General features: G+C 50.8%; 102 protein-coding genes and 1 other annotated feature (1 of these 103 running past the window's edge). Of the genes, 50 read left to right on the top strand and 52 right to left on the bottom strand.

The window, feature by feature from the left end:
• The 5 genes from EDI29_RS08150 to yeiP all read right to left on the bottom strand — a co-directional run.
• Positions 1–1,118: the 5' portion of an extracellular solute-binding protein gene (locus EDI29_RS08150; RefSeq protein WP_137740496.1), read on the bottom strand. The gene continues 691 nt to the left of window position 1, outside the view; the window shows 1,118 of its 1,809 coding nt (coding positions 1–1,118); its start codon is at positions 1,116–1,118; its stop codon lies beyond the left edge, outside the window.
• A gap of 373 nt (positions 1,119–1,491) precedes the next feature.
• A complete protein-coding gene (gene mepS, locus EDI29_RS08145; protein ID WP_005967268.1) occupies positions 1,492–2,073 on the bottom strand; it encodes a bifunctional murein DD-endopeptidase/murein LD-carboxypeptidase in 582 nt (193 codons plus the stop codon).
• A gap of 322 nt (positions 2,074–2,395) precedes the next feature.
• On the bottom strand, positions 2,396–3,097 hold the full coding sequence (locus EDI29_RS08140; protein WP_137740495.1) for a phosphatase PAP2 family protein: 702 nt from the start codon (positions 3,095–3,097) through the stop codon (positions 2,396–2,398).
• Between the two features lie 38 nt (positions 3,098–3,135).
• On the bottom strand, positions 3,136–4,137 hold the full coding sequence (locus tag EDI29_RS08135; protein WP_137740494.1) for a CobW family GTP-binding protein: 1,002 nt from the start codon (positions 4,135–4,137) through the stop codon (positions 3,136–3,138).
• Between the two features lie 87 nt (positions 4,138–4,224).
• A complete protein-coding gene (yeiP, locus tag EDI29_RS08130) occupies positions 4,225–4,797 on the bottom strand; it encodes an elongation factor P-like protein YeiP (RefSeq protein WP_010277377.1) in 573 nt (190 codons plus the stop codon).
• A gap of 162 nt (positions 4,798–4,959) precedes the next feature.
• Between yeiP and EDI29_RS08125 the strand changes: the two genes are divergently transcribed.
• The gene (locus tag EDI29_RS08125; RefSeq protein WP_010294776.1) at positions 4,960–5,214 is read left to right on the top strand and encodes a hypothetical protein; all 255 of its coding nucleotides are present in this window, start codon (positions 4,960–4,962) and stop codon (positions 5,212–5,214) included.
• A 10-nt stretch (positions 5,215–5,224) separates the two neighbouring features.
• Here EDI29_RS08125 and setB read toward each other — a convergent pair whose 3' ends face one another.
• A complete protein-coding gene (gene setB, locus EDI29_RS08120) occupies positions 5,225–6,403 on the bottom strand; it encodes a sugar efflux transporter SetB (protein ID WP_137740493.1) in 1,179 nt (392 codons plus the stop codon).
• A 334-nt stretch (positions 6,404–6,737) separates the two neighbouring features.
• Between setB and fruB the strand changes: the two genes are divergently transcribed.
• From fruB to fruA, 3 genes are read left to right on the top strand one after another with little or no spacing between them, the layout of a single operon-like run.
• Positions 6,738–7,871, top strand: coding sequence for a fused PTS fructose transporter subunit IIA/HPr protein (gene fruB / locus EDI29_RS08115; protein ID WP_137740492.1), 1,134 nt, complete (start codon positions 6,738–6,740; stop codon positions 7,869–7,871).
• A complete protein-coding gene (gene fruK, locus EDI29_RS08110; protein WP_014699594.1) occupies positions 7,868–8,806 on the top strand; it encodes a 1-phosphofructokinase in 939 nt (312 codons plus the stop codon). The genes fruB and fruK overlap by 4 nt, the downstream gene beginning before the upstream one ends.
• A 17-nt stretch (positions 8,807–8,823) precedes the next feature.
• Positions 8,824–10,515 carry a PTS fructose transporter subunit IIBC gene (gene fruA, locus EDI29_RS08105; RefSeq protein WP_137740491.1) on the top strand — a complete coding sequence of 564 codons (1,692 nt, stop codon included), beginning with the start codon at positions 8,824–8,826 and terminating at the stop codon, positions 10,513–10,515.
• A 297-nt stretch (positions 10,516–10,812) separates the two neighbouring features.
• Here fruA and nfo read toward each other — a convergent pair whose 3' ends face one another.
• Both nfo and EDI29_RS08095 read right to left on the bottom strand, forming a co-directional pair.
• Positions 10,813–11,658, bottom strand: coding sequence for a deoxyribonuclease IV (gene nfo / locus EDI29_RS08100; protein ID WP_137740490.1), 846 nt, complete (start codon positions 11,656–11,658; stop codon positions 10,813–10,815).
• 68 nt (positions 11,659–11,726) lie between these two features.
• Positions 11,727–12,800: a YeiH family protein gene (locus tag EDI29_RS08095; RefSeq protein ID WP_137740489.1), complete on the bottom strand. Its 1,074-nt coding sequence runs from the start codon at positions 12,798–12,800 to the stop codon at positions 11,727–11,729.
• Between the two features lie 118 nt (positions 12,801–12,918).
• Between EDI29_RS08095 and yieE the strand changes: the two genes are divergently transcribed.
• The 4 genes from yieE (at position 12,919) to EDI29_RS08075 (ending at position 19,254) form a co-directional block, all read left to right on the top strand.
• The gene (gene yieE, locus EDI29_RS08090) at positions 12,919–13,791 is read left to right on the top strand and encodes a DNA-binding transcriptional regulator YeiE (protein WP_137740488.1); all 873 of its coding nucleotides are present in this window, start codon (positions 12,919–12,921) and stop codon (positions 13,789–13,791) included.
• Between the two features lie 135 nt (positions 13,792–13,926).
• Positions 13,927–15,402, top strand: coding sequence for an amino acid permease (locus EDI29_RS08085; RefSeq protein ID WP_137740487.1), 1,476 nt, complete (start codon positions 13,927–13,929; stop codon positions 15,400–15,402).
• Between the two features lie 315 nt (positions 15,403–15,717).
• Complete coding sequence (locus tag EDI29_RS08080) at positions 15,718–17,838, top strand: TonB-dependent receptor (RefSeq protein ID WP_137740486.1); 2,121 nt, start codon at positions 15,718–15,720, stop codon at positions 17,836–17,838.
• Between the two features lie 426 nt (positions 17,839–18,264).
• Positions 18,265–19,254, top strand: coding sequence for a 2-hydroxyacid dehydrogenase (locus EDI29_RS08075; RefSeq protein ID WP_137740485.1), 990 nt, complete (start codon positions 18,265–18,267; stop codon positions 19,252–19,254).
• Positions 19,255–19,746: 492 nt separating this feature from the next.
• Here EDI29_RS08075 and EDI29_RS08070 read toward each other — a convergent pair whose 3' ends face one another.
• Both EDI29_RS08070 and EDI29_RS08065 read right to left on the bottom strand, forming a co-directional pair.
• Complete coding sequence (locus tag EDI29_RS08070) at positions 19,747–20,667, bottom strand: ABC transporter permease (protein WP_241664915.1); 921 nt, start codon at positions 20,665–20,667, stop codon at positions 19,747–19,749.
• Positions 20,668–20,738: 71 nt separating this feature from the next.
• Positions 20,739–22,250, bottom strand: a complete 1,512-nt coding sequence (locus EDI29_RS08065) for a sugar ABC transporter ATP-binding protein (protein ID WP_137740483.1) — start codon at positions 22,248–22,250, stop codon at positions 20,739–20,741.
• 265 nt (positions 22,251–22,515) lie between these two features.
• On the opposite strand from EDI29_RS08065, the gene EDI29_RS08060 reads away from it, so the two are divergent.
• The gene (locus EDI29_RS08060; RefSeq protein WP_137740482.1) at positions 22,516–23,604 is read left to right on the top strand and encodes an oxidoreductase; all 1,089 of its coding nucleotides are present in this window, start codon (positions 22,516–22,518) and stop codon (positions 23,602–23,604) included.
• 64 nt (positions 23,605–23,668) lie between these two features.
• On the opposite strand, the gene EDI29_RS08055 is transcribed toward EDI29_RS08060, so the two are convergent.
• The 5 genes from EDI29_RS08055 to ptrR form a co-directional block, all read right to left on the bottom strand.
• Complete coding sequence (locus EDI29_RS08055; RefSeq protein WP_137740481.1) at positions 23,669–23,881, bottom strand: KTSC domain-containing protein; 213 nt, start codon at positions 23,879–23,881, stop codon at positions 23,669–23,671.
• 345 nt (positions 23,882–24,226) lie between these two features.
• The gene (locus EDI29_RS08050) at positions 24,227–24,871 is read right to left on the bottom strand and encodes a glutathione S-transferase family protein (RefSeq protein WP_137740480.1); all 645 of its coding nucleotides are present in this window, start codon (positions 24,869–24,871) and stop codon (positions 24,227–24,229) included.
• 177 nt (positions 24,872–25,048) lie between these two features.
• Positions 25,049–25,894, bottom strand: coding sequence for an S-formylglutathione hydrolase (gene fghA / locus EDI29_RS08045; protein WP_137740479.1), 846 nt, complete (start codon positions 25,892–25,894; stop codon positions 25,049–25,051).
• Positions 25,895–25,933: 39 nt separating this feature from the next.
• Positions 25,934–27,055, bottom strand: a complete 1,122-nt coding sequence (locus EDI29_RS08040) for an S-(hydroxymethyl)glutathione dehydrogenase/class III alcohol dehydrogenase (protein WP_167494491.1) — start codon at positions 27,053–27,055, stop codon at positions 25,934–25,936.
• 113 nt (positions 27,056–27,168) lie between these two features.
• Complete coding sequence (ptrR, locus tag EDI29_RS08035) at positions 27,169–28,041, bottom strand: putrescine utilization regulator PtrR (RefSeq protein WP_137740478.1); 873 nt, start codon at positions 28,039–28,041, stop codon at positions 27,169–27,171.
• 701 nt (positions 28,042–28,742) lie between these two features.
• Here ptrR and EDI29_RS08030 point away from each other — a divergent pair.
• From EDI29_RS08030 to yeiB, 3 genes are all read left to right on the top strand, one after another.
• Positions 28,743–30,425, top strand: a complete 1,683-nt coding sequence (locus EDI29_RS08030) for a methyl-accepting chemotaxis protein (RefSeq protein ID WP_137740477.1) — start codon at positions 28,743–28,745, stop codon at positions 30,423–30,425.
• Between the two features lie 306 nt (positions 30,426–30,731).
• Positions 30,732–31,394, top strand: a complete 663-nt coding sequence (gene folE, locus EDI29_RS08025; protein ID WP_005967317.1) for a GTP cyclohydrolase I FolE — start codon at positions 30,732–30,734, stop codon at positions 31,392–31,394.
• Positions 31,395–31,532: 138 nt separating this feature from the next.
• Positions 31,533–32,708: a DUF418 domain-containing protein YeiB gene (gene yeiB / locus EDI29_RS08020; protein ID WP_137740476.1), complete on the top strand. Its 1,176-nt coding sequence runs from the start codon at positions 31,533–31,535 to the stop codon at positions 32,706–32,708.
• 8 nt (positions 32,709–32,716) lie between these two features.
• Here the strand turns inward: yeiB and sanA are convergent, their stop codons facing one another.
• On the bottom strand, positions 32,717–33,499 hold the full coding sequence (gene sanA / locus EDI29_RS08015) for an outer membrane permeability protein SanA (protein ID WP_137740475.1): 783 nt from the start codon (positions 33,497–33,499) through the stop codon (positions 32,717–32,719).
• 182 nt (positions 33,500–33,681) lie between these two features.
• A complete protein-coding gene (gene rimO / locus EDI29_RS08010; protein ID WP_107169793.1) occupies positions 33,682–34,995 on the bottom strand; it encodes a 30S ribosomal protein S12 methylthiotransferase RimO in 1,314 nt (437 codons plus the stop codon).
• Here rimO and EDI29_RS08005 point away from each other — a divergent pair.
• From EDI29_RS08005 to EDI29_RS07995, 3 genes are all read left to right on the top strand, one after another.
• A complete protein-coding gene (locus EDI29_RS08005; protein ID WP_137740474.1) occupies positions 34,987–35,460 on the top strand; it encodes a hypothetical protein in 474 nt (157 codons plus the stop codon). The genes rimO and EDI29_RS08005 overlap by 9 nt on opposite strands.
• Positions 35,461–35,589: 129 nt before the next feature.
• Positions 35,590–36,111, top strand: a complete 522-nt coding sequence (locus EDI29_RS08000) for an ATPase (RefSeq protein ID WP_137740473.1) — start codon at positions 35,590–35,592, stop codon at positions 36,109–36,111.
• A gap of 138 nt (positions 36,112–36,249) precedes the next feature.
• Positions 36,250–37,416 (top strand): PQQ-dependent sugar dehydrogenase, encoded by a 1,167-nt coding sequence (locus tag EDI29_RS07995; RefSeq protein ID WP_137740472.1) that lies wholly within the window; start codon positions 36,250–36,252, stop codon positions 37,414–37,416.
• 74 nt (positions 37,417–37,490) lie between these two features.
• On the opposite strand, the gene EDI29_RS07990 is transcribed toward EDI29_RS07995, so the two are convergent.
• On the bottom strand, positions 37,491–38,108 hold the full coding sequence (locus tag EDI29_RS07990) for a glutathione S-transferase family protein (protein WP_137740471.1): 618 nt from the start codon (positions 38,106–38,108) through the stop codon (positions 37,491–37,493).
• 141 nt (positions 38,109–38,249) lie between these two features.
• On the opposite strand from EDI29_RS07990, the gene EDI29_RS07985 reads away from it, so the two are divergent.
• The 4 genes from EDI29_RS07985 (at position 38,250) to EDI29_RS07970 (ending at position 42,337) form a co-directional block, all read left to right on the top strand.
• Positions 38,250–39,095 (top strand): MetQ/NlpA family ABC transporter substrate-binding protein, encoded by an 846-nt coding sequence (locus tag EDI29_RS07985; RefSeq protein ID WP_137740470.1) that lies wholly within the window; start codon positions 38,250–38,252, stop codon positions 39,093–39,095.
• Positions 39,096–39,176: 81 nt separating this feature from the next.
• The gene (locus tag EDI29_RS07980; protein ID WP_137740469.1) at positions 39,177–40,193 is read left to right on the top strand and encodes a methionine ABC transporter ATP-binding protein; all 1,017 of its coding nucleotides are present in this window, start codon (positions 39,177–39,179) and stop codon (positions 40,191–40,193) included.
• The gene (locus tag EDI29_RS07975) at positions 40,186–40,845 is read left to right on the top strand and encodes a methionine ABC transporter permease (RefSeq protein WP_107169787.1); all 660 of its coding nucleotides are present in this window, start codon (positions 40,186–40,188) and stop codon (positions 40,843–40,845) included. The genes EDI29_RS07980 and EDI29_RS07975 overlap by 8 nt, the downstream gene beginning before the upstream one ends.
• Before the next feature lie 286 nt (positions 40,846–41,131).
• Positions 41,132–42,337: a serine hydrolase gene (locus EDI29_RS07970; RefSeq protein WP_137740468.1), complete on the top strand. Its 1,206-nt coding sequence runs from the start codon at positions 41,132–41,134 to the stop codon at positions 42,335–42,337.
• Here the strand turns inward: EDI29_RS07970 and deoR are convergent.
• From deoR to EDI29_RS07955, 3 genes are all read right to left on the bottom strand, one after another.
• Positions 42,334–43,107 carry a DNA-binding transcriptional repressor DeoR gene (gene deoR / locus EDI29_RS07965; RefSeq protein ID WP_137740467.1) on the bottom strand — a complete coding sequence of 258 codons (774 nt, stop codon included), beginning with the start codon at positions 43,105–43,107 and terminating at the stop codon, positions 42,334–42,336. The genes EDI29_RS07970 and deoR overlap by 4 nt on opposite strands.
• A 31-nt stretch (positions 43,108–43,138) precedes the next feature.
• Complete coding sequence (gene deoC / locus EDI29_RS07960; protein ID WP_137740466.1) at positions 43,139–43,807, bottom strand: deoxyribose-phosphate aldolase; 669 nt, start codon at positions 43,805–43,807, stop codon at positions 43,139–43,141.
• Positions 43,808–44,218: 411 nt separating this feature from the next.
• Entirely contained in the window at positions 44,219–45,907 is a 1,689-nt protein-coding gene (locus EDI29_RS07955; protein WP_137740465.1) for an aspartate:alanine antiporter, read from the bottom strand.
• 363 nt (positions 45,908–46,270) lie between these two features.
• On the opposite strand from EDI29_RS07955, the gene EDI29_RS07950 reads away from it, so the two are divergent.
• Complete coding sequence (locus EDI29_RS07950; protein ID WP_107169783.1) at positions 46,271–46,642, top strand: inner membrane protein YbjM; 372 nt, start codon at positions 46,271–46,273, stop codon at positions 46,640–46,642.
• A gap of 75 nt (positions 46,643–46,717) precedes the next feature.
• Here EDI29_RS07950 and EDI29_RS07945 read toward each other — a convergent pair whose 3' ends face one another.
• Positions 46,718–46,984, bottom strand: a complete 267-nt coding sequence (locus EDI29_RS07945) for a GrxA family glutaredoxin (RefSeq protein WP_107169782.1) — start codon at positions 46,982–46,984, stop codon at positions 46,718–46,720.
• Positions 46,985–47,097: 113 nt separating this feature from the next.
• Between EDI29_RS07945 and EDI29_RS07940 the strand changes: the two genes are divergently transcribed.
• The 10 genes from EDI29_RS07940 (at position 47,098) to rlmC (ending at position 56,362) form a co-directional block, all read left to right on the top strand.
• Entirely contained in the window at positions 47,098–47,385 is a 288-nt protein-coding gene (locus EDI29_RS07940; RefSeq protein WP_137740464.1) for a hypothetical protein, read from the top strand.
• A 24-nt stretch (positions 47,386–47,409) separates the two neighbouring features.
• Complete coding sequence (gene nfsA / locus EDI29_RS07935; RefSeq protein WP_137740463.1) at positions 47,410–48,129, top strand: oxygen-insensitive NADPH nitroreductase; 720 nt, start codon at positions 47,410–47,412, stop codon at positions 48,127–48,129.
• A 16-nt stretch (positions 48,130–48,145) separates the two neighbouring features.
• Positions 48,146–49,057, top strand: a complete 912-nt coding sequence (rimK, locus tag EDI29_RS07930) for a 30S ribosomal protein S6--L-glutamate ligase (RefSeq protein ID WP_137740462.1) — start codon at positions 48,146–48,148, stop codon at positions 49,055–49,057.
• A gap of 280 nt (positions 49,058–49,337) precedes the next feature.
• Positions 49,338–49,817 (top strand): type III secretion system chaperone family protein, encoded by a 480-nt coding sequence (locus tag EDI29_RS07925; RefSeq protein ID WP_010306638.1) that lies wholly within the window; start codon positions 49,338–49,340, stop codon positions 49,815–49,817.
• Between the two features lie 367 nt (positions 49,818–50,184).
• Entirely contained in the window at positions 50,185–51,294 is a 1,110-nt protein-coding gene (gene potF / locus EDI29_RS07920) for a spermidine/putrescine ABC transporter substrate-binding protein PotF (RefSeq protein WP_014699624.1), read from the top strand.
• Between the two features lie 204 nt (positions 51,295–51,498).
• Positions 51,499–52,632 carry a putrescine ABC transporter ATP-binding subunit PotG gene (gene potG, locus EDI29_RS07915; protein WP_137740576.1) on the top strand — a complete coding sequence of 378 codons (1,134 nt, stop codon included), beginning with the start codon at positions 51,499–51,501 and terminating at the stop codon, positions 52,630–52,632.
• A gap of 14 nt (positions 52,633–52,646) precedes the next feature.
• Complete coding sequence (potH, locus tag EDI29_RS07910) at positions 52,647–53,612, top strand: putrescine ABC transporter permease PotH (protein WP_137740461.1); 966 nt, start codon at positions 52,647–52,649, stop codon at positions 53,610–53,612.
• Entirely contained in the window at positions 53,609–54,454 is an 846-nt protein-coding gene (gene potI / locus EDI29_RS07905) for a putrescine ABC transporter permease PotI (protein ID WP_107169776.1), read from the top strand. Before potH ends, potI begins: the two co-directional genes overlap by 4 nt.
• Positions 54,455–54,661: 207 nt before the next feature.
• Positions 54,662–55,114, top strand: a complete 453-nt coding sequence (locus EDI29_RS07900; protein ID WP_137740460.1) for a YbjO family protein — start codon at positions 54,662–54,664, stop codon at positions 55,112–55,114.
• 114 nt (positions 55,115–55,228) lie between these two features.
• A complete protein-coding gene (gene rlmC / locus EDI29_RS07895; protein WP_137740459.1) occupies positions 55,229–56,362 on the top strand; it encodes a 23S rRNA (uracil(747)-C(5))-methyltransferase RlmC in 1,134 nt (377 codons plus the stop codon).
• A gap of 344 nt (positions 56,363–56,706) precedes the next feature.
• Here the strand turns inward: rlmC and artJ (EDI29_RS07890) are convergent, their stop codons facing one another.
• From artJ (EDI29_RS07890) to artP, 5 genes are all read right to left on the bottom strand, one after another.
• Positions 56,707–57,438 (bottom strand): arginine ABC transporter substrate-binding protein, encoded by a 732-nt coding sequence (artJ, locus tag EDI29_RS07890; RefSeq protein ID WP_010306608.1) that lies wholly within the window; start codon positions 57,436–57,438, stop codon positions 56,707–56,709.
• 338 nt (positions 57,439–57,776) lie between these two features.
• Positions 57,777–58,445: an arginine ABC transporter permease ArtM gene (artM, locus tag EDI29_RS07885; protein WP_137740458.1), complete on the bottom strand. Its 669-nt coding sequence runs from the start codon at positions 58,443–58,445 to the stop codon at positions 57,777–57,779.
• A complete protein-coding gene (gene artQ, locus EDI29_RS07880; RefSeq protein ID WP_137740457.1) occupies positions 58,445–59,161 on the bottom strand; it encodes an arginine ABC transporter permease ArtQ in 717 nt (238 codons plus the stop codon). Before artQ ends, artM begins: the two co-directional genes overlap by 1 nt.
• Positions 59,162–59,172: 11 nt before the next feature.
• Positions 59,173–59,904 (bottom strand): arginine ABC transporter substrate-binding protein, encoded by a 732-nt coding sequence (artJ, locus tag EDI29_RS07875; protein WP_137740456.1) that lies wholly within the window; start codon positions 59,902–59,904, stop codon positions 59,173–59,175.
• 20 nt (positions 59,905–59,924) lie between these two features.
• Complete coding sequence (gene artP / locus EDI29_RS07870) at positions 59,925–60,653, bottom strand: arginine ABC transporter ATP-binding protein ArtP (protein WP_323638967.1); 729 nt, start codon at positions 60,651–60,653, stop codon at positions 59,925–59,927.
• 200 nt (positions 60,654–60,853) lie between these two features.
• Between artP and EDI29_RS07865 the strand changes: the two genes are divergently transcribed.
• A complete protein-coding gene (locus tag EDI29_RS07865) occupies positions 60,854–61,177 on the top strand; it encodes a heavy metal-binding domain-containing protein (protein WP_005967367.1) in 324 nt (107 codons plus the stop codon).
• 54 nt (positions 61,178–61,231) lie between these two features.
• Positions 61,232–62,062, top strand: a complete 831-nt coding sequence (locus EDI29_RS07860; protein WP_137740575.1) for an N-acetylmuramoyl-L-alanine amidase — start codon at positions 61,232–61,234, stop codon at positions 62,060–62,062.
• On the opposite strand, the gene EDI29_RS07855 is transcribed toward EDI29_RS07860, so the two are convergent.
• The 4 genes from EDI29_RS07855 to EDI29_RS07840 all read right to left on the bottom strand — a co-directional run bounded on the left by EDI29_RS07855 (position 62,059) and on the right by EDI29_RS07840 (position 67,575).
• Complete coding sequence (locus EDI29_RS07855; RefSeq protein WP_137740454.1) at positions 62,059–63,495, bottom strand: DUF2867 domain-containing protein; 1,437 nt, start codon at positions 63,493–63,495, stop codon at positions 62,059–62,061. The two genes, EDI29_RS07860 and EDI29_RS07855, sit on opposite strands and share 4 nt — an antisense overlap.
• A gap of 173 nt (positions 63,496–63,668) precedes the next feature.
• Positions 63,669–64,694 (bottom strand): NADH oxidoreductase, encoded by a 1,026-nt coding sequence (gene hcr / locus EDI29_RS07850; protein ID WP_137740453.1) that lies wholly within the window; start codon positions 64,692–64,694, stop codon positions 63,669–63,671.
• 139 nt (positions 64,695–64,833) lie between these two features.
• Complete coding sequence (gene hcp, locus EDI29_RS07845) at positions 64,834–66,486, bottom strand: hydroxylamine reductase (RefSeq protein WP_137740452.1); 1,653 nt, start codon at positions 66,484–66,486, stop codon at positions 64,834–64,836.
• Positions 66,487–66,675: 189 nt separating this feature from the next.
• Positions 66,676–67,575, bottom strand: a complete 900-nt coding sequence (locus EDI29_RS07840) for a LysO family transporter (protein ID WP_137740574.1) — start codon at positions 67,573–67,575, stop codon at positions 66,676–66,678.
• Positions 67,576–67,885: 310 nt separating this feature from the next.
• Between EDI29_RS07840 and EDI29_RS07835 the strand changes: the two genes are divergently transcribed.
• Positions 67,886–69,550, top strand: a complete 1,665-nt coding sequence (locus tag EDI29_RS07835; protein ID WP_137740451.1) for an ATP-dependent endonuclease — start codon at positions 67,886–67,888, stop codon at positions 69,548–69,550.
• A gap of 114 nt (positions 69,551–69,664) precedes the next feature.
• On the opposite strand, the gene cspD is transcribed toward EDI29_RS07835, so the two are convergent.
• On the bottom strand, positions 69,665–69,886 hold the full coding sequence (cspD, locus tag EDI29_RS07830; protein WP_005967383.1) for a cold shock-like protein CspD: 222 nt from the start codon (positions 69,884–69,886) through the stop codon (positions 69,665–69,667).
• A gap of 546 nt (positions 69,887–70,432) precedes the next feature.
• Here cspD and clpS point away from each other — a divergent pair.
• The gene (gene clpS, locus EDI29_RS07820) at positions 70,433–70,753 is read left to right on the top strand and encodes an ATP-dependent Clp protease adapter ClpS (RefSeq protein WP_005967385.1); all 321 of its coding nucleotides are present in this window, start codon (positions 70,433–70,435) and stop codon (positions 70,751–70,753) included.
• Positions 70,754–70,782: 29 nt separating this feature from the next.
• Positions 70,783–73,056: an ATP-dependent Clp protease ATP-binding subunit ClpA gene (clpA, locus tag EDI29_RS07815; RefSeq protein ID WP_137740450.1), complete on the top strand. Its 2,274-nt coding sequence runs from the start codon at positions 70,783–70,785 to the stop codon at positions 73,054–73,056.
• A gap of 125 nt (positions 73,057–73,181) precedes the next feature.
• Here the strand turns inward: clpA and EDI29_RS07810 are convergent, their stop codons facing one another.
• The 6 genes from EDI29_RS07810 to trxB all read right to left on the bottom strand — a co-directional run bounded on the left by EDI29_RS07810 (position 73,182) and on the right by trxB (position 79,599).
• The gene (locus tag EDI29_RS07810) at positions 73,182–73,562 is read right to left on the bottom strand and encodes a VOC family protein (protein ID WP_137740449.1); all 381 of its coding nucleotides are present in this window, start codon (positions 73,560–73,562) and stop codon (positions 73,182–73,184) included.
• 261 nt (positions 73,563–73,823) lie between these two features.
• Positions 73,824–74,042, bottom strand: a complete 219-nt coding sequence (infA, locus tag EDI29_RS07805; protein ID WP_002211347.1) for a translation initiation factor IF-1 — start codon at positions 74,040–74,042, stop codon at positions 73,824–73,826.
• Between the two features lie 113 nt (positions 74,043–74,155).
• Positions 74,156–74,860: a leucyl/phenylalanyl-tRNA--protein transferase gene (aat, locus tag EDI29_RS07800; RefSeq protein WP_137740448.1), complete on the bottom strand. Its 705-nt coding sequence runs from the start codon at positions 74,858–74,860 to the stop codon at positions 74,156–74,158.
• A 34-nt stretch (positions 74,861–74,894) separates the two neighbouring features.
• Positions 74,895–76,616, bottom strand: a complete 1,722-nt coding sequence (gene cydC, locus EDI29_RS07795) for a heme ABC transporter ATP-binding protein/permease CydC (RefSeq protein ID WP_193555650.1) — start codon at positions 76,614–76,616, stop codon at positions 74,895–74,897.
• A 17-nt stretch (positions 76,617–76,633) separates the two neighbouring features.
• Complete coding sequence (cydD, locus tag EDI29_RS07790; RefSeq protein ID WP_137740446.1) at positions 76,634–78,400, bottom strand: heme ABC transporter permease/ATP-binding protein CydD; 1,767 nt, start codon at positions 78,398–78,400, stop codon at positions 76,634–76,636.
• Positions 78,401–78,636: 236 nt separating this feature from the next.
• Positions 78,637–79,599 carry a thioredoxin-disulfide reductase gene (trxB, locus tag EDI29_RS07785; RefSeq protein WP_137740445.1) on the bottom strand — a complete coding sequence of 321 codons (963 nt, stop codon included), beginning with the start codon at positions 79,597–79,599 and terminating at the stop codon, positions 78,637–78,639.
• Positions 79,600–80,181: 582 nt separating this feature from the next.
• Between trxB and lrp the strand changes: the two genes are divergently transcribed.
• From lrp to EDI29_RS07755, 6 genes are all read left to right on the top strand, one after another.
• Complete coding sequence (gene lrp / locus EDI29_RS07780) at positions 80,182–80,676, top strand: leucine-responsive transcriptional regulator Lrp (protein ID WP_005967536.1); 495 nt, start codon at positions 80,182–80,184, stop codon at positions 80,674–80,676.
• Between the two features lie 114 nt (positions 80,677–80,790).
• On the top strand, positions 80,791–84,201 hold the full coding sequence (locus EDI29_RS07775) for a DNA translocase FtsK 4TM domain-containing protein (RefSeq protein ID WP_137740444.1): 3,411 nt from the start codon (positions 80,791–80,793) through the stop codon (positions 84,199–84,201).
• 248 nt (positions 84,202–84,449) lie between these two features.
• The gene (gene lolA / locus EDI29_RS07770) at positions 84,450–85,061 is read left to right on the top strand and encodes an outer membrane lipoprotein periplasmic chaperone LolA (RefSeq protein WP_137740443.1); all 612 of its coding nucleotides are present in this window, start codon (positions 84,450–84,452) and stop codon (positions 85,059–85,061) included.
• 7 nt (positions 85,062–85,068) lie between these two features.
• The gene (locus EDI29_RS07765; RefSeq protein ID WP_137740442.1) at positions 85,069–86,412 is read left to right on the top strand and encodes a replication-associated recombination protein A; all 1,344 of its coding nucleotides are present in this window, start codon (positions 85,069–85,071) and stop codon (positions 86,410–86,412) included.
• 104 nt (positions 86,413–86,516) lie between these two features.
• Entirely contained in the window at positions 86,517–87,812 is a 1,296-nt protein-coding gene (gene serS, locus EDI29_RS07760; RefSeq protein ID WP_137740441.1) for a serine--tRNA ligase, read from the top strand.
• A 315-nt stretch (positions 87,813–88,127) separates the two neighbouring features.
• A complete protein-coding gene (locus EDI29_RS07755) occupies positions 88,128–89,282 on the top strand; it encodes an MFS transporter (protein WP_137740573.1) in 1,155 nt (384 codons plus the stop codon).
• On the opposite strand, the gene EDI29_RS07750 is transcribed toward EDI29_RS07755, so the two are convergent.
• Positions 89,268–90,209, bottom strand: a complete 942-nt coding sequence (locus tag EDI29_RS07750; protein WP_137740440.1) for a LysR family transcriptional regulator — start codon at positions 90,207–90,209, stop codon at positions 89,268–89,270. The two genes, EDI29_RS07755 and EDI29_RS07750, sit on opposite strands and share 15 nt — an antisense overlap.
• 274 nt (positions 90,210–90,483) lie before the next feature.
• Between EDI29_RS07750 and EDI29_RS07745 the strand changes: the two genes are divergently transcribed.
• From EDI29_RS07745 to EDI29_RS07735, 3 genes are read left to right on the top strand one after another with little or no spacing between them, the layout of a single operon-like run.
• Positions 90,484–91,815: a cytosine permease gene (locus EDI29_RS07745; protein WP_137740439.1), complete on the top strand. Its 1,332-nt coding sequence runs from the start codon at positions 90,484–90,486 to the stop codon at positions 91,813–91,815.
• A gap of 26 nt (positions 91,816–91,841) precedes the next feature.
• Positions 91,842–92,951: a DUF917 domain-containing protein gene (locus EDI29_RS07740; protein ID WP_137740438.1), complete on the top strand. Its 1,110-nt coding sequence runs from the start codon at positions 91,842–91,844 to the stop codon at positions 92,949–92,951.
• 10 nt (positions 92,952–92,961) lie between these two features.
• Complete coding sequence (locus tag EDI29_RS07735) at positions 92,962–94,530, top strand: hydantoinase/oxoprolinase N-terminal domain-containing protein (protein ID WP_137740437.1); 1,569 nt, start codon at positions 92,962–92,964, stop codon at positions 94,528–94,530.
• Positions 94,531–94,613: 83 nt separating this feature from the next.
• Here the strand turns inward: EDI29_RS07735 and pflA are convergent, their stop codons facing one another.
• From pflA to ycaO, 4 genes are all read right to left on the bottom strand, one after another.
• A complete protein-coding gene (pflA, locus tag EDI29_RS07730; protein WP_005967552.1) occupies positions 94,614–95,354 on the bottom strand; it encodes a pyruvate formate lyase 1-activating protein in 741 nt (246 codons plus the stop codon).
• A gap of 268 nt (positions 95,355–95,622) precedes the next feature.
• Positions 95,623–97,905, bottom strand: coding sequence for a formate C-acetyltransferase (pflB, locus tag EDI29_RS07725; RefSeq protein WP_129704461.1), 2,283 nt, complete (start codon positions 97,903–97,905; stop codon positions 95,623–95,625).
• A 57-nt stretch (positions 97,906–97,962) separates the two neighbouring features.
• Complete coding sequence (gene focA, locus EDI29_RS07720; protein ID WP_107169749.1) at positions 97,963–98,823, bottom strand: formate transporter FocA; 861 nt, start codon at positions 98,821–98,823, stop codon at positions 97,963–97,965.
• Between the two features lie 436 nt (positions 98,824–99,259).
• Entirely contained in the window at positions 99,260–101,023 is a 1,764-nt protein-coding gene (gene ycaO / locus EDI29_RS07715) for a 30S ribosomal protein S12 methylthiotransferase accessory factor YcaO (RefSeq protein ID WP_137740436.1), read from the bottom strand.
• Positions 101,024–101,352: 329 nt separating this feature from the next.
• On the opposite strand from ycaO, the gene serC reads away from it, so the two are divergent.
• The 5 genes from serC to ihfB all read left to right on the top strand — a co-directional run bounded on the left by serC (position 101,353) and on the right by ihfB (position 106,863).
• On the top strand, positions 101,353–102,438 hold the full coding sequence (gene serC / locus EDI29_RS07710; protein ID WP_137740435.1) for a 3-phosphoserine/phosphohydroxythreonine transaminase: 1,086 nt from the start codon (positions 101,353–101,355) through the stop codon (positions 102,436–102,438).
• A gap of 82 nt (positions 102,439–102,520) precedes the next feature.
• The gene (gene aroA / locus EDI29_RS07705; RefSeq protein ID WP_137740434.1) at positions 102,521–103,810 is read left to right on the top strand and encodes a 3-phosphoshikimate 1-carboxyvinyltransferase; all 1,290 of its coding nucleotides are present in this window, start codon (positions 102,521–102,523) and stop codon (positions 103,808–103,810) included.
• A gap of 209 nt (positions 103,811–104,019) precedes the next feature.
• Positions 104,020–104,697 (top strand): (d)CMP kinase, encoded by a 678-nt coding sequence (gene cmk / locus EDI29_RS07700; protein ID WP_137740433.1) that lies wholly within the window; start codon positions 104,020–104,022, stop codon positions 104,695–104,697.
• Positions 104,698–104,813: 116 nt separating this feature from the next.
• Complete coding sequence (gene rpsA / locus EDI29_RS07695; protein WP_107169815.1) at positions 104,814–106,487, top strand: 30S ribosomal protein S1; 1,674 nt, start codon at positions 104,814–104,816, stop codon at positions 106,485–106,487.
• Between the two features lie 91 nt (positions 106,488–106,578).
• On the top strand, positions 106,579–106,863 hold the full coding sequence (gene ihfB, locus EDI29_RS07690; protein WP_005967571.1) for an integration host factor subunit beta: 285 nt from the start codon (positions 106,579–106,581) through the stop codon (positions 106,861–106,863).
• A gap of 112 nt (positions 106,864–106,975) precedes the next feature.
• On the opposite strand, the gene hisIE is transcribed toward ihfB, so the two are convergent.
• The 9 genes from hisIE to hisL all read right to left on the bottom strand — a co-directional run bounded on the left by hisIE (position 106,976) and on the right by hisL (position 114,274).
• On the bottom strand, positions 106,976–107,608 hold the full coding sequence (gene hisIE / locus EDI29_RS07685; RefSeq protein ID WP_137740432.1) for a bifunctional phosphoribosyl-AMP cyclohydrolase/phosphoribosyl-ATP diphosphatase HisIE: 633 nt from the start codon (positions 107,606–107,608) through the stop codon (positions 106,976–106,978).
• Complete coding sequence (gene hisF, locus EDI29_RS07680) at positions 107,602–108,378, bottom strand: imidazole glycerol phosphate synthase subunit HisF (RefSeq protein WP_137740431.1); 777 nt, start codon at positions 108,376–108,378, stop codon at positions 107,602–107,604. Before hisF ends, hisIE begins: the two co-directional genes overlap by 7 nt.
• Positions 108,360–109,097, bottom strand: coding sequence for a 1-(5-phosphoribosyl)-5-[(5-phosphoribosylamino)methylideneamino]imidazole-4-carboxamide isomerase (gene hisA, locus EDI29_RS07675; RefSeq protein WP_010301046.1), 738 nt, complete (start codon positions 109,095–109,097; stop codon positions 108,360–108,362). Before hisA ends, hisF begins: the two co-directional genes overlap by 19 nt.
• A 6-nt stretch (positions 109,098–109,103) precedes the next feature.
• On the bottom strand, positions 109,104–109,694 hold the full coding sequence (gene hisH / locus EDI29_RS07670; RefSeq protein WP_137740430.1) for an imidazole glycerol phosphate synthase subunit HisH: 591 nt from the start codon (positions 109,692–109,694) through the stop codon (positions 109,104–109,106).
• Positions 109,694–110,761 (bottom strand): bifunctional histidinol-phosphatase/imidazoleglycerol-phosphate dehydratase HisB, encoded by a 1,068-nt coding sequence (hisB, locus tag EDI29_RS07665; protein ID WP_039472685.1) that lies wholly within the window; start codon positions 110,759–110,761, stop codon positions 109,694–109,696. Before hisB ends, hisH begins: the two co-directional genes overlap by 1 nt.
• 15 nt (positions 110,762–110,776) lie before the next feature.
• Positions 110,777–111,850 (bottom strand): histidinol-phosphate transaminase, encoded by a 1,074-nt coding sequence (gene hisC, locus EDI29_RS07660; protein WP_137740429.1) that lies wholly within the window; start codon positions 111,848–111,850, stop codon positions 110,777–110,779.
• Positions 111,847–113,175, bottom strand: coding sequence for a histidinol dehydrogenase (hisD, locus tag EDI29_RS07655; RefSeq protein WP_137740428.1), 1,329 nt, complete (start codon positions 113,173–113,175; stop codon positions 111,847–111,849). Before hisD ends, hisC begins: the two co-directional genes overlap by 4 nt.
• 5 nt (positions 113,176–113,180) lie before the next feature.
• The gene (gene hisG / locus EDI29_RS07650) at positions 113,181–114,080 is read right to left on the bottom strand and encodes an ATP phosphoribosyltransferase (protein WP_044204795.1); all 900 of its coding nucleotides are present in this window, start codon (positions 114,078–114,080) and stop codon (positions 113,181–113,183) included.
• Between the two features lie 49 nt (positions 114,081–114,129).
• Positions 114,130–114,251 (bottom strand) — a sequence feature (His leader region).
• A complete protein-coding gene (hisL, locus tag EDI29_RS07645; protein ID WP_106389040.1) occupies positions 114,227–114,274 on the bottom strand; it encodes a his operon leader peptide in 48 nt (15 codons plus the stop codon). It overlaps the preceding feature by 25 nt.
• A gap of 791 nt (positions 114,275–115,065) precedes the next feature.
• On the opposite strand from hisL, the gene EDI29_RS07640 reads away from it, so the two are divergent.
• Positions 115,066–115,343: hypothetical protein (locus tag EDI29_RS07640; RefSeq protein ID WP_137740427.1), on the top strand; the 278-nt coding region annotated here is incomplete at its 3' end.

Below are 115,343 nucleotides of genomic sequence, written 5' to 3'. Positions count from 1 at the left end.
AGCCAGGCCAATTCCTCAGCGCCAGGTTCACCTTTAGCGGCATACTCAGTGTTTTGGAAATAACTGTCGGTACGCTGATAGGTGTTGTAATACAGCGCTTTGTTCATCCAATTGAAATCAAATGCCAGAGCCAATGCCTGACGTACGCGACGATCCTGAAACAGCGGCCGCTGGATATTGAATGTCAGCCAACGCGTATCCTGAGCGGATTGATTGACCTGATCTTGTTTGATGATATAGCCACGCGCAAAATTGCCGCCTTGATATTGGGCTGCCCAGTTTTTTGGCGATCCTTCCTCTCGCAGATCGAAGGCTCCCGCTTTAAAGGCTTCCAGCGCGACGCTGTCGTCCAGATAATAGTCGTAGCGAATTTTATCGAAATTGTACTGGCCTTTATTTACCGGCAGATCGGCACCCCAGTAGTCTTTCACGCGTGAATAGGTGACATATTGCCCCGTTCGATAGGCGGTGATGCGGTAAGGACCACTAGCTGGAGGCGGATATGAGAGTGGTTCGTTGAATTTATGATGCTTCCAGAACTTCTCCGGCATGATGGGAAGCGTCAGCAGACTGAACATGCGGTTTTTGTCGGGTACGGGGAAATCGAAGCGTACGGTCAGAGGTGCAACGGCCTTGGCGGTAACATCTTTAAAATAGATGCGGAACTGCGGCACGCCCTGCGTCATAAACATGTTGTAGGTGAACGCCACGTCAGCGGCGGTGATCGGTGAGCCGTCATGAAAGCGGGCGTTGGGATTCATTTCTATTTCAATCCAGCGGAAATCCGCCGGATGGCGTGTCGTCAGCGCGACTAACGGATAATAGCTGCCAGGTTCGTCATCAGAAGACGTAAAGAGTGCGTCGTAGAGTCGTTCTGTACGCGCTGCCGCTACGCCGCGTAGCGCGAAACGGTTGAAATTGTCAAAGGTACCCAGTGCACTGAGTGTGATGCTGCCGCCTTTGGGGGCATCAGGATTCACATAGTCAAAATGGCTGAAGTTCTCACCATATTTGGGCTCACCCAAGAGTGCAAAACTGGCGCTGTTTTCAATCGTTTCGGCATGCAGCCCAAAATGGGTTGTGCAAAGCAATACGGCAGCGATAACGCGTTTTAACATCTGACGGCAATCTCCTGCGAGTGGACGTTATCTGATTGGGCATCTGATGTAGATATGCCATATCGTAACGTTGATGATGCCGATTTTATCGGCATAAAGTTCTTGAAATAATTAACATTCCCATTGGGAAGTTGCATGTTTTCTTTTTATCATGAAATCAGGTAATAAACCTACCTTAATCACGACTCGTTAATGTTTCAGGTTGTTGAGTCAGTCATATTTTACGCAGTATGCAGAAGGGTGAGGGACGGAGTGATATGCGAGGGAGAGGGGGAGGGATAAAAAAACGCCGCTTAGGTGGTAAGCGGCGTTAGTGTCGTCTGGTTTCGTTGGCTAATAACAGCACAATACCACAGCAAGGGACGGGTATTGTTTAGCTGGTTTTTCCTTTACTCAGAACACGGCGTCCTTCTTGATAACGCTTATTCCAGTAGTCTTCCGTCATTTTGGAGATGATGACGCCACTGCTGGTGGAGGCGTGGACGAACTGATCGTTGCCGAGATAAATACCAACGTGGCGTCCGGTTGAACCCGCACGGAACAGAACAAGATCGCCAACGCGCAGTTTGTTGCGCTGAATCTGCTGACCCATCTCTTGCTGTTCATAAGTTGAACGTGGTAGATCCATACCAAACTGTTCGCGGAAAGTGCGCTGAACGAAAGCTGAGCAGTCAATGCCACGGCGACTATCACCGCCTAAACGGTAACGAACACCTTTCCAACTGGCATATTGGTTAAGTAATTTGGACTTGATGTCCACGTTACGAACCAGTGCTTCAAATTCATCCTGAGAGGCTTGCAGTAAAAGACCATCTTTATCATTAACTGCATGCATATCAGTTTGAGCTTTATGGTTGTATGCACTATTACTTCCACATGCGGAGAGCATCATTGCTACCGCGACGGCAGGCACTGCCCGCCAGATATATCTCAGAATCGGTTGAGACTTGACCATTATTGTTATGTTCCCTTGCTGTCCTTAACGATAAAAATCGCTATGTAGTATCCCCATTTCTCAGGGGTATAAATGCCAAACGAAAACGAGACTCAGACTAAATCAGAGTTTCTTCTTAGCCAAACACTCATCAGCGAAAGTGTGCCAGAATGCACATTATTTCTCTTGCTGCGGGTAGTTCAGTGTGCGCTAAAAAGCAAACTTGAACGAGACTACCGCAACAGCAGGAGGATTGCGAGAAGTTTTAACTAATTTATTTATAAGATTTAATGATGTATTCAGCTAAAAAATGTCGATGTAAAAAATCTGAAATCATGTGAATTTATACTGTCGATTTTTTAGGTAATAGCCGGTTTAACAGGGCAACAGCCGCATCGCTTGCTGGCGTTAATAACCACCAGCTTAGGCCAACCAGAACCACTGAGAGCGAACCGACGGCAATATCGGTAAACCAATGTGCACCGATCATGATGCGAGGTAATGAGAAAACCACCATGATGGTCAGGCCGATAGCGAAAGCGGTGCGGGTAAAATAGCGCAGCATAAAGGCAGTAAAGATCATCAACATCATACCGTGGTCGCCGGGGAAACTGTCCGATGAGGCATCTTTAGTCGGAATGCCCGTTAAGTCTGAAACGCGGTTGATGTCGCTAAAATAGAGCGTCGGGCTGGCATGTTGAACGGGGAGCAGATGTCCTGCCTGATTCAGTACCACGGCGGTTAACAGCATGATGAAGCCGATGATCAACAAACGGCGACGTTCAGCGGGCGTGGCTTTCACATAAAACGACAAATACAGCAATCCCATCGCAATGAGTGCACAGCCATCAAAGGCGCGATTATTGGTAATAGCAACCAGATGTAAAAATGTCGGACTCTCAACCAAAAGACGGTTGAAATAGAAAAAGATATGGCTGTCGAGCGTGAGCCAAAAACCATGGTTTTCTGGTAAATACCAGGATAAAAACAGACCGATGCCCAAAACATTGAGCACTAAAATAGAAGAAAGACGAGCAAATGACATAAGGCAAAGCATCCAAACAAAGACGAAAAAACTCCAGTTTAGTCTACGTTAGTTAAACGAGCCTTTAACAGTGAGGCTTGTAACGTATTCCATTCTGCTGGTGTTTCATTGATGATTTCGATCCGGCTATCAATCGGTGCCGTCGATCGGGTTTCTATATGAAGATCGTGTCCCTGACGGTTGACGACGAGCGTCCCTTCTTTTATACGCATCACCCCTTTAACCCGGCTCACGGGGGAAAGGCGAACCCAGTCCAGCAGGGCAGCGGTGTCAAAAGCGGTTTCAGATTCGAATACCCAACCGCAGGCGTGATAACCCTGTCCCTGATTGAGAGAACGTCGCCAGGATTGTCCATCCGGTAGCTTCAGCGCCGCCAGGCCATTTTTGGGCTGATGCGAGTGGTGGTGGGCGCCATCTGGCAGTTCGCGTATACGTTCTTGCGATGAATGGGGTCGCGGTTGGTCGAGCAGCTGTCTGCCAACGTTTCCCTGGCTGACTTCGATAATTTGCCGACCATCGCCGCTTGCCTGCTGCCACTGTTGTAAGGCCGCGAGATCGTCGGCGGTATAAGTATCGCGCTTGTTGGCGATAATAATGTCAGCGGCGGCAAGCTGATCGCGGAAGTTCTCATTTTCCGTGTAACGGGTGTCGCTTAATTGACGTGCATCCAGCAGACACAGCGTAGCCTGTAATGTCAGCCAGGGCTGATAGATATCACTCGTCAGCAAGGAGAGAATTTGTTTCGGGTGGCCGAGCCCCGTGGGTTCGATGAGCAACCGATGAGGCTTTTTCTGTTGCAGCAGCATATTCAGGCCAACCTGCATCGGCAAGCCGTTCACGCAGCACATGCAGCCGCCGGGAATTTCTTTCAGGACGGCACCGCTGTCCGCCAGTAACGCACCGTCAATGCCCACTTCGCCGAATTCATTGACCAGCACCGCCCAGACTTCGTCTTCAGGCTTTTGCGATAGAAGATGACGAATCGTGGTGGTTTTTCCACTACCCAGAAATCCCGTAATCAAATTGACTTTCGTTAGCATGGCAGGCTCCTAATGCGGGGGCGGGTTGACGTGTGCCGGATTGGTCATCCGGCGACAAGTATTGTGCGGGAAGCACAATGTATACTGTTAGTCTGCGCGGCCCATATAGCGACGTTCTGGAATGTGAATACGGATTTTTTCACCTGCGCTCAGATATTCTGGAACAGGGATAACCAGACCAGTGCTCATGGTCGCAGGTTTGTTGCGCGAACTGGCTGAAGCACCTTTAATGCCCGGTGCCGTCTCAACAATTTCCAGATCGACCGTTTGTGGCAGTTCCAGCGCGATGATTTGGCCGTCCCAGCTCAATACCTGAATCCCTGGCATGCCGCCTTCAGGGATAAACAGCAGCTCTTCTTCTATTTGATCTTTTTTGAAGAGGTAAGGAGTGTAGTCCTCATCATCCATAAAGACATACTCATCGCCGTCAATATAGGAAAAAGTAACCGTGCGGCGTGTCAGCGTGATGGTGTCGATAATATCGTCGCCTTTAAAACGCTCTTCCACTTTCAAACCCGTGCGGACGTCAGAAAAACGCATTTTATACAATGTACTGGCACCGCGGGCGCTGGGGCTCTGGACGTCGATGTCCTTCACCAACAATAACTTGTCGTTATAGTTAACGACCATTCCGCGTTTAATCTCGTTCGCTCTTGCCATAAAAATTACCTGCTATAAAGGAGTGTGATTTTTGTGGCGACACGTTACTCGCGCCGGAGAATTCAGGCAAGCATAAGATACGTGGTCTTATATTGGTTTTTGGTGGAAGGGCTGTTATGGTGGCGATCTCTATCCCTTGTCAGCCCACCGGAGAGCCTGCTGATGGACTGTCGCCCCCATTGCGGTGCCTGCTGCATCGCGGCATCGATTTCAACACCGATGCCGGGTCTGCCGCACGGCAAACCTGCAAACACGCCCTGTATTCATCTTGATGACGCGATGCGCTGCGGGTTGTTCCATTCCCCACTGCGACCTGCGGTTTGCGCGGGGCTGAAGCCGCGCGCAGATATGTGTTTCAGCCATCGTGATGAGGCGATGATTTATCTGCTCAAACTGGAAGCGGACACCGCCCCTTAACGCACGGCGATCAGGCGTCTTTGATGCGCCACATACAATAGATAGAGCCGACGATCATCAGCAGCGCGAAGAAGAACACGGCATGATAGCTCCAGATTTCAGCAACGATCCCGGCCAGCGAACCGGAGATGATCCAGCCAACGCGCGTGGTATTGGTAAACAGCGTCGTCGCCGCGCCGGCCTGCCCAGGCATTAAATCCTGAAAATAAAGCATGCCGATTCCGGCCAGAATACCAATAAAGATGGCGTTCAGTACTTGTAACGCCAACAGCGCTATTTCGCCATCAAGAACCAGCAAGCCGCCGAAGAACAACAAACCAGAGGCAACGGCAAGCCGCATCAGGAAGCGTTTTCCGAAGCGTTTGGCAACATAACCTGCGATCAGCATTACCGGAATTTCCAGCCCAGCGGCAACGCCCATCATGATACCCGCCAACTTTTCCGGCAGGTGCAGTTCATGCACCAGATACAACGGCATATTAATGAGGTAAATCCCGTTGCAGGTCCACATCAAGGTACAGGCAACGAACAACAAGAGCGTGTCCCGGCGGTTGCGACGCGGTGATTCCAACGTGGAGGTGGTTTTTTCCACCGCTTTGGGCATGGAAGGCAGAAAGAGTTTGACCAGGATACCGCACAAGACAAAGACAACGGCGGCGGTCAGATACATCGTCGTGAAGCCGAATCCGAGTGCCAGCGCAAAGGCGATAGGCGGGCCAACAACCCAGGCGAGCGAAATTTGAGCGCGAAGGATTGAGCTGAACATCGCTGCTTCACGACCGGTTTTATCCGCGTGCTCGCGCGCCAACGCAAAAAGTTGCGGGTTTGCCGTCGAGCCAAAGCTGCTCAATAAGACGCCGATAAAGAGCAGAATAAAGTAGTTACGGTTCCACGCAAACAACATGCAGGCCAGCGCCCCCAGCAGGCAGCAGACGAAGATCAGCGATTTGCGATCGCCTTGACGATCCGAGCGCGTTGCGAGTATTTGGCTGACGATAATGCCGATAACCGCACTACCGGTATAAAACATGCCAACAAGGAAAGGACGTGCCTGTACTTCACTGGAAAGAAAAAGGCTGAGTGTGGGAAGTTGCAGGGCTCCGGCCGTTCCAGTCAGAAAGGCGATAACCAAAAATGCTGACGATGTCAGGTCAAGCGGACGTCGTGTTGTGTTTGCAGGAGTGAACATAAATTGATAGCGCTTGGAAAATAGGCAGAGACTGTCGAGCGCGACATACTACTCGCGTTTATAATGAAACCGAAATCTTGTTTCATTATTTTTCTTCAGCATGGCTTCAGCCATTTAATGATTTTTGTTGGCGGGCAGCGAGGTATCCACGTTAAAATGTGCGTTATGTCAAAATTTTGTTACGTCAGCAGCGTAGAAAGCTTGCATAAATGTCGTAATAGAATGAGACTTTTGAAACGTTTCAGCGGAGTTTTTTTTGAAACGCCCTACTAATCGACACATTTTTTTCTCATAAAAGCTGAAACGATTCAACTTTCAGCAAGAGAGGAGAGCCATGTTCCAGTTGTCACAGCAAGATATTCATTTGGGCGCAGCGGCCAGTAACAAGCAGGAAGCTATCCAGCTTGTTGCTTCAGCACTGACTGATGCCGGGTGCGTTAACGCAGGGTATGTCGACGGCATGCTACAGCGTGAACAGCAAACATCTACCTATTTGGGAAGCGGTATTGCTATCCCGCACGGCACCACCGATACCCGCGATTTGGTATTGAAGACCGGGGTTCAAGTATTCCAGTTTCCTCAGGGTATTGCCTGGGGTGAAGATCAAACCGCCTATGTGGTGTTGGGTATTGCAGCCCGCTCTGATGAACATCTGGCGTTGCTGCGCCAATTGACTCACGTCCTGAGCGACGACCGCGTAGCGGCACGTCTGGCAAGCACTACATCAGCAGAAGAACTGCGTAGCCTGCTGATGGGCGAGCAGCAACTGGCGGAGTTCCGCTTTGATACCTCGCTGATTGCGCTGGACGTGGCGACCGATAATCTGTTGACGCTTCAGGCGCTGAACGCGGGTCGCCTTCAGCAGGTCGGTGCAGCAGACGCCAGCTTCGTCAGCACAGCGGTCAGCAATAAGCCGCTGAATCTGGGACAAGGTGTGTGGTTCAGCGATAGCGCTGTCGGTAACCTCAGCAGCGCGGCGGCCGTGGCACGTCCGGCTACGCCTTTCAGCGTTGACGGTGAAAACGTAGCCTTGCTGGTAACGGTTGCGGCGGCTGACGATCAGGCTTTTGCGCCGATTGACTACCTGAGCAACCTGCTGATTGCGCAAAAAGCGGAACGTCTGCTGACGGCTGATGCACCGACGCTGCTGGCACTTTTGACCAGCGACGTACCGGAAGAGAGCGAAGTGCTGACGGCGGAATTTACCATCCGTAACGAACACGGCCTGCACGCCCGTCCGGGTACCATGCTGGTGAACGTGATCAAACAGTTCACCAGTGAGATTACGGTGACCAATCTGGATGGCACAGGCAAACCGGCAAATGGCCGCAGCCTGATGAAAGTCGTCGCGCTGGGCGTGAAGAAAGGTCACAAACTGCGTTTCACCGCCAGCGGTAGCGATGCGGAGCAAGCACTGGCCGCGATTGGCGAGGCGATTACGTCCGGTTTGGGCGAGGGGGCAGCATGAGCAGGAGAGTAGCCACAATCACCCTGAATCCAGCTTACGATCTGGTTGGCTATTGCCCGGAAGTTGAGAAAGGCGAAGTCAATCTGGTTCAGACAGCGGGTCTGCACGCCGCAGGCAAAGGTATCAACGTTGCCAAGGTGCTGAAAGATCTCGGGATTGATGTCACGGTAGGTGGCTTTCTGGGTAAAGACAATCAGGATGGTTTTCAGCAATTGTTCAGCGAGCTGGGCATTGCCAACCGTTTTCAGGTTGTGCCAGGACGTACGCGTATTAATGTCAAATTAACCGAAAAAGATGGCGATGTAACCGACTTCAACTTTTCCGGTTTTGAAGTGACACAGCAGGATTGGCAGCGTTTCGTCAATGACTCGCTGAGCTGGCTTGGGCAGTTCGACATGGTCGCGGTGAGCGGCAGCTTGCCTGCTGGCGTCGATCCTGATGCGTTTACCGACTGGATGTCGCGTCTGCGCACGCAGTGTCCTTGCATTATTTTCGACAGCAGCCGTGAAGCGCTGGTGGCGGGACTGAAAGCCTCTCCTTGGTTGGTGAAACCCAACCGCCGGGAGCTGGAGATATGGGCTGGGCGTAAATTACCTACGCTGGCTGATGTGGTGGATGCCGCCCACGCGCTGCGTGAGCAGGGTATTGCGCATGTTGTGATCTCTCTGGGTGCGGAAGGCGCGCTGTGGGTGAATGCATCGGGTGCGTGGCGGGCATTGCCACCGGCTTGTGATGTGGTAAGTACGGTAGGTGCGGGCGACTCCATGGTTGGGGGGTTGATTTATGGCTTATTAATGCGTGAGTCCAGTGAGCACACTCTGCGTTTGGCTACGGCGGTTTCAGCGCTGGCCGTCAGCCAAAGTAATGTTGGTATTACCGATCGTCCTCAGTTGGCCGCGATGATGGCGCGTGTCGACCTCAAACCCTTTAACTGATACAGCAGGAGATAAAAATGAAAACGCTGCTGATTTTGGATAAATCACTGGGCCTGGCGAGAAGCCAACTGGTGAAGAACCTACTCGGCGCTGCCGCTGCGAAAGCAGGGGTGACGTTTACAGAACAAGCTAACGACGCAGAACTGGCGATCGTTCTGGGTGCATCCGCTGCGGCGGACAGTGCTCTGAATGGCAAGCAGGTTTATGTCGGTGATATTGAACTGGCTGTTTCACAGCCGGAAGCTTTTTTAGCGAAAGCGCAAGCTGAAGCAACGGCGTATCAGGCTGTCGCGTCAGCATCCGTTCAGCAGCCCGCAACTGCCAAGCGTATTGTTGCGATAACAGCGTGCCCGACCGGCGTCGCGCACACGTTTATGGCGGCTGAAGCGATTGAAAGCGAAGCGAAAAAACGCGGCTGGTGGGTTAAAGTGGAAACGCGCGGTTCCGTTGGCGCAGGTAACGCGATTACCCCAGAAGAAGTAGAACAGGCCGATCTGGTGATCGTCGCGGCGGATATTGAAGTCGATCTGGCGAAGTTTGCCGGTAAGAAGATGTATCGCACCTCGACCGGGCTGGCACTGAAGAAAACGGCGCAGGAGTTAGATAAAGCGCAGGCTGAAGCTAAAGTGTATCAGCCATCCGGGCAAGCCAGTGCGTCAAGCGCGAGCGAGTCTGGTCAAAAAGGCGGGGCAGGCCCGTATCGTCACCTGTTGACCGGCGTGTCTTACATGCTGCCGATGGTGGTGGCGGGCGGTCTGTGTATCGCGCTGTCGTTTGTCTTTGGTATTGAAGCCTTTAAACAGGAAGGTACGCTGGCAGCGGCGCTGATGAAGATCGGCGGCGGTTCTGCCTTTGCGCTGATGGTACCGGTGCTGGCGGGCTATATCGCGTTCTCCATTGCGGATCGTCCGGGCTTAACGCCAGGTCTGGTTGGCGGGATGTTGGCGGTGAGTACGGGTGCAGGCTTCCTTGGCGGGATTATTGCCGGTTTCCTGGCGGGTTATATCGCCAGAGCGATCAACAATAAACTGATTCTGCCGCAAAGTTTGACGGCACTAAAACCGATCCTGATTATCCCGCTGTTCGCTACATTGATCACCGGTCTTATCATGATTTACGTCGTTGGTACGCCAGTGGCGAAAATCCTGACTGGCCTGACAGGCTGGCTGCAATCCATGGGCACGGCGAATGCGGTGATTCTGGGTGCGATTCTGGGTGCGATGATGTGTACGGATATGGGCGGCCCGGTTAACAAAGTGGCTTATGTCTTCGGTACAACCTTGCTCAGTAGCCAGATTTATGCACCGATGGCCGCCGTGATGGCTGCTGGTATGGTGCCACCGTTGGCAATGGGTCTGGCGACCGTGCTGGCAAGCAAGAAATTCAACCCGACCGAGCGTGAAGGCGGTAAAGCGGCATTTGTACTGGGCCTGTGCTTTATTTCCGAAGGGGCGATTCCTTACGCCGCGCGTGATCCAATGCGCGTTCTGCCTTGTTGTATCGTCGGTGGCGCACTGACGGGTGCGCTGTCAATGGCGGTGGGTGCTAAGTTAATGGCACCACACGGTGGTCTGTTCGTGCTGTTGATCCCTGGCGCGATTACCCCGGTTATCGGCTATCTGTTAGCGATCATTGCGGGAACGGCGGTAGCGGGTGTGCTGTACGCACTGCTGAAACGCTCTGATGAACAACTGGCGAAAGTCGCGTAAGTCTGACTTTTACGATGCAGGAAACGGCGTCGTGAATAACAAGTAATGCCATAACACAAGGATGTGAATGAGATAGCGCCAGTTGGTATTAACCAACTGGCGCTTTTTTATGGGCTCTAGCTCAGACGCAAGAAAAGCGATCCGAGGAACGGAAACGGGGGAATGGGATAGAGGAGTAAAGCGTTTGCGCCAGGGATGTATTCACAGCGTCTTTACGATCTACCCATTACCTCCGTTTGGCACAATCGACTAGCAACTTTAAAAATATGTTGCAACTTTATGATATGAAAAGGTTAATCAGCATTGTGCTTCGGATTTGAGCCAGGCGATTTCGTCAGCCCAGATATCGGGGTTGATCGTTTCCAAAATCATCGGGATACCGTCAAAACGGGCATCTTTCATGATATAGCTGAAAGCGGTTTTGCCGATATTGCCTTCCCCCAGACTGTGGTGTCGGTCAACCCGGCTGCCGAACGTACTTTTCGCATCATTTAAATGCATCCCGCGCAAATACCGGAACCCAACAATGCGATCGAATTCAGCAAAAGTCGCTTCGCAATCAGCGTCTGTCCGCAGGTCATAGCCACCGGCAAACGCGTGGCAGGTATCGATACAGACGCCAACGCGGCTTTTATCTTCTACGCCGTCGATGATGGCCGCCAGATGCTCAAAGCGAAAACCCAAATTACTGCCTTGCCCGGCGGTGTTCTCAATGACCGCGGTGACCCCGTCCGTTTCCGCCAGCGCGATGTTAATGGATTTGGCAATACGTGCCAGACAATCCGCTTCCTCAATCTGTTTCAGATGGCTACCGGGGTGAAAATTCAGCAGGCTTAGCCCAAGCTGTTGGCAGCGTGACATTTCATCAATAAACGCGATGCGTGATTTTTCCAGCGCTTCTTCGTCCGGGTGACCCAGATTAATCAGATAACTGTCGTGGGGTAGAATCTGTGCTGGTGCGTAGGCGTACTGTTCACACGCGGCTTTAAAACGGTCAATAACCTCTGTGCTGAGCGGTGCAGCCTGCCATTGGCGCTGGTTCTTGGTAAATAAAGCGAAAGCCGTCGCCTTTATTTCATGTGCGCGAATCACGGCCTGATCGACACCGCCTGCTGCGCTAACGTGCGCCCCGATGTATTTCATGTTGGTCTCCTCTGATAACGAGGACATTATGCAGGTTAATGAGACGTTAACAGGGAAATAATTTATCGTTAGCCGAATAAATGCTCGAAGAACAAATTAATTCCCGCACCACCGATTACCAGCCAGATAAACAAAACGAGTGCCAGCAAGAGCGGTTTTACTCCCGCCTGACGGATAGCGCTGAATCGGGTTGTCAGGCCCAACGCAACCATCGCCATGGTCAGCAGCACATTATCGAGTTGAACTAAGTGGGCGACGAGTGTGGGAGGAAGTAGCTGGAAGGAATTGAAGGCCGCTACGGCGATAAACCCCAGCGCAAACCACGGGAACATCAGTGGCATGTTCTCTTCTACATCACTTTTTAGTGTCGCTTTCTTCAGAAAGAACCCAAGAATGAGGAGGAAAGGTGCCAGCAGCATCACGCGCAGCATTTTACTGATGACGGCGATGTTTTCCGTTGCACTATCGACGGCATGCCCTGCGGCAACGGCCTGAGCGACTTCGTGTATCGTTGAACCAAAGTACAGCCCGACGATTTGCGGTGTGACCGCCATCCAGTGATGTTCGAGGTTGAGCTGATAGAGCCACGGGTACAAAAACATGGCTGTCGTACCGAAAATCACCACGGTGGAAACCGCGACGGCAATCGCATTGCTGGACGCTTTGACCACGGGGGCTGTCGCCATGATCGCTGCCGCACCACAGATACTACTGCCCGCACCGATGAGAATCACGGTTTCAGTGTCGAGCTTCAGCCAGCGTTTTCCTATCCAACAGGCGAGCAGAAATGTCAGCGTGACCACGGTGAGATCGACCGCAATGCCAGTAACGCCCACGGCAGCAACCTGCTGCAAGCTGAGACGAAAACCATAAAGTATGATACCCCAGCGTAGTAAATACTGTTTGGCCCACTGCACGCCAGGATCGCAGAGAGGATGACACTGCGGATAAACGCTATTCCCCAACACGATCCCAGTCAGGATGGCCAATGTCAGCGAACCGGGCCCCCAGTGGGCGATTTTCGGAATATTTGCCAGCCAGAGAAGTGAAAAAGTTATTAAACTGATTAATAGCAGGCCGGGGAATCGCCGTTTCGCGCCATCAGGTGGTGCTATCGTTGCTAATACCGTAGGAAGAGCCATGGATTTGCTGCCTATTCTGACCGTACCGAATTGAGAAGCCAGCTTATAATCCACAAGATTAAAAGAGAAATTGATTATATATTTATAACCTATAGATATTTCAGATAAAGAGCGCACTATGCATATCACGTTACGTCAGCTGGAAGTCTTTGCTGAAGTCCTGAAAAGTGGTTCAACAACGCAGGCCTCCGTTGTACTCGCCCTTTCTCAATCGGCGGTCAGCGCCGCGTTGGCGGATTTAGAAGGGCAATTGGGCGTTCAACTCTTCGATCGCGTGGGTAAACGACTGGTGGTTAATGAACATGGCCGCTTGCTTTATCCCAAGGCGTTGGCGTTACTTGAACAGTCAATCGAGATTGAACAGCTCTTCCGGCGTGATAATGGGGCGCTGCGTATTTATGCCAGCAGTACCATTGGGAACTATTTACTGCCTGCGATGATTGCCCGCTATCGCCATGATTACCCTGAAATTCCGCTTGAACTGCATGTCGGTAATACGAAAGATGTCATTACTCGCGTGTCTGAATTCAGTGTTGACTTAGGCCTGATTGAAGGTCCTTGTCATCACCCTGATTTGATTACCCAACCCTGGTTGGAAGATGAGCTGGTGGTATTTTGTTCTCCCGAACATCCACTCAGTCGGGGCGCGGTATCACTAGCCGCGTTGGCGGATGCGCAGTGGATCTTGCGTGAACGCGGTTCGGGCACACGCGAAGTGCTTGATCATTTGCTGCTAACGCACCTATCGCATTTTCATCTGGTGATGGAGTTAGGCAATTCAGAGGCGATTAAGCATGCGGTTCGCCACGGAATTGGCATCAGCTGTCTTTCGCGGCATGTGATTGCTGAGCAACTGGCGGCAGGCTCGCTGGTAGAGTTGAAGGTGCCATTGCCTAAGCTCACGCGTACCTTGTATCTGGTGCACCACCGGCAGAAACATCTTTCAAACGTGTTGCGACGTTTCCTGAGTTATTGCTGTGAAACGGTATAGCGGAGCTATTTTCTGCTGCTAATAATTGGGCGTGAGTTATTAACCTCTCTTATAACTCGACGATCTTAACTATCCAGAGCAAGGCTATTTGCTACAATCCCGCCTCGTTTTTTAGCACGAGCATGCAGGATAACAATGGCTCAGCACGATATTCAACAAACTACACAGGGCGCACCGACCCTGCGCCGTGAACTAAAAGCGCGGCATTTAACGATGATCGCGATTGGCGGATCGATTGGAACCGGGTTATTTGTCGCTTCGGGTGCGACGGTTTCACAAGCGGGCCCGGGGGGGGCACTCCTGTCTTATGCCCTGATTGGGCTGATGGTTTACTTCCTGATGACCAGTCTGGGTGAACTGGCGGCATTTATGCCGGTTTCTGGCTCGTTCTCTACCTACGGTTCCCGCTATGTTGAAGAAGGTTTCGGCTTCGCGTTGGGGTGGAACTATTGGTACAACTGGGCGGTGACCATCGCGGTCGATCTGGTCGCGGCACAGTTAGTGATGGGATATTGGTTCCCCGAGGTTTCGGGCTGGATCTGGAGCGCCCTGTTTCTCGCGCTGATGTTCCTGCTTAACTACATTTCCGTAAAAGGGTTTGGCGAAGCCGAGTATTGGTTCTCACTGATTAAAGTGACGACGGTCATTATTTTCATTGCCGTTGGCGTGATGATGATTACGGGTATCATGAGCGGTGCGGAAAATGCGGGATTCCACAACTGGCAAATCGGTGATGCTCCGTTTGCGGGAGGATTCTCCGCCATGATCGGTGTGGCGATGATTGTTGGTTTCTCTTTTCAGGGCACGGAACTGATTGGTGTCGCTGCGGGTGAATCTAAAGAGCCGGGGAAAAATATACCGCGCGCGATTCGCCAGGTTTTCTGGCGCATCCTGCTGTTCTACATCTTCGCGATTCTGATTATCAGCTTAATCATTCCGTATACCGACCCGAACTTGCTGCGTAATGATGTAAAAGACATTACGGTGAGCCCGTTCACGCTGGTGTTTGAGAACGCGGGTCTGCTGTCTGCCGCTGCGGTGATGAATGCGGTCATCCTGACGGCGGTACTGTCGGCGGGTAACTCCGGGATGTACGCCTCTACGCGTATGCTGTTTACACTGGCATCGGAAGGTAAAGCGCCACGTATTTTCGCTAAGCTGTCGAAAGGCGGCGTGCCGCGCAATGCGCTGTATGCCACAACGGTGGTAGCGGCGCTGTGTTTCCTGTCTTCTTTGTATGGTAACCAAACGGTTTATCTGTGGCTGCTGAATACTTCCGGCATGACGGGATTTATTGCCTGGTTGGGGATTGCAGTCAGCCATTATCGTTTCCGCCGTGGCTATGTGATGCAGGGACATGACTTGAGCCGCTTGCCTTATTTATCTCGTTTCTTCCCGCTTGGCCCGATTTTCGCGTTCGTGCTCTGCCTGATTATCACGTTGGGGCAGAATTATCAGGCGTTTCTGGAAGATAACATTGACTGGTATGGTGTGACGGCGACATACATCGGTATTCCGCTGTTCCTGCTGATTTGGCTCGGCTATAAGCTGTATCGTGGAACGGGCTTCATTAAGTATCAGGATATGACGTTCCCGGATCATAAAGACTAATTGTGGTCATGCGGTCAATGTGGCCGCTTTTTCCCTTGTCCCTCTCTTTTCACGCCGCCGATGAAATTTTCATCAGCGGCGTTTTTATTCTCCAAAATCATATTTTTATATCAAAATATTTGAATATCATGGTTGCTACAGACGCCCGTCTGATTGTTTTTTATTCTTTCGATTAGATGAGTTCTCACTAAGAAAATCGACATTTATAAACGGGAGTTAAACGAACTTTAAAACGCTAATAATTATCATTTACGTTTTTATGCATTCCTTTACACTATTTTTCGCAAAAAAAATTCAATAAAATAACGAGGAATCATGAAAGGAAATTCTCTGATTAATCTCAAAAACGCAGTGGCTCTGGCACTCGCTGCAACAGCAGCAAACGCAGCGGTGGCGGCAGGTAATAATGATGTTCTGGTTGTCACCGCAAGTGGTTATGAGAAAAAATTGACGAATGCGCCAGCTTCCATCTCTGTCGTCAGCGAAGAAGAACTCTCTCAAAAAAGCTATCACGATCTGGGAGAGGCGTTAAGCGGTGTGGAAGGCGTTGATGTGCGCAGCGGAACGGGTAAAACCGGTGGCTTGGACATCAGTATCCGCGGTATGCCGAGCAGTTACACCCTGATCCTGATTGATGGTGTGCGTCAGAATGCCAGTGGGGATACAACGCCGAATGGCTTTGACACCATGAATACGGCGGTGATGCCGCCGTTGTCTGCCATTGAGCGTATTGAAGTGATTCGCGGGCCGATGTCGACGCTGTATGGCTCTGATGCGATTGGCGGTGTGGTTAACATTATCACCAAGAAAGACAGCAAGCAGTGGCGTGGCAGCGTTAATCTGTCGCATACGGTGCAGGAACACCGCAAATGGGGTGACAGCTCCACGCTGGGGTTCTATACCTCCGGTCCGTTGGTGAATGATCAATTTAGTTTGGCATTGCGCGGTAATGTTGAGCATCGTCAGGCTTCTAGTGTGACCTCATTAAATAACAACGGTGGTGATACTCGCATACCTTTCCCGACCAAGACTGATAACTACAATGTCGGTGGGAAGCTGAGCTTTAAAACCAGCGAGGCGAATACCCTGTGGGTTGATGGCGATGTTTCGCGCCAGACTTATGATAATAACAACAGCCAATTGGGGCCGATTGGGATCACCGGCGGCGGCTATCGCGATGAGTTGCGCTTTGAGCGTAATAAGCTGGCGATAGGGCATGATACCGATCTGTCGTTTGGACGTTGGAGCTCGAACCTTTCCTATGCTGTGACCGAAAACAAAGGTCGCTTACTGACACCACGAGTGTTGAATACCGCTAATGCAAATCTTGCTGGTCGCGACCGCGAACTGAAAAATACCAACACGATCTTTGATACGATGCTGGTGTCGCCAGTCGGGGAAGATCATCTGCTAACGGTCGGTGGACAGCTTTGGAATGCACGCCTTAAAGATGGCATTGTGCTGGCAAACAGTGGCGAGACGTTTGAACAAAAAAGCTGGTCACTGTATGCGGAAGACGACTGGCAATTACTCGACCCATTGTCACTGACATTAGGTGCCCGCTATGAGAAACATGATAGCTTCGGCGGCCATCTTAGCCCACGCGCTTATCTGGTGTGGAATGTAGCAGATGACTGGACGGTAAAAGGTGGCGTGAGTACCGGATACAAAGCGCCTTCTTTGGCACAATTGCATAACGGCGTCAGCGGCGTTGGCGGAAATGGAACAACGAGTACGATCGGTAATCCGAATCTTAAGCCGGAAGAGAGCACCAACTTTGAAACCGGGGTGTACTACGCGAACGCAGCAGATGTGAAGGCGAACATCACCGGGTTCGTTAACCATTATAAAAATGCGATTGATTCAGTTGAACTCAATAGTTCAACGGGGACGTATCGCAACATTGGCAAAGCCAGAACGCAAGGCGTGGAGCTGGCAACGTCCTTCCCGGTATTCGTGCCAGATGTCACCCTCGCGTTGAACTACACCTATACGCATAGCGAACAAATTGGTGGAAAAAATCCAGGTGCGGCATTGACCACGACCGCTAAGCATATGGCGAATGCTCGCTTAAACTGGCAGATCGATGAGCAGTGGAATAGCTGGTTGTCGGCAGAATACCGAGCGAATACGCCTCGTTTTACCAGCAATTATGCGAATTTGAATGATGCTCAAAAGCTGGTATATGACGATCGTGGCGCTGACCTGAAATCCTGGACGGTGGTGAATCTGGGGACGTCATATAAAGTCACGAAGGATGTTACGCTGAACGGTACAGTGAATAATCTGCTGGACAAGGATTTCTCTCAGGTACAGAGCTATACATCGGGCCGTAACACGTATTATGCCGGTGATTACTTTGGGAGCAGTTCCTTTACGACAGGCTATGTTATGCCAGGCCGTAACTACTGGATGTCAGTCAACGTAACCTTCTAAATTGCCATCTTGCCCCGAAACGGAGATTCACCCGTTTCGGGGTGTTAACATGTTGTATCCATCGGCACCCTCATCCACATTTCTGCTTCATTTCTCTTGCGCTAATTCTGCCCACTTTTCACTGCACATTTATCTTTTCTATTTTGATTATGGTTTGTCGCCCTATTTTTTGTGATATTTCTGAATATCGCCGATAACAATGTCGATGCGCGAAATTCATTATATTAGGTATTGTTAATTGCTTTAATGCTGACTACGCTTCACGTTACGGAGTGATGGATTTTCGATGAGATAGGTGATGTAACGTTATTAATACGTTCGTTGTTCTGTGTCATACAGAGAATTTAATTCATTAGTTTTGTATGAGAATACCTGTCGTGATTGCCGATTGCGGAGTCCTTGATATCTGAAATCGTTAATCAGTGTATGAATAGCAACCAGGGCACGATGATGTTAAAAATTACCTTTTTGGATAAAGGCTCACTGCCGGAAACCATTTTCCTAAAAAAGACGAGTTTTAGGCGTCCACAATGCCGCCATGAATGGATTGAATATAGCTATACCTCTCCTGAACAAGTTATCGCCCGAGCGAAAGACACTCACGTTATCATCACGAATAAAGCACTATTAACGCGAGATACCTTAGTCGCGTTGCCTGCGCTGAAGCTGATTGCCGTGACGGCAACAGGAACCGACAATATCGATCTTGCTGCCGCCAAAGAGCTGGGTATTACGGTCAAAAATGTACCGGGCTATTCTACGCAAGCCGTGTCTGAACACGTGATTGCCATGATGTTCGCGCTGAAACACAGCCTTATGGCGTGGTATCGCGATCAACTGAGCGATCGCTGGGCCAGCCAGTCACAATTTGCTTATTTTGATCATCCGGTCAAGGACATTGCGGGTTCCACGTTGGGCATCATCGGTGCTGGTACGATTGGGCAGGAAGTGGCTCGTCTGGCACAGGCGCTGGGTATGAAGGTGATTTTTGCCGAACATAGAGGCGTCTCGCAGTGTCGTGCCGGGTATTTACCGTTTGAGGATGTCCTGCGTCTGGCGGATGTCATTTCACTCAACTGTCCGCTTAATGCGAGCACGCAGCATCTGATCAATTCGGAGACGCTTGCGCTGTGTAAGCCAACTGCGTTTATTATTAATACCGCCAGAGGTGGGCTGATTGATGAGCGCGCATTAGCTGCGGCATTGCTCGAGCGCAGCATTGCCGGTGCCGCGTTGGACTGCCTGACACAAGAGCCGCCGGAAAAAGACAATCCCCTGATGGTGGCTGCTAAAACCCTGCCTAATCTTCTGATTACACCACATATCTCCTGGACGTCTGCCTCATCGCTGCAACTGTTGATGGAAAAGACGATTGAAAATATAGATGAGTATGTTCAGCAGAATGGGTACAAATAAGCGATAACTTGATTCAGCCGGGTATGAGGGAATATTGCCCGGCAGCGGGAATATGATATTCATCAACTTTAACTGTTTATCAAAATTTAATGTTTCATAGGGTGTGTCATTCGCGCTATACCCATAAAGGATGAAACTGTTACGTACAGGACGTAAAGCAAAACGTTATTATTCTCATTCCACTGCAAGTGAGCTGCTCATTGGCGGCATTCACTACCCGAATCACTTACTTACCTCGGTGGTTCGGGATTAAATGAAAAATACTCGATCGCTTATCTTCGCTTTTCATCTTCCAGAAAATAGAATTACCAAGTTGTTTTTGTGATTATTCTTATTTTTAATGGGAATATTTAATTATTAATAATAACGACCATACATAACGTAATAGCATGAGTACGGTGATATGTGCTGTGGCAAAAACTGAGTGGATGAAGGACGGCGTGGGTTGTGCGTCCGCCCACATTCGGATGAAAGGGGCGGATGCGAGCAATATCAGCGTTTCTGGATATACGTCATGGCTAGCGCGAGCGCGAGAACCAGACCTTTGATGATATCCATGGCGTAATAAGGAACGGAGAGCATCACCAGCCCATTCTGTAAGACGCCCAGGATCACGGCTCCGAGTAGCGTACCCAGCGCATTCGGTTTGCCGGACCCCGCTAGCGAGAAGCCGATGTAGGCTGCGGCAACCGCATCCATTAAATAGCCGCCGCCGGCATTGACCTGTGAAGAGCCGATACGTGATGCGAGTAAGATGCCGCCCAGCGCCGCGAGTAGTGAAGAGAACACATACGCCTGTACTCGATAACGCGCGGTGCGAATGCCCGCGAGTCGCGCTGCCTCCGGGTTGCCGCCAATCGCGTACATCCGGCGACCGTGCTTGGTAAGGGACAGATATAGCTGCACCAGCACCGTAACCGCCAACATGATGACCACAATGACTGGCACTTGGCCCAGTGTGGCAAAGAATTCGGGAATGATGCCTTCCGCCATTTCACCGCTGGGCAACACCATGTTCTGCGTGATGGAGCCGCCATAACTATACGTCATCGCCACGCCTTGAATGACGAACAGGCTGGCGAGCGTCGCCAGCATATCGGGAATCTTCAGCACAACGATGAGGAAGGCGTTGAATAGCCCGACCAGCGTGCACAGCAGAAGCGTCAGAATAATCGCGCCAGTGGTGCCGAATCCATGCCAGACAAAGAGTGAGATAACCAGTGCATTGGCCAGCGATGCTGTCGACCCCACGGAAAGATCGAATCCGCCTACGGAGAGCGAGATGGAAACGCCAATCGCAATCACCGTAACAATGGCGATAGAACGCAGAATATTGATGATGTTATACGGGTCGAGAAAGTTGTCCGACGCCAGTCCGAAGAGGGCAACCAACGCGACAACCGTGATCAGCATGCCCCACTTATAGAGAAACTCGAAAACGTGGTGACGGAAGGGGAGCGCCCCGTTAGATGAAAGTGGGTGACTCACGCGGGAGTTCCTCCAGTTGAATATAAAAGTAGGGTTTCTTCGTCAATGTCCGCAGCGTTCAACTCTGCGACAATTCTGCCATCCCATAGCACGCAGATGCGATCGCAGAGTCCGACCAGTTCGGAGAACTCGCCTGACGCATAAATAATGCCTTTGCCCTGACGGGCGAGGTTGTCAATCAGTGTGAACAGATCCTGTTTGGCCTTGATATCCACGCCTTTGGTGGGTTCATCAAAAATCAGAACCTGTGCTTCGCTCCGTAGCCACTTGCCGATGGCGACTTTTTGCTGGTTGCCACCCGATAGGCGCGCCAGCTTTTGCGCCGGGCCGGTGGTGCGAACCGCAAGCTGTTCAACGATCTGTTTCGCCCAGCGCAACGCTTTGCCTCGGCTGAATAGGCTCCAGCGGGAAAAGCTGTCGGTGGCGGTGATGCTGAGATTCATGGTGACGGATTCATCAATAAAAATGCCTTCTTTGCGCCGTTCTTCAGGCACCAGCGCCAGACCTTGCTCGACGGATCGATGAGGCGAATGCGGCTTCCAGGGGTGACCGCGATATTCTCCCTGTGCGATCTGGCAGGGTTCTGCGCCGAACAGCGCTTTACACAACTCGGTTTTACCCGCACCCGCTAGCCCGGCAATACCCAGAATTTCCCCTTTGCGCAACGTGAGCGAAATATTGTGCAGCAGCGTCTCGTCGTGCAAACCGGTGACCTGAAGCAGCACGTCGTCTGAAGGCGCGGCACGGCGCGGCGGGAAGATATCGTCAAGCCGATGCCCCAGCATTCTTTCTACAATTTCCTCGCCGCTCAGCCCCTGCATCGCACCACTACTGACAAATTCACCGTCCCGCAGAACGGTCAACGTATCGCAGATTTCACTCAACTCATGGATACGGTGGGAAATAAACACGATACCCATTCCCTCTGCCTGTAACCGGCGAACCACCTGAAAGAGGCGCGCGCTTTCAGCCTGATCCAATGGAGCGGTGGGTTCATCTAAAATCAGGAAGCGGCATTCGTGAGACAGCGCGCGGGCGAGCAGGATTTGCTGTTTCTCAGCCAGCGAGCAGGTATCCAGCCGTTGACGAACATTGAGGTGAACGCCAAGCTGATCGAGCAGCGTCTGCGCCTGACGGTATATCTGCGGCCAGCTCAGCAGATGCCCGTCCTGCGCTAACGTATCCAGCATAATGTTTTCCGCTACGGACAGCGTGGGAACCAGCGCGACATCGACTTCCTGCTGCACCAGATGAATACCGTACCGCTTGGCATCACGCGGCGAATGGACATCGACGGGTTTGCCATTAATCAGAATATCGCCTTGATAGTGATCGTAAGCACCTGACAAAATCGTCATGAGCGTGGATTTACCCGCACCGTTTGCGCCAGTCAGGGCATGAATCGATCCCCCTTCCAGAGTGAAATTAACCTGTTTGAGGGCGTGGAAACCAGAAAAGGAGATGGAAATGTTGCGCATTTCCAATCGGCTTTGGGAGGTAGGAATCATGGTCGGTAACGCTCTTGGCGATCAAGGTCATGAAATAACGGAAAAGAAAGGTAGCATATATCTCAGAGAATTTAATACAGCTTCATGTCTTTGAAAGACGTTGGCTATGAACGAAAAGGCATAAATTAAGTAAAAAAGTTCTTAATCTGCCGTAATTAAGTGAATAAGATGGCGTTATCAACAGGGTAGCGCAGAAGATTCATCTACCAGACAAACATAAAATAGAGCCGTGCTCAAAAGAGAGCGCGGCGAGGAATAGCCAAACATGCACACAACAACGGTTCGCGTTCAGGTGGGTCCCGCTAACTACTTCTCTTTCGCTGGCGCTATCGATAAATTGCTGGCGTTTTATCCGCCAGATGTGTTGAAAAACGCACTGTGGATCTACGGTGAACGAGCTATCGCCGCGGCGCGACCTTATTTACCGGTCGAGTTCGATGCACCTTCAGCCCGACACGTTCAGTTTGGTGCGCATTGCAGCGAGGGGGAAGTGGCAAAATTGGTCGCGCAGGCAGGCGAGGCATGTCAGGTCGTCATTGGCGTCGGTGGCGGGGCGGTGCTGGATACCGCGAAGGTTGCTGCGCGCCATATCGGCGTACCGCTGGTGGCGATCCCGACCATTGCGGCAACCTGTGCGGCCTGGACGCCGCTGTCCGTTTGGTATAATGATGCCGGGCAGGCATTACGCTTTGAAATTTTCACCGATGCCAACCATCTGGTGCTGGTTGAACCGCGGATTATGCTAGCCGCGCCGGTAGAATATCTGCTGGCTGGGGTCGGAGATACGTTGGCGAAGTGGTATGAGGCTGTCGTTCTCAGCCCCCAGCCTGAAACGCTACCGCTTTCTGTCCGTCTTGGCTTACAGACTGCGCTGGATATTCGCAATGTATTGTTGCAACAAAGCGCAGCGGCACTAGAAGCCGTCAAGCGTGGCGAGTTGACGCAGGATTTTCTGGATGTAGTTGATGCGATCATTGCCGGGGGCGGGATGGTTGGCGGATTGGGTGAGCGATACACCCGCGTAGCGGCGGCGCATGCGGTTCATAACGGCCTGACGGTGTTGCCGCAAACCGAACGTTTCCTGCATGGCACTAAGGTGGCCTATGGCATTCTGGTGCAGACTGCCTTGTTGGGCGATAGCGACACGCTGCGCCAGTTGAAGGCGGCGTTCAACGTGTTTGGTTTACCGACCTCGCTTGCCGCGCTGGATGTGGATATTCACGATCGCGCCGCGCTTCAGGCCGTGATTGCTCGCACCTTGCAGGCGGGGGAATCCATTCATTATCTGCCGCTGACTCTCAATGAAGAGGTCTTGCTGGCCGCGTTTAACACCGTTGAGTCTATCGGGGAATAAGCGGATAGGAAGAGGAGGGCGGAGAGCATTCTCCGCCCAAAAGACTATGATTTATCTTTAAAAACTACTGTGTTTTCTCGTAAGGGAATGAATTTTTGATATAGCTGACGTAGTAGCGGTACTTTGTTTTGCTTGCCATTAGCTCTTCATAAATCATGCGTGCTACGCCGCTGTAGAGATAGATGCTCCCATTAAGTAATTCGACTTCTAACTGACTTTTTTCTGCATCGTATCCGACTGAAAACAACTCTGTTGATGAAACTCGTTTTCTCTGCAAAATTAATCACTCCCAACGTATCAATACCGCATCCTGACGATATACCACCTTTTGGGTTTTCTAACCATATTGTGTTATGCCCGTCATACTTCAAGTTGCATGTGCGTTGGCTTCGTTCACTCACCCGAATCACTTACTTGAGTAAGCTCATCGGGATTCCTTCCCTTGCCGCCTTCCTGAAACTCGAATTATTTAGGGTATATGGCTTGGAATATATCGGGGTTAAACAGCAGCATATCGTTATTAGATCATCAATAATCAGTAAACGCTCACAGAATTCTTGCTTCGCCGCTCATCGCGCGGTTTGTCATGCATCGCCGGTGAGGTGATGTCTCGATCGCATCGTTAATCTTGAGCGAGAGCCTGCTGAAAACTTGGCTGGTTTTCTATTCGCTCAATGTACTGCTTGATATGTGGGTAACGGCTGAAATCCAAACGCGTCTTCGCCAAAACCAGCGGTACTGCCATTTGTATATCGGCACCGCTGAACGACTCACCGGCAAACCAGTCTTGTTTACTCAAATGTTGTTCGATGAACTGAAGTTGCGTAGTCAGACGTGGAACAATAAAGGCCTGCTCAATACTTTGCACAATTTTGCGTGCTATGGGACGGATGAAGAACGGCATCGGTGCGGACTCTGTCTTCGCCAACACCAAACGCATCACCAGCAGTGGCATAAGCGAACCTTCAGCAAAATGCAGCCAGAAGCGATAATCCAGCAACGCTTGCCCGTTCTGTGGACGGAGTTTACCGTTGCCGTAAGTATCAATCAGGTATTCCACAATGGCTCCAGATTCGGCAATCGTCAGGTCGCCATCGGTAATCACTGGCGATTTCCCTAGCGGGTGAATCTGTTTGAGCGCGGCCGGAGCGCTAAACGTTTTTGGGTCGCGCGCGTAGCGAACAATTTCATAGTCAATACCCAGCTCTTCTAGCAGCCAGGTTACACGAGTCGAACGGGATTTTTCGAGGTGATGAACGCGTATCATCCATTTCTCCTTTTTGTTTATCTTGGTTCCGTCATTCAGCACGGGGCAGGTGTGTGATCGTACCTTTTTGCGATTGCGTTCTAACAGGGAAGAGAAACCGCGCTCAGAGTGTACCTGAGCGCGGTTCTCAACGAGATAAGCATAGCACCATTATTCGCACAACTATCGTGCGAACAACTATTCTTCAAACAGATACTGAGCGTGGAAGCGCAGGTGATCTTCGATGAAGCTGGCGATGAAGAAATAGCTGTGATCATAGCCGGACTGTGTCCGCAGCGTTAGCGGCCATGCGTACTGGCTTGCCAATTCTTCCAGTTTCGCTGGTTGTAATTGGTCGGGCAGGAACTGATCGCAATCGCCCTGATCGACCAATATTGGCAGCTTCTTCTGGCTATTTGCCAGCAAATGACAGCTGTCATACTGCAACCACTGCGTTTCATCCTCGCCGAGGTAAGCGCTAAGCGCCTTGCGCCCCCAGGGAACCTGGCTTGGGTTAACGATCGGCGCGAACGCCGATGCTGAGCGAAATTGCTCTGGATTGCGCAACGCCAGCATCAGTGCGCCGTGCCCGCCCATAGAATGTCCACTGATGGACTGGCGATTATTTACGTTAAAATGTTGCTTAACCAGCGCGGGCAATTCCGTGCTGATGTAGTCATACATCCGGTAATGTGCCGCCCAAGGTGCCTGTGTGGCATTCACATAGAATCCTGCACCTTGACCCAGATCGTACCCGGCATCGTCTGCTACGCCATCGCCGCGCGGGCTGGTGTCCGGCATCACCAGCACCAGACCCAGTTCGGCGGCAACGCGCTGCGCGCCAGCTTTCGTCGTAAAGTTCTCGTCGTTGCAGGTTAACCCAGACAGCCAGTAAAGTACGGGCGGCGGGGTGTCATCCTGTGTCGGTGGCAGATAAATACTGAACGTCATCGCGGTGTTCAGCGTCTCTGACACATGGCGGTAGCGCTGTTGCCAGCCGCCAAACATACGGTGTTCTTCCAGCAGTTCCAGTGATGCGTTCATCGCTGTACAGCCTCCTTTTTATTCCTGACAGTGGCGCGATTAATCGAAATGAATCACGGTGCGAATCGATTTGCCTTCATGCATTAAATCGAATGCGGTATTGATGTCGTCCAGCCCCATGGTGTGGGTGATGAAGTCATTCAGCGGGAATTCGCCTTTCAGGTAACGATCGACAATGCCTGGCAGTTGGCTGCGGCCTTTCACCCCACCAAAAGCAGAACCGCGCCATACACGACCCGTTACCAGTTGGAACGGACGGGTTGCGATCTCTTCACCTGCGCCAGCCACACCGATGATGATGGATTCACCCCAGCCTTTATGACAGCACTCTAGCGCGGAACGCATGACGTTAACGTTACCGATACACTCGAAGGAGAAGTCCACGCCGCCATCAGTCAGCTCAACAATGACATCCTGAATGGGCTTATCGTAATCTTTCGGGTTGAGCAGATCGGTAGCACCCAGTTTGCGTGCCAGATCGAATTTGCTGGTGTTGAGATCGATACCGATGATGCGTCCGGCACCCGCCATCTGCGCGCCGATAATGGCTGACAAACCAATACCGCCGAGGCCGAAAATCGCAACCGTATCGCCTGGTTTAACCTTTGCTGTGTTCAGAACGGCGCCCATGCCGGTGGTGACGCCACAGCCGAGCAGGCAAACTTCTTCCAACGGGGCTTCTTTATTCACTTTCGCCAGTGAAATTTCAGGCACGACGGTGTGCTCGGCGAAAGTGGAGGTTCCCATGTAGTGGAAGATTGGTTGGCCATTTTTGGAGAAACGCGTGGTGCCGTCTGGCATCAGGCCCTTACCCTGCGTAGAGCGGATAGCCTGACACAGGTTGGTTTTCCCTGAACGACAGAATTTACATTCGCCACATTCCGGGGTGTAAAGCGGAATAACGTGATCGCCAACGGCAACGCTGGTTACACCTTCTCCAATTGCTTCTACAATCCCGCCGCCTTCATGACCCAGGATTGCGGGGAACACGCCTTCAGGATCTTTGCCGGATAGCGTATAGGCATCGGTGTGGCATACGCCGGTTGCAACGATGCGCACCAACACTTCACCTTTCTGCGGTGGCATTAGATCCACGTCTTCAACCGACAGTGGTTGGTTTGGCCCCCAGGCGATGGCAGCGCGGGTTTTAATCATTTGCATGGTGATGACTCCTAATAGCATACGGTTATGGGTTGTAAGTTGTATGAGAGGACGCGTTGGTTTATCGCTGTGTTGTCCTTTCGTGAAAATGATCGCTCAGGGAAAATAAGGTGTTATTCCTGCTGAGCGGATTGTTCAATAATAAGCTTTTTAAGCGCTTCAACATTGGGGCCGAAAGCGTCACGCCGCCATACCAGCCAGGTGGAAACGGCCGCGATGTCGGGTGGTAATTCATGCATCTGAACGCGTGCGCCGGCGGGCAGCGATTCAAGGACGGCATAGGGGAGCATGGCTAATCCGGCTCCGCTGGCCACACAGGCAAGCATGGCATGGTATGAGTGGATTTCTATGATCGTGCCGGGTACAACGCCATCTTGTTTGAACCAGTTTTCGAGGGCCTTTCTGTAAGAACAGCTAGGACGAAAGGCAAACAGTGTCTCCTGGCTGGCATCCCGTGCATGGGCAATCGGTGAGTGCGCAGGGTCGGATATCAGCACTAATCGCTCCGTAAAACACGCACACCCATTTAACTCATCATAGACAACAGGGCCATCGACTAGCGCTGCTGCCAATGTTCCCGCCCGCACACGCTCGATAATCTCCCCTGATGTTCCGGTATTCAGGGATAAAGAGACATTGGGGTAACGTTGGTGGTAAGCCGCTAATAGTGTGGGTAAGCGGGTCGCCGCAGTGCTTTCTGTCGATCCTAACGCGAAATTACCAGCGGGCTCGCCAGTGCGCGTCATGCTAATCGCTTCCTCGCTAAGCGCCAGAATGCGTTGTGCATAACATAAAAAATTGTGACCAATCGGTGACAGACGCAGACGCTGTTTCTCACGGATAAACAAATCGGTGCCCAACTCCAGCTCTAACTGGCGTAGCCGCGTAGTCAGATTTGAAGGCACCCGATGAAGTTGCTCTGCGGCACGCGCGACGGAGCCCGTTTCGGCAACAAGACAGAACATACGGAGCTGGGTCAAATCCATGCCTTTCTCTTTTTGTAATGAACTATTGTATGATTATTCATTTTTTGTGAAGTGTAGCGGTAAGCTATGCATTTCGCAACTGGCTTACACCCTGCTGATGTGAAACAGCGCAAACCCTGCGGAGGGAAATGTGCTCTGCATGATGAAAATGACGGCCGTAATTATCATCAGGATTAATATCTAGGGGGAGAAAGAGAAGAAAGCGATAAAATGATCGCGGCCTAAATTAATAGCACCACAAGCAATGATTGCCGCGAAGAAGGACATATTTTCTAAGAAAGAGAGCAGAATGAAAAAATAAGAATAATCACAGAAAAATAAAATCATATTTCCCACTGATAAAACAGTTGGGGAGGGGGAATAAATAGATAATTAAAATAAACAGTTAAATGTATAAGTAAATGATTGTAACCAAGCAATAGCCAAAAACTATCATCATTCTTTTTTTTGATCGCATTTGTTGATGCGAAAGCGTAAAGTGCCCGCCCAAAGTGCCGATAATGATGATGAATGGTAGGAACATCTTATCGTTATTGTAAGGAAGAGTATCTTTTTGTCATTAAAGGAAAATAACTCTAACTAATGAGAGCCTCTGCTCTTCATTAAATGACGTAACACCCGGCGTATTTCCAATTAAAAATGTGCAGCCATGTTGCAGAAAGCGCAGAGGAAAATCGCCAGATAATTTATAGGAGTTTTCTGTGAACTTTTTAAAAAATATCACCATCAGGGCAATGCTTTTAACAATATTGGGGCTGTTTCTGATTGTATGGGGTGGAGCCTCTTTCTTTACTTCCACTTCATTAAGCAGCATGACCACGTTATTGGAATCCGGTGAAACTCAGCGTAAGAACGTAGAGATGCTGGTAAAAGGCAATGACCAGTATTTTCGTACGGTTACTCGTTTGTTGCGTTCGATGGATTTCCAGCAAACTGGCGAAACAGCGGAAGCAGAGAAAGTATTTACGTCCGCGACTGTGGCATTTAAAAATACGTCAGATCAACTGGCTGCGTTTAAAGCGGTTGGGCATGTCGGTGTTGATAAAGAAACGGCAGACAACATGATCGCCGCGTGGACTCGCCTGCTGGATAACGGGTTGACGCCGATGCTGAACGCCGCGCGTGATAATCGTCAGGAGGAATTCCGTCAGCTTTTCCGTACTGCGTACCCGCCGCTGAGCGTAGCGTTTGGCAGTAGCATGGATAAATATCAGACCGCGATTATTTCATCGTCAGAGACGTCAATGAGAGAGGTCTACGGTCTGGTTGACTGGAGTAACTATATCCTGCTGGGTGCTGCGATTCTTGGGTTGTTCATCCTGCTGTTGACGGATCGCTATCTGGTTCACTATCTGGTCAAGCCGTTGAATATGATCAAAGGATATTTTCAGGTGCTGGCTGCTGGACAGCTTGGCCACCCGATTGACGAGTTTGGTCGCAACTGTGCGGGACAGCTGATTCCTTACCTGAAAGAGATGCAGGGAAGCTTGGTTAATACCGTTTCCATTATCCGCGACAGTTCAGCATCGATTCATCAGGGCTCAAGCGAAATTAAAAGCGGCAACAACGACCTGTCCGCTCGTACCGAACAGCAGGCGGCCGCTCTGGAGCAGACGGCGGCCAGTATGGAAGAACTGAGTGCGACGGTGAAACAGAATGCCGATAACGTCCATCAGGCGACCAAGCTGGCGCAAGACGCTTCTGTTGCGGCGAAGAAAGGTGGCGACGTTACGGCTGATGTGATGGCGACGATGGCAAGTATTACGACCAGTTCGAAGAAAATTGCCGACATCACCAGCGTGATCAACGGCATCGCCTTCCAGACCAACATTTTGGCGCTGAATGCGGCGGTAGAAGCAGCCAGAGCCGGTGAACAAGGTCGCGGTTTTGCGGTGGTTGCGGGTGAAGTCCGTAATCTGGCACAGCGCAGTGCTCAGGCGGCGAAAGAAATTGAAAGCCTGATTACAGAATCGGTTCAACGCGTCAATATGGGTTCAAATCAGGTCACACAAACTGGTGAAGCGATGGATTCCATCATTTCCGCAATTACTCGTGTGAACGATCTGATGGGGGAAATTGCCTCGGCGTCGGATGAACAGAGTCGCGGTATTACCCAGATTGGTCAGGCAGTTACCGAGATGGATGGCGTCACGCAGCAGAACTCCGCACTGGTACAGGAATCTGCGGCGGCCGCGGCGTCGCTGGAAGATCAGGCTCGTCAGTTGACTGAAGCCGTATCGGTGTTCCAACTGGCGGCTACCGATGGGCATCGTCGTCCTCAGCAACGTTTGGCAGAGAAAGCGCCAACTGCGCAGAAGCCGATGTTACTCGCCGCCGCGGGCGGTAAGAAAGGCAACGCTAACGACAACTGGGAAACCTTCTGATCATTTCATGACAAACGGCGTCGGGACCGTGACAGCCGCAAAAGTCAGGTAATTTATCGTTAAAAGCACTGAGAATATTTTCTCAGTGCTTTTTTATTTATCGCTGAATAGGCGTTTTTCTGTACGTATTCTTTGACCCTCGTTATTACGCACAGACACACCCGCCGCGTTTGATAACTTGAATCTATTTCAACAATCATGACATACAATCGCTGGATAATCGTGACTCTCTCAACTAGAGTGTTGACGGCACTAGGGTCTGACTAAGACCGCGATAGATAGAGTTACACCTGCAGGAGAATAATAATGTCATCACTAAGTAAAGAAGCCGTTATGGTGCACGAAGCGTTGCTAGCTCGCGGTCTGGAAACGCCGCTGCGCGGGGCGTTGTTGGATCGAGATACGCGTAAGCAACGTATTGCCGAGCATATGACGGAAATTATGAATTTGCTGAGCCTCGATCTGAGCGATGACAGTCTGGCTGAAACACCGACGCGTATCGCCAAAATGTACGTTGATGAAATATTCTCTGGTTTGGATTACGCCAACTTCCCCAAAATCACCATCATTGAAAACAAAATGAAGGTCGATGAAATGGTTACCGTGCGGGATATCACGCTGACCAGTACCTGCGAACATCATTTCGTGACGATCGATGGGAAAGCGACGGTCGCGTACATTCCGAAAGATGGCGTCATCGGCTTATCGAAGCTTAACCGTATCGTCCAGTTTTTCTCGCAACGCCCTCAGGTGCAGGAGCGCTTAACGCAGCAGATCCTCGTTGCGCTACAAACGCTGTTGGGAACCAACAACGTTGCGGTCTCGATTGATGCGGTGCACTACTGCGTGAAGGCACGCGGTATTCGTGATGCGACCAGCGCCACGACTACGACATCGCTCGGCGGGTTGTTTAAGTCCAGCCAAAATACGCGTCAGGAATTTTTACGCGCGGTACGCCACCATAATTAAGCTCACCCTTATTGGCGATGATGAAGCAAATACACGTTGTCATCGCCAAATCGGTTATCTCCAATTCGGTAAGTCCCTTCGCTTTTTCCCCGTCTGTGCATACAATCGCTACTTCGATGATTTGAAAATGTAATTTGTATGCCTTCTCACACTATACCGTCTCCTCAATCGCCACCTTCGCGGATCGCTGCGCTGGATTTCGCGCGCGGCATCGCCATCCTGGGCATTTTACTGCTGAATATTACGGCGTTTGGCTTACCGCATGCGGCATACCTGAACCCAGCCTGGCAGGGACAAGCCACGTTATCTGATGCATTGACGTGGGCGGTGATGGATCTGCTTGCGCAGGCGAAATTTCTTACGCTGTTTTCCCTTCTTTTTGGTGCGAGCCTACAATTGCTGCTGTCGCGGGGGAAACGCTGGGTACACGCCCGGCTGTTTTGGCTGATGATCATCGGGTTAATTCATGCTATTTTTCTGTGGGATGGCGATATTTTGCTCGACTATGCGCTGATTGGGCTGGTGTGTTACGGCATGATTCGCCATGCGGAAAGCAGTCGGTTGTTAATGCGTACCGGGGCGGCTCTATATTTGGTAGGCATCGGCGTGCTGTTTGTCCTGAGCCAGATTCTGAGCCTGCAACCGGGGCGTTTCTGGTTACCGGGTATGGCGGATATCACCTATGAAGCCTACTGGCGCGCGTTAGGCGGATCGGTAGCGTGGGGGAACCGTGTCGATCTGCTGACGGAAAGTCTGCTATCGCTAGGGGTACAGTATGGCTGGCTGCTGGCGGGTTCCATGCTGCTGGGGGCTGGCTTGATGCGCAGTGGCTGGTTGAAAGGTGAGTTCAGTACCGCCCACTATCGCAAGATTGCCCTATGGCTGATTCCGCTAGGTGTGGCAATTAACAGTATTGGCGTAGTGGGTCAGTGGCTGGTGGGCTGGGAATATCGCTGGAGCGGCTTGTTATTGCAGATTCCGCGCGAGCTGAGTTCACCAGTACAGGCGGTGGGGTATCTTGCGCTGTGTTATGGCTTTTGGGCTACGCTGTGCCAATGGCGAATAATGTATTGGATTACGGATATCGGGCGTATGGCGTTAACCAACTATTTGTTGCAGACGCTGATTTGTGTGGGGCTGTTTAACCAGCTTGGCCTGTTTATGGCCTTCAGCCGCCTGGAACTGCTGGCACTGGTTCCCGCTATCTGGACCGTCAATTTGGTCTTTTCCCACTACTGGTTATGTTATTTCCGTCAAGGGCCGCTTGAATGGTTATGGCGTAAACTCACCAATGCAATAGGGAAAACGGCGTAGGGAATACGTTATTGTGTGGTCTTCTTCTCGTCCTGCTGCTTGGGGGCTGGCGCTGTTCTCATCAGCTGGTCAGGTTTAGCCTGACTAACTGGTGGAGTGAATACCTGTTCCGGCAAGACGGCAGGGTAGTCTGGCGCATCTTCTGGGATCTTATGTTCTGCTGGAATCGGCACCTGTGGTCCTAAAAAACGTGGCTCGCGTTTAAGAATATACAGATCGAACAGCGCACCCAGACGAGCACCAAATTCACGAATTCGCACGGTCATCATATTTTTTGGGGAAGGCACGGCGTAACACTGTGCCTGAATGCCGAGGTGCAACGCGATGAATAATGCTCGTTCACAGTGAAAACGCTGAGTGATGATGGTGAAATCGTTGGTATCAAACACCTTGCGTGTTCTGACGATGGAGTCCAGCGTGCGGAACCCCGCGTAGTCCAGCACGATATCTGAAGGTGGAACGCCTGCGGCGATCAAATCGCGGCGCATCGTCATCGGTTCATTGTAACTTTGTAGCGCGTTATCACCACTCAATAGCAGATAGCTGACTTTACCGCTGTTGTAAGCGTTAATCGTCCCTTGCATACGGAACAGGTAATACTGATTGATTACGCCAGTACGGTAGTATTTTGCGGTTCCCAATACCACACCAACCTGACGCTTCGGCAAGGTCTGAAGTTCATCATAAATAAAAGGCGCGGTTTTCCAACTGATCCAGCGATCGAGCGCAAAAGCAGAGAGCAGCAGCACGCCAATGAGGGCTAACAAACCGAATGTCAGGCGTTTCCACATGCTTATGCCTCGGGTAAGGCGAATAGACTCATCATGTCCCAAGGCTACTTTACCTGACAGGGGGACGCAAGACGCAGGCGAGAAACGGGAGGTTTATTGATTGAATTTTCAGCGTTCAGGAAGAGATGATGTGAAAATAAAATGCCAGCCTTTCGGGCAGAAAAGCTGGCGTGGTGAGAACACTAAACGCGGCTACCCCACAGATCGTATTCGTCTGCGTGCTCGATTTTTACTTTGACGATGTCACCAACTTTCACGTCAGTTTCACCGTTCAGGTAAACTGCGCCGTCAATTTCGGGGGCATCGGCCATGCTGCGGCCAATTGCACCTTCTTCATCGATTTCGTCGATCAGCACCAGCACTTCACGACCAATTTTGTCCTGCAAACGCTGGGTGGAGATCGCCTGCTGCAATTGCATGAAGCGGTGGAAACGTTCTTCTTTAACGTCTTCCGGCACCTGATCGGGCAATGCATTTGCCGACGCACCTTCGACCGGGCTGAATTTAAAACAGCCCACGCGGTCGAGTTTGGCTTCCTGTAGGAAATCGAGCAGCATCTGGAAATCTTCTTCCGTTTCGCCAGGAAAGCCGACAATAAAGGTAGAACGCAGCGTTAAGTCTGGGCAGATTTCACGCCAGCGCTTAATGCGTTCCAGCGTTCTTTCTACCGCGCCTGGACGTTTCATCAGTTTGAGAATCTTCGGGCTGGCGTGTTGGAGCGGGATATCCAGATAAGGCAGGATTTTACCTTCCGCCATTAATGGGATCACATCGTCTACGTGCGGGTAAGGGTAGACGTAGTGCAGACGCACCCACACGCCCAACGATGCCAGTTGTTCACACAGGCTGACCATACTGGTTTTGACCGGTTGTCCGTTCCAAAAGCCAGTGCGTTGCTTCACATCTGCGCCGTATGCCGAAGTATCCTGAGAAATCACCAGCAGTTCTTTTACGCCAGCATCAACCAAACGTTTCGCCTCATCCAGCACCGAACCAATCGGACGGCTATCGAGATCGCCACGCATGGAAGGGATGATGCAGAACGTACAGCGGTGGTTACAGCCTTCTGAGATTTTCAGATAGGCGTAATGGCGCGGCGTGAGTTTCACACCTTGCTCGGGAACCAGGCTGGTAAACGGGTTGTGCGTCGGTTTAGGGACATATTGATGGACGTGTGACAGCACTTGCTCGTAGCTGTGCGGACCGGTAATTTCCAGAACTTTTGGATGCACTTCGCGTATTTGGTTTTCTTTGGCACCCAGACAGCCCGTCACGATGACTTTGCCATTTTCATTCAGCGCTTCGCCGATGGCTTCCAGCGACTCTTGTACGGCGCTGTCAATAAAACCACAGGTATTGACGATCACCAGTTCAGCGTCGTCATAACGTGGCACGACCTGATAACCTTCAGTACGCAGTTCGGTCAGAATCCTCTCGGAGTCGACGAGGTTTTTCGGGCAACCGAGGGAAACAAAGCCGATACGTGGTTGTTGCATATTATTCGCTCACAAAATAAACAGAAAATAAAAACCGGAGGATTCTACACCATAGTTGATTGTCCTTACAGTCAGTGGTGTAAAACTCAGCATTTTATCACTGCGGCGAGGGTGCTTTCGTGGAAGGCGCTTCGTAAAGTGGCGCTAAATAGCAAATGCGCACAGAACGTTATGGTATATTTTTTCATCATTACCCATGAGTCAGGAGGCATGATGGTGCAGCGAATTAAAGTAGTGCGAAAGCATCAGCGCAAAAGCAAGATTGATGATAATCGGACCTTAATGCAGATCGGTGCCCGTGCCTCAAAGCAAGCGATCAAAGAAGCGTTGGATTCCGGTGTATCAATCGCTTATATCAAGGATGGGTGGCTGGTTAGTCAAGCACCTGATGGTACGCTCTCAGAAATTAAAGCCGTGGATGGTCAACCGCCAATTAAGCTTAGGGAGCTGCTTTGCCGAGCTTGAGATTGGTTGCGGGCCCGAATGGATCGGGCAAAACGACGTTAACTAAAGAATTGAGAGAAACGTACGCCCGTTCCGTTAGGGCAGTATCTTAACCCCGATGATATTGCAAAACATATTGATCTACCGGCATTGCTGGGGGAAACGGTCGATGAAGCGCTGCTGCAAGATGAATTAGCAGCCAGACTGGCACAGAAAATCTCTTTAGGTCTAAGAGATGACTGGATTCGCGATCGACTTTCTTTCACCTATGAATCCGTGATGAGTCACGAAAGCCATCTCGATTTTGTAAAGTCGGCGAGAAACAGTGGCTATAAACCCTATCTTTACTATGTTTGCACGTCAGATCCTGAACTCAATGAGGAGCGAATCACTCAGCGTGTTGCGTTAGGTGGACATAGTGTGCCAAAGGAAAAGGTCTTCGGGCGTTATCAGCGTAGCTTGAGGTATCTCTCCGGGATGATACAACTTTGCTATCGTGCCTATTTTTTCGATAATTCAACGACTAAGCTAACGTTTCTTGGTGAGGCTACGCCGGATGGCTTTCTTGATATCGTCGAGGAGTCGTTTGATAACGTGCAGCCTATGTGGTTGTACAAAAATGTGATGACGTCATGGGATGAAAACAAAATCAGAATGATTCAGCCGAGATAATCCCACTTATCATTTCCGCCGCTTTATCTTCTGGTTTCTCTGAATTTCTTCAATAAATGTAAACCTTGCCCCGTTTTTTTGCACAAACATCGCCTGCCACCTAAATTTACAGGACTTTTGTTGGATGGAGACAACGCTATGCCTGCTTGCTTGATGCCCCGCAATTCTGCTTCACACTCTGTGTTAAAACGATTTTCTGCTGCGCCACACTGGCTGCTGCTTAGCGCAACGTTGCTGTTTTCCAGCCAGCTATTAGCAGCGGAACCAAAGGTGACGGAATTACAGGATAAGCTGGATCACCCATGGTCATTAGCGTTTTTACCAGAAGAGCAGGGGATTCTGATTACAGAACGCGCCGGAAATTTACGCCTATGGAAAGCGGGCAGCGCGCTGTCTGCACCGATAACGGGCGTACCGAAGGTTTTCGCGAAATCACAGGGTGGATTACTGGAAGTCGCACTATCACCGGATTTTGCGCAGAATCGGCGCATCTACCTGAGTTTTGCTGAAGAAGGAAGTGATGGCAAAGCTGGCACCGCTGTCGGTTATGGCAAACTTTCCGCAGATAATAAGCGACTAGACAATTTCACGGTCTTCTTCCGTCAGGAACCGAAGCTGTCGACGGGCAACCATTTCGGCGGCAAGCTGGCCTTTGATCAACAAGGGCATCTGTTTATTGCACTGGGTGAAAACAACGAGCGCCCGACCGCACAGGATCTGGATAAGTTACAGGGCAAGATTGTCCGCCTGACAGCAGATGGCAAGGTGCCGTCCGATAACCCGTTTGTGAATACGCCTAACGCACGGCCGGAAATCTGGTCTTACGGGCACCGAAATCCACAGGGGTTAGCGATTAATCCATGGTCTGGCGTACTCTGGGAAAATGAGCATGGCCCGAAAGGCGGCGATGAAATCAACATCCCTAAAGCGGGTGAAAATTACGGCTGGCCGATCGCGACACACGGCATTAACTATTCCGGGCTGAAGATTCCAGAAGCGAAAGGAAAAGAGATCGCAGGGATGGTTAACCCTGATTTTTACTGGGAAAAATCACCGGGCATCAGTGGAATGGCGTTCTATAATAGCGAGCGTTTCCCGCAGTGGAAAAATTCAGTCTTTATCGGTGCGTTGGCAGAAAAGAACCTGATTCGTCTGACGCTTGATGGTGACAAAGTCGCGTCCCAAGAGCGCTTGCTGGGCGACCGCGGTGAACGCATCCGTGACGTAAGGTTGGGGCCGGATGGCTACCTCTACTTGCTGACCGATCACGATAACGGCAAGTTGCTGAAAGTCGGACTGGAGTAAAGCATCAGGCACCGCAAGGTGCCTGTTAGACCGTTACTTACCGCTCGACAGCCTTGGTATGCAAATTTTTAGGCTTAAGACAGCGGAATCATAACGTGCTTTTGATAAGCCGGGCGCTCGGTGAGTTGCTGATACCAACGTTCCAGATGAGGATGTGCCTGCCGTTCAATTGGCATATTCAACCAGCCGTAGACAACGCAGCCCAACGGAATATCGCCAACGCCAAACCGATCGCCGGATAGCCACGGCTGATTAGCCAGAACGGCATCGACAATACCGAGCAGCCGTTCGCATTCAACGACGCCTTTCTGTATCAACGCCATATCACGTTTTTCTGGCGCGATGCGTACCATATTAATGAACACCGGGCCGAAAGAAGCCGCAAGCGAGCTTGTCCAGTCCATCCACTTTTCGGCACCTGCTCGCTTGCCTGCATCGGCAAAGTACAGCGAATCTTGACCATATTGCGCTGCCAAATAACGCACGATGGTATTCGATTCCCACAGTACCAGATCGTCGTCCTGCAAGCAGGGAATAAGGCCATTAGGGTTCAGCGCCAGATAATCAGCATCATGGTTACGACCAAATTGTCCACCAACTGCTACATGTTGATAAGGCAGTGCAAGTTCTTCTGCACACCACAAGACTTTCTTTACGTTGGTCGAATTATCACGACCCCAAATCGTTACCATATCTACCTCTTTCTTCGTTAAGTCATGCACGGTTATCCGCGACCGCCGATGAGAATAATGATATGCCTTTTTAGTCTTTATGATTTAACTTGTCATTCTTAATAATGACAGCAAGTTACATTCAGACAGGAAAGTTACACAATGAAATTGACGCATTCTGTTCGTGCCGCGCTGGGTGTCACCCTGCTTGCTGCGGGCATGCAGTTGGCGATGGCTACCAGCGATCCGCAGACGATCACGTTTGGCGTGGCACCTGGTCCTTATGGCGACATGGTGAATCTGGCGATCAAACCTGAGCTGGTGAAAAAAGGCTACAAGGTCGTGGTGCGTGAATTCAGTGATTACGTTCAGCCCAATTTGGCGTTGGCCAACGGCAGCATCGATGCCAACCTTTTCCAGCATACGCTCTATTTAGAAAAATTTGCCGCTGATAAAGGGTTAAAAATTTCTCCACTGATTATCGTACCGACGGCCAGCATGGGCTTTTATTCGAAGAAGATAACATCGCTGGATGAGCTGAAAAAAGGGGACGTGGTCACGCTCTCTAATGATGCCACCAATCTGGCGCGTGGTCTGCGTTTCCTGCAATCGATGGGGTTGATTACGATTAAGGCTGATATCGATCCGACCAAAGCGTCTGAGAAAGATATTCTTGAGAATCCACGCGGGCTGGTTTTCAAACCGATGGAAGCGGCACAGCTGCCGCGTACGCTGGATAGCGTGACGGCATCGCTGGTGAACGGTAATTTTGCGCTGGCATCCGGCATGAAACTGTCATCGGCCATCAAGCTGGAAACGCTGGATGAGAACCTAAAAAATATTATTGCCGTGCGTACTGACGATCTCGATAAGCCATTTGTTAAAGATACCAAAGCGATTGTTGAATCACCTGCGTATGCTGCGGTGATCAACGATCCGGCATTGATGTATAGCCAGTTCCAGAAACCAGAGTGGATGCAGGCGAAAACGCCAGCGCCCGCACAGTAAAGCTTCAGGTTGTACAGAATATCCTTTGGCCGGTCTATGACCGGCTTTCTTCTTTTCCGCCCGGTCAGGAGTTTGCGGATAATGATTCAGTTAGAAGGGGTAAGCGTTGACTTCTCACACGGGAAGCAGCCAGAAAATCGTGCGGTAGACAACGTATCGCTGCACATCCAGCGCGGAGACATTTACGGTATTGTCGGCACCAGCGGCGCGGGGAAAAGTACGCTGCTGCGAACCATTAATCTCTTGCAGCGCCCGACGTCAGGGCGTGTGCGCGTCAACGATGTGCTCATCAGCGAGTTAGCTGGGCAGCCGCTGCGGGAACAGCGGCAAAAAATCGGCATGATCTTTCAGCATTTCAATTTGATGCAGACACGTACCGTGACAGAAAACGTCGCGTTCAGCCTGAAAGCCGCCGGGAAATCCAACGCGGAAATTTCTGTGCGCGTGCCGGAAATTCTGAATCTGGTCGGGCTGGCGGATAAAGCGTCATCCTATCCGGCTCAGCTCAGCGGTGGTCAGAAGCAGCGTGTGGGCATCGCCAGAGCGATTGCCAACGATCCCGAAGTTTTGCTGTGCGATGAGCCAACCTCGGCGCTCGATTTAGAAACATCAGCCGCGATTTTAGCATTACTGAAAGAGATTAATGAGAAACTGGGTATTACCATCGTGCTGATTTCTCATGAGATGAGCGTGATTAAGGCCGTCTGCGATCGGGTTGCGGTGATGACGGGAGGCCGGGTTGTGGAAGAGGGCGATGTATTCGATATCTTCGCTACGCCGCAGCACGCCTTTACACGTCAACTGGTGTCTCATACGCTGGATCTCGCGTTGCCGCCGCGTTTGTTGGTGGATTTGCAAGGCACATTATTGAAGATCCTGTTCGTTGGTGAATCGGCGGAGCAACCCGTGCTGTCGGACGTTGCGACGCGCTTCGGCGTATCCGTCAATATCCTGCACGGTAAGATCGAATACATCGGTAACCGTGCGTTAGGTATCCTCGTGGCACTATTGACCCACCCATCCGATCCCGGAAAAGTGGCGCAAGCCGTGGAGCATATTCAGATAAGAACGGCGAATGTGGAGGTGTTACATGGCTGATTTATGGATCGATCTGGTCGCGGCGTTCGGTGAAACGTTCCAGATGGTAGGGATCTCCACGCTGTTTGCCGTGATCGGTGGTTTACCGCTGGGGCTGCTGATTTACGTTACGGACAAGAATCTGTTCTGGCAAAACCGCGCCGTCTATCTGTTTGGCACGGTGTTGGTGAATATCATTCGTTCTATTCCCTTCGTTATTCTTCTGGTGCTGCTGTTGCCGCTTACGCAGATTTTGTTGGGTAATACCATTGGTCCAGTGGCCGCGGCGGTCCCGATGTCGGTCGCGGCGATCGCATTCTATGCCCGTCTGGTGGATAGCGCACTGCGTGAAATTGATCCCGGCATCGTGGAAGCAGCGGAAGCATTCGGTGCTAGCCCGATGCGTATTATCGGCACCGTGCTGCTGCCAGAGGCAAAAGCGGGACTACTGCGTGGTCTGACAATTACGTTGGTAAGCCTCATCGGCTATTCAGCGATGGCGGGCATTGTCGGCGGCGGCGGCGTGGGTGATTTGGCGATCCGCTTCGGTTATTACCGATACGAAACTGAGGTCATGGTGATTACCGTGATTGCGCTGGTTATTCTGGTGCAGGTGGTACAGACCTTAGGCGACTGGTTATCAAAACGTGCAGATAAGCGCGAACGCCGCTGAGGGTATTGTCATGCGAGGCACGAGGTAATAGTGAACTGCTATGGCTCCTCGTGCCATTTGCTATTTTTTGATGGTTTCGCCGCCCGTATTTTCAGATATTCCTTACTCTTTCCTAAGTCCCTTTTTTATCTGCATTTTTTTAGAAGCTTTCATATCTTTGACTATCTTTACAGAATGAACGGTTTTCATCTCAGGGATGACGCGTTACCTTTATATGTTACTAAAGTTTTCAAAAAATATTGAAAATTAAGAATTTTTAACGACTGATGGACATTGCGGCGAACTCATGAAAACAACTCCTTTCCTGACCAGACTCACGTCTTTCTCTGTAGGTACGGTATTGCTTGTTGGCTTGGTGCCATTTACCTATGCGGAACAGTTGCCTGCGGTGCCGCAGATTGACGCCAAAGCCTTTATCCTGATCGATCACCACAGCGGTAAAGTGCTGGCGGAGAGCAACGCCGATGAACGCCTTGATCCTGCCAGCCTGACCAAAATCATGGCGAGCTATGTGATTGGGCAGGCGATAAAATCCGGTAAAATTCGCCCGACGGATGAAGTGACCGTCGGAAAAGATGCCTGGGCAACCGGTAACCCAGCGCTGCGTGGATCGTCGCTGATGTTCCTTAAGCCGGGCGATCGCATTCCCGTTTCTGAGTTAAATAAAGGCATTGTCATTCAGTCAGGTAATGATGCCAGCATCGCGCTAGCGGATTATGTGGCGGGCAGTCAGGATGCGTTTGTCAGCCTGATGAACAATTATGCGAAAGCACTTAACCTGACAAATACGCATTTCCTTACCGTGCATGGTCTTGATGCGGTAGGGCAGTACAGCACCGCGCGCGATATGGCGCTGTTAGGGCAGGCGCTGATCCGAGATGTGCCAGAAGAGTACGCGTTGCACAAGGAAAAAGAGTTCACCTTCAATAACATTCGCCAGCCTAACCGTAACCGTCTGCTGTGGAGCACCAATCTGAATGTGGACGGCGTAAAAACAGGCCATACCAACGGGGCGGGACACAATCTGGTGGCATCGGCGACGGAAGGCAATATGCGCCTGATTTCTGTGGTGCTAGGGGCGCAAACGGATGCCATTCGTTTTCGTGAAAGCGAAAAGCTGCTCACATGGGGTTTCCGCTTTTTTGAAACGGTAACCCCTATCAAGGCGGATGCGCCTTTTACTACGCAACGGGTGTGGTTTGGCACGGAGAAAGAGGCACGGCTGGGTGTGGCGCAGGATGCCGCGCTGACCATCCCAAAAGGGCAGATGAAGAACCTAAAAGCCAGTTTCACGCTGAATCAACCGCAGCTTTCTGCACCGCTTACTAAGAATCAGGTGGTCGGCACCATCGATTTCCAACTGGACGGAAAAAGTATCGGACAGCGCCAACTGGTGGCGATGGATGATATCCCCGAGGCGGGTTTCTTTAGCCGCCTTTGGGATACGGTGATGATGAAGGTGCAACAGTGGTTCGGTGGGTTATTCAGTTAATCCCCTGAGTGGATGAACTGAATGCCGTTGTTGGAGAAATAGCGTAGGTACTGTTCGTCTGGGGCGCTGTTGGAAATGACCGTATCAAACAGCGTCATCGGGCCAATACAGGCACGCTTTATCTGACCGAACTTACTGCTATCTGCCACAATAATAATTCGCTGTGCAGTCGCCATCGCGCGTTGTTTCATGCCCAGTTCGGCAAAGTTAAAGCAGGTTGCTCCCGCGTTAAGCTCAATACCCGCCGCAGAAATAAACGCTGTATTCGGGCAGATGTTGTCCAGTTCGCTGCGCTGGTTGAGCGGGGTGAAGATCGCGTTATCTGGATGGTATTCCCCGCTGCATAAAATCACTCTACACGCCTTTTTTTCCTGTAGTGCTAAAAAGGTGTTCAGAGAGTAGCAGATCGCGGTAAAAGGTAGCTCATCAGGTATCGCATCAATGATGAAGGGAATGGTGGTGCCACAATCGAAAAAAACGGTATCGTTTACCTCGACCAGATGGGAAGCGGCGACACCGATAGCCTGCTTTTCTTTTACGTGTTTGGTCTGTTGGTCGGAAACAAAATAGTGAGTGGTGCCGTTATTCTTCAGATCGCTGACAACGTAACCACCGAGCAGCATCACGCTGGTGGAATCTGCATTCAGATCGCGGCGCACGGTCATCTCAGATACGCCGAGTAGCTGTGCGGCGTCTTTAAGATGGAGTTTATCGGTTTTCTTTAATGCCTGAGCCAGTCTGCCGATTCGTTCGTCGCGCCGCGTTTCCATAAAATTCCCTGCTAATAAGCTATTTTTGTTGTTAGTAGTTTCCTGCTGCGGCAGCATCACCTGAAACGATAGCAACGCCTGAACTCGTGCCGATACGGGTGGCACCAGCTTCAATCATGCGTTGTGCTGTTTGGCGATCGCGAACCGCGCCGGATGCTTTTACACCCATTTCACTGCCGACGGTGTTGCGCATCAGTCGAACATGTTCTTCACGCGCGCCGCCGGTACTGAAACCGGTAGAGGTTTTGACGAACGCGACATCCAACTGACGGCACATTTCACACACCTGCACAATTTGTTCGTCATCAAGCAGACAGGTTTCCAATATTACCTTCAACGGTATAGCGGCGCAAACCTCACGCACTGCCTGAATATCTGCTTTGACAGCGTCACTCTTGCCGCTTTTCAGCCAGCCGACGTTAATCACCATGTCGATTTCCTGAGCGCCGGCGTCAATGGCAGCCTTGGCTTCAAAAGCCTTGCTGGAAGTCAGACCTGCCCCAAGAGGAAAACCGATAACGGAGCACACGTGCACCGCCGATCCTTTCAGTTTCTCAGCGACTAAGGGAACGTAACCGGAATTAACACAGACGGCATAAAAATGATGTGCTATCGCTTCATCGCACAGCGTGATGATTTGCTGTTCTGTGGCATTGGCTGCCAGCAGTGTGTGGTCGATATAGCGTGCATAGTCAGTCATAGCGAATCCTTAGTGATGTCGATAAAAATCAGATGCGATGATTATGACACTCAATGCTTTTAATGTCACAAAAATAACAATGCAATTAAATTTTGTTATTTTGATAACAAAAAACGAAGTGAATGTGATACCAGATGGGGGGATATCGAGAAATAAGGAAGAGGTATACTCTAAATAATTCAAATTTTAGGACAAAACGTTAACGTTTTGAACAGTGCAACGCGCATGCGATTTGCAATATGACGAGTTAAGCAGAAAAGAAAACGCCCATCGTTCTTGAACCTCAAAGGCGGGAACGATGGGCTTCCTCAATAAGGGGAATCAAAGAAAAGCAGTGGCACTTATTCAGACTTTAAGGCAAAGAAAAAGTTCTGACCTTTTCGGAAAAAATTCACGATTTCTTACCTGTTTTTAGCCGGGTAATTCAGGCCAGATAACCACGATGAGTGAACCTGCTAATGTGAGTAGTACGTTAGCGATGGCATAGGTACCCGCATAGCCGAGCGCAGGGATGTTACTGCGCGCCGTATCGCTGATAATTTCCATCGCAGGTGCGCAGGTGCGTGCCCCCATCATGGCACCAAACAGCAGCGCGCGGTTCATTTTTAGTACATACGCGCCGAACAGAAAGCAAATCACCACAGGCACCAGGCTGACAATCAGTCCTGAAGCTAGCATCTGGATGCCGACTTCTCCCAGACTGCTGTTGATGGTGCTACCGGCACTCAGGCCGACACCCGCCATAAAGACCATCAGGCCAAATTCTTTGACCATATTGAGAGCCCCCTGCGGAATATAGCCAAAAGTAGGGTGATTGGCGCGCAGGAACCCCAGCATGATGCCTGCGAAAAGTAACCCGGCTGCATTACCAATGCCGAATGTGAAATTACTGAATTGGATGGTGATCAACCCGACCATTACGCCGATAACGAAAAAAGCGCAGAAAGCCAGCAGATCGGTGACCTGACTGTGGATAGAAATAAACCCGATTCTGTCAGCAATACTTTTCACCCGACGGGCGTCGCCGCTGACCTGCAAGACATCACCTTTATTTAGCACGACGTTATCGTCAATCGGCATTTCAATCTGGCTGCGGACGATACGGTTAAGGAAACAGCCGTGATCGGTCAGCTTCAACTGGCTCAGGCGCTTGCCGACGGCATTATGATTCTTGACGACGATCTCTTCCGTCACGATGCGCATGTCTAGCAAATCTCGGTCGAAAACTTCCTTACCATCACGGAAATTGGAGTTCAAACGGGAATGTGCATCGGGGTAGCCGACCAGCGCGATCTCGTCGCCGATTTGCAAGACGGCATCGCCGTCGGGATTGGCCAGAATTCCGTTACGCCGAATGCGCTCGATGTAGCAGCCCGTCTGACGATAAATTCCCAACTCGCGTAAATTCTTGCCGTCCGCCCAGTCGACTAACTCAGGTCCGACGCGATAGGCGCGAATCACTGGCAGATATACTTTTCTTTGGCTATCCGCATCCAACCCGCGTTCGCGAGCAATTTGCTGTGCGCTGGTGGGGAGATCCTGATGCTGGAGTTTAGGGAGATAGCGCGCACCAAAAATGAGGCTGACCAGCCCGACCAGATACGTCAGCGCATAGCCCAGGCTCAGGTGATCTTGCTCAATACCGAGTTGGCTCCCCAGACTGGCGGTATTACGCAACGTGTCGCCCGCACCGACCAAGACTGGCGTTGATGTCATGGAGCCGGCCAGCATTCCTGCGGTTAGGCCGATTCCCCAGCCAAAGAGTTTTCCTAAGCCCAATGCCAGTAACATAGCGCTACCGACCATCACCAGCGCGAGCATGAAATAATTTTTTCCGTCGCGGAAGAAAATGGAAAAGAAATTCGGCCCGGCTTCCACTCCCACACAAAAAATAAATAACATAAAACCGAGACTCAGCGCTTCGGTATTAATCGAGAAATGTTGTTGGCCGAGTAATAAAGAAACGACTAAAACGCCAATAGAATTACCGAGTTGTACTGGGCCGAAGCGCAACTTTCCCAGACAGAGTCCTAATGAAAGAACCACGAATAAAAGCAGGATGTAATTCCCGTTTAACAAATAAGCGACGTTTATATTCATGGAATGTAACTTGTTGTTTACCAGTAAGTTCTTGATGTTATTCATTATAGCGGCTAGATTTAGCCATGAAATACATGAATTCCCGTGACGGCATGCAATACACGTCAGCTGAAAGGAATCAGCCTCATCAAGTATAATTTATCCGATAAAAATTGTTCAGTGTAATTATTGTTTAATTTAATGATTATGGTGTCGCTGTTGATGAAATACGGCAGGTTATCGTCTACCTGTGCGTCGAATAAATCGTAGCGAAGCCTCATGTTTTTCATATCGGGGAATAGATACACCAATCATTTTTACCATACCGCATGTTTTCGGTATCGGGTTGATGCAGGTTGGGAGGCATATTGAGAGGGGCGGTTTATGGCACGAAATAAAGGTTGGGTCGGCGCGGTTTGTTGTTTTCTACTGTTCACCATTGTGTTTCTAAGTCAAAAAATTGAAGTATCGGATGCCGCAGTGAACGACGGACTGCGCGGTAGCCCAGGAATGTTACTCTTTCTGCTGCCGGGTATGATTGCCTGTCTTCTTTCTGCACGCGGCCGCTTGCTTTACCCGTTATTTGGTGCGCTGGCGGCGATGCCTGTATGTTTACTGATGCTCCATTTGTGGAATACGCCGATGCGTTCTTTTTGGCAAGAGCTGGCTTATGTGATGAGCGCGGCCTTTTGGTGCGTATTGGGTTCACTGGGTGTACTGTGCTTGCGTAGCCTATATCGACGCTATCTTCGCTGAGTAGACGCTGAACATGCTGCTATAAAATAAAAAAGCGCGGACGTTCGCCGCGCTATTGTCTGACCCGTCTGATGATTATGACTGGAACAGAGACAAATGTTCTTTGGCATAGGCTTCAAAATCAGTGCAGCCGCCAATGTGTTTTTCATCCAGGAAAATCTGCGGTACGGTTTCAACCGGTTTTCCTACCGTCTTCGACAAATCTTCTTTTGAGATACCTTCTGCGTGGATGTCTACATAACGGAAGCTGAAGTCATCACGCTGCTCGGCCAGTTTCTCTGCCAGTTCTTTCGCACGTACACAATAAGGGCAAGCTGGGCGCCCGAAAATTACAGCGAACATGTAAACTCCTTTGTAAAATTAGAAAAATACTCTCATTCTGAAAACGCATAGCGTGACGCTTGTTGTAGATAAGGTCACGGCTGAAAGTGTTACGGTTAATGAGGTTACTGTGAATGGCGCTACTATGCCCGCATTCATTGATGAAAAAAAGTAGTCATTACCTGTTACAACGATTTGCTGAAGCTATTATACCCGTCATACTTCAAGCTGCATGCGCGTTGGCTGCGCTTAAATACTCGGCCCGTCGTGGGCCTCGCCCTAAAGGGCCGCTGCAAGCAGCGTTCAAATCTGCTCCCGGCAGATTTGTCACCCGAACCACTTACTTGAGTAAGCTCATCGGGATTCCTTCTCTTGCCGCCTTCCTGCAACTTGAATTATTTAGGGTATCGATGATGAAATAACTTTACCGACTGAAGGATGCCAGTGTGACACCGACCATTGATTTGCTACAACGCCACCGTTCCATTCGTGCGTTTACGTCTCAGCCCGTAACGGATGAACAACGCCACGCCATCGTTACCTCCGCACAGAGTGCGTCCAGCTCCAGCTTTTTACAATGTAGTACGATTATCCGCATTACCGATCCTGCCGTACGCGAAACGCTGGTTCACTATACCGGCGAGCAAAACTATGTGGCACAGGCGGCGGAGTTTTGGGTATTTTGTGCCGATTTTCATCGCCATGTAGAGATCTTCCCTCAGGCAGAAACTGGGTTGACCGAGCAATTGCTGATTGGCTGTGTCGATACCGCTATCATGGCGCAGAATGCTCTGGTTGCTGCCGAATCGCTAGGGCTCGGTGGGGTTTTTATCGGTGGGATTCGCAACCGCATTGCTGATGTGACGCAGTTACTGCAATTGCCGACGCAGGTGATACCGCTGTTTGGGCTGTGTCTGGGGCACCCGGACGCCGAACCGATGCTGAAACCACGTATGCCAGCGGCCATGATGTTGCATGAAAATGTTTATCAGCCGCTCGATCGCGATGTGCTGGCACAATACGATCAGCAAATGGTGGAATATTATCTACAGCGCACCGGTCGCCGTCGTGAAAGCTGGAGTGAACACGTTGAACTGACGCTGAAAAAAGAGTTACGTCCATTTATGCTGGACTACTTACATCAACAAGGATGGGCGATACGCTAGTATCGGTAGGATATTTATGAAGATAGCCATTCTGTCTCGTGATGGAGCGTTATATTCCTGCAAACGCCTGCGTGAAGCCGCTGAGGCGCGTAAGCATAGCGTTGAGATTATCGATCCACTTTCCTGCTATATGAATATTAATCCGGCGGCGCCGTCTGTGCATTACCGTGGACGCCGGCTGGATAAATACGATGCGATTATTCCGCGTATTGGTTCACAGATTACATTTTATGGCACGGCGGTATTACGCCAGTTTGAAATGCTGGGGAGTTATCCGCTGAATAACTCTGTTGCGGTGATTCGCGCCCGTGACAAACTTCATTCACTGCAACTGCTTGCTCGTGAAGGGATTGATCTGCCGATTACCGGGTTTGCTCACTCGCCGGATGATACTGGCGATCTGATCGCGATGGTGGGCGGTGCGCCGCTGGTGGTGAAATTGGTGGAAGGTACGCAGGGAATTGGCGTGGTATTAGCGGAGACGCGGCAGGCGGCAGAAAGCGTCATTGATGCATTTCGTGGGCTAAATGCACACATTTTGGTGCAGGAATACGTGCGTGAAGCACAGGGTAAAGATATCCGCTGTCTTGTGATCGGTAATCGGGTGGTTGCGGCGATAGAACGGCAGGCGAAGGCGGGGGAATTTCGTTCAAATTTGCATCGCGGCGGGTCGGCGAATAACGTGAAAATTACGGCGCAGGAGCGTGCGATTGCTATCAAGGCGACAAAAACGCTGGGGCTGAATGTGGCGGGGGTTGATATTTTGCGCGCCGAACGCGGGCCGCTGGTGATGGAAGTGAATGCTTCACCGGGGCTGGAAGGGATTGAAACGACCACTGGTTTCGATATTGCTGGCATGATGATTGAGTTTATTGAGCAAAATACTCAGAAGCGCGTCGCAACATCGACAACAATAAGTAAAAGTTAGCTTTCTGAAACAGAGACTGCGCCGTAAAATACGGCGTTTTCCATTGGCACGTGGCTATTGGGCCGTGTTCGCGACGGTGCATCGTCGTGCAGTAGAACGAGGAAAACGGGCCGTGGTGCGCTTTTATCGTGGCATCGTTGCACAATATTCCGTAAGCTATGGGCCGTTTTTAAGATGGTTTCTGCTTTGAGACTGTTTCTGTTTTAACGTCGTTTCTGCGTGAACGGTGTTCTCTTTTCAATAACGCTGTCTTTACGGTGGCAAGTATGAGGCAAACATGATGGATTCACTCATCGTCCCGGATTTGGCTATGCTACGGCGGTGGCTGGATCAACTGAATATTCTGTATTTCGAATGTGATTCCTGTCAGGCGCTCCATCTTCCTCATATGCAAAATTTTGATGGCGTGTTCGACGCGAAAGTTGATCTGGTAGATAACGTAATCCTGTTTTCTGCACTTGCCGAAGTGAAGCCCAGCGCGTTGATTCCTTTGGTCGGCGACCTGAGCCAAATCAATGCCAGTTCCTTGACCGTCAAGGCGTTTATCGACGTTCAGGACGATAACCTGCCGAAGCTGATTGTTTGCCAGTCGTTTAGTGTGGCTGCGGGGATGACGTTGGAACAATTCAGGCATTTCATGCAGCAATCTGAAGAGCAGATCTCAATGGTGATCCTTGAAGCAAGTGCTAACAATCTGCTGTTTATCGGCGAGGAAGAAGAGGGCTCTGCTGCCAGAGTCACGACCTCACATTTGCATTGATACGGTTGCTGCCAACGGCAGCAATTGGTTTTACTTATTTTCCTTTCACCGCCATTTATTCTGGTTGTTTCGCCTTATTGCCAGATATTTCTCTTTGTTTGTCGCTAAACGCCTTCATCACATCGACAAAATGTGAATAAATAATCGTTAAAACCCATTTTTTACGTTCAAGTATGGTGCGCATGATGTTGTGGGGTTATGCTTTATTCCTGTAAGCGACAGACTGTCGAATCAAGGCTATGTCTGTGTATGAGCGAATAAAAATCGGTGCATATTCATTCACCGATTTGATAGCGCGGCAGGACATGTTTTGTATCGGAACGATACATACTCCCACGATCACCCCCTTGTATGGAGGAAGGAACGGATGTTCACCCAACGTAAAAAATGGCTATCGGGTGTTGTTACCGGCTTGCTGATGGCCGCGTCCGTCACCGCATCTGCGGAAGAGAAAACGCTGCATGTTTATAACTGGTCCGACTATATCGCACCAAACACGTTAGCCAATTTCCAGAAAGAAACCGGTATTAAGGTTGTCTATGATGTGTTTGACTCCAACGAAGTGTTGGAAGGCAAGCTCATGGCGGGCAGCACGGGTTTTGATCTGGTGGTGCCTTCTGCCAGCTTCCTTGAGCGTCAGCTCTCAGCGGGAGTTTTTCAGCCATTAGACAAGAGTAAGCTACCGAATTACAAAAATCTGGACCCCGAGCTGATGAAGTTGATTGCCCAGCACGATCCCGATAACAAATATGCCTTGCCTTATCTGTGGGCGACCACAGGTATTGGTTATAACGTCGAGAAAGTCAAAGCGGCGCTGGGTGCCGATGCACCTGTTGATAGCTGGGATCTGGTACTGAAGCCAGAGAATCTGGAAAAGCTGAAAAGCTGCGGGGTTTCTTTCCTGGATGCGCCAGAAGAGATCTTTGCTACGGTATTAAACTATCAGGGTAAAGATCCGAACAGCACCAAACCGGGTGATTACAGCACGTCAGCGACCGATCTGTTGCTGAAACTACGTCCGAGCATTCGTTATTTCCATTCGTCGCAATATATCAACGATCTGGCGAACGGCGACATCTGCGTTGCTGTAGGCTGGGCGGGCGATATCATGCAGGCGGGGAATCGTGCGAAAGAAGCGAAGAACGGCGTCAATATCCAATACAGTATTCCGAAAGAAGGCGCATTGGCATTCTTTGACGTCCTCGCTATCCCGAAAGATGCTAAAAATCTGGATGAAGCCTACGCGTTTCTGGACTACCTGATGAAGCCGGAAGTGATGGCTGAGATCAGTAACCACACCTATTACGCCAGCGGTAACCTGGCATCCTTGCCTTTGGTGAACGAAGAGATTCGTAACAACCCGGGTGTTTACCCGCCTGCGGATGTGCGTGCCAAAATGTTTACGCTCAAAGTGCAATCCCCTCAGATTGACCGCACACGTACTCGTGCATGGACTAAGGTTAAGAGCGGTAAATAGCGGCTTTGATCTAATGTTGTGATACCTACTATAAGTCGGGTGCCATAGGGTGCTCTACTTATTGAAGGCGTTAAATGTGGCAAAGAACAGGCGGATGAACCGCCTGTTTGCGCTCTATATTGTGTCACTCCGCTGAATGCAAAAACGCCTAATCGCGGCGTCAGCGGGGTGACTTGTTCTGCTTTTGCCGGAGAGCAATGCGAAGTGAATGACGCGATCCCACGCCCTCAATCAAAACCTCAAAAAGCGGCCACGCCGCTGTTGGAAGTGCGTAACCTGACGAAGTCGTTTGATGGTCAGGCCGCGGTCGATGATGTCAGCCTGACGATTTATAAAGGCGAAATTTTTGCTCTGCTGGGTGCATCTGGCTGTGGGAAATCCACGCTGCTGCGTATGCTGGCAGGTTTTGAGCTCCCGACTCAGGGGCAGATTGTTCTTGATGGTCAGGATTTATCATTAGTACCGCCTTACCAGCGTCCTATCAATATGATGTTCCAGTCTTATGCGTTGTTCCCACATATGACGGTGGAAAAGAATATCGCGTTTGGTTTGAAACAGGACAAGCTGCCGCGTGCTGAAATCAAAGATCGTGTAGAAGAGATGCTGTCGCTGGTGCACATGCAGGAGTTCGCCAATCGTAAACCGCATCAACTTTCCGGCGGTCAGCGTCAGCGTGTTGCCTTGGCTCGTAGTCTGGCGAAGCGTCCAAAACTGCTGTTGCTGGACGAACCGATGGGGGCGCTGGACAAGAAACTGCGCGACCGCATGCAACTTGAAGTGGTCGATATTCTGGAGCGCGTAGGGGCGACCTGTGTGATGGTGACACACGATCAGGAAGAAGCCATGACGATGGCAGGACGTATTGCCATCATGAATCGCGGTAAGTTCGTACAGATTGGCGAACCGGAAGAGATTTATGAGCACCCGAATACGCGCTTCAGCGCAGAATTCATCGGCTCGGTCAATATGTTTGAAGGGATATTGCAGGAGCGTCAGGACGAAGCACTGATCATCAAAAGCCCTGGGCTGGTGCATCCGCTGAAGGTGGATTCTGATGTCTCGGTAGTGGATGGTGTACCAGTTTACATCGCATTACGTCCTGAAAAAATCATGCTGTGCGAAGAGGTTCCGGCTGACGGCTGTAATTTCGCCGTGGGGGAAGTTGTGCATATCGCCTATCTGGGAGACCTGTCGATATATCACGTCAGGCTTAACAGCGGACAGATTATCAGTGCGCAGCTACAAAATGCCTACCGCTATCGTAAAGGCACACCGACCTGGGGAGACGAGGTTCGGCTGTGTTGGGATGCGGATAGCTGTGTGGTTCTGACGGTGTAGTGAGGAAGAATGTCATGACTTTATTTCCCGAACATCACACGGCGGAACCACCGGGCAAGGCCAGACTCTGGCTACGTGTGCTGATGGCGCGCTGGCGTCAAAAACACGGGCGCAAATTGGTTATCGCGCTGCCGTATGTGTGGCTACTGCTGCTGTTTATGCTGCCGTTCCTGATCGTGTTCAAGATCAGTTTCGCTGAGATGGCACGTGCAATCCCGCCTTATACCGATCTGGTTTCCTGGATGGATGACAAGCTGGATATTTCCCTGAATCTTGGGAATTACCTGCACTTGTTGGACGATCCGCTGTATTTCGATGCCTACATGCAGTCGCTTCAGGTTGCTGCTGTGTCGACGTTGTGCTGCTTGCTTATTGGTTATCCATTGGCTTGGGCCGTCGCGCACAGTAAACCCTCAACGCGTAATATTCTATTATTGCTGGTGATCCTCCCGTCATGGACGTCGTTTCTGATCCGCGTCTACGCCTGGATGGGGATTCTGAAAAACAACGGTATCTTGAATAACTTCCTGCTGTGGCTGGGTGTGATTGATGAACCGCTGATCATTTTGCACACCAATTTGGCAGTTTACATTGGCGTTGTGTATTCCTATCTGCCGTTTATGGTGTTGCCTATTTATACCGCGCTGACGCGGCTGGACTACTCGCTCGTAGAAGCATCGTTGGATTTGGGCGCGCGGCCGCTAAGAACGTTCTTCAGCGTGATCGTTCCGCTAACGAAAGGCGGTATTATTGCGGGATCGATGCTGGTGTTCATCCCTGCGGTGGGGGAATACGTGATTCCAGAACTGCTCGGCGGGCCCGATAGCATTATGATTGGCCGTATTCTGTGGCAGGAATTCTTCAATAACCGAGATTGGCCGGTGGCATCTGCTGTCGCGATCGTCATGCTGCTGCTGTTGATTATGCCGATTATCTGGTTCCATAAACATCAGAGCAAAACTGCGGAGGGGGAAGCGTGAATAATTTACCTGTTGTTCGCTCGCCGTGGCGTATTGTGATTTTGGTACTGTGTTTTACCTTCCTCTATGCGCCGATGCTGATGCTGGTGATCTATTCGTTCAACAGCTCCAAGCTGGTTACCGTATGGGCTGGATGGTCGACGCGCTGGTATATCGAGCTGTTTCATAATACGGCGATGATCAGCGCGGTGCTCTTGAGCCTGACGATTGCCGCCGCGTCGGCTACGATGGCTGTGATTCTTGGGACTATCGCCTCCGTAGTGATGGTGCGTTTTGGCCGTTTCCGTGGTGCCAATGGTTTTGCGTTTATGCTGACGGCACCGCTGGTGATGCCGGATGTGATTACCGGTCTGTCGCTACTGTTGCTCTTTGTTGCCTTAGGTCATGCCATCGGGTGGCCAGCAGAAAGAGGAATGTTCACTATCTGGCTAGCACACGTCACGTTCTGTACCGCGTATGTCACCGTGGTGATCAGCGCACGCCTGCGGGAACTGGATCGTTCGATTGAAGAAGCCGCGATGGATTTGGGGGCGAATCCGCTCAAAGTTTTCTTCATTATCACGGTGCCGATGATTGCCCCTGCGCTGCTTTCCGGCTGGCTGCTGGCGTTTACACTGTCTCTGGACGATCTGGTTATCGCCAGCTTCGTGGCGGGGCCTGGTTCGACGACGTTGCCTATGTTGGTGTTCTCCAGCGTTAGAATGGGGGTTAATCCACAAATTAACGCATTGGCTTCTCTGATATTGTTAGTCGTTGGTATTATTGGGTTTATCGCCTGGTGGTTTATGGCAAGAGCAGAGAAGCAGCGCTATCGTGATATGCAAAAAGCGAGACGTGGCTGATTCGATTTCACTCCGTAATTTGCTAGCCTAGCGAAGGTTTCCAGCAACGCCGCCAGAGTATGGGGGCGTTGTTGCTTTATACGACTATCAAGTTTTATATCAGTGCCACGTTTTATATTGGCATCGAATTTTATATTGATGCTGTATTTTTGGCCGATTATGGCTGTATGAAGGGAGAGCGTTGAAATTCTGTACACGAAGAAGGAAATGACGCAACGCAAAGTGTATGCCCCGGTGCCAGTGATGGTGGCGGGGATTGCGATTATTGCTACCCGTTTTTTGGGGATTGTGCTGCTGGTATGGGAGTTAGGGTTAAGCGATTTGAGCGGCTGGATTGGCAGCAACGCGGAAGCCTGGGATTCGACACTGGTATTATTGTTATCGCTTATTATCGTCGGCATTGAAATTCGCTGTGGTTTTGCCGTTTTAGCGGGTGTTAATTGGGGGCGCTGGGGCTATGTGGCCTGTCAGGGACTGGTGGTGTGCTACTTGCTTCTCGCGTCCCTGAGTGAATTTATGCCAGCGATATTCCATATTTCAGGGGAAGACAACGCCGCCGTGCTGCACCAACTCCTGTTACAGAAGATCCCTGATCTTCTGGTGATGGTTTTACTGTTTCTACCGCGACGCAGTAAGCGTTTTTTTCTGCGCCAGAAATAGATACGTCTACCTCCTGCTGGCGTCACCCATAAGTCAACGAAAAGGTCGCAGGGTGATGCCGTCAGGGTGATATAATCGTTTCATTCTGTATTTCTTCTTATAGTTAGATTGTTTATGCATTGTGCCCGCTACAGCACGGGAACCTGTCGTTCCTGCCAATGGTTGGAAAAAGCCTACCCGCAGCAATTGTCTGATAAGCAGCAGCACCTTGAAGGCCTGCTGCAAGCGCACGCCGTGCAGCGTTGGTTGCCCGTGCTGCCTTCTGCGCAGTCCGCCTTTCGTAATAAAGCCAAAATGGTGGTGAGCGGTAGCGTGGAACGCCCGCTGTTGGGGATGTTACACCGTGATGGAACCGCGGTGGACCTCTGTGATTGCCCGCTTTATCCGTCCAGCTTCGCGCCAGTTTTCGACGTGCTTAAAATTTTCATCGCTCGTGCGGGATTGACGCCGTATAACGTGGAACGCCGTCGCGGGGAGCTGAAATACCTGCTGCTGACGGAAAGTACGCAGCGCGGGACGTTCATGCTGCGTTTTGTTTTGCGCTCAGAAACCAAGTTGGCGCAGCTGCGAGCCGCATTGCCGTGGCTACAGCAGCAGTTGCCCCAGCTTGAGGTGATATCCGCTAACATTCAGCCAGTGCATCAGGCGATTATGGAAGGGAAAACGGAGATTATCCTGAGCGAGGCTGCGGCGCTGGCCGAACAGTTCAATCAGGTGCCGCTGTATATCCGTCCGCAGAGTTTCTTCCAGACGAACCCACAGGTAGCGGCTGCGCTGTATGCGACGGCACGCGACTGGGTCGCTGAGCTGAAGATTAGCAGTATGTGGGATCTATTTTGCGGAGTAGGGGGGTTTGGCCTGCACTGTGCCTCACCCGAGATGCGTTTGACGGGTATTGAAATCAGTGCCGAAGCGATAGCCTGCGCCCGCCGCTCTGCGGAACAGTTAGGACTGAAGCACGTGGAGTTCCAGGCGCTGGATTCCACGCAATTCGCGACGGCTAAAGCGGAAATCCCCGATCTGGTGTTGGTCAATCCGCCGCGTCGCGGTATCGGCAGCGAACTGTGCGCTTACCTGAGCCGCATGGCACCGGACTATATTCTCTACTCCAGCTGTAACGCTGAAAGCATGGCGAAAGACATGACGGAACTGACGAATTACCGCGCGCTGCGCGTACAGCTGTTCGACATGTTCCCGCATACAGCGCACTATGAAGTGCTGACGTTACTGAAGCGCGTTGATGACTAGGACAAAAGTCAGGACATCTGAATGCTTTGTGGAATTTGCTATAAAAGGCGTAAAAAGTGGAAGCGTAGAACCGTATTGATAAAACCATTTGCGGAACGAGAACGGTGATAATGGAATAGAAGAGTAAAGCGTTTGCGCCATGGACAAAAACGTCAGGAACGTTTTTGAACGTCGCTAGCGACGGCCCTGAAAGGGTGAATCTCAGGGATGAGATTCATATCTGCGCAATCCGAGCGTACATGGACGTATTTACAGCGTCTTTACGATCTATCCATTATCACCGCTCTACACACTTTATCGACATCTTAACGCGGTGTATCACACCGCGTTAAGCTAAGTGGATCTTATTGCGGGAACCACTTGTCGTTAATGGTTTTGTACGTGCCGTCAGCTTTGATGGCATCCAGCGCTTTATTTAACTTCTCCAGCAGTGCTTTGTCATCGGGGCGAACGGCGATGCCCAGTCCGGTGCCGAAGTATTCTGCGTCAGTCACATGTTCGCCAACCGTTGCCAGTTCAGGATTCGTCTTGATCCACTCGTTGACGACAGCGGTATCACCGAATACGCCATCAATACGGCCATTCTTCAGATCCAGCACCGCATTCTGATAGCTGTCATAAGAGACGGTTTGTACTTCTGGGTGTTTATCGTGCATGTATTTCTGGTGCGTGGTGCCGTTTTCCATCCCAATACGTTTGCCTTTCATTGCAGCAAAATCGCTGAATTTCCCTTTTTGCGCGATAACCACAGCGGAGTTGGCATAGTAAGGCTGCGTGAACGCCACCTGCTTGCTGCGCTCTGGCGTGATATCCATACCAGAAATCACTGCGTCATAGCGGCGGAATTTCAGCGCAGGGATCAGGCTGTCAAACGCCTGATTGGTGAACGTACAAGTCGCCTGCATTTGCTTACACAGCGCTTTCGCCAGATCCATATCGAAACCGACGATTTCGTTGCTGGCATCCAGTGACTCAAATGGCGGGTAGGTGGCGGATGACGCAAAACGGATGGTGTCTGCGGCGGTGGCGCTGAAGGCGATTCCTGCCAGTAACGTGGCGAGCACTAATTTTTTCATTATCTACTCCTGTCTGTTTTTCTTATAGTTCATACCCGTCATACTTCAAGTTGCATGTGCGTTGGCTGCGTTCACGCACCCGAATCACTTACTTATGTAAGCTCATCGGGATGCCTTCCCTTGCCGCCTTCCTGAAACTCGAATTATTTAGGGTATGAATATATGTGCGGAAGGATTCCGGCGTCATGGCGATTACCATGCCATTTAATGAATTTATATGCAATTAAAATGATTAACAAGTCGATTTGTTGCGTGTTTTTACATCAGCAGGCAATAAAAAAGCAGGCTATCAAAGCCTGCTTTCTAAGCGAGTAATGCGCGGATAAGGGCGATAAGGATTAATTACGGCGTTCGAATACCAGTGACCGGCGTTCAACCCAGCGCATCAACAATGTCAGTAACCCGTTGACGCACAGGTAGATAATCCCAGCGGCACCAAACACCATCACATCATACGTCCGGCCGTACATCAACTGGCTGTAGCCCATGACTTCCATCAGCGTGATGGTGTAAGCCAGTGAGGTACTCTTAAACACCAACACCACTTCATTTGAATAAGAAGACAGCGCACGTTTAAATGCGAACGGCAGTAAAATACGTAATGTCTGCTTCTGATCCATTCCCAAGGCTGCACAGGATTGCCACTGTCCGGCGGGAATGGCTTTTACCGCCCCATAGAACAGTTGCGTAGTATAAGCGGCGCTATTGAGTGCCAGCGCCACCATCGCACATAGCCACGGTTGTGAAAGTAGGCTCCACAGCCAGGGAATTTGTTGGATAGAGGTAAATTGCCCAGGGCCGTAGTAAATCAGGAAGATTTGCACCAGCAGCGGCGTACCGGTAAACAGCGTAATGTAGCCTTTTGCCAACAGCGATACGACGGGCGTTTTGAGCGTCAGCACGACAGTCAGCAGCAGTGACAGCACCAGCGCTACGACGATGGAAACCGCGGTTAAGGTCAGGCTGGTATGCAGACCTTTTACTAGCTCAGGTAAATAAGCGAGCATCAGGACGGTCTCCGCTCAAAACGCGTGGTGTGCAGGTCAATGCGTTTCAGCACATACTGACTTAACAGCGTAATCACCAGATAGATAGCCGCTGCGACGACGTACCAGGTGAAGGGCTCCTGTGTCCGTGTCGCAATGCTTTTGGTTTGCAGCATCAGATCGTTAACACTAATCAGCGAAACCAGTGCGGTATCTTTCAGCAATACCAACCACTGATTACCTAATCCCGGCAGGGCATGACGCCACATCTGCGGCATGATCAGACGGAAAAAGATCGCAGATTTACTGAGTCCCAGCGCCTGACCTGATTCCCATTGTCCTTGTGGTACTGCTTTTAGCGCACCACGCAGCGTTTGGGATGCATAAGCGGCATACAGCAGCGCCAGCGCAATCACGCCACACAGGAACGGGCTGACTTCAAACATGCCGATATCCAGTTTTACCGGAATCTGTACGATGACGAGATTCAGGGTAAAACCGTCTGCCAACATCATCAGCAGTTGGGAAGACCCGAAATAGATAAACAGCACCACCAGAATTTCTGGCAGCCCGCGCAATAATGTGACTACCGCTGTACCCGTCCAGCTAACGGCTTTCCAACGGACGGTTTCCCAAACGGCAAACAGCATCGCTAGCACAAGGCCGAGCACCAGTGCACAAACGGCAAGGCCGACGGTCATCCCGGCGGCGCTTGCAAGAGGTTGAAATTCAATCATTGAGCGTCAGATTACTGCTGGAACCATTTTTTGTAGATGGTTTCATAAGTACCATCCTGCTTGATTTTGTTGAGTGCGTCGTTGAATTTCTTCAACAGCTCATCGTTATTCTGACGTACCGCGATGCCCAGACCGATACCGAAGTAACCTTTATCCGTCACGCTTTCGCCGACGGAGGCCAACGTATCGTTCTGCTTCAGCCACTCATTAACCACGGCGGTATCACCGAAGACCGCATCCAGACGGCCGTTTTTCAGATCCAGCACCGCATTCTGGTAGCTGTCATAAGGCACCGTTTTGATATCGCTGTGCTTTTCCATCAGGTATTTCTGATGCGTTGTGCCATTTTGCACGCCAACGCGTTTGCCTGTCAGCGCAACGACATCGGCGACTTTCCCTTTCTGGGCGATGAACAGAGCGGCGTTATCATAGTAAGGTTGAGAGAATGACACTTGCTGCTGACGCTCTGGAGTGATATCCATTCCTGCGATGACGGCTTCAAAACGACGGAATTTCAGACCAGGAATCAAGCTGTCGAACGCCTGATTGCTGAACGTGCAGTTTGCCTGCATTTCTTTGCACAGTGCATTAGCCAGATCGATATCGAAACCCTGAATCTGGTTATTGGCATCGACAAATTCGAACGGAGGATAGGACGCTTCGGTCGCAAAACGAATGGTGTCTGCGGCGTTGGCGGATACAGCGCCAGCGGCGAATAAGGCTGCAATAATCAATTTTTTCATTATCATTTTCCTGATAGTAATCAATGTGACAAATAACCAGCGAATTCAGGCGTCTGTGGCTGGGTAAAGTGCGTCGCATCCCCTTGTTCAACGATACGACCGTTCTCCATGTAAACCACACGACTAGCCGTTTTACGGGCAAATTCAACTTCGTGGGTCACAATCACCTGCGTAATGCCAGTTTCTGCCAATTCACGGATGATGTTGACGACCTGAGCGGTAATTTCAGGGTCCAGCGCGGCAGTGGGCTCATCAAATAGCAGAACCTGAGGTTCCATCATCAGCGCACGGGCAATCGCGACACGCTGTTGCTGTCCGCCAGAAAGATGGAGAGGGAAGCGATCGGCAAAGTCATTGAGGCGCAGACGCGTCAGCAGTTTGTCCGCTCGCGCTTTGGCTTCTTCTTTACTCAGCCCCAGTACGCGGCAGGGGGCTTCGATCAGGTTCTGCACCACGGTTAGATGTGGCCACAAATTATATTGCTGGAACACCATGCCGACGTTCTGACGCAATTCACGGATCGCGCCGTCGGATGGCGTGCGCTGAAAATCAAACTGATTACCGGCGATGGAAAGCGTGCCAGAGCGAGGCATTTCCAACAGATTAAGAACGCGTATCAACGAGCTTTTGCCCGCACCGCTAGGACCGAGAAGAACCAGCGTTTCACCCGCAGGACACTCTAGGGTGATATCAAATAGCGCCTGGTATGTGCCGTAGAAACAGTTAATGCCGTTTAGTTGAATACTCATGCGTAAGAATTGAATAGACATTGATGCGGCGAATGTTAACGTTGGCAGAATAGTTATGCAATCACCGTGGGTTAAAATTTGCCAATAAGCGATTTGTTGGTTAAATAATAGCACAAAATAATGGCTTACGGCGTAGGGACACGGTTTCCCATCGCGGGTATTCGCAGAGCCGTACTGATAGGCAGTAATAAGGAGACAACATGCAATTATCCACCACCCCGAATTTAGAAGGCTTCACGATTACTGAATATTGTGGCGTTGTGACTGGCGAAGCCATTCTGGGCGCGAACATCTTCCGGGACTTTTTTGCCAGTATTCGTGATGTCGTCGGTGGCCGTTCCGGTGCCTATGAGAAAGAGCTGCGTAAGGCGCGGCAGATTGCGTTCAAAGAGTTGCAGGAACAAGCGGAGGATTTAGGCGCGAACGCCATTGTAGGCATCGATCTCGACTATGAAACCGTTGGGAAGGATGGCAGCATGCTGATGGTGACCGTCAGTGGCACCGCGGTAAAGGTTCGCCGCTAGCAGGTGAAAGGATAAAGACAGGTGGCGAAAAATAAGCACAACAGTGGCATAACGATGTTGAAATGGGCGAGTTGCATCGCGTTGGGGCTGTTAGCGGGGTGCCAATCAGTTCCTTCCTCGTTGCAGGAACAGAATAATTATGTACTGGAAACCGCATTGCAGTCGCGGGCGCAAGAATCGCGCATTCGTTTCTTGGTGATTCACTACACGGCAGAAGATTTCGCCACCTCGCTGAATATTCTGACGGATGAGCACGTCAGCGCCCATTATCTGATTCCAGCGCACCCACCTTTGCAGCGCGGCAAGCCGCTTGCCTGGCAACTGGTGCCTGAATCTCAGGCTGCCTGGCATGCGGGAGCCAGTAGCTGGCGCGGATTTAGTCGACTGAATCATTCTTCGATTGGTATCGAGATCGAGAACGCCGGCTATCAGCGCACGCTAACAGGCTATACGTGGGAGCCGTTTACCGCCTCGCAGATTCAGCTTGTGACCGCGATCGCTCGTGATATTGTCGATCGCTATCAGATTGCCCCGCAGAACGTGGTGGCGCATAGCGATATTGCTCCACAGCGCAAACAAGACCCTGGGCCGCTTTTTCCCTGGCAGGCGTTAGCGCAAGCGGGCGTTGGTGCCTGGCCGGATGCGCATCGGGTCGCGTTCTATTTGAACGGACGACAGCCGATGCAGCCGGTGGATGAAGCGGCTCTGCTGGAAAAATTGGGGCGCTATGGCTACTCGGTGCAAAACACGATGACGGCACGTGAGAAGCGGCAGGTGATTGCCGCTTTCCAGATGCATTTTCGACCTGATAACTATCAAGGTCAGCCAGATGCGCAGAGCGAAGCGATCGCTGATGCGCTGCTGGAAAAATACGGCAGCCGCTAAACCGCTCCTTTCTCCGCCAGTTTCGCAATACGCGCCGCCATGCCACGGAAGATAAACAGGTGAGCGGGCATCATCAAAAACCAGTAGACCAGCCCGTTAAATCCAGAAGGATGCCAGCGGGCGCGGACATCCACGGTTCGATGCGTGCCTTTATCCGTGATAGTAAAATTGAGTTTACCCAGCCCTGGCGCTTTCATGCCGAATAGCAGCACCAACTGACGCTGCGGTTTGATCGAGATAACCTTCCAGCCGTCAATCTTGTCGCCGACCTCCAGCGTTGGGCGATCGGGGCGTCCGTAAATCACGCCGTTGCCGCAAAGATCGTCCAGTCTGGCTCGAATATTCCACAGCGTATTTGCGTAAAAATAACCTTCCTTGCCACCGACCTGCTGGATGACCTGCCAGAGTGCCTGACTGGATGCGGACGTCTCAAGCGTATGCCCCGCCTGTTTGGGGTAAAAACCGTAATTTGGTTTCCAGCGTGCGCGGACTTCGGTGTCATCGCCCCAGTCGGCCTGCTGCACGCTCTCCATTTCGCTTTGCAGCGTGAGGCGCACGGCGTCATCAAAGCTCATCAATTTTTGTGGAATCAACGTTTGTAGTGCGTGCCCATCGGCCTGTAAATCGTGCTTTAACCCTTGAATCAAGGCACGGGCGATGGACGGGGGAACCGATGTCACCAGATGCAGGAACCAGACAGAGACCAGATGCGTTGGCATAGGAACGGGGATCAGCAATCTGCGTTTGCCGCTGATCTGAATGAAGCGCTCGAACATGGTCTGGTAGCTGATGTATTCGGGGCCTGCGGCATCCATGATGCGATTTTCTGTCGCGGGGTGATGCACGATGTCGATTAGATAAACCAGCAGGTTTTCCAGCGCAATCGGCGACGATTTAGAGCGCACCCAGCGCGGCGGCGTCAGTATGGGTAGGTTATAGACCATATCGCGCATGATTTCGAACGCTGCCGATCCGGCACCGATAATAATGCCTGCGCGTAGCTCCGTGACGGGAATGCCGCTGCTACGCAGGACATCACCGGTGATCTGGCGTGCCAACATGTGCGGCGAGGTGTCATCTTTCGCCTGAAGCGAGCCCAGATAGATAATCTGTTTTACGCGGCTGGAAGCCAGCGCCAGCAGCAGATTCATGGCGGCCATACGCTCTCTGGCGACGAAATCTGCGCCGTCGCCCATGCTGTGCACCAAATAATAGAGCGTCTCTGCGCCCCACAGGCCATCAGGCAGGCTTTCTGGCTTCGTCAGGTCAACCTGTTGACAATCGACACCCGGCCAGTTCCGCGAGGCGAGGGATTCGGTATTCCGACCGGCAGCAATGACCCAGTTTCCCTGTTTGCTCAATCGTTCGGTTAAATGGCGGCCAATGTAGCCAGTTGCGCCCAGAATCAATATTGGGGCTGAGGGGGATGTCATGCGCCAGCGGCTCCATAGCAAAATATAACCATGGCTTACTATATCCTAAATAATTCGTAACGGGGAAAAGGAAGAAGGTGAGGAAAAGTGTGTGACAACAGGGAGATATTTAACACGACCTACCTGCCCGATAGCAGAGGCTACCGGACAGAAGGGGGTAAAACGCGGGCGTATCAGGCCAGAACGGTGTCGCCTTGCAGCTGGCAACTACAGGCCAAAACATAGCCCTGTTCGATCTCGGCTGGTGTTAGCGTCATGGTACTGCTGGTGGTGTAATTACCGGATAGCACGCGGGTTTTACAGCTTCCGCAAACACCGGCGCGACAGGCGGCAAGAACCTGCACCTTATTCGCTTCCAGTGCGGCTAGCAGGCTGATACCCACTGGCACGCGCAGATTTTTCAGCGGACGGCTGATGGTCAGCGTGAGCTGATCGGCGTCTTCATCCAGTACGTCATCTGCCGGGCGGAACTGCTCTTTGAAGATGCGGTTGGAAGCCACGCCAAGCTGCTGACTCAGGGTTTCAATCTGGTTCATATACGGCGCCGGGCCGCAGGTCATCACGGTGCGGCTGGCGATATCCGGCACGTGTTCGACCAGCAGGTCTCCGCTGATGCGTCCAGAGAGGAAGCCGGGCGCAGCGTCAAATTCTGCCATCAGCGTCAGATGCAACTGTTGTGGATAGCGCTGCACCAGATCCTGCCATTCTTTGGCGAAGATCACCTGTAGCGGATTGCGCACGTTGAAAATAACGTGGATATCGGTTTGCGGTTTGTTTGCCAGCAGCCAGCGGCACATCGACATAATCGGCGTGACGCCACAGCCTGCTGCGGCCATCAGGTAGCGATCGCTGACGGCGTTAGCGCAGGTAAATTCGCCCTGAGCATCGGACAACCACAGATAATCACCGACTTTTAGCGTTTGAGTCAGCCAGCGGGAACCGACGCCGTCATCCAGCCTTCTCACCGTCAAGGTAATGAAACGGCTGAGGCCCGGAGAAGAAGAGATCGTATAAGCCCGTAGCGTCTCCTCGCTGTTAGCAATGCTGACGAGTGCATACTGACCCGGCTGATACGGATAAAAATCATGATTAACCAGTGATATCGTCCAGACATCCGGCGTTTCCTGGGTAATCGAGTGCACCTGCATGCGGTTAGAACAAAGCGGTGTCGGCCCAGCGTGTGGTACTGGCATCGTCATAGTCAATCTCCATAACAAACGGATACGGTGAAGCGTGTAAAGATAGCGGCCCATAAGACGGTGGGCTTAGCGTGAGGCATCAATGCCGACACCTCACGTTGCGTGACGAGGAACGCGCTCCTCCGTCCGCGTTGATTCATCAAGCGGCCAGAATGGTGTTCATGTCTTGTTCAACGGTGGTAATCGCCCGCATACCGAATTTGTCGTTCAGAATGGCAAGCAGATTGTCCGTCAGGAAGCCCGGTGCAGTAGGCCCGGTGTAGATGTTCTTCACGCCGAGAGACAGCAGGGTGAGCAGGATGACAATGGCTTTCTGTTCAAACCACGACAGTACCAGACTCAGCGGCAGGTCGTTGACGCCACAGCCTAGTTTTTCCGCCAGTTTGACGGCCAGAATAATGGCCGCGTAGGCATCGTTACATTGGCCGACATCCAGCAGACGCGGCAGGCCTTCCAGCGTACCGAAGTCCAGTTTGTTGAAACGGTATTTACCACATGCCAGCGTCATGATCAGGCAATCTTGTGGAACGTTCAGCGTGAAGTCGGTGAAGTAGCTACGTTCTTCACGGCTGCCATCACATCCGCCAACGAGGAAGACGTGGCGCAGTTTTTTCTGTGCAACCAGATCGATCACAGTATCGGCGGCGCTTAGCAGGGTTTCACGACCGAACCCGACGGTGATCATGTGCTCGATTTCGCTGTACGGGAAGCCAGCCAGACCCTGAGCCTGTTTGATAACCGGGCTGAAATCGTCACCTTCCAGATGGTTCACGCCCGGCCAGCCAACGATGCTGCGCGTCCAGATACGATCGCCGTAGTTACCTACGTTTGGATCGATAATGCAGTTAGAGGTCATGACGATCGCGCCAGGGAATTTGGCAAACTCAGTCTGTTGGTTCTGCCAGCCGCTACCGTAGTTACCGGCCAGATGCGTGAATTTTTTCAGCTCTGGGTAACCGTGTGCCGGCAGCATTTCGCCGTGGGTATAAATATTCACACCGGTGCCTTCGGTTTGCTCCAGCAGCATGCGCAGGTCTTTCAGATCATGACCAGAAATCAGAATGGCTTTACCCGCAATCGGGCGCACGTTAACAGAGGTCGGCTGTGGGTGGCCGTAAGCATCGGTTTCGCCCCGGTCGAGGATTGCCATGACGTTGAAGTTCATTTTACCGATGCCCATCGCGTTGTTCAGCAGGGTATCGACATCGGCTGGCTGCGTGCCCAACCACGCCATGAAAGCATGATATTCGGCATAGAGTGTGTTGTCATACTGACCGAGAACGTGGGCGTGCTCCATATAGGCTGCCGCGCCTTTCAGGCCGTAGAGGTTAAGCATACGTAAGCCGTGGACGTCATCACCGATGATGGCTTTATCGCTATCCAGCGCAAATTCTTCCGCCTGTTGCAGTAGGGTCGGAATATCGTTGCCAGCGAGTTGCAGTGCCGCCATTGGGTGATCGACGGTTGCCGTGGCATCGTGCAGACGGCAGCGAACCGCCAGCGATTCGCGCAGTGTGATGGCTTCCTGTGCGTAGCCAATAATACGTTGGGAATCGAAGTTAACGTTGGTCAACGTAGAGAAGAAGGCGCGTGGCGCAAAACTGTCGACATCATGATCGATAATATCCAGCTCGCGTGCTTTCAGCGCCCAGGCAGAAAGCCCTTGCAACACCGCGACCAGCAGGTCTTGCAGATCGGAGGTTTCTGCGGTTTTACCGCACATGCCCTGCGCGTACGAGCAGCCGTTTCCAACAGGGGTACGAATCGTTTGTTCACATTGCACACAAAACATAATGACTTCCTTTTTTTAAGTTGCATTTAAAATGCTTGTTTAAAGCATAGTGTCAGCCGAGGCAGGTAAAAAGGCTTTTTTACTGCAACTTTAGGTAAATTTGATTTAGCGCAATTTTGATGATGGGCAATGAAAATCACTCTCAATCACGGCCCATAAACGAGAGGGGAAACGGTAAAGCGTAGGCTCTTATGAGGTAAAGAACGCCATCAATATGGGTGCTGCGAGGCTTAATAAAAAACCGTGTACGATAGCAGCCGGTACGATATCGACACCCGCGCCGCGCTGTAAAACGGGCAGGGTGAAATCCATCGATGTTGCGCCACAAAGACCTAATGCACATGAGCGATTGCGCTGCGCCAAGGTCGGAATCAGCATAATTGCCAACAGCTCGCGGGTTAGATCGTTGAAAAATGCCGTACTGCCGATGACGGGCCCTAGAGCGTCGGTCAGCAAAATGCCAGATAACGAATACCACCCGTAGCCGGATGCCATCGCCAGACCCGTTTTCAGCGGCAGTCCCAGAAGCCACGCGGCAAGCAGGCCGCCACCGAGTGCGCTGATGCCGACGATGAACGCAATGACCAGCCCGCGACGGTTTAACACGATCTGGCGCAGCGTCATCCCGCTGTTACGCAGTTGAATGCCGACCAGAAATAGCAGAAAAATCAGCGCGTACTCACTGCCTTTGCTGGCGTAGGTGAATCCTGACCATTGTGTTAATCCCAGTAAAAATCCACCGCAGACGACGCCGCAGAGAGTGAACGATTCAAGAATCATACGCCGGCGGGAAAATGGGGCGGCGTTTTTAAATTTGCTGTGCCATACGCTACGTTTTTCCCACAGCCACAGCGCAATGCCGTTTGCTGCGAGAATGCAAAATGCGAAGACGGCCGTGTAGCGAAAAATCAGTAACAAATTGCTGCTGAGATCTTCCAGAAAAGCCAGGCTCATTCCCATCAAAAACAGAATAACGTACACCATCCAACCCAGTAGTTGGTTAACCAACTGTAATGCTTTTTTGGCATGCAGCGGCACCAGATAGCCAATGATGAGCGGCAGTAAAATAATTAACAATCCTGAATACATCACAGAATCGGCGTCCTTACGCGAGAAAAATGGTGTTAACCCGTATGTTAGCGTTACTGGGGTTATTGTCGTCAGACCATGGGGCTTTCTTCTTCATTTCTACCCCGACAAATGTTGGTTCGGAGGAAACGTAAACCGTGAGTTGGCAACCGTCGTGGGATTCATCGGCTACACTTGGCGGGAAGAAAAACGATAATCTATTAAAATTAAACAAATTATCGGGGTGAGTAAAGCGCTGTCTGGCAGGATATTCTATACGGTGAGCGTTTTTGCAGCAGAAACTCGCAGGCAGCTGCTACAGGAGAGAAGGATGCATCTGGAAAGTATTGAAATCCTGGGATTTCGGGGAATCAATCGTCTGTCGCTGACGCTGGACGAGAACAATGTACTGATTGGTGAGAACGCCTGGGGGAAATCAAGCCTGCTGGATGCGCTCTCGCTGCTGCTGGCACCGACGCTGCCGCTTTATCATTTTGATATGCAGGATTTCCACTTCACACCGGGAGATGAAAATAGCCGGGAAAAGCATCTTCAGGTTATTTTCACGTTTTGCGAAACGGCACCCGGTCATCATCTATCCCCTCGCTACCGTTCGCTAAGTCCCGTTTGGATAGAGGGAAATGAGTCGCTATACCGCGTTTTTTATCGGTTGGAAGGTGAGGTGGACGAAAGCCAATCGGTTTTCACCTGGCGCAGTTTTCTGGATGCAGACGGGCACCCGATACCGCTGGATGATATTAATGAACTGGCCAGAGAGATTATCCGCCTGCATCCGGTGCTGCGGCTGCGAGACGCGCGTTTTATGCGGCGGCTGCGTTCCGGGACGTTGGCGGCGACGTTAGATAACAGTAATGAAAAACTGGCTCAGCAGTTTGAGCAACTGATGCGAGAGCTGGCGCAAAATCCGCAGAAACTGACGGATAAAGAGTTGCGTCAGGGGCTGGTGGCGATGCGGCAACTGCTGGAGCACTATTTTTCCGAGCAAAGCGCCACGGATAATGACCGACGCCATCATCGGCATGCGCGAACGCACAATGGTAAATCGTGGCGATCGCTAGACAATATCAACCGCCTGATTGCCGACCCCAATAGCCGCAGTCGCCGAATTATTCTGTTGGAGCTATTTTCCACGCTGTTACAGGCAAAAGGGTCCGTAGCGTTGCATCCTCATGCGCGTCCGCTTTTGCTGATTGAAGACCCGGAAACCCGCCTGCATCCGATCATGCTGTCAGTCGCCTGGGGGCTCCTGATGCAATTGCCACTCCAGAAAGTGACGACGACCAACTCTGGGGAGTTACTGTCGCTGGTGCCGATGGAGCAGGTGTGTCGTTTGGTGCGGGAATCTTCACGCGTTGCGACATATCGGATTGGCCGTCAGGGAATGAGTGCTGAGGACAGTCGACGTATCGCTTTTCACATTCGTCTGAATCGACCGGCTTCACTTTTTGCCCGTTGTTGGCTGTTGGTGGAAGGGGAGACAGAAGTCTGGATGTTGAATGAGCTGGCACGCCAGTGTGGTCACCATTTTGAGGCGGAAGGGGTGAAAGTGATTGAGTTTGCCCAGTCAGGTATCCGACCATTGTTGAGATTCGCACACCGCATGGGAATTGAATGGCATGTGCTGGTCGATGGTGATGATGCAGGGAAAAAATACGCGGCGACGGCGAGAAGCCTGCTATCTGCACAGAATGAGAGCGAACGCGATCATCTGACCGTCTTGCCGGCATCGGATATGGAGCACTACATGTACCGCGAGGGATTCAGTCAGGTTTATCACCGCATTGCGCAATTGCCGGAGAAAGTACCGCTGTCGATGCATAAAATCATCATCAAGGCGATCCATCGTTCATCCAAGCCTGATTTGGCGATTGAAGTGGCGCTGGAAGCGGCGGCAATGGGCAGCGATGCGATCCCTCCACTCATTCGTAGCATGTTCTCTCGTGTGCTGTGGCTGGCGCGTGGGCGAGCCGATTAACGGTATCTACCAATAAAAAAATGCCGTTCGATATAAAGAACGGCATTTGTCGCATTATATTTTTTACTGTTTAGCGTCGTGTATTCTGAGTAGAAGTGTAGGGTGTGGAAGGAATCAGGATATGGCCTCGACGATTTGTGGGACGATCAGGCAAGCATGATTGCCTTTCGGCCCCTGGTGTACGTCAAACCTGACAACCTGTCCGGCTTTTAGCGTTCGGTAGCCATCCATCTGAATAGTTGAGTAGTGTGCGAAGATATCGTCACCGCCCCCTTCTGGACAGATAAAACCAAACCCTTTGGCATTATTGAACCATTTAACAGTACCTGTCTCCATGCATTGACATCCTTCGCAAGAGTATTCTTTTTCAGTAAGGTGTGGTTATTTGGTTACTACGGATGAATTGATTAAAACCCCATCAATTCATCCGTACACTTTAGTGAAATCGATCCCGACGTCAAGCAATCTACCGCGGGGTGGGCGAGGGAGTTTGTCAAAGTTTGATGCAGATAACGCTATTGCCGTACCCGCGATCGCAGGGTGTAATCAAGATATCGAGCGTTGGCCTTGAATTTTACTTTCCAGGAACCATTTATTCCCTCAGGTGGTAAAATAAAAAGTAGACGTGCTACTGTAAATGTAGAGATACCCGTAATGCCGATCGTTTAAGGATCGAGATACCGGGGGCTACCACGGTGCGAGGCATCCCTAAGGGAACCTCATCACCGTGTTTCCCCCTAAACCCATACTTAAGTGGCCAGCATTAAGAGATACCCGTCATCTTTCAAGTCGCAGGTGCTCATTTCCTGCTTCTCTGATTTATTGGGAATAAACAGACCAATGTCGTGAGTCACGATATTCGTTACATGATGTGGATAGAGAATGGGAAACAACAGCACGTGGTCACAATCTGAGAACCTGACCGCGGATAAACAGAAAGAGAAATTGCAGCCGCCATCCATGTATAACGTGGTGTTGAATAACGATGATTACACCCCGATGGAATTTGTTATTGACGTTCTGCAAAAGTTCTTTTCTTATGATATTGAACGTGCCACACAGCTTATGTTAACTGTGCATTATCAGGGTAAAGCAATTTGTGGCGTATTCAGCGCTGAAGTGGCTGAGACCAAGGTCGTACAAGTCAATCGTTATGCCAGAGAAAATGAGCACCCGCTGCTCTGTACGCTGGAAAAAGCCTGAAGTCAGGCGATTTATTGGGAGAGGTGCCTATGCTCAATCAAGAACTGGAACTCAGTCTCAACATGGCTTTCGCCAGAGCGCGTGAGCACCGACACGAGTTTATGACCGTGGAGCACCTGTTGCTGGCTCTGCTCAGTAATCCGGCCGCGCGTGAAGCGTTGGAGGCCTGTACGGTAGATTTAGCCGCACTGCGCCAGGAACTGGAAGCCTTCATTGAACAGACCACACCAACATTACCGCAGAGTGACGATGAGCGCGAAACTCAGCCGACGCTCAGCTTCCAGCGCGTATTGCAACGCGCCGTCTTTCATGTGCAGTCTTCTGGCCGCAGTGAAGTGTCTGGTGCCAACGTTCTGGTTGCCATTTTTAGTGAACAGGAATCTCAGGCCGCCTATCTGCTGCGCAAGCATGACGTCAGCCGCCTGGATATTGTGAACTTTATTTCTCACGGCACGCGTAAAGAAGAAACCGATCAGGCGCCAAACCCTGAAAGTCCCGTCAATGAAGAACAGGCAGGAGGGGAAGATCGTATGGAAAACTTCACCACCAATCTGAATCAACTGGCTCGCGTTGGCGGTATCGATCCGCTCATTGGCCGGGATAAAGAACTGGAGCGCACAATTCAGGTGTTATGCCGCCGCCGTAAAAATAACCCGCTGCTGGTCGGCGAATCTGGCGTAGGTAAAACCGCGATTGCTGAAGGGTTGGCCTGGCGTATTGTGCAGGGCGATGTACCGGAAGTGATGGCGGAGTGCACCCTGTATTCACTGGACATCGGTGCGCTGCTGGCCGGCACCAAATATCGCGGTGATTTTGAAAAACGATTCAAGGCACTGTTGAAACAGCTGGAGCAGGATAAAAATAGCATTCTGTTCATTGATGAAATCCACACGATTATCGGTGCGGGTGCTGCATCAGGTGGTCAGGTGGATGCCGCAAATCTGATTAAACCGCTGCTTTCCAGCGGCAGAATTCGCGTCATTGGATCTACCACCTATCAGGAGTTCAGCAATATCTTTGAAAAGGATCGGGCGCTGGCGCGTCGTTTCCAAAAAATCGATATCACCGAACCCAGCGTGGAAGAAACCATACAAATCATTAATGGTCTGAAGCCGAAATATGAGGCGCACCATGATGTTCGCTATACCTCAAAAGCCGTCCGTGCTGCGGTAGAGCTGGCGGTGAAATATATCAATGACCGTCATCTGCCGGATAAAGCCATTGATGTGATTGATGAAGCGGGTGCGCGCAGCCGTCTGATGCCGGCCAGCAAACGTAAGAAAACGGTCAACGTGAGTGATATCGAATCCGTTGTCGCTCGTATCGCCAGAATTCCAGAAAAAACGGTTTCTGCCAGCGATCGTGATGTGCTGAAGAACCTCAGCGATCGCCTGAAAATGTTGGTGTTTGGACAGGATAAAGCAATTGAAGCGCTGTCTGAGTCCATCAAGATGAGCCGTGCAGGATTGGGCCAGGAGCGTAAGCCGGTAGGTTCCTTCCTGTTCGCTGGCCCTACTGGTGTCGGTAAGACGGAAGTGACGCTGCAATTGGCGAAGGCGCTGGATATCGAGCTACTGCGCTTTGATATGTCCGAATACATGGAGCGCCATACGGTCAGCCGCTTGATTGGTGCGCCTCCAGGCTATGTCGGCTACGATCAGGGCGGTTTGCTGACGGATGCGGTAATCAAACATCCTCATGCGGTGCTGTTGTTGGATGAAATCGAAAAAGCGCATCCTGACGTCTTTAACCTGCTGCTACAGGTGATGGATAACGGTACGCTGACGGACAATAATGGTCGTAAAGCGGATTTCCGTAATGTCATTGTTGTTATGACCACCAACGCGGGCGTGCGGGAAACACAGCGTAAATCCATCGGCATCATCCATCAGGACAACAGTACTGATGCGATGGAAGAAATTAAGAAGGTGTTTACGCCGGAGTTCCGTAACCGTCTGGACGGCATTATCTGGTTCAACCATCTGTCGACCGATGTCATTCAGCAGGTTGTCGATAAGTTTATCGTAGAACTTCAGGCGCAGCTGGATGCGAAAGGCGTGTCGCTGGAAGTGAGCGATGAAGCGCGCGACTGGCTGGCAGAGAAAGGCTATGACAAAGCAATGGGTGCCCGACCAATGGCACGCGTGATGCAGGAAAGCCTCAAGAAACCGCTGGCCAACGAGCTGCTGTTTGGTTCGCTGGTGGACGGGGGCTCTGTGACGGTGGAACTGGATAAAGAAACGCAACAGCTGACGTATGGCTTTGTGAGTGCGCAGAAGCGAAAAGCGGAAAGCGTTAATTAATCAATACTGCGTGTTACCTAAGAGGGATGCTGATGCATCCCTTTTTTATTGGTGCGCCGACTACAATTGATATCTATTGTTATAGGACACCGAGAGCAATGGACCCAGCAACAGGTCGCCTCCGGCTAGGAAATGTTGCTTGTATCCGTCGCGCAGACTCTCAATCGATGCCCATCAGGATCTATGGCAACAAAGGTATAACCGAACTCAAGATTTATTGGTTCGAGTGCAAACTTTACGCCTAATTCTTTCCATTCCTGATATATCGTGTCTACATCATTTGGGGTGACATCGGACAGGCAAATTTCAAACCCACCAAATTGGGCTTGAGGCTTTGGATCAATTCCTGATTTAGACTGAATGCCTAAAATAAACTCGGGGGAGAGGGGAAAAACAGAAAATTCTTCATAGGTTTCTAACGGTTCTGATTTTAATATTTTTTTATAAAATTCAGTGCTTAATGAAACATCTTCAACATAAATGATTAAGCTATTTGGTTTAAACATGTCACGTCCTTATATGAGCATTTCATCAATCGTATCTTTAATTTATATCCACACTAACTATACGCCGATTATCTTTGAAAAAGAGATGATTTTATTTGGCGCGATCGTTTAATCAGGATTGAAAGGCGATGGGCAAGATGACGTTAGAGTGAGGGCAGGGGCGGAAAGTATCCAAAAAACAAAAGCCCTTGCCATGAAGGAAAGGGCTGGAGAAGGAGTCACATCCTCATTTATCGCTGTTATCAGCGATGAGCGAACCGGTTAACGGCTGCGGAAGACAATGCGGCCTTTACTCAGGTCGTACGGGGTTAACTCTACAGTGACTTTGTCACCCGTCAGGATGCGGATATAGTTTTTACGCATTTTACCGGAGATATGAGCGGTAACCACGTGCCCGTTTTCCAATTCAACGCGGAACATGGTGTTGGGCAGCGTATCAAGCACGGTGCCTTGCATTTCAATATTGTCTTCTTTGGCCATCGAATCCTCTAGGTCTAACTACCTTTATTTTTTAACCGCAAGATAATGCCGAAAAACCGACATTATGTAAAGAAGCGTTCACGTTTGGAGCGTTATTTACCCGGTTTCCTTTGTCATTCTGTCGGTTCTGCAAGCTGTTGTGGTAACCAACACCCCGCATCGACAGCGATATCCTGCCACTGAGAAAGCAGTTGCAGGAAGCGATCTCGGGGAATTTCACTCACGCCCAGTGAGGCGGTGTGAGAATTTAACACCTGACAGTCAATTAACTGACCACCATGGCGAATAAAATGCTGCTGAAATACCAGCAGCGCGTATTTTGAAGCGTTATCCGTGCGGCTGAACATTGACTCGCCGCAAAATAATCGCCCTTGTTCAACACCATATAACCCACCAACCAGTGCGCCATTGTGCCACACTTCGACGGAATGTGCTTTCCCTACCTGATGAAGCTGGCGATAAGCCGAAATTATATCCGGCGTAATCCAGGTGCCATCGTGGTGTTCGTGTGCACAAGCGTGAATGACATCATCAAATGCCTGATTGAGTGTGGCGATAAAAGTGTGGCGCTTCAGAAATTTTTTCATGCTGCGGCTGAGGTGAAACCCGCCGGGAAACAGGACCGCACGCGGGTTCGGAGACCACCATAAGATCGGTTCACCGGGGGAGAACCAGGGAAAAATTCCCTGGCGGTAGGCCGCTTTTAGCCGGGGAACAGAGAGATCGCCGCCAACGGCCAGCAGGCCATTGGGGTCATCCAGCGCATGGTTCGGATCAGGAAACTGAAGCGAGTGAGACGATAGCTGATAGAGGTGCATGTTTTTCAAACGTTGTATTGCAACGACGTTTGCCTTAAACGTGTTGGCGGAATTGCCAATAACGACCTTGTTGTGCCATCAAAGTCTGATGGCTGCCCTGTTCGATTACGTTACCATCGTCCAGAATACAGATGCGATCCATTGATTCTAAACCGTATAACCGGTGGGTGATAACGATCAGTGTCTTATTGGCACAGTGCTGGCGGAGCAATTGCAGAATACGCCTTTCGGTTTCTGCATCCAGCCCCTCGGTGGGTTCATCCAGCAGGACTAACGGTGCATCGTGCAGTAATGCACGAGCTAAAGCAATACGACGCTGTTCGCCACCGGACAGTTGTCGACCACCTTCTCCCAGCCAGGCATTCAGCCCCTCGTTTTCCAGCAGTTTTTCTAACCCGACTTGTTGTAATACCTCTGCTAGTTTTTCGTCCCGCGCAGTTGGTGCTGCCAGTAACAGGTTATCACGTAGCGTTGCGCTGAAAATATGTACGCGCTGTGGTACGACACTCATCATGGCGCGGAGATCGTCTTCCCGCCAATTGGCAAGCGGGTGCCCATTGAGCGTAACGTCCCCATATTCACAATTCCATGCCCGAGTCAGCAATTGTAATAGCGTCGATTTTCCACATCCGGTTCGCCCAAGCAATGCCAGGTGTTCGCCTGGTTGAATCGAGAGCGTGATATTCCGCAGCACGGGCTGTGGTTGGCCGGGATAAGTGAAGCCGACATGTGAGAGTTCGAGTGAGGCCGTGCTCGATGTCTCTGGTCCATGTTCAGGGAACGTAACGTCAACGGGCTGGCGAATGATTTGATCGACCCGAGCAGCGGAGGCAATCACTTGTCCCATATGCTGGAAGGCTACCGTGACCGGGGCCAGCGCTTCGAAGGCGGCAAGTGACGCGAACACGAACAGGGCGATCAACGCACCGGGCTGTGGATTACCGCCAACGCCATCGGCCGCGAGCCACAGAATCAGCGTAACGGTCAGCCCACTGCATAAAATCATCACCGCCTGAGACAGTCCGGTAAGATTGGCCTGCTGGCGCTGGCGGCGTAGCCAGTTAATTTCCACCAGTGCCAGCTGTTGACGGACGCGCTCGAGTGCGCCAAAAACGGTTAACTCCGCCTGACCTTGCAGCCAGGTGGTTAAATGAAGACGGTATTGTGCACGCAGCGCGGTCAAATCCTGCCCGATGCCGTTACCTGCGCGGTAAAACAGAATAGGCAGACAGAGTAAGAGCACCAGCATGATACTCCCAAGCGTCAGAGCCAATGCGGCATCAAGGAAGCTCAGACCGTAACAGACGATGAGAATGACGGCAAAGGCGCTGACAATAGGTGAAATAACACGGAGGTAGAGGTGGTCAAGTGTATCAACGTCCGCCACGAGTCGGTTTAGCAGCTCAGCCTGACGAAACTGTGCCAGTCCGCCGGGAGAGAGCGGCAGAATGCGAGAAAAGGTGAAAACGCGCAGACGCAGCAGAACACGAAAGGTTGCATCGTGGCTGACGACTCTTTCGCCATAACGTCCAGCGGTACGCGCGATAGCGGCGCCCCGCACGCCTGCGGCAGGTAGCATATAGTTAAAGGTAAGTAGCCCGACAATCCCTGCCAGCGCGGCTCCAGCGAGAAACCAGCCGGATAGGGCGAGCAAGCCGATGCTGGCCAGCAATGTGGCGATTGCCAGCACCACGCCCAGGCTTAAGCGCCAAATGTGTTGACGATAAAGTGCCAGAAATGGTTTTAATACTCGCATCGTTTTTATCTGAGTCATTACAGCGCCCCCTGTCGTTGCGCCAGCAAGGCCGAGAAGGGGCCCGTTTCGGCGCAAAGTGTTTGATAATCCCCCTGCTGAACCAGTCGACCCTCTTCCATCACCCAAATGGCATCATAGTCGGTGATATCGTTGAGCTGGTGCGTGACCAGTAGCGTGGTCTGGGAACGTGCTGCCGCGTTCAGCGCACTCATAACCAACTCCTCGCTGTGGGCGTCGAGGCTGGCTGATGGTTCATCTAGCAGCAATAAGTTGCAAGGGTGGATAAGCGCACGGGCAACGGCGACGCGTTGCGCCTGCCCGACGGACAAGCGGGCTGCGCCATCACCGAGCGTTGTTTCCAGACCCTGTGGGAGTTGCAGTAGAAATTCCTGCACATAGGCCCGCTCAATCGCCAACTGTAATTCCACAAGACTGGCCTGCGGGTTACCTAGCAGAATGTTGTTGCGTAGTGTTGATTCTGGTAAATGGGGATTTTGCCCGACCCAGCTCAACTGTTTACGCCACGACTCAGACGTAAGTGAGTTGAGTGCTTTGCCATTCACGGTTAATGAACCGCGATAGGGCAGGAACCCTAACAGAGCATTAAGCAGTGAACTTTTTCCTGCTCCGCTGATACCGACCAACGCGATACGTTCGCCTGCGCGGATATCGAATGTTAACGGTTGGGTTAACGGCGTGCCATTGGGGGCGAGGACAACCAGGTCTTCCGCGCGGATAGCAATGGCGGTATCGCTGCTGAATTCATGTGTGCCAAAGCCTACTGATTCGCCTTCCTCTGCTAAAAAGGTCACCAGGGATTCCGCTGCGCCGATAGCTTGAGCTTTGGCATGGTAGAAGGTGCCTAGATCGCGTAAAGGTTGAAAGAACTCCGGTGCCAAAATTAGAACGAGGAAACCGGCGAAGAGCGTCACGCCCATTCCATAATGACCAAAATCGAGTTCTCCGAGATAAGAGAAACCGAAATAGACGGCGACAACCGCGATAGAAATGGAGGCGAAAAATTCCAGCACGCCCGAGGAGAGAAATGCCATGCGCAGCACTTCCATGGTGCGGCTACGGAAATCTTCGGAGGCATGGCGGATTTGTTCGGTTTCAGCCTGACCGCGATGAAACAGGCGTAGCGTTTCCATTCCGCGCAGGCGATCGAGAAAGTGTCCGCTTAGGCGAGCCAACGCCAGAAAGTTACGCCGGTTGGCATCCGCTGCACCCATACCGACCAGTGCCATAAACAAAGGGATGAGCGGTGCGGTAAGAAACAGAATCAGCCCTGCGGCCCAGTTGATCGGAAAGAGGGTTATCAGGATAAGCAGCGGGATCAGCGCGGCAAGATACATTTGCGGCAGATAGCGGGAGTAATAGTCCTGCATATCATCCACCTGCTCAAGAATCATCGTTGCCCAGCTACCCGCGGGTTTACCCTGGACCCAAGCAGGACCGAGCTGCTGCAATCGATCCAGTACCAGCTTCCGAATATGCTGTCGAACCGCTTGTCCGCAAAGAAAACCGACACGCTCGCGTAACAGGCTGTTAAGCGCACGCAGAATAAAGGTGGCGATCAGCAGAAGGAAGGGCGATAACAGGGATTCTCGGGGGGCATGATCGATGATCAAGGCGTGAAGCAGAGTGGCTAAGAGCCAGGCTTGTGCCACGATTAGCGCGCCGCTCAGGAATCCGAGCAGCAGTGAAAGCCGTAACCAACGTTGCGCCAGCTTACTTTGCTGTTTCAGCCAGGCGGTCAGTTCTTGCTGTCTGGTTTTTTTCATCGGGCACCAGTTCGTTATGTTGCAGAAATGGACTTAACAGAAAATAACGCTTATGTAACTGTTAGGTAACAAAATTATCTTCTATCATGCAGAATGTCGTCATGTTACCGCGACAGGGACGCGCTGAAAACGAAAAGGAGAGGGGAAATCGGTGAGACGATCAATTTTTGTGTTACGGCAGGCAAATCGGAAGGAAGAAAACGGAACGGCTGTTGCCGCTCCGTTCCTGCATCGTACTACTTGCTGATAGTTAGTCCATCCAGGTAACGTTCAGCATCCAACGCAGCCATACAGCCTGTACCGGCAGAGGTAATGGCTTGGCGGTAAATGTGATCCATCACGTCACCTGCGGCAAAGACGCCAGGAATGCTGGTTTGTGTCGCGTTGCCATGAATACCGGATTGCACTTTGATATAACCGTTTTCCAGTGCCAGTTGGTCGCCAAACACGGCGGTGTTCGGGCTGTGACCGATAGCGATAAACACGCCAGCCAGCTCGATCTCTTCTGCTGCATCGCTCTGTGTATCGCGAATACGTACACCAGTTACGCCCATATCATCACCCAGCACTTCGTCCAGCGTACGGTTGGTATGCAGGATGATGTTGCCGTTTTTAACTTTGTCCATCAGACGGTCGATCAGAATCTTCTCTGAACGGAACGTTTCGCGACGGTGAATCAAATGCACTTCCGCAGCGATGTTAGACAAATACAGTGCTTCTTCTACTGCGGTATTCCCGCCGCCAACGACGGCAACTTTCTGATTCCGATAGAAGAACCCATCACAGGTTGCACAGGCGGAAACACCTTTGCCTTTAAACGCCTCTTCAGACGGCAGGCCAAGGTAGCGAGCCGATGCACCCGTAGCGATGATCAGCGCATCACAGGTGTATTCGTCGCTATCGCCGAATAAACGGAATGGACGGTTCTGCAAATCAACACGTTCAATATGATCAAAAATCACGTCGGTATTGAACTTGGTCGCATGTGCGTGCATACGCTCCATCAACAGCGGGCCGGTTAAATCGTCGGCGTCGCCTGGCCAATTTTCAACTTCGGTCGTGGTCGTCAACTGACCGCCTTTTTCCATACCCGTAATTAATACTGGCTGTAAATTCGCGCGTGCAGCATACACTGCGGCAGTGTAACCAGCTGGGCCTGAGCCCAAAATCAATAACTTGTGATGTTTAACGGTACCCATGCTTTCCTCATTTCATGACGGCGAATGATGTTCATATAACCAGCCTTTACGACCAACTCGTTTCTTTAACGACGAACATATCTACCACGAACAATGAGAACGATTGTAAGGAAATTACAAGAGTAAAAAAAGTATGCAGAAAAGTTGCTGGCTATTTGTTTAATCGGTAATGACGATGTAGATAATAAATTGCTGAAAAATCAGCCACATTCATAAGTAAAATGATTGAACCCACCTTGGCAGATGGCTCTGGCTTATAGAATCTGGCAGTTTCTTCTGATTTTCGTTGTTTTACTTTGACAATCGGCTGTGCATTTGCGAAAACATCTGGGTAAGAGGAAATTTTTTGTATGTGAACAGTTAAAAGCTCGGCTTTTTATTCGTTTTTGCGCAGGCAGGCCTTTGGGCCACGGATATGACGTGATGGCCTCTTCGTTGGCAAGTAATACGTGGGGCGAGAACGAGAAGTTAATGACTGTTGATATACAAAATAAGCAGCGTGTCTTCTTTAAGGGTAACTCTGATACATGAGGTCTATCGGGGTAAAGCGGGTGCAGGGAAAAGTGAAGAGAGACAATAATAATGGTAGACACTAAAAAGCGACCAGGAAAAGATCTCGATCGTATTGATCGTAACATCCTGAACGAATTGCAAAAAGATGGGCGTATTTCCAATGTCGAGCTTTCCAAACGTGTTGGGCTGTCGCCGACGCCGTGTCTGGAGCGTGTGCGTCGTCTGGAAAGACAGGGTTTCATTAATGGCTACACAGCGCTGCTAAACCCGCATTATCTGGATGCGTCACTGCTGGTTTTTGTTGAAATAACGCTAAACCGTGGTGCGCCTGATGTGTTTGAACAGTTTAATTCTGCGGTGCAGAAGTTGGAAGAGATTCAGGAATGCCATCTGGTTTCCGGCGATTTTGACTACCTGTTGAAAACGCGCGTACCGGACATGTCCGCTTACCGTAAACTCCTGGGCGAAACGCTGCTGCGTCTGCCGGGTGTAAACGACACCCGTACTTACGTGGTGATGGAAGAAGTGAAGCAAAGTAACCGTCTGGTCATTAAGACTCGATAAACGCGTGGGTGCAAAACCCGATAAATTCAGCTACACTCCTGTGAATTTATACAGTTCCAGCGCCGGGTTTTCTCGGCGCTTTGTCATAAACCTTACAGGCCCCTGGAGAGACTCTTGAGCCAGGAATATACAGAAGATAAAGACGTTACCCTGAAAAAACTCAGCGGAACACGTCGTTTGCTTGAAGCGATTTTAATCGTTGTGGCACTTTTTGCGGTTTATCTCAGTGTCGCATTGCTCAGTTTCAGCCCCTCCGATCCCAGTTGGTCGCAAACTGCGTGGCATGAACCTATCCATAACCTTGGTGGTGTGGCGGGTGCCTGGTTGGCCGATACGTTGTTCTTTATTTTTGGCGTTCTGGCCTATGCTATTCCGCCGATCATGCTATCTCTGTGCTGGGCGGCTTTCCGTCAGCGTGATAACCATCAATCCATTGAGTATTTTACTTTTTCACTTCGCCTGATTGGAACGTTGGCGCTAATCCTGACTTCTTGTGGTCTGGCTGCGCTGAACATTGACGATCTCTACTATTTTGCTTCTGGTGGCGTATTGGGAAGCCTGTTGAGCAGTTCAATGATCCCGCGTTTTAACAGCATGGGCGCGACGCTGGTTCTGTTGTGCGTATGGGGGGCTGGGCTAACGCTGTTTACTGGCTGGTCATGGCTAACCATTGCCGAAAAAATTGGCGCTGGTGTGTTGGGCTGTCTGACGTTCATGTCAAACCGTTCACGTCGCGATGAAGAATATCGTGAAGAAAACGATCGTGAAGAGGATGAGAAGGATGTGCTTACCCTGCATCACGATGACGCATCAGATGAGGCGACAACACAACTGCGTGATGACGATGACGTCCTGTTTTCTGCATCTTCTGTTGCTAATGCTGTACACGATACGATGGCAGATAGCACGATAGAAGAGGTATCGCCGTCAACGGAAAACGAGCCAACGGCTACACAACCGATACACTCAGCAGAAAGGCCCACGGCAGCATTGTCTGACGCACCGTTGTCTGGCACTGTGCCGCCAATTACCCCCTCTGAGATCGACTCGACGCCGACGCTGTATTCGTTTGAGGTTCCTGAACCGCCTATAACGACGCCAGACCCCCATGGCAGTGCGTCTATTCCTTACGGGAATGCTTACGAGAATCATGTTGTAGCGCCGATCGTAACGCCAGCGGTGATTCAACCGTTTGCTGAGTCAGCACAATCTGCACGCGATACCGATTTCAACGCGAATAACACCTTTATGCCGGCGTTTAGTGCTGAAGCGGATGATAACCCGCAGATTAAACGCGGTGTAGGACCGGAGCTGCCGCGCCCTAATCCGGTACGGATTCCTACTCGCCGCGAGCTGGCGTCGTATGGAATAAAGCTACCGTCGCAACGGCTGGCTGAAGAACAAGCAAGGTTACAGTCTCAGAGCAATAGCGCGGAGACGGAATTGACGAACGATGTGTATCAGGAAGAGACTCCGACTGATATCGCCCAGCAAGAAACTGCGTTGCAACAAGCGTATTTGGAGCAGCAGCGTCAGCGTTATGGTGACGAGTATCCGTTACGGGAAGACGATGAAGACGCACTCTTGCAAGCGCAGCTAGCCAGCGATTTCGCTGCACAGCAGCAGGCTCGTTATGACGCCAGCTCGTCACAGCCTGATGAGATAACGCCTGTATCGTCTGTGGTCAGTGAGTCGGTTCGTCCAACACCTGTAGCACCGCATAACGCCTTTTCGTTCTCGCCGTTTAGCGTAGATAATGAGCGTGAATCTGAACAATCTGAACCGAATGTTTTTAGCGAATCCCCGTATTCACCGCCGTCTTATCGCCCGGAACCAGCGCTTCCGCCGATGCATGCTGGTGAAGATGAGGACGACGACGATGAGCACGCTCCGCTGATGTTTGGCCAGCCTGTGCAACCGACTTCAGCGCCTGTTGACGTTGTAAAACAGGAAAATGCGGCAGTGCCAGCGCATCATCCGGCAATGGATGGCCTGATTCATCCGTTCCTGATGCGTAACGAGCAACCGTTGCAGAAGCCGACTACGCCACTGCCAACGTTGGATTTGTTGACCCCTCCGCCCGCAAGTGAAGCACCTGTTGATAATTTCGCGTTGGAACAAACCGCACGATTGATTGAAGCGCGGCTGGCTGATTTCCGGGTAAAAGCGGATGTCGTTGACCACTCTCCTGGCCCAGTGATCACGCGCTTTGAACTAGACTTGGCTCCGGGTGTTAAAGCCGCGCGCATTTCGAATCTATCACGCGATTTGGCACGTTCATTATCGGTTGTCGCGGTGCGTATTGTTGAAGTGATTCCTGGTAGGCCGTATGTCGGGCTGGAATTGCCGAATGCGCATCGCCAGACCGTTTATCTGCGAGAAGTGCTGGACTGCGACGCGTTCCGGGATAATCCTTCGCCGTTGTCGATCGTCTTGGGGAAAGATATCGCGGGTGAACCCGTGGTTGCTGACCTGGCGAAAATGCCGCACCTGCTGGTTGCCGGTACCACAGGGTCGGGTAAGTCGGTCGGCGTCAATGCCATGATCATCAGCATGTTGTATAAAGCCACGCCGGAAGACGTGCGCTTCATCATGATCGACCCCAAAATGCTTGAGCTCTCGGTGTACGAAGGCATTCCACATTTGCTGACGGAAGTCGTAACCGACATGAAGGATGCAGCAAATGCGTTACGCTGGTGTGTTGGCGAAATGGAGCGCCGCTACAAGCTGATGTCTGCGCTTGGCGTGCGTAATTTGGCGGGATACAACGAGCGGGTCATGACGGCAAATGCGATGGGACGTCCGATTCCCGATCCGTTCTGGAAACCGGGCGACAGTATGGATATGACACCGCCAGTGCTGGAAAAACTGCCATATATTGTCGTCATGGTCGATGAGTTTGCCGACCTGATGATGGCGGTAGGTAAGAAGGTTGAAGAACTGATTGCTCGACTGGCGCAAAAAGCGCGAGCTGCGGGTATTCATCTGGTACTGGCGACGCAACGTCCTTCAGTCGATGTGATCACCGGGCTTATCAAAGCGAACATTCCGACGCGTATCGCGTTTACCGTTTCCAGCAAGATCGATTCACGGACTATCCTTGATCAAGGGGGCGCGGAATCGCTCTTGGGAATGGGGGATATGCTGTATATGGCCCCTAACTCTTCGATTCCCGTCCGTGTGCATGGCGCTTTTGTACGCGATGAGGAAGTGCATGCCGTGGTTCAAGACTGGAAAGCGCGGGGACGCCCTCAATATATCGATAATATTGTCAGCGGTGGCGATGATGGGGAAGGTGGAAGCCTCGGCCTTGATGGCGATGAAGAACTCGATCCACTGTTCGATCAGGCGGTAGAGTTTGTGGTCGATAAGCGCCGCGCATCCATTTCCGGCGTACAGCGTCAGTTCCGAATTGGCTATAACCGCGCTGCGCGAATTGTTGAGCAAATGGAAGCGCAGGGCATCGTCAGTTCTCCTGGACACAATGGTAACCGTGAGGTACTGGCACCTCCATCAATGGAATAACAGCGCGGTATCCGTTGACATCACTCCATCATAAGGGCTGCGTGCGCAGCCCTTATGCAAAGAAGCGTAAAAGCGCTAATAAGCAGATAATTCACCTATCACTGTCCGAGTGGGTTCAGATAACATAGATTCATAAATCACAGTGCTTCACAAGTAACCGTGATCTACAAAGAACATCGACGCAACGTTAAGCGTTTGGCCTTGATAGACAAGGCCTGTTATATCAGGAAATTCAAAGGATTATGCGTATGAAAAAGTGGTTAGCTATCAGTTGCCTGATTACGGGAATGACGTCAACCGCTGTCTATGCGGACGCAGCAAAAGATTTGCAGGGGCGCCTCAATAAAGTAAACAGTTTCCACGCAAACTTCAGCCAGACCGTCACCAGCGCGGATGGCGCAGCGGTACAGGAAGGAGAGGGTGAACTGTGGTTAAAACGCCCTAACTTATTTAACTGGAAAACAACATCACCCGATGAAAGTGCATTGATTTCTGACGGAAAAACACTCTGGTTTTACAATCCGTTTGTTGAGCAGGTCACGGCGACCTGGCTGAAAGATGCAACAGGCAACACGCCGTTCATCCTGATTACGCGTAACGATACCAGTGACTGGGATAAATACGATGTACTTCAGAAAGGCGATGATTTCGAACTTACGCCGAAGTCAGCGAGCGGCAATCTAAAGCAGTTCGCGATTAATGTGACGACAAACGGTACGATCAAGCAATTTACCGCGACGGAACAAGATGGGCAGCGCAGTACCTATGTGCTGAAAAATCAGCAAAACGGCGCTGTTAATGCCGCGCGGTTTACGTTTACGCCACCGAAAGGCGTCACGCTGGACGATCAGCGTCAGTGAGGCCAGCGTGAGCAACCTGTCACTTGATTTTTCCCATAATGAATTCCAACCGCTGGCCGCGCGTATGCGGCCAGCAACATTGGCGCAGTATATCGGTCAACAGCACCTGTTAGGTGTTGGTAAACCACTGCCACGAGCCATTGAGGCAGGGCAGTTGCACTCGATGATTCTTTGGGGGCCGCCAGGAACGGGAAAAACGACGCTGGCAGAATTAATTGGGCATTACGGGCAGGCTGATGTCGAGCGTATTTCTGCCGTAACGTCTGGCATCAAAGAAATTCGTGAAGCGATTGAACACGCTCGGCAAAACCGTAATGCGGGTCGCCGCACCATCCTGTTTGTCGATGAAGTTCATCGTTTCAACAAAAGCCAGCAGGATGCGTTTCTGCCACATATCGAAGATGGAACCATCACCTTCATTGGCGCGACAACGGAAAACCCTTCTTTTGAACTCAATTCTGCATTGTTATCGCGCGCCCGTGTCTATTTGCTAAAAGCATTGACGGCAGAAGATATCGAACAGGTGTTATTACAGGCGATGAGTGACCGCGAGCGCGGATATGGTGAACAGAATATTGTGCTGCCTGCTGAAACGGGTCGAATGCTGGCAGAGTTGGTTAATGGCGATGCCAGACGTGCGCTGAATAGTCTGGAAATGATGGCGGACATGGCAGAGATTGATGCGCAAGGTATGCGTGTCCTGACGCCAGCTCTCCTCAATGAAATCGCAGGCGAACGCAGTGCCCGTTTTGATAACAAGGGCGATCGCTATTACGACCTGATTTCGGCTTTGCATAAATCGGTGAGAGGCTCTGCGCCGGATGCGGCACTTTATTGGTATGCCCGAATCATCACCGCTGGTGGCGATCCGCTGTATGTTGCGCGGCGGCTGTTGGCGATTGCCTCTGAAGATGTCGGCAACGCCGATCCGCGAGCGATGCAGGTGGCGATCTCTGCCTGGGATTGTTTCACCCGCGTTGGCCCGGCAGAGGGGGAGCGTGCGATTGCACAGGCTATTGTTTATCTGGCTTGTGCCCCTAAAAGTAACGCGGTATACAGTGCTTTCAAAGCGGCGATGCAGGATGCTCGCGAGAAACCAGACTATGATGTCCCCGAACATTTGCGCAATGCACCGACTCGGCTGATGAAAGAAATGGGTTTAGGGGCAGAGTATCGATACGCACACAATGAACCTAATGCCTATGCGGCGGGTGAGAGCTACTTTCCGCCTGAAATGGCGAATACGCACTATTATGTGCCTACCTCGCGCGGCCTTGAGGGCAAAATTGGTGAAAAGCTCGCCTGGCTTGCGACTCAGGATCAAAATAGCCCGACAAAACGCTACCGTTGAACTAAGCGTTGCGGTAAGGTTATCGAGATATTTTCTGAAGCTGGCGCGCCTAGCGCGCCGTGTTCGCCATCATTTCATTTGATAATCATAAGCACAGGATTAGCATGCTCGATCCCAATTTACTGCGCAATGAGCTAGACGCAGTCGCCGAAAAGTTACTGGCTCGCAGAGGCTTTAAGCTGGATGTTGAGACCCTGCGTAAGCAGGAAGAACGTCGTAAAGTATTGCAGGTAGAAACCGAAAACCTGCAGGCAGTGCGTAACTCCCGATCGAAAGAGATCGGTGCAGCGAAAGCACGCGGTGAAGATATCGAGCCTTTGCGTCGTGAAGTTAACACACTCGGCGAAAAACTGGATGCTGCGAAGGCAGAGCTGGATCAGTTGCAGAATGAAATTCGCGATCTGGCGTTAACGATCCCGAACCTGCCAGACGACGCAGTACCGCTTGGTAAGGATGACTCGCAGAACCAGGAAGTGACCCGCTGGGGTGAGCCACGTAAATATGATTTCCCCGTGCGCGATCATGTCGAACTCGGCGAGATGGCTGCCGGACTGGATTTTGCCGCCGCGGTGAAATTAACCGGTGCGCGGTTTGTTGTGATGAAAGGACAGATCGCTCGTCTGCATCGTGCACTTTCCCAGTTCATGCTGGATTTACATACGCAGCAGCACGGTTATCAGGAAGCGTATGTGCCTTACCTGGTAAACCATGCCACGTTATACGGTACGGGTCAGTTGCCTAAATTTGGCGAAGATCTGTTCCACACCAATCCTTTAAGCGAAGAAGCAGAAAGCAGCCAATATGCGCTGATCCCGACGGCTGAAGTTCCGCTGACTAACCTGGTGCGTGACGAGATTCTCGATGAAGAATCCTTGCCATTGAAAATGACCGCACACACGCCGTGTTTCCGTTCTGAAGCGGGTTCGTATGGCCGTGATACGCGTGGGTTGATTCGTATGCACCAGTTTGACAAAGTTGAGCTGGTACAAATCGTCCGCCCTGAAGATTCTATGCAGGCGTTGGAAGAATTGACGACCCATGCTGAAACGGTGTTGCAACTGCTGAAATTGCCTTACCGTAAAGTATTACTGTGTACTGGGGATATGGGCTTTGGTTCCACCAAAACTTACGATTTGGAAGTTTGGCTGCCAGCGCAAGATACGTACCGTGAAATCTCTTCTTGCTCCAACATGTGGGATTTCCAGGCGCGTCGTATGCAGGCTCGTTGCCGCAGTAAGTCCGATAAGAAGACCCGTTTGGTTCACACGTTAAACGGTTCGGGTCTGGCAGTTGGCCGTACACTGGTGGCTGTTCTGGAAAACTACCAGCAGGCCGATGGCCGTATTGAAATTCCTGAAGTGCTGCGTCCGTATATGGGCGGGCTGGAATTTATTGGCTAACCTCTGCTATCTGAATAAAGCGCCTCAGGGCGCTTTTTTTACGTCCCATGTTCGGTAATATTTTTTTATCGTAAAAATAATTTATTTATCTCATATCGTTTTTTTTACTTAATTTTTAAGCTGAAAGTGTTTTAAAATCAGATGAGTAGTCGCCTTCTGCTTTCACGTCTCTGGCCCTTTCTATGAGTATTGATTAATTCTTTCAATCCATGATTGAAGAAAGAAGTTTTTGCACTTTTTGCCCGGATTGACTTTTATATACGCAGTGTCATGATGCGCTCACTCTTCTCCGGTTGTTTGGTTATCCACTTCGCTATGTCTGCTTATTCCCGCCCAGTGCTGTTATTGCTCTGCGGACTTCTGCTGCTGACAGTTTGTATTGCGGTATTAAATACTTTGGTTCCACTTTGGTTAAGTTATCAGGCTTTGCCTGTCTGGCAGGTGGGACTGGTTGGTTCATCCTATTTCGGTGGCAATCTGGTTGGAACGCTATTAGCCGGTAAATTAATCAAACTTTATGGGTTTAACCGCAGCTATTATCTCGCAGCTTTATTATTTGGCGTCGCGATTGTGGGGCTTGGTATTTCTACGGATATTGGCAACTGGTTGTTCTGGCGTTTTCTTGCTGGGATAGGCTGTGCATTGATCTGGGTTGTGGTCGAGAGTGCTTTGCTGTGTAGTGGAACATCGACGCAGAGAGGGCAACTGCTAGCTGCTTACATGATCGCTTATTACCTCGGTAGTGTGATTGGGCAACTACTGCTTGGTGTATTGCCTACGTCATTATTGAGCGTGCTGCCGTGGATGACTGCATTAGTTATTTTAGCCGTCTTACCATTGCTGTTTACTCATCTCCCGACTCCACCAGAACAGCACGAAAAACCTGTCAATATGTGGAAAATGTTGACATATCGCAGTGCGCGTTTAGGCGTACACGGCTGTATTATTTCCGGCGCAATTCTAGGTTCGTTGTATGGCTTGATGCCGCTGTATCTCTCCCATCAGGGAATGAATGATGCGCAGGTTGGCTACTGGATGGCGCTGTTGATCAGCTCAGGTATCATCGGCCAATGGCCCATTGGACGCATGGCGGATCGTTATGGCCGATTGTTGGTTCTTCGGGGGCTGGTTTTTGTGGTGATTGTTGGCTGTATTGCCATGCTAAGTATCAGCCACTATGCCATGGCTCCGTCACTGCTCCTGTTGGGGTGTGCCGGGTTTACGCTGTACCCCGTTGCTATGTCATGGGCATGTGAAAAAGTGTGCCCTGATGAACTCGTGGCAATGAATCAAGCGTTACTCCTCAGCTACACGCTTGGCAGTCTTTTCGGGCCAAGCGTTGCAGCGGTATTGATGCAGAGCTACTCCGATCGATTGCTGTTTGTCTTGATCGCTGTTGTTGCCATGATCTACTTGATGCTGTTACTCAGAAAAGCCAACCATCATCCAACGCCATTAGCTGCTGCTTGAGTTAGTGAGATCGAGGCTGGCCAGCGAGCTTTGTCCCGCTTCGACCATGTTATTCCATAGCGCTTCGGCTACTGGGCTAGGGCGCTGTTTTGCGTTTCGCACCAGATAAAATATGCTGGTTAGCTTTAAACGATCGGGCGCGATTGCGGCGAGTTTTCCTTTTTCAATCCAAGGCGCTGCATAGTGATCGGGGAGAAAACAACTATGAGTTCCCGCTAGCAGAAGTAGTAGACTCCCCTCAAGATGCCAGGCTGTTTGGTGGTAACCTTGTTTTGCTACGGGGCCGAGTTGTTTCGATATTTCGTTGAAAGCATGACCACCGATTAGTAATCGACGGGGATTTAATTCACCATTTAGCCATTCACGCTCTATAATTTCAGCATTTTCTGCTAGTGAATAAAAATAACTGTGTTCAACGAATACAGGTTCATAAAAAATGTCTGCGGGAATGTCATCGGGCAGGGCGCTTAAAACAATATCAAGATGTCCATTTTTTAGCCGCTCCATGAGCGGAAGGTACTCCATAATATCAAGTTCGACATTGACTTCTGGGCTTTGAGCATAAAGCTGGGTTATCGCCTGAGATACGACGTTATTGGGGTGTGTGGCAATATTATCCAGGCAACCTAGTTTAACTTTACCTATGAGCTGATGTTTGATACGGGCTAATCTGTTAGCGAAATCATCGAGTGTGGAAATGACAGATTTGGCTTCCTGATAGACAACCTCTCCCTCGGTTGTTAAAGCAAAACCACCACGTCCGCGTTCGCACAACACAAGTCCAAGCGTATCCTCAAGGCGAGATAGATAGTGGCTTAATACAGGTTGGCTTAGGCCAGTTGCGGTTTGCGCATTGGTAATTCCTTGTTTTTCAACGATTTTACAAAACAATTTTAACCAGCGGATTTCCAGTTTATCTAAGCGCATAGCATTTCCTTCGCATACATTACATATTTGAATGTTAACATCAAAATATATCTGTATTAATCGATATGAAACCCATTTATCTTGTTGTCACGCCACATCGATGGTGTGGTTGCCACAAAAGAGCGTGGTTTTATGCGTCACATCAGGGTCTCCCATAAGCACAATGGTGTTGTTAGCTTGCTGACGACACCATTGTTCTATACGTCGCCAAACAACCTCTATAAAATATCACAACGATACAATAATTATTTGCTGCTTATTTGATGGAGGGGTGATGTCTCAAGGAAATGCTGTACCTAAAAAACAACAACAGGAGCGAAAAATCTATGATTATGAATACGAGCCTGTCCCTGTTGAGGTGAGAAAAAGTTGGTATGTTATTGCCTTAATATGGCTAGCTTTAGGGATCGATATTTCTGGTTTGTTTCTCGGGTCTTTTCTAAGTAGTGGACTGCCGTTTTCTCAGGCTATCTACGCTACACTCATTGGCTCCGTCTTACTAGGCATCCTCGCCGCACTATGTGCTAACGTCGGCTATGGTTGCGGGCTATCAACAACGCTACTAAGTATTTCCGTTTTTGGGAGATTAGGTGGAAAAATAATTGGCGTATTTTCCGCCGTTTCTATGGTGGGATGGTTCGCCTTTCAACTCGATTTCTTTGGTGTAATGTTGCAAAAAGCCCTGTTACATTATCAATTTGAACCTGGGCGTTTTTTTACCCTGCTTTTCGGCATGGTATTAATGGCATGGACGGCCATTTGGGGGGTCAGGGCGTTAGGTAAATTAAGTGTATTAAGCGTCCCGCTAATGCTCATACTGATAATATCAGGGATATATCTCGCAGCCAGCGGCCATTCTTCGCCTGCTGAGGTCGCTATTCAAAATCCAATAAGCTTAGGAAGTGCGGTTTCTTACGTTGTGTCTATTTGGATAGTGGCGGCAAGTATTGTATCACCCGATATCGCCCGTTATGCCAGAACGCGTAAAGACGCTATATTAGGGGCTGGCCTAGGATTTTTGCTGGGGAACAGCTCAACGATTCTTGTTGCACTCGTATTGACTCATATGGTTGGTAGTGACGATTTGGTCGAAATATTTTTTAGCATCGGACTTGGTGTGTCGGCCATTGTAGTTTTAATTTTCGCTCAATGGACGACGAATAGTTCGAATTTAATTTCAGCTTCATTAGGCCTCTCTGTTGTTGTCAGAGCAATATCCCGGCCAATACTCGTTGTGTTGATGGCAATTGTTGGTTTGTTTTTGGCTTATAACGGCATGATTAATAACTTTACTCAGTTTTTGTCGTTACTAGGTGTCCTAATTTCCCCTATTGCGGGGGTTTATCTTGCTGAATATTACTTTTTTGACTCTTCGCGTCTCAAGCAGGACGCATCACAGCCACCATTATTGAATATTTGTGCGTCTGTCGCATGGCTATGCGGCAGCTTTGTAAGCTTATTAACAGCTACAGACTTCTTTGATTTGTTCACGATCACATCCGTTTCGACATTGGATGGCATAATAATCAGTCTGGTGATGTATATCGCTATGCGGAAACTGTTCCCGCAGTTGGCAGAATCTTCCCATTCATTTTCTAAATCTTAGGTTGTTCGATGGTTATTGGGTAAGTAATGGTCCGCTATATTGATTTTGAAATCATAGATGATATCGCGCTGGGGGCTTCAATTCTTGGTACAGGCGGCGGTGGCGATCCTTATTTGGGATCGCTAATTGCGAAAAATGCTTTGCGCCATGGGAAGCCAGTAACGGTGTGCAATCTGGATGACGTAAAGGATAGCGAGCTCTTTATTCCGTGCAGTGCGATGGGCGCGCCGACTGTCTCTGTAGAAAAAATAATATCTCCACGGCAAATTCTCTTGGCATTTGAAACAATGGAGGAATACCTGGCTGAGTCTGCAGCTGGAACTTTTTCTATCGAAGTTGGTGGTATCAATTCACTCATACCGTTAGTGGTTGCGGCTGCAAAAGGCATCCCCGTCGTCGATTGTGATGCGATGGGAAGAGCCTTTCCGGCAGCCCAAATGGTGACCTTTTTCCTTGACGGCTTATCTTCGGCACCTAATACGCTGGCTGATGAGAAAGGTAACTCGGTTATCCTCAATCCAATTGATGGCGTATGGTCTGAACGGTTAGCCAGAGCCATTACGGAACAGATGGGAGCCGCCTGTGCGATGTGTGACTATCCGCTCCGTGGACGCGAACTCAAGCGTAGCGCGATTAAAGGGACGCTTACACTGGCACAAGATATCGGCAAAACGCTGCGTCAGGCAAACCAGTCGGGTAGCCATCCAGTACAATCCCTGCTTACGGTGCTAAATGGTTATATCGTTGCATCAGGAAAAATTGTTGATGTAGTACGGCGCACAACAGGTGGTTTTGCGCGGGGGAAAGTGGTGTTGGATGGCATGGGGAACGATAAGGGCGAGTCGTTTACGGTGCTTTTTCAGAATGAGTTATTACTGGCGTATCGTTCATCACAAACGGCCAATCCTACGCAGGATAATCTGCTGGCTGTTGTGCCTGATTTAATCTCCATAGTAGATAGTGAAACCGGACGTCCGATTATTACGGAACATTTACGGTATGGGCAGCGGGTCGACGTGATTGCCTATCCGTGCAATGACAAGTGGCGAACGCCAAAAGGGATTGACGTGGCGGGTCCAGGATATTTCGGTTATCCGGTGCAGTATGTGCCGATAGAACAGCTTGCAAATCGCTGAGGCTTTCCCGATGTTACATAAACATGATTACCGACTCGGGATTGATGTCGGCGGCACCAACACGGATGCGGCAATTTTAGATGGTGACCTACGCTGTATTGCGACGGCCAAATGCCCTACTAGCATGGATATCTACAGCGGTATCGAACGGGCGATTGCTGAAGTACTGGCGCAATCTGGTATCGCGCCGCAGCATATTCGCTATGCAATGTTAGGCACAACACAATGTACTAACGCGATTGTCGAGCGAAAAGGACTGGATCGCGTCGGATTATTGCGCCTGAGCCTGCCAAGCAGCGATAGCGTTCCACCACTGTTTGGCTGGGATGACGAGTGGCAAAAGACGTTAGGCGAACATTTTTACCAGCTTCACGGCGGCTATGAATTTGATGGGCGGGAGATCTATTCCATTCTGTTGGATGAAGTGCTGGCAGTTTGTGACAAGATGCGTGGTCATGTCGATAGCGTGGCGATCTGTGGCGTATTTTCCCCAGTAAATAGCGAGCAGGAATTGCAGGTTGCCCAGTGGGTGAATGCAGCATTGCCTGATGTTTCCCTGTCGTTATCCCACCGGATTGGCAGCACGGGATTACTGGAAAGGGAAAATGCGACAATCCTGAATGCATCGTTGCAAAGCACGGCTATCCGCTTTGTTAACGGCTTTACGCAAGCGCTAACCCGGCACGGGATTAACGCTACGCCATTCTTTGGGCAAAACGATGGCACGTTGATGTCCGAAAGTATGGTGAAGCAATACCCCATTTTAACGATGGCATGCGGGCCAACGAACTCGATTCGCGGGGCGTGTCACCTTTCGGGGTTGGATAATGCATTGATTATTGATGTCGGGGGCACAACAACCGATATTGGCGTGTTGGTGAATGGCTTCCCGCGTGAATCGGCAATTGCCGTTGAAGTGGGAGATGTGCGGACGAATTTCAGGATGCCGGATATTATTTCTATCGGTATTGGCGGCGGAACCTGCGTGCGGCAGTCTCAGGATGGGACGCTCACCCTTGGGCCTGATAGCGTTGGCTATCGTCTTCTTGAACAGGGCGTCAGTTTCGGCGGGGAAACGTTAACGCTCAGCGATATTATGCTGCAACTTCATCGTGAGCGATGGGCATCAGTTCTTTCTCATCCGCTGCCCGAGTTAGATAAAACATTTTGCCAGCAAGCTTATCGTCAGATGATTGATAAAGTGGAAAGTGCTATCGATCGGATCAAATCGTCACGTGCGGCTATCCCCGCGGTGCTTGTTGGTGGCGGAAGTATTTTATTACCTGAGGTTTTATCTGGCATCAGCCAGGTTGTGCGCCCGCTGAACTTCGATGCGGCAAATGCGGTGGGGGTTGCGTTAGGGAAGGTCGGGGCGCAGATTGAGCGTGTGGTTAAAATGCCGGATCACGATCGTGAAAAAGTAAAAAACGAATTGCTGCAGCAAACTATTTGTCTGGCTGAAGAGATGGGAGCGATGTCGGGCAGCGTTGAAATCATCGACTATCAGGAAATTCCTTTGGCCTATCTGCCAGGGAATGCGGTACAGGTGAAAATCAAAGCGGCAGGTAATCTGGCTTAGCACAGCATAACGATTTAGTGCTGTTCTAATGAAATGAAAATAGCGCGCCGTGAGCGCGCTATTTTTGCAGAAAGCGGCCGAGATTAGTAGATTACCTTGTGACCGTAACTTTCAAGAATTGATTTAACGCGATCCATCGTATCGGCCTTAGGCGGTTTAACACCGTCTAATTTGTACTCTTCGCCCATTGCGATCCACTTGTGTTTGCCAAGCTCATGATAGGGCAGAAGTTCAATTTTCTCGATGTTTGTCATATCCTTCGTAAACTCGCCCAGTTTATGTGCGGACGCGTCGTCGTCAGACCAGCCGGGCACTACCACATAACGTATCCAGGTACGCTGGTTACGTTTTGCCAGATAACGAGCGAAGTCCAGAGTACGATGATTCGATACGCCAACTAAATTCTGATGTATATCATCGTTCATTTGCTTTAAATCGAGCATCACCAAATCGCTGACGTCTAATAGCTCGTCAATGACAGGGTCGTAGCGGCGTACGAACCCATTGGTGTCCAGACAGGTATTGATACCTTCGGCCTTACAGGCGCGGAACCAGTCGCGCACAAACTCGGCTTGCAGGATGGCCTCACCGCCTGATGCTGTTACGCCGCCGCCAGATGCATTCATAAAGTGGCGATAGGTCACGACTTCTTTCATGAGTTCTTCCACTGTCACTTCTTTGCCGCCGTGTGTATCCCAGGTATCACGGTTATGGCAATACAGACAGCGCATCAGGCAGCCCTGGAAGAAGATGATGAAACGGATGCCTGGGCCATCGACGGTGCCGCAGGATTCAAAGGAGTGGATGCGACCGATTACTGACATTGCGAGGTTTTCTCCAAATTTGACCGGACAATAGCGGTCTTTATGAGCGCAGTCATGAGAAAGTTGGCATCGTTCTGGCAGACGTTTCTGACAGAAGAACACCGTGTGACAGATGCTGCGTCGAATCTGTTTTGCAAGCCATCCACAGAGTGGGGCCGCATAGCTGGCTGGCAAAACAGGCTAACAATTTGAACGACAAGCAAGGGTAAGAAAAAGGCCCCACTGACGTGGAGCCTTTATTTTACGCCTTTTCAGACAGCCATGGAAATTAGATTGACTGTGTGAAAGTACGGGTAATAACGTCTTGCTGCTGTTCTTTCGTCAGTGAGTTGAAACGCACTGCATAGCCAGATACACGGATAGTCAACTGCGGATATTTTTCCGGGTTTTCCATCGCATCAAGCAGCATTTCACGGTTCATGACGTTGACGTTCAAGTGCTGGCCACCTTCGATGCTGGCTTCATGATGGAAATAACCATCCATCAAACCCGCAAGGTTAGCTTTACGCACGTTATCGTCTTTACCCAACGCGTTAGGTACGATGGAGAAGGTATAAGAAATACCATCTTTCGCGTAAGCAAACGGCAGCTTGGCAACAGAAGTCAGAGACGCAACAGCACCTTTCTGGTCACGACCGTGCATTGGGTTAGCACCTGGTCCGAATGGTGCACCTGCGCGGCGACCGTCTGGGGTATTACCTGTTTTCTTGCCATATACCACGTTAGAGGTGATGGTCAGAACAGACTGCGTCGGGGTTGCGCCACGGTAGGTATTCAGTTTCTGAATTTTCTTCATGAAACGTTCAACCAGATCGCAAGCCAGTTCATCTACGCGAGCATCGTTGTTACCGAATTGCGGATATTCGCCTTCGATATCAAAGTCGATAGCCAGGCCATCTTCATCACGAATCGGCTTAACTTTGGCATATTTGATAGCAGACAGGGAGTCAGCAGCAACAGACAGACCCGCGATACCACACGCCATGGTACGGAACACGTCACGATCGTGCAGTGCCATCAGCGATGCTTCGTAGCTGTATTTGTCATGCATGTAGTGGATGACGTTCAACGCGGTGACATATTGCTTAGCCAGCCAATCCATGAAGTGATCCATACGATCCATCACTTCGTCAAAGTTCAGAACGTCGCCTTTGATTGGTTCTGATTTAGGACCAACCTGCATTTTCAGTTTTTCGTCCACGCCGCCATTGATTGCGTACAGCATGGTTTTCGCCAGGTTTGCACGAGCACCGAAGAACTGCATTTGTTTGCCAACGATCATCGGGCTTACGCAACAAGCAATCGCGTAGTCATCGTTGTTAAAGTCAGGACGCATCAGATCGTCATTCTCGTATTGCAGAGAAGAGGTATCGATGGAGACTTTAGCCGCATAGTTTTTAAAGCTTTGTGGCAGTTTTTCAGACCACAGAATGGTCATGTTAGGCTCTGGAGACGGCCCCATGGTGTACAGGGTGTTCAGGAAGCGGAAGCTGGTTTTACTTACCAGCGTACGACCATCCAGACCCATACCAGCCAGAGATTCCGTTGCCCAGATTGGGTCACCAGAGAACAGCTCATCATACTCAGGCGTACGCAGGAAACGCACCATACGCAGTTTCATGACCAGGTGGTCAATCATTTCCTGAGCTTCTTCTTCCGTGATTTTGCCTGCTTTCAGATCGCGCTCAAGATAGATATCCAGGAAGGTGGATACACGTCCGAAGGACATTGCCGCACCATTCTGTGATTTCACCGCAGCGAGGTAACCGAAGTAAGTCCACTGAACGGCTTCCTGAGCTGTTGCGGCTGGGCCAGAAATGTCACAGCCATATTTAGCAGCCATTTCTTTAATTTGGCTCAGCGCATGATGCTGATCGGCAATTTCTTCACGCAGACGGATTGTTGCTTCCAGATCTTCGCCGTTTTCCAGTTTGGATTGCAGAGAAGTGAACTGAGCAAACTTGTCTTTCATCAGATAATCGATGCCGTACAGCGCAACGCGACGATAGTCACCGATGATACGGCCACGGCCATAAGCATCTGGCAGACCAGTCAGAACGCCAGACTTACGACAACGCAGGATATCTGGGGTGTAAACATCGAACACGCCTTGGTTGTGCGTTTTACGATATTCAGTAAAGATTTTTTTCAGTTGAGGGTCCAGTTCACGGCCGTAAACTTTACATGAACCTTCAACCATTTTGATGCCGCCGAACGGAATCAACGCACGTTTCAACGGCGCATCAGTCTGCAGACCAACGATCTTTTCCAGACCTTTGTTGATGTATCCCGCGTCGTGAGACGTGATAGTTGCAGCAACATTGGTATCAAAATCAACAGGGGCGTGAGTACGGTTTTCCTGTTTGATGCCTTCCATGACGCTGTCCCACAGCGCTGAGGTCGCTTTGGTTGCGCCAGCCAGGAAAGACTCATCACCTTCATACGGCGTGTAGTTTTTCTGGATAAAGTCACGAACGTTGACGTTATCCTGCCATTCACCTTTGCTAAAGCCTTGCCATGCATTGGCCAATTTTTCATTCAGCTCGGTCATTTTACACCTACCTTTGATATGGATTTCTTAAAACCCGACGTTGCGGCCGATTGCACCTTAGTGGTGCTTGTCTCCACCGCGCAAATAAATTACCCAATATGTCAAACCGACCATTACGCCGCCGCCGATGATGTTCCCCAGGGTGACGGGAATCAGGTTATCGGTAATGAAGTGGCTAACGGTTAAATGTTCAAACTGAGACGGCGCCATGCCAATGGCATTCCAGAATTCCGGGGCCGCAAAATTTTTGATAACGATGCCCATAGGAATCATGAACATGTTGGCGATGCTATGCTCAAAACCGCTGGAAACGAACATGGCGACAGGCAGAATCATGGCAAACATTTTATCAGTAAGCGTACGGCCGGAATAACTCATCCACACCGCCAGACAGACCAGCAGGTTGGCCAGAATACCCAGACACAGCGCTTCAACGAACGTGTGTTCAAGTTTGTGTTCTGCCGTTTGCAGGACGTTGAGACCCCACGCACCGTTTGCGACCATGTGCTCTCCCGAGAACCAGATAAGCCCAACGAAGAAAAGTGCGCCAATCAGGTTGCCGACATAGACATTTGCCCAGTTACAGGCTAGTTGCTTCCAGGTAATACGTCCACTGGCTTTGGCAATCACGATAAGAACGGTTGAGGTAAACAAGTCTGCACCGCAGACGACAACCAACATGAGGCCAAGGGAGAAACAGATACCACCGATCAATTTCGCGATGCCGAAAGGAATCGTCGCGGTTCCTGTGGTAGCCGTAATATAAAAGACGAAGGCGATCGAAATAAACACACCCGCAGTGATCGCTAAATAAAACGTCGTACACGGTTGTTTTGTAGCTTTATAGACTCCGGCGTCTTCAGCAACTTTTGCCATGGCGGCCGGTAGTAATAGAGTGAAGGGGTTGTCAGCTTTCACACTAACTCTCTCTTAAAAATTATCAGCGTTGAGATACTAACAAAGCAGTATACGGTAAAATTTGACGTGGATCATATTGCAAGAAATTAACAGGTCGACGGGGAGGGTGAGATACCGTGATTTTATGGTTAATTTATTGAATTTTATGATAAAAAAATATTTTAATTTTTACAAAAAGAGTTGAATGACAGACGTTAAACCTACCGATTTAGCGTTAATAAAAATCATGTTTTGTAGAATTTCAGTACCACCTTGTCGAGGTAATTTAATTAAAAATTCACCATTCAATAACAATATTCTGATTATGCATCACGAATAATAAATTATTGTCCAGAGGACAATAAAATAGCCCTTTAAAATAAAGGGCTATTGGGGTTATTTACAACAGAGCGCCGCCATCAATATAAGATTGTAAGATGGCTGCATCGCGTAGGCATTATTTTGACGACCAATAACGACGTTTAGCCTGTTGCAGCTTTTCATAGGCAGCCAGCAACGACTGATGCGCAGGTAAAGAGGTAAAGGTATCGTCTACGGCAAACAGGCCGTAGAAGCATGCTTCGCCAGCAATGGCGGCACTGGCGACATCAACCGTCTCCCGACCGTACATTTTAGTAAAGGCATCGTAGTATTCAGCAGGATCGCGCTCAGGCTCGAGTGCCAGCAGCAGCAAGGTTTGCAGGCAACGATAGTAATTGCTGCGCTGTGCGCTGAAGACGGAGTTGTTGAAATCCTGCGTCCATTCTGTCCAGATCAGTGCCTGATCCAGGTCACCGCCAGCCAGTGCCAACATAGCTTTCAACTCGCCAACGCGCAGAGTGAACCAGCCGTTATCTTTGCCAGTGGCAATACCAAGCAGCTCGCGTACGCGGGTGAAGTCGTCCAGCCCTTCGTCATCCAACTGTTGCAACAGCGCCAGATAGTCTTCTTGTTCCCACTTGCTATCAGGTAGTGCCAGCAGCGTGTCGCGCAGGTGAGCGCCCATGCTGTTATTGGCCAACAGCAGATCGTCGGCAGGGTAGATGTCTGACATTCCCGGTACGATGATGCGGCAGGCATAAACGGCCAGATGCTCATAGTCAGCAATGTAGACCTCTTTATCTTCCTGCTTGAAGATAGCCATCAATGTAGCGAATTCTTCTTCCGTCGAGCCTTTAAAGCTCCAGTCGGCAAATTCATAATCTGCTTCTTTCTTGAACATATCCCAGGAGATTAGGCCGCTGGAATCGATAAAGTGGGTTTCCAGATTCGCGTGCTCGGCCACTTCTTCATCATCAAACGTCGGAGGAGTAAACACATCCAGATCTTTCAGACCGCGGCCTTGCAGCAGTTCGGTAACGGTACGCTCCAGCGCCACGCCGAAATCAGGGTGTGCGCCGAAGGAGGCAAAGCAGGTACCGTTAGCCGGATTAAACAGCACCACGCAGATGACCGGATATTTCCCGCCCAGTGAGGCATCGTAAGAGAAAATAGGGAAGCCTTCTTTTTCCAGTGTCGCAATCGCTTCGACCACGCCTGGGTAGCGATTTAGCACCTCTTGCGGAATTTCCGGCAGGCTGATGGATTCTGCAATGATGCGATTTTTGATACTGCGTTCAAACACTTCTGATAACCCTTGAACGCGGGCTTCGTTGGCAGTGTTACCCGCGGACATCCCATTAGAGACGTACAGGTTACCGATGATGTTCATCGGAATATAGACGGTTTGCTGATCGGACTGGCGGGTAAACGGCAGCGCGCAAATGCCTCTGTCGGCATTACCGGATTGCAGATCGATTAGATCGCTGGCGCTCAATTCCTGTTCAGGATCGTAAAACTGGTGCAGGCGAGCATCCAAAATCCCTTCCGGCAGGGCATCGTCTTCTGGAATCGGGAACCATTTTTCATTCGGATAGTGAACGAAATCACCGTTAGCGATCGTTTTGCCGAGGTAGAAGTCAGCAAAGAAATAGTTGGTGGACAGACGTTCGAAATATTCACCTAACGCAGAAGCCAGGGCCGCTTTCTTACTGGCACCTTTGCCGTTAGTAAAGCAAAGTGGGCAATCGCGGTCTCGGATATGGACAGACCAGACGTTTGGCACCGGGTTCAGCCATGACGCTTCTTCGATGTTAAACCCCAGGTCCTGGAGTTGCTGTTGAAAACGGGCGATGGAATCTTCCAGGGCGGCGTCTTTGCCTGGGATAAACGTTTGAGTCATGGTGTTCACTCTTGTCGAGATTAGCGGAAGCGGCATGATACGGATTTTTCTGTCTGGACTCTATTTATTCATAACAGATCGGCAACAGTGAAAAAGTACAGACTGAGTAACGTGCCGTTTTGCATAATGAAAGCGCAATAAGCGTTGCAGCCGCGATGGACGAGTGATAAAACCGATAGTAGGGTAAAAGTAGTGTGGTTATGGCGGCCGTTCCGTTATAACTACAATCGTGTAACAGCGATGTTTTTATAATCGGCAGGTTTATAAAAATGACATTTGTAACAACGGTGATAAAAACAGTCGCTATTTTTCAGGTGTGGTGAGGGGAAATGACTCAGATTTTTAATTTTAGCGCCGGTCCAGCAATGCTGCCGGTTGAAGTACTGCGTCGTGCTGAACAGGAATTATGTAATTGGAATGGCCTGGGTACATCGGTCATGGAAATCAGCCACCGTAGTAAAGAGTTTATGCAGGTTGCTGCTGAATCCGAACAAGATCTGCGTGACTTGCTGAAAATCCCCTCCAACTACAAAGTGCTCTTTTGCCACGGCGGTGCGCGTGCGCAGTTTGCGGCAGTGCCGTTAAATCTCCTGGGTGAGCGTTCAACGGCGGACTACATCGACGGCGGATATTGGGCGCACAGCGCAATCAATGAGGCAGAAAAATACTGCACGCCTAACGTGATTGACGTGAAAACGCGCGTAGGCGATTTGCGCGGTATTAAGCCGATGCGTGAATGGCAATTGTCTGATGACGCGGCGTTTGTACATTACTGCCCGAATGAAACCATTGACGGTATTGCGATCGAAGAAGAGCCGGACTTTGGCGATAAAATAGTGGTCGCCGACTATTCTTCCAGCATCCTGTCCCGCCGCATTGATGTCAGCCGTTACGGTGTAATCTACGCTGGCGCGCAGAAAAATATCGGCCCTGCGGGTCTGACGTTGGTTATCGTGCGTGAAGATTTGCTGGGTAAAGCGCGCCGCGAGCTGCCATCGATTCTGGATTACCAGATTCTGGCAGACAATGACTCCATGTTTAACACGCCGCCGACCTTTGCCTGGTATTTGTCCGGCATGGTCTTCAAATGGCTGAAAGAGCATGGCGGTCTGGTTGAAATGGAAAAACGCAACCAGGAGAAAGCCGACCTGCTGTATAGCGCGATTGACGGTAGCGATTTCTATCGTAATGACGTCGCGGTGGCGAATCGCTCTCGTATGAACGTGCCATTCCTGCTGGCGGATTCCGCGCTGGATAAAGTCTTTCTGGAAGAGTCGGTTGCTGCGGGCTTGCACGCATTGAAAGGCCATCGTGTTGTAGGCGGTATGCGCGCCTCTATCTACAACGCTATGCCGTTGGAAGGCGTGAAAGCGCTGACGGAATTTATGGCTGACTTCGCGCGTCGCCACGGTTGATTCATACCGACCTCGCTATACATTTTGATAAACCCCGGGCTTGCCGGGGTTTTTATGTCCACGTTGAAAGAATAGGCTTTACATGCAGGAATCCCTGACCCTAAAACCCATCAAGCTGATTAACGGTACCCTTAACCTTCCAGGATCAAAAAGCGTCTCTAATCGTGCGTTGTTATTGGCCGCCTTGTCTGAAGGCAAAACCCGGCTCACTAATCTGTTAGACAGTGACGATGTTCGCCACATGCTTACTGCGTTAACGGCGCTGGGCGTGGAATATCATCTGTCATCTGACCGAACCGTTTGTGAGATTATTGGTCTGGGGGGCGCGTTTACGGCAACGCAACCGCTGGAACTGTTTTTAGGGAATGCGGGCACCGCGATGCGCCCGCTGGCGGCGGCTCTGTGTCTGACGGTTGGCGATATTGTGCTCACCGGCGAACCGCGAATGAAAGAGCGTCCGATCGGGCATCTGGTCGATGCACTACGTCAGGGGGGGGCAAAAATTGATTATCTGGAGCAGGAGAACTACCCACCGCTTCGTCTGCACGGTGGTTTTCAGGGCGGTGAAATCAGCGTAGATGGTAGCGTATCCAGCCAGTTCTTGACTGCACTGTTGATGACTGCGCCTCTGGCCGAGCAGGATACGCAAATCAGCATTCAGGGCGATCTGGTTTCTAAACCGTATATCGATATCACGCTGCATATGATGAAAGCGTTTGGTATTGCGGTGCGTAACGAGAATTACCAGCGCTTCTTTGTCTCAGGTCGCCAGCAGTACCGCTCGCCGGGTGATTATCTGGTTGAAGGCGATGCGTCGTCGGCTTCTTACTTCCTGGCCGCTGCGGCGATCAAAGGCGGTGTTGTACGCGTGACTGGCGTAGGCCGTAATAGTGTACAAGGGGATATTCGCTTTGCTGATGTCTTGGAAAAGATGGGCGCGACCGTGCGCTGGGGGGAAGATTATATCGAATGCGAGCGCGGCGAGCTGCGCGCGATCGATATGGATATGAACCACATTCCTGATGCGGCAATGACTATCGCGACGGCGGCACTTTTTGCCCAAGGCGGTACGACCACGCTGCGTAACATTTATAACTGGCGCGTGAAAGAAACTGACCGTCTGGCGGCCATGGCGATTGAATTACGTAAAGTGGGGGCGGAAGTTGAAGAGGGTAACGACTATATTCGCATTACGCCACCCGTGAAACTGAAAGCGGCAGAGATCGGTACCTACAACGATCATCGTATGGCGATGTGTTTCTCGCTGGTCGCGCTGTCGGATACGCCAGTCACCATTCTCGATCCGAAATGTACGGCTAAAACGTTCCCTGACTACTTCGAGCAACTGGCGCGTCTCAGCGAGCTGGCTTAATTCCTTTCTAAGGCACGGTTTCCGTGCCTGTTCTCCCATTCTACGCGCTGTTTTTTCTTTCGAACTTGCGTACTACGTTCAGAGAATGTCTTATTTTTCCCGCCATCCCGGCATTAGGGTAACCTTTCTCTGCATTGATGCGTATAATAAGGCTCCGTGACGCCTTAAAACGGCATAAGCGGAACTTCCCAGTATTAAAGGAGAGAGAAATGACGGTGATGGCACCGGTAGTTACGGTTGACGGACCGAGCGGCGCAGGCAAAGGTACTTTGTGTAAGGCATTGGCTGAAGCTTTACAATGGAACCTGCTGGACTCGGGAGCTATCTATCGTGTTTTGGCTCTGGCAGCGTTACACCACCATGTAGATATCAGCTCGGAAGACGCGCTGGTTCCACTTGCTTCTCATCTTGATGTGCGTTTTATTGCAGAAGACGGGCAACTGAAAGTTATCCTTGAAGGCGAAGATGTTAGCCACGAAATTCGTACCGAAGCGGTAGGTAATACGGCTTCTCAGGCGGCGGCTTTTCCTCGTGTTCGTGAAGCATTATTACGTCGGCAGCGTGCTTTCCGTGAGGCACCGGGGCTGATTGCCGATGGTCGTGATATGGGAACCGTGGTCTTTCCTGACGCACCTGTGAAGATTTTCCTGGATGCCAGCGCGGAAGAACGTGCACAACGCCGCATGCTACAGTTGCAGGGGAAGGGCTTTAATGTTAACTTTGAACGTCTTTTATCTGAGATAAAGGAACGGGACGAGCGCGATCGTAGCCGCCCTGTTGCGCCGTTAGTGCCTGCTGCCGATGCATTGGTGCTGGATTCAACGGAAATGACGATCGATGAAGTGATAACGCGCGCGTTGGCTTATGCCCGCGAAATTTTAGCGTAATCACAGAAAACTGAATTTTTACCTCGCTGTAAGGATGCACAGCGGGGCATGTTAAACAACCCCATCGAGCAGGATGCCAGATGGACGTTAAATTGAAACCCTTAAGATTATCAAACATGACTGAATCTTTTGCTCAACTCTTTGAAGAATCCCTGAAAGAAATCGAAACCCGTCCTGGTTCCATCGTACGCGGTGTTGTTGTTGCTATTGACAAAGATGTCGTACTGGTTGACGCCGGTCTGAAATCTGAATCTGCCATTCCGGTAGAGCAATTCAAGAACGCACAGGGCGAACTGGAAATTCAGGTTGGTGATGAAGTTGACGTTGCTCTGGACGCTATCGAAGATGGCTTCGGTGAAACGCTGCTTTCTCGCGAAAAAGCTAAACGTCATGAAGCATGGCTGACGCTGGAAAAAGCTTACGAAGAAGCTGCAACGGTTACTGGTATTATCAACGGTAAAGTTAAAGGCGGTTTCACTGTTGAGCTGAACGGCATTCGTGCGTTCCTGCCAGGTTCTCTGGTAGACGTTCGTCCGGTTCGCGATACGCTGCATCTGGAAGGCAAAGAGCTTGAGTTCAAAGTTATCAAGCTGGATCAGAAACGCAACAACGTTGTTGTTTCTCGCCGTGCAGTTATCGAATCTGAAAACAGCGCTGAGCGCGATCAACTGCTGGAAAACCTGCAGGAAGGCATGGAAGTTAAAGGTATCGTTAAGAACCTTACTGACTACGGTGCATTCGTTGATCTGGGCGGCGTTGATGGCCTGCTGCATATCACTGATATGGCTTGGAAACGTGTTAAACACCCAAGCGAAATCGTCAATGTGGGCGACGAAATCACTGTTAAAGTGCTGAAATTCGACCGCGAGCGTACCCGTGTGTCTCTGGGTCTGAAACAGCTGGGCGAAGATCCATGGGTCGCTATCGCTAAGCGTTACCCAGAAAGCACGCGTCTGACTGGTCGCGTAACCAACCTGACTGATTACGGTTGCTTCGTTGAAATCGAAGAAGGCGTTGAAGGTCTGGTACACGTTTCCGAAATGGATTGGACCAACAAAAACATCCACCCATCCAAAGTTGTTAACGTTGGTGATGTAGTGGAAGTTATGGTTCTGGATATCGATGAAGAACGTCGTCGTATCTCTCTGGGCCTGAAACAGTGTAAATCCAACCCATGGCAGCTGTTCGCAGAAACCCACAACAAGGGCGACCGCGTTGAAGGTAAAATCAAGTCTATTACTGACTTCGGTATCTTCATCGGTCTGGACGGCGGCATCGACGGTCTGGTGCACCTGTCCGACATCTCCTGGAACGTGGTTGGCGAAGAAGCCGTTCGCGAATACAAGAAAGGTGATGAAATCGCCGCTGTTGTTCTGCAAGTTGACGCAGAGCGCGAGCGTATCTCTCTGGGCGTGAAACAACTGGCTGAAGACCCGTTCAATAACTACCTGTCTGTTAACAAGAAAGGTGCTATTGTTACTGGTAAAGTTACAGCAGTTGACGCCAAAGGTGCTACAGTTGAATTAGCGGATGGCGTAGAAGGCTACCTGCGTGCTTCTGAAGCCTCTCGCGATCGCGTTGAAGACGCAACGCTGGTACTGAACGTTGGCGACAGCGTTGAAGCGAAATATACCGGTGTTGATCGTAAGAACCGCGTTGTTAGCCTGTCTGTCCGTGCGAAAGACGAAGCTGATGAGAAAGATGCAATCGCAACTGTTAACAACAAGCCGGAAGAAAACAATTTCTCCAGCGCGATGGCAGAAGCGTTCAAAGCAGCTAAAGGCGAGTAATCACAACGGTAGAATGAGCAACGTAAGTTGCTCATTCTTGTAACGGTAGTCAGTTATCCTGGCTATTGATAGCCACGCATTTGGAGGCGCTATGACCAAGTCTGAACTTATTGAAAGGCTTGCTGGACAGCAATCTCATATCCCGGCCAAAGTGGTTGAGGATGCAGTGAAAGAAATGCTTGAACAAATGGCCTCTACGTTAGCCGAAGGTGACCGTATTGAAATCCGTGGGTTTGGCAGTTTTTCACTTCACTACCGTGCACCGCGTGTAGGTCGTAATCCGAAAACAGGTGATAAAGTTGAGCTGGAAGGTAAGTACGTCCCTCACTTTAAGCCGGGCAAGGAACTCCGCGACCGCGCTAATATTTATGGCTAATTATTAGTCCTAGATACCAGCCTTGTAGAAGCACCCATTTGGGTGCTTTTTTACATTTATCGCTATTATTTTTTTCCGCGCTATCGATAGCCGATAACGCGGGGGAACTGGTTTACTTATTATGACGATCTTTCAGACGATTGATGATAGTCGCTAGATCTAAATCCTGATCCTGCAACAGCACCAGCAGGTGGTACATTAAATCCGCAGCTTCGTTGGTCAGTTCTTCGCGGTCATGCACCGTGGCGGCTAATGCCGCTTCCAATCCTTCTTCACCGACTTTCTGCGCAATGCGCTTGGTGCCGCTGGCGTACAGGCGTGCGGTGTAAGAGCTATCCGGGTCAGCATGTTTGCGCGCGGCTAACAGTTGCTCTAATTGGTAGAGGAACGTCCAGTCGCTGGCAGCAGGCGAGAAGCAGCTGCTGGTGCCCAGATGACAGGTTGGCCCGATAGGATTGACCAGAATCAGCAGGGTGTCGTTATCGCAGTCCGGCGTGATAGAGACGACATTCAGGAAATGGCCGGAAGATTCGCCCTTGGTCCACAACCGTTGTTTGGTGCGCGAGAAAAACGTGACCTTGCCGCTCTCTTCGGTAGCTTGCAACGCGTCCTGATTCATGTAGCCCAGCATCAATACTTCACCGGATACTGCATGTTGCACGACAACCGGTAGCATACCGTCCGTTTTTTCCCAATCGAGCTGGTTCCGTTGTTCGTCGTTTAGAAAGCACTCTTTGCTTAACACACTCGAATCTCCACACCTTGTTGCTTAAGATATTGTTTCAGTTCGCCAATATTAATAATTTGCTTGTGAAACACCGATGCTGCCAGCGCGCCATCCACACGGGCGGACTGGAACGCATCCAGAAAATGTTCCATGGTGCCTGCGCCGCCGGAAGCAATGAGCGGGACGTTGCAGACATCTCGCACCAGATTTAACTGGTGTAAATCATAGCCGTTACGTACGCCGTCCTGATTCATCATGTTCAGGACAATCTCACCCGCACCGCGCTTTTGCACTTCTTGTACCCAGTCCAGCGTTTCCCAGGTGGTGACCTTGGTACGCGTTTCATCGCCCGTATATTGGTTCACATGGTAGCGGCCCGTCGCAACATCGTGCCAGGTATCAATCCCAACGACGATGCACTGCACGCCATAGCGGTCAGCCAGTCGGGTAATCAGCTCAGGGTCGGCCAGCGCCGGTGAGTTGATGGAGATTTTATCCGCGCCGAAAGAGAGGATCTGACCTGCTTCTTCCACGCTTTTAATGCCGCCCGCTACGCAGAAGGGAATATCAATCACTTCCGCAACGCGGGATACCCAGCTTTTATCGACTACACGGCCATCGGAAGAGGCGGTGATATCATAAAACACCAGTTCATCAGCGCCTTCTTGCGCGTAGCGCTGCGCTAGCGGCACGATGTCACCGATGATTTCGTGGTTGCGGAATTGAACGCCTTTGACGACCTGACCGTTACGCACGTCCAGACAGGGGATTATCCGTTTTGCCAGCATGAAATAGCCTCCGCGACATTAAATTTACCTTCTAACAGCGCACGACCCACGATCACGCCCTGCACACCACTGCCGCGCAAATTGGCAATATCAGTCAGATTACCGATGCCGCCGGATGCCTGAAAGGCAATCTGCGGGTAGCGCTGGCTGATTTCACGATAGAGTTCGACGTTGGAGCCGCTCAGCGTACCGTCACGGGAAATGTCAGTGCATAGCACATGTTTCAGACCAAACGGCAGATATTGTTCGACAACCTGTTCAAGCGTGGCGTTTGAATTTTCCTGCCAGCCGCTGATGGCGACGAACTTCGTGCCGTTGGCGTCGATACGCACGTCCAGCGCCAGCACCAGCGCTTCTGCGCCGTAGCGGGTGAACCATTGTTGGACGAGTTCCGGCTGTTTAACGGCGGTGGAACCGATGACGACACGGCTGGCTCCGGCTTTTAATAACGCTTCCACGTCCTGCTCGGTGCGGATGCCGCCGCCAATCTGAACGGGGACGGTAACGCCAGCCAACAGCGTGGTTAATAGAGGAATCTGGCGGGCCGAGGGATCTTTTGCACCGGTCAAATCCACCAAATGCAGCACGCCTGCACCTTGCTGCTGGTAATCCTGCAAGCGGGGGAGCGGATCGCTGCCGTACTGGCGCTGTTGTCCATAATCACCCTGATGTAGACGGACAACCTGTCCATCAATCAGATCTAATGCGGGAATAATCATGACGCTCTACATCTCCAGAAAGTTTTTCAGCAGTTGCGCGCCCGCCGCACCCGAACGCTCAGGGTGGAACTGCACGCCAAAGAAGTTATCTTTTTCCAGCGCGGCGGTGAAGGCTTCGCCGTAGTTGGCTTGGGCAATCGTGTTTTCGCAGACCGGCATGGCATAGCTGTGAACGAAATAGAAATAGGCACCGTCATCGATATCGCGGAACAAACGATGTCCGGCTTTCGGAGTCACCTGATTCCAGCCCATGTGCGGCAGCGGTAAACCGTGATCAACCATCTTTTTCACCGGTGAATCAACAATGCCGAGCGTGGAAATGCCGCCATTTTCGTCGCTGTTTGTGCCCAGTAACTGCATACCAAGGCAAATACCGAGAACAGGTTGGGTGCAGGCTTTGATCAGCGCAATCAGGTCACGTTCTTCCAACTGATTCATCGCGGCCTGTGCGGTGCCGACGCCCGGCAGAAATAGCTTGTCCGCTTGCAGAACAATCTCGGCCTCGCGGCTTACAACGGGCGTATACCCCAACCGCTGCACGGCGTAGGTCACCGAAGAGAGGTTAGCGCAGCCAGTATCAAGAATGACGACCTTCATCAGAGCACTCCTTTCGAGCTCGGCAGCGTGTCACCCTCGACGCGGATGGCCTGACGCAGCGTGCGCCCGAAGACTTTAAACAGGCTTTCCACACGGTGATGATCGTTACGCCCTTTAGTTTTCAGGTGCAGCGTACAGGCCATGGAATAAGACAGTGAACGGAAGAAGTGTTCGACCATTTCTGTACTCAGGTCGCCAACGCGCTGGTAGCTGAATTCCGCTTTGTATTCCAGGTGTGGACGCCCGGAAATATCCAGCGCACAGCGTGCCAGACACTCATCCATCGGCAGAACAAAACCAAAACGGCCAATACCGCGTTTGTCGCCCAGCGCTTTATTCAGGGCTTCGCCCAGCGCCAGACCGGTATCTTCTACCGTGTGGTGATCGTCGATGTATAGATCGCCTTTCACTTCAATGTTCATGCGGAATCCGCCGTGGGTGGCGATTTGATCCAACATGTGATCGAAGAAGCCGACGCCGGTGTTGATTTTGCTGCCACCTTCCTGATCCAGCCAGACGTTCACATCAATCGCGGTTTCACGCGTGACGCGGTTGACGTGCGCATGGCGGTCACGCTTGGTCAACTGGTTGGTAATCGCTTGCCAGTTTAGCCCGCCACGCTGATAGAGCAGCCCGGTTATGCCCATGTTCTGCGCCAGTTGAATATCGGTCTGGCGGTCACCGATGACGTAGCTATTCGCCACATCCATCAGGCCGTTGTTCAAATAGGCAGTCACCAGCTCGGTCTTGGGTTTGCGACAGGTGCAGTTATCCGCAGGTAAATGCGGGCAGATCAGCACTTGCTCAAAACGGATGCCTTGCGATGTCAGAATCTGCATCATCAGGTTGTGCGGTGGATCGAAGGTTTCCTGCGGAAAACTCTCGGTTCCCAATCCATCCTGATTCGTAATCATCACCAGCGTATAACCCGCTTTTTGCAGCGCCAGCAGCGAGGGAATGACATCTGGTTCCAGCGCCAGTTTATCCAGACGGTCAACCTGAAAATCTTCAGGCGGTTCAGCAATCAATGTTCCGTCACGGTCGATAAAGAGGTATTTCTGGCCCACGTGAGCTCCTTAAAATTAAGCGTTGATGCCTGGCAATGATTGTAATGCAGCAACAACGCGTTCACATTCGTAGCGGTTGCCGATAGTAATGCGCAAACAGCCTGCGAGGCTGGGTTGTTTATTTTGGTCACGCAGAATAATGCCTTGATCCCACAGCGTTTTAAATACAGCTGGGGAAGCGGTAAAGCGCACCAGCAAGTAATTACTCTCGCTGGGGAAAACCTCTTCAATGCAGGGAATATTTTTCAGGGTATCGCTCAACCAGCTGCGATTGGCGGTAACCTCTGCAACATTCGCCTTCATTTTGGCGATCCCTTCGTGGCTCAGCGCCTGCGCGGCGATATCTGCCACCGGGGTGGACAGCGGATAAGGGGCAATGACCTTCAGCAGCAGTTGAATCACTTCTGGGTTTGCCAGCGTGAAGCCACAGCGCAATCCAGCGAGTGAGAAGGCTTTGGACAAGGTACGCAGAATCACCAAATGTGGGAATTCGTCCAGCCAGACCGAGGTGGTCGCCTGCGGACAGAATTCAATATAAGCTTCATCGAGAACGACCAGTGCTTTTCCCTGTGCCAACGTGAGCAATTGGCGCAAATCTTCCCGTGCAATCAGGTTGCCGGTCGGGTTATTTGGGCTGCACACGTAAATGACTTTGGTGCCATCCAACTGTGCCTCAATCGCCTCAAGATCCAACTGCCAGTCTGCTTTGCTTGCCGCCGTGCGGCGTTCGACGCCAAACGTCTCGGCGCTGACAGCGTACATACCGTAAGTGGGTGGACAGAAGAGAATCGCGTCTTTCCCCGGTTCGCAGAATGCGCGAATCAGCAGTTCTATCCCTTCATCAGCGCCGCGGCTGACCAGAACCTGTTCTGGCGTTACGCCCGCATACTCGGCATAGCGGCCGATCACCGTGACCGGCTGGCATTCTGGATAGCGGTTCAGCGTTTGCAGCGTTAACTGAAACTCTGGTGCTTCAGGATATTCATTGGCATTCAGCCAGACATCGCCGTTACCGCCCAGACGACGGGCAGACATATAGGGTGTCAATGCGCGGACATTGGCGCGTGCCAGTTCTTCAATACTGCTCATGCTTGCTCCTTCAGTGCGGCAACACGCAGGGTAACGGCGTTTTTGTGGGCGGTCAGCTGTTCGGCCTGTGCCAATATTTCTATGGTCGGCGCCAGTTGCAGTAACCCCTGTGGCGTGAGCTGCTGTACGGTCATGCGCTTCTGGAAATCGGCCAATCCCAGACTTGAATAGGTCGAGGTATAGCCATAGGTCGGCAGAACGTGGTTAGTACCGGAGGCGTAGTCGCCAGCGGATTCCGGCGACCAGTCGCCAAGAAATACGGAACCGGCGCTGGTAATGCTGTCGACTAATGACTCGGCGTCACGGGTCTGGATGATCAGGTGCTCTGGACCATACTGATTGCTGATTTCAATACACTGCGCTAAATCCCGCGCGACGATGACGCGGCTGCTGGCAAGTGCCTGACGCGCGATATCAGCACGAGACAGTAGCGCGAGCTGCTCTTCAACGGCATCGGCTACGGCTTTGGCCATTGCCGCGTCTGGCGTGAGCAGGATGACCTGCGAATCCGGGCCGTGCTCTGCCTGCGACAACAGATCGGAGGCGACAAACGCCGGCGTCGCGCCGCTGTCGGCGATCACCAGAACTTCGGATGGGCCTGCGGGCATATCAATCGCTGCGCCGTCAAGCTGCTGGCTTACCTGACGCTTGGCTTCCGTGACGTACGCGTTGCCGGGGCCAAAGATTTTATCCACTTTTGGCACGCTTTCGGTGCCAAATGCCATCGCAGCAATCGCTTGCGCGCCACCAAGCTGAAAGACTTCTTTGATGCCGCCCAGCTGTGCGGCATACAGAATTTCGTCGGCAATCGGCGGCGGTGAGCACAGCACCACGCGACCGCAGCCAGCGATGCGTGAAGGTGTTCCCAGCATCAGCACGGTTGACGGCAGCGGGGCAGAGCCCCCAGGAATATACAGCCCGACGGTTGCGATAGGGCGAGTGAGCTGCTGGCAACGTACGCCCGGCTGTGTTTCGATATCGACAATCGGCAGTTTTTGCGCGTTGTGGAATGTCTCGATATTACGCACGGCGATGGCCATCGCCTGTTTTACTTCATCACCCAGACGGGCGGACGCTGCGGTAATCTCGGCATCGGTGACGCGAATCGCATTCACCTGGACTTTATCGAACTGTGCGCTGTAGTCGCGTAACGCGCTATCACCACGGCTTTTTACGTTTGCCAGAATATCACTCACGACGGCGCTAATGCGGTCTGAGGCGGAAATGGCCGGACGTGTCAGCAACTGACGCTGCTCTTCTGCTGAACAGCGCTGCCAGTCAACGATCGTGCTGAAACTGCCGATGCTTTTGGTGTTGTCAGCCATCGTCATCACTCCATCATTTTTTCAATAGGCAGGACCAGAATAGAGCTGGCGCCTAACGATTTCAGCTTTTCCATGGTTTCCCAGAACAGCGTTTCGCTACTGACCATGTGCATGGCAACACGACGCTGATCGCCGGCCAGCGGCAGAATGGTCGGGCGCTCGGCACCCGGCAACAGGGCAATGATTTCGTCCAGGCGCTCGCTGGGTGCGTGCAGCATGATGTATTTGGATTCACGCGCCTGAATCACGCCTTGCATACGGGTCAGTAGCTTATCGATTAGCTGCTGTTTCTCTGCTGGCATTTCGCCGTCGCGCTGAATCAGGCAGGCTTTGGAGCGGTAAATCACTTCGACTTCGCGCAGACCATTGGCTTCCAGCGTGGCACCGGTTGAGACCAGATCGCAGATAGCATCTGCCAGACCGGCACGCGGTGCGACTTCGACGGAACCGTTGAGCAGACAGGATTTGAAATTGACAGATTGTCTGTCGAGATATTGTTTGAGCAGGTGAGGATAAGAGGTGGCGATACGTTTGTTTTGCAGACATTCAGGGCCGGTATAGGCTTCATCCAGCGGCATCGCCAGCGACAGGCGGCAGCCGCCGAAATCCAGACGGCGCAGCGTGAAGTAACGCGGATCTTCACCCTGTGCTCGACGGTTTAACAGTTCTTCTTCCAGCACGTTTTCGCCGATGATGCCCAGATCGACTACGCCATCCATGACCAGACCAGGGATATCGTCATCACGCACGCGCAGGATATCAATCGGCATATTTTCTGCGAACGCGATCAGACGCTGTTGCTGTAAGTTGATTTTGATACCGCAGCGTGCCAGCAGCTCACGTGAATCGTCGCTCAGGCGGCCTGACTTCTGCATTGCTATCCGTAAACGTGTTTTATCCAGCATGGAAACCTCATTAACCTGTCAAATTTAAATTTCTGAAAATAGAGCGGGCATAAAAAAACCCTCGGAAGATGATCTTCCGAGGGCTCTCTTTGTGTTCTGCGCCACTGGAAGATCTTAACGTCTTCCAGCACCAACTGCCCGAAAGACTAATCAGGATGATGGTGATGATGGTGGTTAAACAGAACGCGTGTCATAAGATGTCTCTTTGTAAATGAATATCGATTTGTCTGTCGAATAACCTAAACCATGTGCGGGCTGTTGTGCAACATTTTTTTAGCAGATATAGGAAGTTCGTTTTGGTTGGGCGATACACCAGCATAATCACGCTGGAGATCGGCTCTTGATAGGTAGAAAAGCCTGTTGAAATCGGACCGATTCCGTGACGACGGGCATGAAAGCCGTTTACTCTGTCGGTGTTAATCACTGGCTCCTTGCAGAGCAGAACGGCAGGTGAAAAAAGTATCGATTGTGGGATTGGGATGGCTAGGTATGTCGCTGGCTCTGAAATATTGAAAATATATTCATGCTAATAAATATTATTTTATATGATTTCTTGTGTGACTTAATTAAATATCGATTAACGATGACTGGTAATCATTATAAAATAATTAAGGATTTATGTTTCTCTATATATCATTTTATTTTTCTTATCGGAAAATAGTTGATTTCTATTTGGCTGGTCGTAGTATGTTTTAGATTTTATAGGTAATCGAATCCCAATGTTGCTACGTGCCTTTTATCGCTAACCCAAACTCAGCGGTGAAATAATATCCTTAAAATAAATTGAGGTTCATGACGGAATGTATTTATTTTCAACAACGCGAAGCGTCAGCCCTTAAGACGATGCCAATTATGGGGCTCGTGCCGTGAAAAAGAAAGAGAAAATTCGCAGAAAATGAATCTGACTAGCCAGAAAATTACCTTCGGCGAGAGAGATGATGCCTATGTCTGTTTTACGTCTTAACACGAAATAATGGAGTGTTACATGAATGGTATCGGCAATATAAGTTTATTTACGATGCTGCAACGTGCAGGGAGTCAATACTTTAATGCAAATGTTAGTCGTTCCTTTAATCTAAGTCAGGTTATTTCTTCCAATCAAGGTGGTATTGGCGTAAAAGTGTCACTATCGGATGAATCGATATATAAAAATCTACTCACAAGCATTCAAACTAATACGGCTGAAAGTATTGATGGCATGAATAAAAAAGGAATTAAAGAAATCTGGGAAATTGTCGCAAATGGTAAGGGAAACGCGGAGGC

It is taken from the genome of Pectobacterium polonicum (assembly GCF_005497185.1).
GTDB lineage: Bacteria > Pseudomonadota > Gammaproteobacteria > Enterobacterales > Enterobacteriaceae > Pectobacterium > Pectobacterium polonicum.
This window is presented reverse-complemented; position numbering and strand designations above follow the sequence as displayed.

What these genes read in the sequence shown, in the direction of transcription:
- mepS (WP_005967268.1), bottom strand. Translation starts at nt 2,073, where the DNA reads ATGGTCAAGTCTCAACCGATTCTGAGATATATCTGGCGGGCAGTGCCT.
- EDI29_RS08140 (WP_137740495.1), bottom strand. Translation starts at nt 3,097, where the DNA reads ATGTCATTTGCTCGTCTTTCTTCTATTTTAGTGCTCAATGTTTTGGGC.
- EDI29_RS08135 (WP_137740494.1), bottom strand. Translation starts at nt 4,137, where the DNA reads ATGCTAACGAAAGTCAATTTGATTACGGGATTTCTGGGTAGTGGAAAA.
- yeiP (WP_010277377.1), bottom strand. Translation starts at nt 4,797, where the DNA reads ATGGCAAGAGCGAACGAGATTAAACGCGGAATGGTCGTTAACTATAAC.
- EDI29_RS08125 (WP_010294776.1), top strand. Translation starts at nt 4,960, where the DNA reads ATGGACTGTCGCCCCCATTGCGGTGCCTGCTGCATCGCGGCATCGATT.
- setB (WP_137740493.1), bottom strand. Translation starts at nt 6,403, where the DNA reads ATGTTCACTCCTGCAAACACAACACGACGTCCGCTTGACCTGACATCG.
- fruB (WP_137740492.1), top strand. Translation starts at nt 6,738, where the DNA reads ATGTTCCAGTTGTCACAGCAAGATATTCATTTGGGCGCAGCGGCCAGT.
- fruK (WP_014699594.1), top strand. Translation starts at nt 7,868, where the DNA reads ATGAGCAGGAGAGTAGCCACAATCACCCTGAATCCAGCTTACGATCTG.
- fruA (WP_137740491.1), top strand. Translation starts at nt 8,824, where the DNA reads ATGAAAACGCTGCTGATTTTGGATAAATCACTGGGCCTGGCGAGAAGC.
- nfo (WP_137740490.1), bottom strand. Translation starts at nt 11,658, where the DNA reads ATGAAATACATCGGGGCGCACGTTAGCGCAGCAGGCGGTGTCGATCAG.
- EDI29_RS08095 (WP_137740489.1), bottom strand. Translation starts at nt 12,800, where the DNA reads ATGGCTCTTCCTACGGTATTAGCAACGATAGCACCACCTGATGGCGCG.
- yieE (WP_137740488.1), top strand. Translation starts at nt 12,919, where the DNA reads ATGCATATCACGTTACGTCAGCTGGAAGTCTTTGCTGAAGTCCTGAAA.
- EDI29_RS08085 (WP_137740487.1), top strand. Translation starts at nt 13,927, where the DNA reads ATGGCTCAGCACGATATTCAACAAACTACACAGGGCGCACCGACCCTG.
- EDI29_RS08080 (WP_137740486.1), top strand. Translation starts at nt 15,718, where the DNA reads ATGAAAGGAAATTCTCTGATTAATCTCAAAAACGCAGTGGCTCTGGCA.
- EDI29_RS08075 (WP_137740485.1), top strand. Translation starts at nt 18,265, where the DNA reads ATGAATAGCAACCAGGGCACGATGATGTTAAAAATTACCTTTTTGGAT.
- EDI29_RS08070 (WP_241664915.1), bottom strand. Translation starts at nt 20,667, where the DNA reads ATGCTGATCACGGTTGTCGCGTTGGTTGCCCTCTTCGGACTGGCGTCG.
- EDI29_RS08065 (WP_137740483.1), bottom strand. Translation starts at nt 22,250, where the DNA reads ATGATTCCTACCTCCCAAAGCCGATTGGAAATGCGCAACATTTCCATC.
- EDI29_RS08060 (WP_137740482.1), top strand. Translation starts at nt 22,516, where the DNA reads ATGCACACAACAACGGTTCGCGTTCAGGTGGGTCCCGCTAACTACTTC.
- EDI29_RS08050 (WP_137740480.1), bottom strand. Translation starts at nt 24,871, where the DNA reads ATGATACGCGTTCATCACCTCGAAAAATCCCGTTCGACTCGTGTAACC.
- fghA (WP_137740479.1), bottom strand. Translation starts at nt 25,894, where the DNA reads ATGAACGCATCACTGGAACTGCTGGAAGAACACCGTATGTTTGGCGGC.
- EDI29_RS08040 (WP_167494491.1), bottom strand. Translation starts at nt 27,055, where the DNA reads ATGCAAATGATTAAAACCCGCGCTGCCATCGCCTGGGGGCCAAACCAA.
- ptrR (WP_137740478.1), bottom strand. Translation starts at nt 28,041, where the DNA reads ATGGATTTGACCCAGCTCCGTATGTTCTGTCTTGTTGCCGAAACGGGC.
- folE (WP_005967317.1), top strand. Translation starts at nt 30,732, where the DNA reads ATGTCATCACTAAGTAAAGAAGCCGTTATGGTGCACGAAGCGTTGCTA.
- yeiB (WP_137740476.1), top strand. Translation starts at nt 31,533, where the DNA reads ATGCCTTCTCACACTATACCGTCTCCTCAATCGCCACCTTCGCGGATC.
- sanA (WP_137740475.1), bottom strand. Translation starts at nt 33,499, where the DNA reads ATGTGGAAACGCCTGACATTCGGTTTGTTAGCCCTCATTGGCGTGCTG.
- rimO (WP_107169793.1), bottom strand. Translation starts at nt 34,995, where the DNA reads ATGCAACAACCACGTATCGGCTTTGTTTCCCTCGGTTGCCCGAAAAAC.
- EDI29_RS07995 (WP_137740472.1), top strand. Translation starts at nt 36,250, where the DNA reads ATGCCTGCTTGCTTGATGCCCCGCAATTCTGCTTCACACTCTGTGTTA.
- EDI29_RS07990 (WP_137740471.1), bottom strand. Translation starts at nt 38,108, where the DNA reads ATGGTAACGATTTGGGGTCGTGATAATTCGACCAACGTAAAGAAAGTC.
- EDI29_RS07985 (WP_137740470.1), top strand. Translation starts at nt 38,250, where the DNA reads ATGAAATTGACGCATTCTGTTCGTGCCGCGCTGGGTGTCACCCTGCTT.
- EDI29_RS07980 (WP_137740469.1), top strand. Translation starts at nt 39,177, where the DNA reads ATGATTCAGTTAGAAGGGGTAAGCGTTGACTTCTCACACGGGAAGCAG.
- EDI29_RS07975 (WP_107169787.1), top strand. Translation starts at nt 40,186, where the DNA reads ATGGCTGATTTATGGATCGATCTGGTCGCGGCGTTCGGTGAAACGTTC.
- EDI29_RS07970 (WP_137740468.1), top strand. Translation starts at nt 41,132, where the DNA reads ATGAAAACAACTCCTTTCCTGACCAGACTCACGTCTTTCTCTGTAGGT.
- deoR (WP_137740467.1), bottom strand. Translation starts at nt 43,107, where the DNA reads ATGGAAACGCGGCGCGACGAACGAATCGGCAGACTGGCTCAGGCATTA.
- deoC (WP_137740466.1), bottom strand. Translation starts at nt 43,807, where the DNA reads ATGACTGACTATGCACGCTATATCGACCACACACTGCTGGCAGCCAAT.
- EDI29_RS07955 (WP_137740465.1), bottom strand. Translation starts at nt 45,907, where the DNA reads ATGAATATAAACGTCGCTTATTTGTTAAACGGGAATTACATCCTGCTT.
- EDI29_RS07950 (WP_107169783.1), top strand. Translation starts at nt 46,271, where the DNA reads ATGGCACGAAATAAAGGTTGGGTCGGCGCGGTTTGTTGTTTTCTACTG.
- EDI29_RS07945 (WP_107169782.1), bottom strand. Translation starts at nt 46,984, where the DNA reads ATGTTCGCTGTAATTTTCGGGCGCCCAGCTTGCCCTTATTGTGTACGT.
- EDI29_RS07940 (WP_137740464.1), top strand. Translation starts at nt 47,098, where the DNA reads ATGGCGCTACTATGCCCGCATTCATTGATGAAAAAAAGTAGTCATTAC.
- rimK (WP_137740462.1), top strand. Translation starts at nt 48,146, where the DNA reads ATGAAGATAGCCATTCTGTCTCGTGATGGAGCGTTATATTCCTGCAAA.
- EDI29_RS07925 (WP_010306638.1), top strand. Translation starts at nt 49,338, where the DNA reads ATGGATTCACTCATCGTCCCGGATTTGGCTATGCTACGGCGGTGGCTG.
- potF (WP_014699624.1), top strand. Translation starts at nt 50,185, where the DNA reads ATGTTCACCCAACGTAAAAAATGGCTATCGGGTGTTGTTACCGGCTTG.
- potH (WP_137740461.1), top strand. Translation starts at nt 52,647, where the DNA reads ATGACTTTATTTCCCGAACATCACACGGCGGAACCACCGGGCAAGGCC.
- EDI29_RS07900 (WP_137740460.1), top strand. Translation starts at nt 54,662, where the DNA reads ATGACGCAACGCAAAGTGTATGCCCCGGTGCCAGTGATGGTGGCGGGG.
- rlmC (WP_137740459.1), top strand. Translation starts at nt 55,229, where the DNA reads ATGCATTGTGCCCGCTACAGCACGGGAACCTGTCGTTCCTGCCAATGG.
- artJ (WP_010306608.1), bottom strand. Translation starts at nt 57,438, where the DNA reads ATGAAAAAATTAGTGCTCGCCACGTTACTGGCAGGAATCGCCTTCAGC.
- artM (WP_137740458.1), bottom strand. Translation starts at nt 58,445, where the DNA reads ATGCTCGCTTATTTACCTGAGCTAGTAAAAGGTCTGCATACCAGCCTG.
- artQ (WP_137740457.1), bottom strand. Translation starts at nt 59,161, where the DNA reads ATGATTGAATTTCAACCTCTTGCAAGCGCCGCCGGGATGACCGTCGGC.
- artJ (WP_137740456.1), bottom strand. Translation starts at nt 59,904, where the DNA reads ATGAAAAAATTGATTATTGCAGCCTTATTCGCCGCTGGCGCTGTATCC.
- artP (WP_323638967.1), bottom strand. Translation starts at nt 60,653, where the DNA reads ATGAGTATTCAACTAAACGGCATTAACTGTTTCTACGGCACATACCAG.
- EDI29_RS07865 (WP_005967367.1), top strand. Translation starts at nt 60,854, where the DNA reads ATGCAATTATCCACCACCCCGAATTTAGAAGGCTTCACGATTACTGAA.
- EDI29_RS07860 (WP_137740575.1), top strand. Translation starts at nt 61,232, where the DNA reads ATGTTGAAATGGGCGAGTTGCATCGCGTTGGGGCTGTTAGCGGGGTGC.
- EDI29_RS07855 (WP_137740454.1), bottom strand. Translation starts at nt 63,495, where the DNA reads ATGACATCCCCCTCAGCCCCAATATTGATTCTGGGCGCAACTGGCTAC.
- hcr (WP_137740453.1), bottom strand. Translation starts at nt 64,694, where the DNA reads ATGACGATGCCAGTACCACACGCTGGGCCGACACCGCTTTGTTCTAAC.
- hcp (WP_137740452.1), bottom strand. Translation starts at nt 66,486, where the DNA reads ATGTTTTGTGTGCAATGTGAACAAACGATTCGTACCCCTGTTGGAAAC.
- EDI29_RS07840 (WP_137740574.1), bottom strand. Translation starts at nt 67,575, where the DNA reads ATGTATTCAGGATTGTTAATTATTTTACTGCCGCTCATCATTGGCTAT.
- EDI29_RS07835 (WP_137740451.1), top strand. Translation starts at nt 67,886, where the DNA reads ATGCATCTGGAAAGTATTGAAATCCTGGGATTTCGGGGAATCAATCGT.
- cspD (WP_005967383.1), bottom strand. Translation starts at nt 69,886, where the DNA reads ATGGAGACAGGTACTGTTAAATGGTTCAATAATGCCAAAGGGTTTGGT.
- clpS (WP_005967385.1), top strand. Translation starts at nt 70,433, where the DNA reads ATGGGAAACAACAGCACGTGGTCACAATCTGAGAACCTGACCGCGGAT.
- clpA (WP_137740450.1), top strand. Translation starts at nt 70,783, where the DNA reads ATGCTCAATCAAGAACTGGAACTCAGTCTCAACATGGCTTTCGCCAGA.
- EDI29_RS07810 (WP_137740449.1), bottom strand. Translation starts at nt 73,562, where the DNA reads ATGTTTAAACCAAATAGCTTAATCATTTATGTTGAAGATGTTTCATTA.
- infA (WP_002211347.1), bottom strand. Translation starts at nt 74,042, where the DNA reads ATGGCCAAAGAAGACAATATTGAAATGCAAGGCACCGTGCTTGATACG.
- aat (WP_137740448.1), bottom strand. Translation starts at nt 74,860, where the DNA reads ATGCACCTCTATCAGCTATCGTCTCACTCGCTTCAGTTTCCTGATCCG.
- cydC (WP_193555650.1), bottom strand. Translation starts at nt 76,616, where the DNA reads ATGCGAGTATTAAAACCATTTCTGGCACTTTATCGTCAACACATTTGG.
- cydD (WP_137740446.1), bottom strand. Translation starts at nt 78,400, where the DNA reads ATGAAAAAAACCAGACAGCAAGAACTGACCGCCTGGCTGAAACAGCAA.
- trxB (WP_137740445.1), bottom strand. Translation starts at nt 79,599, where the DNA reads ATGGGTACCGTTAAACATCACAAGTTATTGATTTTGGGCTCAGGCCCA.
- lrp (WP_005967536.1), top strand. Translation starts at nt 80,182, where the DNA reads ATGGTAGACACTAAAAAGCGACCAGGAAAAGATCTCGATCGTATTGAT.
- lolA (WP_137740443.1), top strand. Translation starts at nt 84,450, where the DNA reads ATGAAAAAGTGGTTAGCTATCAGTTGCCTGATTACGGGAATGACGTCA.
- serS (WP_137740441.1), top strand. Translation starts at nt 86,517, where the DNA reads ATGCTCGATCCCAATTTACTGCGCAATGAGCTAGACGCAGTCGCCGAA.
- EDI29_RS07755 (WP_137740573.1), top strand. Translation starts at nt 88,128, where the DNA reads ATGTCTGCTTATTCCCGCCCAGTGCTGTTATTGCTCTGCGGACTTCTG.
- EDI29_RS07750 (WP_137740440.1), bottom strand. Translation starts at nt 90,209, where the DNA reads ATGCGCTTAGATAAACTGGAAATCCGCTGGTTAAAATTGTTTTGTAAA.
- EDI29_RS07745 (WP_137740439.1), top strand. Translation starts at nt 90,484, where the DNA reads ATGTCTCAAGGAAATGCTGTACCTAAAAAACAACAACAGGAGCGAAAA.
- EDI29_RS07740 (WP_137740438.1), top strand. Translation starts at nt 91,842, where the DNA reads ATGGTCCGCTATATTGATTTTGAAATCATAGATGATATCGCGCTGGGG.
- EDI29_RS07735 (WP_137740437.1), top strand. Translation starts at nt 92,962, where the DNA reads ATGTTACATAAACATGATTACCGACTCGGGATTGATGTCGGCGGCACC.
- pflA (WP_005967552.1), bottom strand. Translation starts at nt 95,354, where the DNA reads ATGTCAGTAATCGGTCGCATCCACTCCTTTGAATCCTGCGGCACCGTC.
- pflB (WP_129704461.1), bottom strand. Translation starts at nt 97,905, where the DNA reads ATGACCGAGCTGAATGAAAAATTGGCCAATGCATGGCAAGGCTTTAGC.
- ycaO (WP_137740436.1), bottom strand. Translation starts at nt 101,023, where the DNA reads ATGACTCAAACGTTTATCCCAGGCAAAGACGCCGCCCTGGAAGATTCC.
- serC (WP_137740435.1), top strand. Translation starts at nt 101,353, where the DNA reads ATGACTCAGATTTTTAATTTTAGCGCCGGTCCAGCAATGCTGCCGGTT.
- aroA (WP_137740434.1), top strand. Translation starts at nt 102,521, where the DNA reads ATGCAGGAATCCCTGACCCTAAAACCCATCAAGCTGATTAACGGTACC.
- cmk (WP_137740433.1), top strand. Translation starts at nt 104,020, where the DNA reads ATGACGGTGATGGCACCGGTAGTTACGGTTGACGGACCGAGCGGCGCA.
- rpsA (WP_107169815.1), top strand. Translation starts at nt 104,814, where the DNA reads ATGACTGAATCTTTTGCTCAACTCTTTGAAGAATCCCTGAAAGAAATC.
- ihfB (WP_005967571.1), top strand. Translation starts at nt 106,579, where the DNA reads ATGACCAAGTCTGAACTTATTGAAAGGCTTGCTGGACAGCAATCTCAT.
- hisF (WP_137740431.1), bottom strand. Translation starts at nt 108,378, where the DNA reads ATGCTGGCAAAACGGATAATCCCCTGTCTGGACGTGCGTAACGGTCAG.
- hisA (WP_010301046.1), bottom strand. Translation starts at nt 109,097, where the DNA reads ATGATTATTCCCGCATTAGATCTGATTGATGGACAGGTTGTCCGTCTA.
- hisH (WP_137740430.1), bottom strand. Translation starts at nt 109,694, where the DNA reads ATGAAGGTCGTCATTCTTGATACTGGCTGCGCTAACCTCTCTTCGGTG.
- hisC (WP_137740429.1), bottom strand. Translation starts at nt 111,850, where the DNA reads ATGAGCAGTATTGAAGAACTGGCACGCGCCAATGTCCGCGCATTGACA.
- hisD (WP_137740428.1), bottom strand. Translation starts at nt 113,175, where the DNA reads ATGGCTGACAACACCAAAAGCATCGGCAGTTTCAGCACGATCGTTGAC.
- hisG (WP_044204795.1), bottom strand. Translation starts at nt 114,080, where the DNA reads ATGCTGGATAAAACACGTTTACGGATAGCAATGCAGAAGTCAGGCCGC.